The 88,329-nt window shown below is 50.1% G+C and carries 77 protein-coding genes; 47 read left to right on the top strand and 30 right to left on the bottom strand.

Annotated elements, in window-relative coordinates:
* From JMI88_RS34510 to JMI88_RS34490, 5 genes are all read left to right on the top strand, one after another.
* A partial coding sequence (locus JMI88_RS34510; protein WP_201366580.1) for an inositol monophosphatase occupies nucleotides 1-840 on the top strand: 840 nt, incomplete at its 5' end.
* 56 nt (nucleotides 841-896) lie between these two features.
* On the top strand, nucleotides 897-2,348 hold the full coding sequence (locus JMI88_RS34505) for a galactokinase (RefSeq protein WP_201366579.1): 1,452 nt from the start codon (nucleotides 897-899) through the stop codon (nucleotides 2,346-2,348).
* Between the two features lie 168 nt (nucleotides 2,349-2,516).
* On the top strand, nucleotides 2,517-3,092 hold the full coding sequence (locus JMI88_RS34500) for a beta-class carbonic anhydrase (protein ID WP_201366578.1): 576 nt from the start codon (nucleotides 2,517-2,519) through the stop codon (nucleotides 3,090-3,092).
* 241 nt (nucleotides 3,093-3,333) lie between these two features.
* Complete coding sequence (locus JMI88_RS34495) at nucleotides 3,334-4,779, top strand: NADP-dependent isocitrate dehydrogenase (RefSeq protein WP_201366577.1); 1,446 nt, start codon at nucleotides 3,334-3,336, stop codon at nucleotides 4,777-4,779.
* A 248-nt stretch (nucleotides 4,780-5,027) separates the two neighbouring features.
* Nucleotides 5,028-5,789 (top strand): SGNH/GDSL hydrolase family protein, encoded by a 762-nt coding sequence (locus JMI88_RS34490; RefSeq protein ID WP_201366576.1) that lies wholly within the window; start codon nucleotides 5,028-5,030, stop codon nucleotides 5,787-5,789.
* A 79-nt stretch (nucleotides 5,790-5,868) separates the two neighbouring features.
* On the opposite strand, the gene phoU is transcribed toward JMI88_RS34490, so the two are convergent.
* Nucleotides 5,869-6,618, bottom strand: coding sequence for a phosphate signaling complex protein PhoU (phoU, locus tag JMI88_RS34485; protein WP_201366575.1), 750 nt, complete (start codon nucleotides 6,616-6,618; stop codon nucleotides 5,869-5,871).
* Nucleotides 6,619-7,330: 712 nt separating this feature from the next.
* On the opposite strand from phoU, the gene JMI88_RS34480 reads away from it, so the two are divergent.
* Nucleotides 7,331-8,170 (top strand): PIG-L family deacetylase, encoded by an 840-nt coding sequence (locus JMI88_RS34480; protein WP_201366574.1) that lies wholly within the window; start codon nucleotides 7,331-7,333, stop codon nucleotides 8,168-8,170.
* Between the two features lie 81 nt (nucleotides 8,171-8,251).
* Here the strand turns inward: JMI88_RS34480 and murJ are convergent, their stop codons facing one another.
* The 5 genes from murJ to JMI88_RS34455 form a co-directional block, all read right to left on the bottom strand.
* Nucleotides 8,252-10,102 (bottom strand): murein biosynthesis integral membrane protein MurJ, encoded by a 1,851-nt coding sequence (gene murJ, locus JMI88_RS34475; protein ID WP_201366573.1) that lies wholly within the window; start codon nucleotides 10,100-10,102, stop codon nucleotides 8,252-8,254.
* A 78-nt stretch (nucleotides 10,103-10,180) separates the two neighbouring features.
* Nucleotides 10,181-10,705 (bottom strand): adenylyltransferase/cytidyltransferase family protein, encoded by a 525-nt coding sequence (locus JMI88_RS34470; RefSeq protein ID WP_201366572.1) that lies wholly within the window; start codon nucleotides 10,703-10,705, stop codon nucleotides 10,181-10,183.
* The gene (locus tag JMI88_RS34465; RefSeq protein WP_201366571.1) at nucleotides 10,698-11,726 is read right to left on the bottom strand and encodes a bifunctional heptose 7-phosphate kinase/heptose 1-phosphate adenyltransferase; all 1,029 of its coding nucleotides are present in this window, start codon (nucleotides 11,724-11,726) and stop codon (nucleotides 10,698-10,700) included. The genes JMI88_RS34470 and JMI88_RS34465 overlap by 8 nt, the downstream gene beginning before the upstream one ends.
* Nucleotides 11,716-12,510 carry a WecB/TagA/CpsF family glycosyltransferase gene (locus JMI88_RS34460; protein ID WP_201366570.1) on the bottom strand — a complete coding sequence of 265 codons (795 nt, stop codon included), beginning with the start codon at nucleotides 12,508-12,510 and terminating at the stop codon, nucleotides 11,716-11,718. Before JMI88_RS34460 ends, JMI88_RS34465 begins: the two co-directional genes overlap by 11 nt.
* Before the next feature lie 4 nt (nucleotides 12,511-12,514).
* The gene (locus tag JMI88_RS34455) at nucleotides 12,515-12,805 is read right to left on the bottom strand and encodes a DUF503 domain-containing protein (RefSeq protein WP_201366569.1); all 291 of its coding nucleotides are present in this window, start codon (nucleotides 12,803-12,805) and stop codon (nucleotides 12,515-12,517) included.
* A 450-nt stretch (nucleotides 12,806-13,255) separates the two neighbouring features.
* Between JMI88_RS34455 and upp the strand changes: the two genes are divergently transcribed.
* The 6 genes from upp to JMI88_RS34425 all read left to right on the top strand — a co-directional run bounded on the left by upp (nucleotide 13,256) and on the right by JMI88_RS34425 (nucleotide 17,144).
* Nucleotides 13,256-13,924 (top strand): uracil phosphoribosyltransferase, encoded by a 669-nt coding sequence (gene upp, locus JMI88_RS34450; protein WP_201366582.1) that lies wholly within the window; start codon nucleotides 13,256-13,258, stop codon nucleotides 13,922-13,924.
* A 48-nt stretch (nucleotides 13,925-13,972) separates the two neighbouring features.
* Nucleotides 13,973-14,401 carry a hypothetical protein gene (locus tag JMI88_RS34445; RefSeq protein ID WP_201366568.1) on the top strand — a complete coding sequence of 143 codons (429 nt, stop codon included), beginning with the start codon at nucleotides 13,973-13,975 and terminating at the stop codon, nucleotides 14,399-14,401.
* Between the two features lie 322 nt (nucleotides 14,402-14,723).
* Nucleotides 14,724-15,137 carry a response regulator gene (locus JMI88_RS34440; RefSeq protein WP_201366567.1) on the top strand — a complete coding sequence of 138 codons (414 nt, stop codon included), beginning with the start codon at nucleotides 14,724-14,726 and terminating at the stop codon, nucleotides 15,135-15,137.
* A gap of 181 nt (nucleotides 15,138-15,318) precedes the next feature.
* Entirely contained in the window at nucleotides 15,319-15,717 is a 399-nt protein-coding gene (locus JMI88_RS34435; protein ID WP_201366566.1) for a response regulator, read from the top strand.
* 216 nt (nucleotides 15,718-15,933) lie between these two features.
* Complete coding sequence (locus JMI88_RS34430) at nucleotides 15,934-16,752, top strand: M55 family metallopeptidase (protein ID WP_201366565.1); 819 nt, start codon at nucleotides 15,934-15,936, stop codon at nucleotides 16,750-16,752.
* Between the two features lie 140 nt (nucleotides 16,753-16,892).
* Complete coding sequence (locus JMI88_RS34425; RefSeq protein WP_201366564.1) at nucleotides 16,893-17,144, top strand: hypothetical protein; 252 nt, start codon at nucleotides 16,893-16,895, stop codon at nucleotides 17,142-17,144.
* A gap of 17 nt (nucleotides 17,145-17,161) precedes the next feature.
* Here the strand turns inward: JMI88_RS34425 and JMI88_RS34420 are convergent, their stop codons facing one another.
* The 5 genes from JMI88_RS34420 to JMI88_RS34400 all read right to left on the bottom strand — a co-directional run bounded on the left by JMI88_RS34420 (nucleotide 17,162) and on the right by JMI88_RS34400 (nucleotide 24,318).
* A complete protein-coding gene (locus JMI88_RS34420; RefSeq protein ID WP_201366563.1) occupies nucleotides 17,162-18,901 on the bottom strand; it encodes a methyl-accepting chemotaxis protein in 1,740 nt (579 codons plus the stop codon).
* Nucleotides 18,902-19,254: 353 nt separating this feature from the next.
* A complete protein-coding gene (hflX, locus tag JMI88_RS34415) occupies nucleotides 19,255-20,583 on the bottom strand; it encodes a GTPase HflX (RefSeq protein ID WP_236023192.1) in 1,329 nt (442 codons plus the stop codon).
* Nucleotides 20,584-20,675: 92 nt separating this feature from the next.
* Complete coding sequence (locus tag JMI88_RS34410) at nucleotides 20,676-21,221, bottom strand: CvpA family protein (RefSeq protein ID WP_201366562.1); 546 nt, start codon at nucleotides 21,219-21,221, stop codon at nucleotides 20,676-20,678.
* A gap of 284 nt (nucleotides 21,222-21,505) precedes the next feature.
* A complete protein-coding gene (locus JMI88_RS34405) occupies nucleotides 21,506-22,843 on the bottom strand; it encodes a TldD/PmbA family protein (RefSeq protein WP_201366561.1) in 1,338 nt (445 codons plus the stop codon).
* A gap of 17 nt (nucleotides 22,844-22,860) precedes the next feature.
* Complete coding sequence (locus JMI88_RS34400) at nucleotides 22,861-24,318, bottom strand: TldD/PmbA family protein (protein ID WP_201366560.1); 1,458 nt, start codon at nucleotides 24,316-24,318, stop codon at nucleotides 22,861-22,863.
* A 423-nt stretch (nucleotides 24,319-24,741) separates the two neighbouring features.
* On the opposite strand from JMI88_RS34400, the gene tgt reads away from it, so the two are divergent.
* From tgt to JMI88_RS34385, 3 genes are all read left to right on the top strand, one after another.
* Nucleotides 24,742-25,872, top strand: coding sequence for a tRNA guanosine(34) transglycosylase Tgt (tgt, locus tag JMI88_RS34395; RefSeq protein WP_201366559.1), 1,131 nt, complete (start codon nucleotides 24,742-24,744; stop codon nucleotides 25,870-25,872).
* On the top strand, nucleotides 25,865-26,692 hold the full coding sequence (gene rmt / locus JMI88_RS34390; RefSeq protein ID WP_201366558.1) for a class I SAM-dependent methyltransferase: 828 nt from the start codon (nucleotides 25,865-25,867) through the stop codon (nucleotides 26,690-26,692). Before tgt ends, rmt begins: the two co-directional genes overlap by 8 nt.
* Before the next feature lie 84 nt (nucleotides 26,693-26,776).
* Nucleotides 26,777-28,594, top strand: a complete 1,818-nt coding sequence (locus JMI88_RS34385; protein WP_201366557.1) for a glycoside hydrolase family 2 protein — start codon at nucleotides 26,777-26,779, stop codon at nucleotides 28,592-28,594.
* 167 nt (nucleotides 28,595-28,761) lie between these two features.
* Here JMI88_RS34385 and JMI88_RS34380 read toward each other — a convergent pair whose 3' ends face one another.
* A complete protein-coding gene (locus JMI88_RS34380; RefSeq protein ID WP_201366556.1) occupies nucleotides 28,762-30,180 on the bottom strand; it encodes an MFS transporter in 1,419 nt (472 codons plus the stop codon).
* 215 nt (nucleotides 30,181-30,395) lie between these two features.
* Here JMI88_RS34380 and rlmN point away from each other — a divergent pair, with 215 nt between their 5' ends.
* Nucleotides 30,396-31,550, top strand: a complete 1,155-nt coding sequence (rlmN, locus tag JMI88_RS34375; protein ID WP_201366555.1) for a dual-specificity RNA methyltransferase RlmN — start codon at nucleotides 30,396-30,398, stop codon at nucleotides 31,548-31,550.
* Nucleotides 31,551-31,960: 410 nt separating this feature from the next.
* Here rlmN and rpmB read toward each other — a convergent pair whose 3' ends face one another.
* Nucleotides 31,961-32,158, bottom strand: coding sequence for a 50S ribosomal protein L28 (gene rpmB / locus JMI88_RS34370; RefSeq protein ID WP_201366554.1), 198 nt, complete (start codon nucleotides 32,156-32,158; stop codon nucleotides 31,961-31,963).
* 217 nt (nucleotides 32,159-32,375) lie between these two features.
* On the opposite strand from rpmB, the gene JMI88_RS34365 reads away from it, so the two are divergent.
* From JMI88_RS34365 to JMI88_RS34345, 5 genes are all read left to right on the top strand, one after another.
* Nucleotides 32,376-32,771, top strand: a complete 396-nt coding sequence (locus tag JMI88_RS34365) for an Asp23/Gls24 family envelope stress response protein (protein ID WP_201366553.1) — start codon at nucleotides 32,376-32,378, stop codon at nucleotides 32,769-32,771.
* A 23-nt stretch (nucleotides 32,772-32,794) separates the two neighbouring features.
* Nucleotides 32,795-34,516 carry a DAK2 domain-containing protein gene (gene fakA, locus JMI88_RS34360; RefSeq protein WP_201366552.1) on the top strand — a complete coding sequence of 574 codons (1,722 nt, stop codon included), beginning with the start codon at nucleotides 32,795-32,797 and terminating at the stop codon, nucleotides 34,514-34,516.
* Between the two features lie 158 nt (nucleotides 34,517-34,674).
* On the top strand, nucleotides 34,675-35,526 hold the full coding sequence (locus JMI88_RS34355; RefSeq protein ID WP_201366551.1) for a DegV family protein: 852 nt from the start codon (nucleotides 34,675-34,677) through the stop codon (nucleotides 35,524-35,526).
* 620 nt (nucleotides 35,527-36,146) lie between these two features.
* Nucleotides 36,147-36,386, top strand: coding sequence for a hypothetical protein (locus tag JMI88_RS34350; RefSeq protein WP_236023194.1), 240 nt, complete (start codon nucleotides 36,147-36,149; stop codon nucleotides 36,384-36,386).
* Entirely contained in the window at nucleotides 36,383-36,793 is a 411-nt protein-coding gene (locus JMI88_RS34345; RefSeq protein ID WP_201366549.1) for a hypothetical protein, read from the top strand. The genes JMI88_RS34350 and JMI88_RS34345 overlap by 4 nt, the downstream gene beginning before the upstream one ends.
* A 173-nt stretch (nucleotides 36,794-36,966) precedes the next feature.
* On the opposite strand, the gene JMI88_RS34340 is transcribed toward JMI88_RS34345, so the two are convergent.
* On the bottom strand, nucleotides 36,967-37,554 hold the full coding sequence (locus JMI88_RS34340; protein WP_201366548.1) for a DUF3090 family protein: 588 nt from the start codon (nucleotides 37,552-37,554) through the stop codon (nucleotides 36,967-36,969).
* 11 nt (nucleotides 37,555-37,565) lie between these two features.
* Nucleotides 37,566-38,546, bottom strand: a complete 981-nt coding sequence (locus JMI88_RS34335) for a D-2-hydroxyacid dehydrogenase (protein ID WP_201366547.1) — start codon at nucleotides 38,544-38,546, stop codon at nucleotides 37,566-37,568.
* A gap of 612 nt (nucleotides 38,547-39,158) precedes the next feature.
* On the opposite strand from JMI88_RS34335, the gene JMI88_RS34330 reads away from it, so the two are divergent.
* From JMI88_RS34330 to JMI88_RS34260, 15 genes are all read left to right on the top strand, one after another.
* Nucleotides 39,159-40,031 (top strand): hypothetical protein, encoded by an 873-nt coding sequence (locus JMI88_RS34330; RefSeq protein ID WP_201366546.1) that lies wholly within the window; start codon nucleotides 39,159-39,161, stop codon nucleotides 40,029-40,031.
* A 204-nt stretch (nucleotides 40,032-40,235) separates the two neighbouring features.
* A complete protein-coding gene (locus JMI88_RS34325) occupies nucleotides 40,236-41,513 on the top strand; it encodes a glycosyltransferase (RefSeq protein WP_236023191.1) in 1,278 nt (425 codons plus the stop codon).
* 20 nt (nucleotides 41,514-41,533) lie between these two features.
* A complete protein-coding gene (locus JMI88_RS34320) occupies nucleotides 41,534-43,402 on the top strand; it encodes an ArnT family glycosyltransferase (RefSeq protein ID WP_201366544.1) in 1,869 nt (622 codons plus the stop codon).
* The gene (locus JMI88_RS34315; protein ID WP_201366543.1) at nucleotides 43,392-44,546 is read left to right on the top strand and encodes a DUF362 domain-containing protein; all 1,155 of its coding nucleotides are present in this window, start codon (nucleotides 43,392-43,394) and stop codon (nucleotides 44,544-44,546) included. Before JMI88_RS34320 ends, JMI88_RS34315 begins: the two co-directional genes overlap by 11 nt.
* The gene (locus JMI88_RS34310) at nucleotides 44,543-45,535 is read left to right on the top strand and encodes an NAD-dependent epimerase/dehydratase family protein (RefSeq protein ID WP_201366542.1); all 993 of its coding nucleotides are present in this window, start codon (nucleotides 44,543-44,545) and stop codon (nucleotides 45,533-45,535) included. Before JMI88_RS34315 ends, JMI88_RS34310 begins: the two co-directional genes overlap by 4 nt.
* Nucleotides 45,536-45,584: 49 nt before the next feature.
* Nucleotides 45,585-47,048, top strand: a complete 1,464-nt coding sequence (locus tag JMI88_RS34305; protein ID WP_201366541.1) for a lysylphosphatidylglycerol synthase transmembrane domain-containing protein — start codon at nucleotides 45,585-45,587, stop codon at nucleotides 47,046-47,048.
* A gap of 161 nt (nucleotides 47,049-47,209) precedes the next feature.
* On the top strand, nucleotides 47,210-47,431 hold the full coding sequence (locus JMI88_RS34300) for an AtpZ/AtpI family protein (protein ID WP_201366540.1): 222 nt from the start codon (nucleotides 47,210-47,212) through the stop codon (nucleotides 47,429-47,431).
* 68 nt (nucleotides 47,432-47,499) lie between these two features.
* Complete coding sequence (gene atpB, locus JMI88_RS34295; RefSeq protein WP_201366539.1) at nucleotides 47,500-48,372, top strand: F0F1 ATP synthase subunit A; 873 nt, start codon at nucleotides 47,500-47,502, stop codon at nucleotides 48,370-48,372.
* A 114-nt stretch (nucleotides 48,373-48,486) separates the two neighbouring features.
* Nucleotides 48,487-48,708: an ATP synthase F0 subunit C gene (atpE, locus tag JMI88_RS34290; RefSeq protein ID WP_201366538.1), complete on the top strand. Its 222-nt coding sequence runs from the start codon at nucleotides 48,487-48,489 to the stop codon at nucleotides 48,706-48,708.
* Between the two features lie 159 nt (nucleotides 48,709-48,867).
* A complete protein-coding gene (atpF, locus tag JMI88_RS34285; RefSeq protein WP_201366537.1) occupies nucleotides 48,868-49,428 on the top strand; it encodes a F0F1 ATP synthase subunit B in 561 nt (186 codons plus the stop codon).
* Nucleotides 49,428-50,027, top strand: a complete 600-nt coding sequence (gene atpH, locus JMI88_RS34280) for an ATP synthase F1 subunit delta (protein WP_201366536.1) — start codon at nucleotides 49,428-49,430, stop codon at nucleotides 50,025-50,027. Before atpF ends, atpH begins: the two co-directional genes overlap by 1 nt.
* 229 nt (nucleotides 50,028-50,256) lie before the next feature.
* Nucleotides 50,257-51,804 (top strand): F0F1 ATP synthase subunit alpha, encoded by a 1,548-nt coding sequence (atpA, locus tag JMI88_RS34275; protein WP_201366535.1) that lies wholly within the window; start codon nucleotides 50,257-50,259, stop codon nucleotides 51,802-51,804.
* An 11-nt stretch (nucleotides 51,805-51,815) separates the two neighbouring features.
* A complete protein-coding gene (gene atpG / locus JMI88_RS34270) occupies nucleotides 51,816-52,730 on the top strand; it encodes an ATP synthase F1 subunit gamma (RefSeq protein ID WP_201366534.1) in 915 nt (304 codons plus the stop codon).
* 54 nt (nucleotides 52,731-52,784) lie between these two features.
* A complete protein-coding gene (gene atpD, locus JMI88_RS34265; RefSeq protein ID WP_201366533.1) occupies nucleotides 52,785-54,206 on the top strand; it encodes a F0F1 ATP synthase subunit beta in 1,422 nt (473 codons plus the stop codon).
* A 3-nt stretch (nucleotides 54,207-54,209) separates the two neighbouring features.
* Nucleotides 54,210-54,641, top strand: coding sequence for a F0F1 ATP synthase subunit epsilon (locus JMI88_RS34260; RefSeq protein WP_201366532.1), 432 nt, complete (start codon nucleotides 54,210-54,212; stop codon nucleotides 54,639-54,641).
* Between the two features lie 116 nt (nucleotides 54,642-54,757).
* Here the strand turns inward: JMI88_RS34260 and JMI88_RS34255 are convergent, their stop codons facing one another.
* Together JMI88_RS34255 and JMI88_RS34250 are read right to left on the bottom strand one after the other, a co-directional pair.
* Complete coding sequence (locus tag JMI88_RS34255; RefSeq protein ID WP_201366531.1) at nucleotides 54,758-55,753, bottom strand: hypothetical protein; 996 nt, start codon at nucleotides 55,751-55,753, stop codon at nucleotides 54,758-54,760.
* Between the two features lie 157 nt (nucleotides 55,754-55,910).
* Nucleotides 55,911-56,165 (bottom strand): hypothetical protein, encoded by a 255-nt coding sequence (locus tag JMI88_RS34250; protein ID WP_201366530.1) that lies wholly within the window; start codon nucleotides 56,163-56,165, stop codon nucleotides 55,911-55,913.
* A gap of 233 nt (nucleotides 56,166-56,398) precedes the next feature.
* Between JMI88_RS34250 and gpmI the strand changes: the two genes are divergently transcribed.
* Complete coding sequence (gene gpmI / locus JMI88_RS34245) at nucleotides 56,399-57,985, top strand: 2,3-bisphosphoglycerate-independent phosphoglycerate mutase (RefSeq protein ID WP_201366529.1); 1,587 nt, start codon at nucleotides 56,399-56,401, stop codon at nucleotides 57,983-57,985.
* Between the two features lie 214 nt (nucleotides 57,986-58,199).
* Here the strand turns inward: gpmI and JMI88_RS34240 are convergent, their stop codons facing one another.
* From JMI88_RS34240 to JMI88_RS34230, 3 genes are read right to left on the bottom strand one after another with little or no spacing between them, the layout of a single operon-like run.
* A complete protein-coding gene (locus JMI88_RS34240) occupies nucleotides 58,200-59,159 on the bottom strand; it encodes a hypothetical protein (protein ID WP_201366528.1) in 960 nt (319 codons plus the stop codon).
* A gap of 33 nt (nucleotides 59,160-59,192) precedes the next feature.
* Nucleotides 59,193-61,058: a glutamate mutase L gene (locus JMI88_RS34235; RefSeq protein WP_201366527.1), complete on the bottom strand. Its 1,866-nt coding sequence runs from the start codon at nucleotides 61,056-61,058 to the stop codon at nucleotides 59,193-59,195.
* Nucleotides 61,059-61,082: 24 nt separating this feature from the next.
* The gene (locus JMI88_RS34230; protein ID WP_201366526.1) at nucleotides 61,083-62,873 is read right to left on the bottom strand and encodes a hypothetical protein; all 1,791 of its coding nucleotides are present in this window, start codon (nucleotides 62,871-62,873) and stop codon (nucleotides 61,083-61,085) included.
* Nucleotides 62,874-63,029: 156 nt separating this feature from the next.
* Here JMI88_RS34230 and JMI88_RS34225 point away from each other — a divergent pair, with 156 nt between their 5' ends.
* The 3 genes from JMI88_RS34225 to JMI88_RS34215 all read left to right on the top strand — a co-directional run bounded on the left by JMI88_RS34225 (nucleotide 63,030) and on the right by JMI88_RS34215 (nucleotide 65,072).
* Nucleotides 63,030-63,491 carry a RusA family crossover junction endodeoxyribonuclease gene (locus JMI88_RS34225; protein WP_201366525.1) on the top strand — a complete coding sequence of 154 codons (462 nt, stop codon included), beginning with the start codon at nucleotides 63,030-63,032 and terminating at the stop codon, nucleotides 63,489-63,491.
* Nucleotides 63,492-63,592: 101 nt separating this feature from the next.
* Nucleotides 63,593-64,507: a DUF92 domain-containing protein gene (locus JMI88_RS34220; RefSeq protein ID WP_201366524.1), complete on the top strand. Its 915-nt coding sequence runs from the start codon at nucleotides 63,593-63,595 to the stop codon at nucleotides 64,505-64,507.
* Between the two features lie 88 nt (nucleotides 64,508-64,595).
* Nucleotides 64,596-65,072 carry a DUF6789 family protein gene (locus JMI88_RS34215; protein WP_201366523.1) on the top strand — a complete coding sequence of 159 codons (477 nt, stop codon included), beginning with the start codon at nucleotides 64,596-64,598 and terminating at the stop codon, nucleotides 65,070-65,072.
* A 54-nt stretch (nucleotides 65,073-65,126) separates the two neighbouring features.
* Here JMI88_RS34215 and JMI88_RS34210 read toward each other — a convergent pair whose 3' ends face one another.
* Nucleotides 65,127-65,492 (bottom strand): DUF4870 domain-containing protein, encoded by a 366-nt coding sequence (locus JMI88_RS34210; RefSeq protein ID WP_201366522.1) that lies wholly within the window; start codon nucleotides 65,490-65,492, stop codon nucleotides 65,127-65,129.
* A gap of 607 nt (nucleotides 65,493-66,099) precedes the next feature.
* Between JMI88_RS34210 and JMI88_RS34205 the strand changes: the two genes are divergently transcribed.
* The 5 genes from JMI88_RS34205 to JMI88_RS34185 all read left to right on the top strand — a co-directional run bounded on the left by JMI88_RS34205 (nucleotide 66,100) and on the right by JMI88_RS34185 (nucleotide 71,184).
* On the top strand, nucleotides 66,100-67,860 hold the full coding sequence (locus tag JMI88_RS34205; RefSeq protein ID WP_201366521.1) for a bifunctional lysylphosphatidylglycerol flippase/synthetase MprF: 1,761 nt from the start codon (nucleotides 66,100-66,102) through the stop codon (nucleotides 67,858-67,860).
* A 153-nt stretch (nucleotides 67,861-68,013) separates the two neighbouring features.
* Nucleotides 68,014-68,364: a PTS sucrose transporter subunit IIBC gene (locus JMI88_RS34200; protein ID WP_201366520.1), complete on the top strand. Its 351-nt coding sequence runs from the start codon at nucleotides 68,014-68,016 to the stop codon at nucleotides 68,362-68,364.
* Between the two features lie 11 nt (nucleotides 68,365-68,375).
* The gene (gene holA / locus JMI88_RS34195; RefSeq protein WP_201366519.1) at nucleotides 68,376-69,398 is read left to right on the top strand and encodes a DNA polymerase III subunit delta; all 1,023 of its coding nucleotides are present in this window, start codon (nucleotides 68,376-68,378) and stop codon (nucleotides 69,396-69,398) included.
* A gap of 108 nt (nucleotides 69,399-69,506) precedes the next feature.
* Complete coding sequence (locus JMI88_RS34190; RefSeq protein WP_201366518.1) at nucleotides 69,507-70,616, top strand: class I SAM-dependent methyltransferase; 1,110 nt, start codon at nucleotides 69,507-69,509, stop codon at nucleotides 70,614-70,616.
* A gap of 103 nt (nucleotides 70,617-70,719) precedes the next feature.
* Nucleotides 70,720-71,184, top strand: coding sequence for a nuclear transport factor 2 family protein (locus tag JMI88_RS34185; protein WP_201366517.1), 465 nt, complete (start codon nucleotides 70,720-70,722; stop codon nucleotides 71,182-71,184).
* Nucleotides 71,185-71,356: 172 nt separating this feature from the next.
* Here JMI88_RS34185 and JMI88_RS34180 read toward each other — a convergent pair whose 3' ends face one another.
* Entirely contained in the window at nucleotides 71,357-72,649 is a 1,293-nt protein-coding gene (locus JMI88_RS34180) for a glycosyltransferase (protein ID WP_201366516.1), read from the bottom strand.
* A gap of 381 nt (nucleotides 72,650-73,030) precedes the next feature.
* On the opposite strand from JMI88_RS34180, the gene JMI88_RS34175 reads away from it, so the two are divergent.
* A complete protein-coding gene (locus tag JMI88_RS34175) occupies nucleotides 73,031-75,019 on the top strand; it encodes a copper resistance CopC/CopD family protein (RefSeq protein WP_201366515.1) in 1,989 nt (662 codons plus the stop codon).
* Between the two features lie 202 nt (nucleotides 75,020-75,221).
* Here JMI88_RS34175 and JMI88_RS34170 read toward each other — a convergent pair whose 3' ends face one another.
* From JMI88_RS34170 to JMI88_RS34155, 4 genes are all read right to left on the bottom strand, one after another.
* On the bottom strand, nucleotides 75,222-75,764 hold the full coding sequence (locus JMI88_RS34170; protein ID WP_236023190.1) for a gamma carbonic anhydrase family protein: 543 nt from the start codon (nucleotides 75,762-75,764) through the stop codon (nucleotides 75,222-75,224).
* Between the two features lie 110 nt (nucleotides 75,765-75,874).
* On the bottom strand, nucleotides 75,875-76,783 hold the full coding sequence (locus tag JMI88_RS34165; RefSeq protein WP_201366513.1) for a proline dehydrogenase family protein: 909 nt from the start codon (nucleotides 76,781-76,783) through the stop codon (nucleotides 75,875-75,877).
* Nucleotides 76,784-76,945: 162 nt separating this feature from the next.
* On the bottom strand, nucleotides 76,946-77,833 hold the full coding sequence (locus tag JMI88_RS34160; protein ID WP_201366512.1) for an SDR family oxidoreductase: 888 nt from the start codon (nucleotides 77,831-77,833) through the stop codon (nucleotides 76,946-76,948).
* Between the two features lie 9 nt (nucleotides 77,834-77,842).
* Nucleotides 77,843-78,070 (bottom strand): hypothetical protein, encoded by a 228-nt coding sequence (locus tag JMI88_RS34155; protein ID WP_201366511.1) that lies wholly within the window; start codon nucleotides 78,068-78,070, stop codon nucleotides 77,843-77,845.
* A 516-nt stretch (nucleotides 78,071-78,586) separates the two neighbouring features.
* On the opposite strand from JMI88_RS34155, the gene JMI88_RS34150 reads away from it, so the two are divergent.
* Nucleotides 78,587-79,543: a hypothetical protein gene (locus JMI88_RS34150; protein ID WP_201366510.1), complete on the top strand. Its 957-nt coding sequence runs from the start codon at nucleotides 78,587-78,589 to the stop codon at nucleotides 79,541-79,543.
* Between the two features lie 134 nt (nucleotides 79,544-79,677).
* Here JMI88_RS34150 and JMI88_RS34145 read toward each other — a convergent pair whose 3' ends face one another.
* The 4 genes from JMI88_RS34145 to JMI88_RS34130 form a co-directional block, all read right to left on the bottom strand.
* Nucleotides 79,678-79,983 carry a 2Fe-2S iron-sulfur cluster-binding protein gene (locus JMI88_RS34145; protein WP_201366509.1) on the bottom strand — a complete coding sequence of 102 codons (306 nt, stop codon included), beginning with the start codon at nucleotides 79,981-79,983 and terminating at the stop codon, nucleotides 79,678-79,680.
* A 109-nt stretch (nucleotides 79,984-80,092) separates the two neighbouring features.
* Entirely contained in the window at nucleotides 80,093-82,216 is a 2,124-nt protein-coding gene (locus tag JMI88_RS34140) for a BACON domain-containing protein (RefSeq protein ID WP_201366508.1), read from the bottom strand.
* 302 nt (nucleotides 82,217-82,518) lie between these two features.
* The gene (locus JMI88_RS34135) at nucleotides 82,519-85,923 is read right to left on the bottom strand and encodes a BACON domain-containing protein (RefSeq protein ID WP_201366507.1); all 3,405 of its coding nucleotides are present in this window, start codon (nucleotides 85,921-85,923) and stop codon (nucleotides 82,519-82,521) included.
* 302 nt (nucleotides 85,924-86,225) lie between these two features.
* A partial coding sequence (locus JMI88_RS34130; protein ID WP_201366506.1) for a phenylalanine--tRNA ligase subunit beta occupies nucleotides 86,226-88,329 on the bottom strand: 2,104 nt, incomplete at its 5' end.

Raw genomic sequence — 88,329 nt, 5'->3', positions numbered from 1 at the left:
CATTTTGAGCAACTGAGCAATCGCTGGTCCTTTGTGCTGGTGGCCGAGGGACTGGGAGAAGACGGACTAATGGTGTTCCCGCCCGAGACTAATCCTGCGCAGGCCGAATTGGTGATCATTATTGACCCCATCGATGGTACGCGTGGTCTGATGTATCAGAAGCGTGCCGCGTGGATTTTGACCGGTGTGGCTCCCAATCGGGGCCCGGCCACCAATCTTTCAGATATAGAACTGGCAGTACAGACAGAGATTCCGTTGGTAAAGCAGCATCTAAGTGATAGCCTGTGGGCCATCGCTGATCAGCCCGCTCAGGGTGAGCGCTATAACCGCCTCACCGGTGAGAGTACACCTTTACGTCCGCAACCATCGCAGGCCCGGACCATTGCTCAGGGCTATGGCAATATCTCACGCTTCTTTCCCGGTGTACGCACAGAACTGGCCGCCATCGATGATGAATTGATCCGCCGCACATTAGGACCCGCTGAGGCTGGTAAGGTGCAGGCCTTTGAAGATCAGTATATTTGTAGCGGTGGACAGCTCTATGAATTGATGATGGGCCATGATCGCTGGGTGGCGGATCTACGTCCGCTGGCTGAGCCACTCCTGACTGCACGCGGCCAGGCGTCCGGCCTCTGCTGCCATCCCTATGATTTATGTACCGAATTGATTGCGCGCAAGCTGGGTATCATTGTCACCGACGAACATGGCGAACAGCTTACCGCTCCCCTGAATGTCTCGACAAATATGTCCTGGATCGGTTATGCTAATAGCGCTATTCACGAGCAAATAGCGCCCACACTGAAAACATTGCTGACGCAACACTTCACGCTAGATGCATAGCTATATTCATTCCACATGCATGAAACAGATGGGCAATGAAAGGAGTCATCTCCCCTATGTGGCACTATCACCACCACCAACCGGGCCAGCCAGCTACAGATATAGAGCGCTTGCTGACGCATCTCAATACCCAGGCGACAGATTTCTTTGCGCCAGATAGATCGTTATTGGTTGCGCGTGCCCCTGGCCGCCTGGATCTAATGGGAGGGATCGCTGACTACTCGGGCTCGCTGGTGCTGGAGATGCCACTGGCGGTGGCGACACTGGCTGTTATCCAGCCTACCAACGATCCAACCATTACGGTCTGTAGTACAGCGGCAAGTGAAATTTCAGGCCAGTCTATTGTCAGTATGCCTCTCAACAATTTGCAAGCCACAGATCAACCTCTCAGTTACGATGAAGCCCGGCGCCTGCTCACCAGCGATTCAGCTACCTCGTGGGCCGCCTATGTCATTGGCGTAGTGGTAATTTTGCAGCGAGAACGCCAGCTAAGCCTGACCAGTGGACTGCGTATCATGATCCACTGCGAGGTGCCCATTGGCAAGGGGGTCAGTTCATCAGCTGCCTTAGAGGTTGCTGTTATGCAAGCACTCAATGCGTATTATCAGTTACAGCTCAGCGGGCGAGAGATGGCCATTTTATGCCAGAAGGTTGAGAATCTGATTGTGGGTGCTCCCTGTGGCGTGATGGATCAGATGACCTCAGCCTGCGGCGAGGACAACAGTTTGCTGGCCTTGCTCTGCCAGCCAGCGGAGCTGCAGGGATCAGTGCCGTTGCCAGCGGATGTAGAGATCTGGGGCATTGATTCAGGGGTGCGACACGCCGTTGTAGGTGCAGATTATGGCTCGGTACGGGTCGGCGCTTTTATGGGCTATCGGATGATCGCCGATCTGCGTGGCTACGCGATTACTTCGCACGCTGACACAACACTTGTGATCGATGATCCTGACTGGCAGGGCTATCTGGCCAATATTACACCTTCGCTCTGGGAAAGCCGTTATCGCGATCAAATCCCGTTGACCATTCAGGGAGCAGACTTTCTGGCTCGCTACGGAGGCACCACGGATTCTATCACGCGTATCGATCCTGATCGCATCTATGCGGTACGCCAACCAACGGCCCACCCCATCTATGAACATCACCGGGTACGGCTCTTTCGCGCCCTCTTACAAGACATGTCCGATAGCGATGAGCAGTTAAGCTTGCTCGGTGAGCTGATGTATCAATCCCATATCAGCTATAGCGCCTGTGGACTGGGTTCGGCTGGTACCGATCGCCTGGTTGAACTGGTGCGTGAGGCCGGGACAGCGGCTCGGCTTTACGGAGCAAAAATCACTGGTGGGGGCAGTGGTGGAACTGTCGCCATCCTCGCCCGCACCCATGCAGAAGCACAAATCCAGGCACTGGCCACGCGCTATGAGCATGAAACAGGCTTAAAAACCACCATCCTGCGCGGCTCCTCACCGGGTGCCTATGCCTGGGGTACTGGAGAACTGCGCTATAGCTAACCGGCTCCCGCAGAGGTTCTAAAACAGTCTATCCTGAAAAGAGAATGCCGGCCACTTTTTAATAAAATAATTCACTTGTATTACTGTTGGCGCACATGTTAAACTGAGGCCGTCAACTATTGCAGTGCAAGTTTTTTTCAATAAAGATGGATAAGGAAAGTGACTTCGATGCTTCAAGATATTCTAACGCACAATGAACGCTTCCTTCAGCATACATCGCTTCCCCATGTCGGACATGCTCCACGTAAGCATACAGCGGTTGTTACGTGTATGGATTGTCGTCTGGTCAATATGTTTGAGCCCGCCCTTGGTTTAGAGCGCGGCGATGTCCTTGAACTGCGTACCGCTGGCGCCACTATTTCATCGCCCGAACGCGCTACGGCGGATAACGATTTAATCCGTTCTCTGGCCGGCGGTATCTACCTGCTGGGAGTACGCCAGGTTATCGTGGTTGGACATAACGAATGCGGCCTCTCTAAAGTCGATCCAACGACCCTGACCTCTACCATGCAAGCTCTGGGAGTCGATCCACAAAAGCTGATTCAACAATATGATCTTAAAGATGTCAATGGACTGGTTGATTGGATCGGTGCTTTTAAAGACGTACACCTCAATGTACAAGAAGTGGTTGAGGTCATTCGACAAAGTCCCTTCTTGCCCAAAATTCCAGTTTATGGACTGGTTATCGATATCAATACTGGCAAATTAACCGTTGTCGACGATGGAAACAAGGCAACAGCATAAATCCGGCAAATTAACCGTTGTCGACGATGGAAACAAGGCAACAGCGTAAATTTCGCATGTGATACAATGCGGGTAATCACTGACACCTTGTGCCATGATTACCCGGGGTTATTTTCAGGAGCCACGTACTACTATAGTCACATGGGGGCAGTACGTGCTCTTTATTATGTTCCAAATCTTACACTCCGACTCCTTTACATAATAGAGGAGCGGCAAGGCGGAGAAAGGACTCCTAAACGAAATGGCAAATAAGACACCAATTACAGTGGCCTACGGTGATGGTATCGGGCCAGAGATTATGGATGCAACGCTCCATATTATAGAGGCCGCAGGCGCCCAGATTGAGCCAGAGACAATTGAGGTTGGCGAGAAGGTCTATCTGCGTGGCATTAGCGCCGGCATTGAGCCTGGTGCCTGGGAATCGCTGCGTCGCACCAAGGTTTTCCTCAAAGCTCCTATCACTACTCCACAGGGAGGCGGCTATAAGAGCCTGAACGTGACGACACGTACTACCTTTGGCCTCTATGCCAATGTACGCCCCTGCGTCTCTTATCATCCTTTTGTCGATACCAAACATCCTGTCATGGATGTGGTGATCATTCGTGAAAATGAAGAGGACACCTATACTGGTATCGAGTATCGCCAGACGAACGATATGATGGAATCGCTCAAGCTGATCAGCCGTCCTGGCTCTGAGAAAATCATTCGCTATGCCTTTGAGTATGCGCGCGCCAATAATCGCAAAAAAGTAACCTGCTTTATGAAAGACAATATCATGAAGGTTACTGATGGCCTCTTCCACAAGGTCTTTGATGAGATTGCCAAAGAGTATCCTGACATCGAAAATGAGAGCTGGATCGTCGACATCGGTTCCGCTAAACTGGCCGATACTCCTGAGGCCTTTGATGTGGTTGTGATGCCAAATCTGTATGGCGATATCCTGTCAGATGTGGCGGCACAAATCGCTGGTTCGGTCGGACTCGCCGGCTCTGCCAACATTGGTGAACAGTGCGCGATGTTTGAAGCCATCCACGGTTCAGCCCCGCGCCGCGCCGGTCAGAATCTGGCCAATCCTTCTGGCCTGCTGCTGGCCGCTGTTATGATGCTGGTCCATATCGATCAACCTGAAATTGCGACCCGTGTGCATAACGCCTGGCTACGCACGATGGAGGATGGCATCCATACCTACGATATCTTTGAAGAGGGTGTTAGCAAGCAAAAAGTTGGCACCAGAGAATTTGCCGAGGCCGTTATTGCACGCCTGGGACAGGAGCCCCAGACCCTTAAAGCGGTACACTATGTTTCTGCACCTAAGCAGGAAACCAGGGAACAGATCGAGCGCCAGCGCGTCACGAGTAAGAAAGAACTGGTTGGCGTCGATGTCTTCCTGGATTGGTCAGAGCATGATACTGAGAAGCTGGCCAGCCTCTTGCAAAAGGCCAATGGCGATGGTCTCGAATTAAAGCTGATTACCAATCGTGGAGCACGCGTCTGGCCCAATGGTCTCCCCGAGACGTTCACGACCGACCACTGGCGTAGCCGCTTCCTCAGCGATGGTACCATCAACCATGCCCAGATTACCTCGCTGCTCCAACGTATCAGCGAAAGTGGTCTGGATTTCATCAAAATCGAGAACCTCTATAACTTTGATGGGCAACCTGGCTACTCGTCAGTCTCTGGCGCCTAAATTAACAAGATGACTCGCTAGCCTGGGGTGCAGACGCGCCCCCACTCGTTTTTATATTGGGTGGTGCCAGAAATACGTTATACGCATTTCTGGCACCACCCAATATATTTTTATATAATTTTTTGAGCGCCAGAGGCGCTCAATTCAAAAAGACCTTTGTGTATCATTTTGTAATATACTAACGTATGTTACAATGAAGACGTTGCTGCCGTACAATTAGTCGTTGTTATAAAAAAGTGAATGCCCATATGCAGACGTATTCTTATAAAAAGCCGACCAGATTCTTGTTCATCCTGGTTTGCGCACTTATGCTATTTTTGAGTGCCTGTGGCAGTACCGGTGGTTCTAGCACACCATCCAACACCACTAGGCCAGCGGCTGTTCAAACAGCTACACCGGTTGCCAGTACAAAGCTTTCCAATGGACCACTGGTGTATGTAGCGCTTGGGGCTTCAGATGCAGTTGGAGTTGGAAGCCAGCAACCCGGCGCTCAGGGCTATGTTCCTTTGATTTCCGACCATCTACCGCAGGGATCACATATGATTAACCTCGGTGTCAGCGGCATCCACCTGCACGAAGCTCTGGACAAAGAGCTTCCTCTGGCGCTGAATACCGATCCACAGCTGATTACGATCTGGCTGGTCACCAATGACTTTATTGCCGGGGTCTCCTATAATAATTACATGCATGACCTTGATTCTATGCTCAAGCAATTGCAGTCTCAGACGCAGGCCCGCATGGTGATGGCCAATTTGCCTGACCTAACACGCCTACCTGCTTTTGAGCACGACGGCGTTGACCAGAAGACGCATATGCTAACTGAGATTCAACATTGGAATGCCCATATCGCCAGCCTGGCTCATAAATATGGGGTCACGATAGTCGATCTTACTGCGGAAAATAGCCTGCTCACCTCGCATCCTGAATATATCAGTAGTGATGGCTTCCATCCCAGCGCCGCTGGCTATGTAGAACTCTCAAACCTCTTCTGGCAGGCCATCAAATCCTGAATGTATAGTATGGGGTGCAGAACATGCGATGAACGCATATTTCTGCACCCCATACTATACAATTTTGAGCAGCGAAGGTTTATTGTTTCTCCGAAGAGGCAATAATTTCGCTTTCGCCTTCAACGGTAAAGACCAGGCGCTCACAGACATTGGTACAGTGGTCAGCAACGCGCTCCAACTTGTGCGCGATCCACAACAAATAGGTAACGCGCTGTAAAGCTTTGGAGTCATTCTGCAGTGTAGGAATGGCATGGGCACCAGCCATCATAGCCATCAAATCATGGCGCACCAGGTGATAGCGCACATCCACCACATCATCCTCTTCCCAGATGTAGCGTGCCGCCTTCACATCCCGCTCGGCAAAAGCCTTCATGGTCCCCTGTAAGACACGACGCGCCTCACGTCCCAGTTCAAGGATGCCGCGTAAAGCCGAAGCCTCAGAAACTTGAGTATCGCCAACGGTAGCACTACTGACAACCCCTTGCCCACTACGTAGTGGTGCCATGCGCAAAAGGATTTGCGCAATACCAGCGGCCCCATCACCTGTACGCTCCAGGTCACCAGCAATTGCCAGAGCCGATGTCAGATAGCGCAGGTCACGACCACCTAATGGTTGCTGCATTGTTAACAGGCGAATAGCATGTTCTTCCACAGTCTTACGTACGCTATCAATTGTTGAATCAGCTTCGATAACCATACCAGCCTGCGCGAGATCTCCCGTAGAGAGGGCCTGCAAAGATTTATCTAATGCCTCATCTACGAGAGCACCTAGATGTTGAATCTGAGAGTCCAACTCTTGTAGTTCTCTATCTAATGTTGATCTTGCCATTCAACTCTCCTCAATTCTTATTAGCCATGCTCTATAAAAGCATTTGAAGACGTCACTACTCACAGCCAGCTACGACCCCACAGATCAAATAACGGGAGACATGTTGGCTTCTCAAGATGTGCCCCGTCAATTCTCATCTCTAATGTAAAAAGCTTTAAAACAAAGCACAAACTTGTTTTTCACATCAAAAGTAGCTATAAATGCATGATTTACTGCAATCTGCGCATAACTTCACACACTAAACATAGTGTAACATATTTGACACAGGAAAGATAGAGTCATAGTCTAAATACTTGTTCTATTCTTTAGGGATAGGATTTTACAAAAATACAGTAGTTTGTAGAAAGAGCATAGAAGCACCTACGAAGCTACATAAAGGGCAAGCTATTTTCATAGCATACTATACAAGAGCTGTAATTTGAAAAAGTATTCTTTACAACATACTCATACTTACGGTCGAGATGAGCTTCAATCAGTGGTCAGTATTCTTCTAAAGTATACTTACGATGCGCATCATACATACTGCTCCACCTTCTCCATAATATCGTCACACACCCCGCTTATATGCCATTTACACCATACACTAACGCCCGATAATATGCAACAATCAGGCACCAGGAAATCAACAGAATTGACAGTCATTCTTAACACATGCTACATTAGCAGAAAGGTTCCATCCACAAGGCAGGCAGTAGAAGAAGGAACAAAAACCATGTCAACGAAAAGACTACTTGGCGTTTTTGCCCATCCCGATGACGAGGGACTTATCAGCGGCGCTTTGCTGAAATATCAGGAACTTGGTGTTGAAACTGGCCTTGTCTACGCCACGCGCGGGGAAGTCGGAGAATCTTCCGATCCTATCCTGGCTGCACCAAACAATCTTGGTGAAATTCGCGAGGAAGAAATGCGAGCTGCCGCCGAGGTACTCAATGTACAACATTTGTGGTTTCTGGGGTACCGCGACTCGGGTATGCCAGATACCCCCGCCAATCAGCATCCCCAGGCGCTGATTAATGCCAATGCAGCCGAAGTAATTGGCAAGATAGTTGGGATTATCCGTGAGTTTCGTCCACAGGTAATCGTCACGTTTGATGAATCTGGCGGCTATGGCCACCCGGATCATATCGCCATCTATAAGTACACCATTGGAGCCTTCCATGCCGCGGCAGATAATGACCTGTATCCCGAAATGGGGCCCGGCTATTCCGCCTGCAAACTGTACTATACGTCGTATTCGCGCCGCCAGGTATTAATGATGTCCGAATGGATTCAGGATCAGGCATTTGATAACGTGTTCAAAAATTTGGATCTGGAGCACTCGGGCTTCGATGACAATCAGATCAGTGTATTGCTGGATGTCGAAAACTGGCAACATGAGAAGAAAAAATCCTGGGATATGCATCGCAGTGAGGTAGATTCTGTGCTCCCAATCATTCGGCTCCCACGCGAGCTACAGCGTAAGTGGCGCAGCAGCGAATATTTTCAACTGGCAACTTCGCGGGTGGGAAATGATATTGTCGGCGATAATGATTTATTTGCCCATGTCCCATGACGCTCATATAGATGAGTATACATTGCTCAGCATATATATAAAAACCTCTCCAATTGGAGAGGTTTTTATATATATGCCAGTTTATTTTTTGCCCAGTTTTGCCAGAACGGCTCCCTTGAGCATCGAGACCTCTTCTACTTTGAAGGCAATTACCAGCACAAAGTAGACAGCAGCAGCAATACCACCGGCAACAATAACTGTCAGAACGCTACCAACGAAGGTAGAGAGTGAGAAAAGATGGATATGCGCCAGTATCAGTTGGAGTCCCCAGGCGACTGCGACCATGCCCGCCGTAGCTAACAGAATTTTGAGCAAGGCAGGCAACACACCCCGCAAGTGCAATGAGCCAATCGTTTTCCAGAGAATCAGTAGCAGAATTAGGGGGTGCAGGGTGTTCTGAACGGTGTTGGCAAAGGCCATCGCGGGTACACCAATCGAATGCCAGAAGGGCAGGGCCACGGCAAGATAGCCAAAGACACTCAGCACCAGTACCGCCACCGGAATAATAGTGTTTTTGCGCGCATAAAATGCTGCGATGAGTAGTTGATCGATAGCGATGAAGGGCAATTGATAGGAAAAATTCTGCAGGGCCAGCGAGGTCACAATAGACTGGGCAGGTGAGAACTTTCCATGTTGGAAGAGCATGGTTACAATGGGCAGCTTTAAAATGATCAAGCCTGCCGCCGCTGGAACCATTAAGAGTAGCCCCAGGCGGAAACCAAGCAGCAAGGTGCTTTTGAAACGCTCGATGTCGCCTTCACGCATATAAGTCGTCAGAGTAGGCAGCACGGCAAAAGAGAGCGCGGAGGCAACTAATCCACCCGGGAACTGAATTAAAAGGGTAGCAAAACCCATAGCGGAGAGATTGGCATCTCCACAGTTCTTCAGCTGCTGCATCGCATCAATACAGGGTGTTTTGGTAGTTAAGAATTGATCCAGGAATGCCACGCAGGCAGAGAAAAGAAAACTAAAGGCCACTGGCCCATAGAGTTTTAAAATACGCCGTAGTGCAGGATGCTTGAGATCCAACACAAACATATAACGCATATGCTGGTTGCGCATGCCAGGAATCAAGAGGACGATTTCGCCCACCGTACCTAGAATAACGCCGAAGGCCAGACCATACTGCCCAAGGCCAAAGAACTGTTTGCCGATTACACCTGTAAAAATAGCGCCGACGATAATACCAGCGTGATAGGCCGCTGCAGCAAAGGCGGTCCAACCAAACTCCTTTTGAGCATACAGCGCCGCCTGTAGCACCGCAAATGGTCCTAGCGCCAGCAGTGAGAAAAAGACAATACGCGTAAAGTTCAACGTCAACAATTTTTGTTGGGGTGGAAAACCAGCCGCCAGAATGGTATTGGTAAACCAGGGAGCAAGAAAAAAATAGCCTACCGATGAGATGGCCATGATGACCAGCACCAAATTCACAATAGTAAAAACCAGCCGGCGCAGTGCTTCTCGATTCTCAGCATAATCATTGAAGGTAGGAATGAGCGCCCCTGGCACAGATCCATTAACGATAAAATCATTGAACTTTTGCGCTGGCGAGAGTGAAGCAAAAAATGGTCCAGAAATGCCGGAACCAGTATATGCGATGAAACTCTGCCGCAGCATGCCCAGGACGCTGCTCCCCAGATTGCCAAGCGCGACCAGCGAGGCCGATTTTACCAGTTCTTTTCGGTCACTCTTGATACCCGTCTCGGTTGAAGGAGGAGCTACTGCTTGCTCCTCAGCTACTGCGTTTTCGGGCGCGGGAACAGCTGCCACTTCGTCTTCCTTTATGGCGGCTGACGTAGAATCAATCACCTCCATTGCTGTCTCAGAATCTACATTCCCACCACCAAGAACCGTTGGCACCGCTTCCACCGGAACATCATTTTGATCATTTTGAGACGAAAATATTTCTTTATCAATAGAATCTTTTGCCATAAAAATTGCTCCTCATAGATCAATAAACAAAAATAATGGAGCTTCACAAATAAGCAAAGTAACCACCCCAACTACACCTTATGGCAAACGCTTAATTTTCGTGATTAACTCTGTAGTTGAATGATGTGGCAAGTAAGTAATAAAACGCATCTCGCCGTTATATGCCATGACATGCTTTGCCTCGGGAAGGCGTGCTGTATCTGGTTGACCATCCTGCGCTCTGACGTAATCAGCACCTTTGACATAGATTTCTGGCTGCAATAGATCGATCAGTGCTCCTGCGGTGGTTTCAGGAAAAATCGTCACATAATCGATACAAGACAGTGCCGCCATAATTTCTGCTCGCTCATCTTCAGGAACTAAGGGGCGGGTGGGACTCTTGAAACGGTGTACGCTCTCGTCGCTGTTCAATCCCAGTACTAAAAAATCACCCAGCGCACGCGCTTCCTGGAGATAGCGGATGTGGCCCAGGTGTAAGAGATCAAAACAGCCGTTGGTAAAGACGCAGCGCTCACCAGTCTGCTGACGCCGATTGACTTCCGCGGCCAATGCTGTGCGTGTCAGGATCTTTTTTTGTGTCAACTCTTGTATAGTCTTACTCATGTAGGATTCCTATTAATTCTTCAGGTGTATTGCTGGCACAGCCCATGCGGCGTACGACCAGTGAGGCCGCGGCATTCGCCAGGTAGGCCGCTTCCGCCATGCTGGCACCGGCAGTCAGGGCCAGGGTGAAAGTAGCGGCGACCGTGTCGCCTGCGCCATTGGTATCTACAATTTCGCTATCGAAAGAATGTGGATAGACGGGCAAATGCAGAGGCGCTTTATTTACCTCAAACAGGCTTATGCCCTCGCTACCACGGGTAATCAATACGCCCTGCGCATTGCTTCTTTCTAATAAACGTCGCCCGACCTCATTTAATTCTGCTTGAGTACGAATGGTTATGCCCAGCTCAGCTTCAGCCTCGGGCTGATTTGGCGTCAATGCGGTCACGCCCTGGAAACGGGAGAACGACCCGTGAGAATCCACTACCACCACTTTATTCAGCTCCCTGGCTGTAGGAACGCAGGTTTCAATGATCTCAGGACTGATCATGCCGTTTGCATAATCGGACAGAACCACCGCATCGATGGTGGGTAGAATACGTTCGACATAATCGATAATCTGACTCTTATTCGACGCGCTGATATCAGAGGTATCCACCCGATCGATACGCACAATATGTTGCTGCACGATCTGCGGACTACCGGCCAGGATGCGCGTCTTGGTTGAGGTTGGACGATCCCTGTCAGAGATCACTCCATCCTGATTCATGTGCCAGGTGGCAATAGCTTCCCGCAATTTGCGGCCTGCGATGTCGTCGCCTACAACACCAGCCAGCAATGTGTCAGAGCCTAGTGAGCGCGCATTAACCGCTACATTACAGGCTCCCCCTGGAACCGTACGCTCTTCAGTCAGGTCTAATATGAGAACAGGAGCCTCGCGCGAAATACGCGTGGGGCGTCCGATTATATATTCATCAGATACCATATCTCCGATTACCAGCACGCGCTTGCCCGCGAAGGAGCGAATCAGCGAGTGCAGTGCGGTGGTTGAGGGGAGAGAAGCAGGTGTATCAAGCGTCATGGGAATTACGCCCTTTCAATACCACGTGTAATACAAATTGAGGTAATGCTAACATTCGTCGCCAGCGCCAGGGCTCGCGATATAAGCGATACAGCCATTCGAGTCCACTCTTACGCATCCAGAGGGGAGCTCGGTGTTGTCTGCCCGCTAAAAAATCAAAGGAGCCACCAACGCCCATCGCCAGCGCTACGGGCAATTGGCTGAGATTACGATGTATCCAGAGATCCTGGGCAGGTGCGCCATAAGCTACACACAACACATCGGCCCGCGCAGCACGGATACGCTCGAGGATCTCTTGCTCCTCTTCTATAGCTGGTGAGCCTGCATAAGTACCAGCTATCTGTAAATCAGGAATCAGGTCCTGCAGGCGCGCCCCGGCGATCTCGGCCACACCAGGGGCCGCCCCCAATAAAAACATACGGTGTCCCTGCCTGGCGCATAACTTTGCCAGTTCAAGCAAGGTATCAACGCCTGTGACCCGTTCCGGCGTTGGTTGGCGCAAAAAACGAGACGCTAACACAATACCAATACCATCCGCCATGACCAGGGCCGCTTGATTAATACACGTGCGAAATAGCGTATTCTGCTGGGCGGCCATCACAAACTCAGGATTTACCGTAATGATCTGCTGACAAGAGGGCGGCGTCGGGCTGGCATGGGCTGAAGAGAGTATCTGCTCCAGGCAAGCAAGTACCTGGCGTTGGGTGAGGCGATCTACACGCACCCCCAATATATAAACGGGTGGTGGTACATCAGACGGTAAAGTATTGAGCATTTGTACCATAGATTTACCAATGAATTATTTCTTTTTCAAAAGCAGAAATCACAATATCGGGGCGCGTTTCTTCTATATAGCGCCTGATATGGAGTAGTACTTCGTCAGCGAGCTGACTACTGTTACTAACGTGGCTCAGCCCGATTTTGGAGATCTGCCAGAGATCATTGTCTCCAACCTCAGCAATTGAAACGTCGAACTGATTGCGCACGCGGGCCATGATAGATTTTATGATTTGCCGTTTATCTTTTAATGAATGGCATTCCGGCAAATGTAAAGTTATTTCAGCTGCAGCTATAACCATGCGTGTAGTATAGCATATGCAGGGCTGCCTTTCCCTTATACTTGACCTATGGACTATTGGGGCGCCATGCGCGCTCTTCCGAGGCTCCCCCGCCTGATGATCTTTTACTTTTTAATACGGTATAAAAATACCTCTTGCATTCCCGCCTTCGGCGGGCGGAGGGGGAGGAGTGGTCGGGGACACCCCGAACCCCGGCAGGAGGGCCTCGCCGGCCCTCCTGCACCTCGCGCCTTATACCAGCTTTATTTGTAAAAGATCATGCGGCGGGAGGTGGAGGGAACAAGAATAATCTACTTCTTTTGGGGGTATGCAAGAAATTGGAGATACAAAACGGCAGACTCGACGCCTCTGCTCAACTCTGATACAATTCTCAGTAAAGTTTATACGATTTATAATGAGGATAGAAACATGCTAGGAACTAGTCCACAAGGGGGGAAGTCGAAATTGCCGATGCAGGGAGTGTCGCAGCCAGTGCGAGAAGAGGTTTTGGAGCTTCCTCGGGTGCATATTTCATCCCATCCTGTGATGGCACATAAGATGACCCTGTTACGCAATAAAAATACGCCGCCTCCTCAGTTTTATCAGTTAGTGAAGGAGATTGGGGCGCTGCTGGCTTATGAGGCAACCGAAAAGTTGGCATTAGAAAATAGCGATATCGAGACGCCTTTACAGTCAACAACTGGCTATCGATTGGCCGGTGGTATCGGGGTGACGCCCATTCTAAGGGCTGGGCTCGGATTGGCTGAAGGGTTTCGCCAGGTTATCCCGGATGTTCAAGTCTGGCACCTGGGTTTACGCCGCGATGAGGAAACATTGCAGGCAATGGAATACTATAATCGCCTGCCACATCAGGTAGATTTACAGGTTGTGTATGCTGTAGATCCGATGCTAGCCACGGGTGGCTCAGCCATCGATGCTATTAATATCCTTAAACGTCGTGGTATTCCACGCCTCTCATATCTAGGTATTATTGCCGCTCCTTATGGACTACTGAGGTTGGCTCAGGCCCATCCCGATATAGATATTTATGTCGCGGCACTCGATGAATCGCTCAATGATTTGGGCTATATTGTTCCAGGGCTCGGGGATGCCGGAGATCGCCAGTTTGGGACATTCTAGCCCGGCTGTTCTAGCAGCCGTTTTGACAGATGTAAAGGATTAACTTCTGTGTCTACGCCATCCGACTCGTTTTCATCAGAAGATTCTGCTCGCGAGCCTCATTCACCAGAAGAAGGGCTGCCTTCTCAAGAAGTCGCAGAATCACATACAACGACATCTCCTGCTTCTCCTTCTTCTTCGCTTTCACAATTGCCACCAGAAGCTCAGGGAGAAACCAATGGTGGTCCCCTTGGCTGTTGCCTAGGTACCATGGTTGGAATGTTGCTTAGTTTGAGCGTGGCCCTCTTCGGTCGTTTCTATGCTGATCCGTTAGCAAGCGTCCTTCATAGTAGTCTGAGTACCACGATTCGCATTGTGATGTTTGTGGTTGCTCTGGTGGCCGTTATTATTTGTGGCTACTTTGGTTGGAAGATAGGTAAACGCCTCTATCGTGAATATGAAGAGCCTCAGTTGAGGAGACGGAAACGCCGACGTTAAATGTGCTATGCTTTTTTATGATATCTTCTCCCTGGATGTTCAGACTAACCAGAACCAGTAAGTCTGGCCTGCTGATTACATATATTTCTGTATAAGCTTGAGAAGACAGCAAACTCTCAGGCTTATACAGATGGCTGTGGTGAGAGCTGACTATCCCCTATTATCAAAATCTACCACCAGCTGTGCGTGAAGAGTAGTATAATAATTACACCATTGCTCGCTGTAGAACGTCTGCTTGATAAGGGCCAGTATATATTTTGTATAATGAACACAACCATACTGGTAATATAACTGTTCATGGCTACAAGGAGTTAATACACCAATGACACAAAAGCCGACAGCCATACACCAGCCAAAAAAAATATTGATTGTTGAGGACGATCCCAACAATGGGGAGTTTCTTTCCCTGGTGATTTCACAGGAGACCACCTATACGCCGATTCTCGCGACCAACGCGGATGAGGCGCTACAAGTGGTTCAGACTATCACGCCAGCGCTCTTTATACTTGATTATTTTCTACCACCGGGCATTAATGGTTTTGAACTTTACAAACAACTCCATCAGCGCGCGGGATTGCAAAATGTGCCGACTATTTTTCTGAGTGCCAGCACAGAAAAAGAAGATCTTAAGCAAAATAATATCCTCTTCTTAGAGAAGCCGTTTGAGTTGGATGAGCTGCTAAAAACCATCGAGAAAGTCGTGCGGATGCCCGATACATCCAGTTCTTCCCTTTAAGTTCGACACTATTTTGGCTTGTAAGCTTTTTGAAGGTAGATTTTTCTTATCCACTTTCTGTATCTTTAAATCACTCGTACTGAAGACACCTGAAGTTTGCATAGTGTGAAACGCTATACCCCTTACTCTCGTACCAAATATGACTCTATTTATCCACTGGTTGAAATAGGAGTTGGAACATATGTCAGACAAGCCAACATCAGGTGCTAAAGAAGCTGTCGCTGTAAAATCGCTACTCGTGGTTGAAGACGATTTAGATATTGGAGAATTCATTGTTCATGCAATTCAACAAGAGACACGCTATCAGGCATTTCTGGTTGTCGATGCCTTTAAAGCGTTGAATACGATTCGCCAACATAAACCCGATATGTTCCTGCTGGATTACCAGCTTCCTGGTATGGATGGTCTAGAATTGTATAATCTGCTTCATACAACTGAGGGGCTGGAAAATACACCTGTTCTGTTTATGAGTGCAAATTTTTCTGAAAAGGAATTGGATAAACTGCGCTTACCTTATATAGAAAAGCCATTCGAACTGGAAGATCTATTAAGAGAAATTGAACAAATAATAGGCGCATAAAAACTTCGGGATACAACTTTATCAAATAAAACGCGAGAAAATATTGCCTTCTCGCGTTTTATTTAATAGACATATTATTTAATGGAACAATAAAAGGCTAGAAAGTACTATGCCTGTTTTATCCGTAGAACTGATAGGAGTATGATAAGAAGTAACGAACAAGAGTAAAAAGGAAACAGAGATAAATTACCCTGGCTAATTGGAAAGAGAGTATGCATGCGAGTCGTTATTTTCTGTGATATGGAAGGCATTTCTTGCATTGAGACATGGGAGCAAGTCACCGCAGGGACAGCCCTTTATGAAGAGTGTCGCAAACTCTATACTGGTGAGATGAACGCGGCTGTACGGGGCGCACGGGCGGCTGGGGCAACTGAAGTGGTAGTGGTTGATTGTCATGGGGCCGGAGGAGCCTATAATTTTAAGAGCTTCCTGCCATCTCAATTGGAATCTGGGGCGGAATATGTGTTTGGTTATCCCTGGGCCCGTTATATCGAAGCCTTTGAAAAAGGTTGCGATGCTATTCTTTTCGTGGGTGCGCATGCCATGGCGGGTACGCCAAATGGAGTTCTATGCCATACCGTTTCAACTGAGGAATGGCACAATGCCTGGATTAACGATACGCTGGTCGGCGAGAGCGGTATCCTGGCCGCTATCGCAGGCTGCTGGGATATTCCAGCTATTTTTGCTTCTGGAGATGAAGCGACCTGCCGCGAAGTAAAGGCGCTGCTGGGAGAAGAAATTGTGACCGCTCAGGTCAAACAGGGTCTGGGTCGCTATACGGCCAGAAATCTGGCACCTCAGGATGCCTGTGCCCTGATTGAGATGCGTGTCGCGCAGGCATTGAGCCAGAGCGCTAGCTGGCCGAAACCCTATAAAGTCTCAGGCCCGGTCACTTTCCGCGTTGAGCTGGCTACACCAGAAAGAGCCAACAGCTTTATTGGACGTCAGGGAGTGCGTATTGAGGGTCCGCGCATGGTTTCAGCGACCGCTGATACTTTTTGGGAAGCCTGGGATCACTTCTGGTACAGACACTGATACAGTACCTCAGAACGCTACAGGACTATTGGAGAAGGCCAACCAGTTCAGGCCTTCTCAAACAGAATGTTCCTATTAGGATAGGTAATAGTAATTCGGATAAATCACCACAACAGCCCAAAGAAAAAGGAAGGGCAGCCATGCAAAGTCCTGCTCGCTCACAATATATGAACGAAAACTATTCATCACTTTTTTCAGCTACCAATAGACTTGATACTGTCAACTCCGATGCCGCAGAAACCGCTTTAAGTGCTTATGAACAGGCCATTTTTCTGGCACCACGTGAAGCCGTTTTGTATTATCATAAAGGTCAGGTGCTAGAACAACTGGGCAGAACAACCGAGGCCAAGGCCGCCTACACAGAGGCGCGTCTGCTAGGCCACCGGTGCTAGTAATGCCTGCTACAGACTTATTGCTCATCACGCAAGCGAATCAGCGCCAACCGTGAGCGTAACGCATTCGTAAATTCAGCCAGACGACTCGTAGAATGTTGCATTTCACGCATATGGCGGGTGACATCACCCGTCATACGCAAAATTTCAGTGATGGCGTTAACCACCAGTTGGGAACCCTGCGACTGGCTCTCAGCGGTCGTGCAAATACCATCAATCAAATGCGTTAGTTGATCTGTCACTACCCCAATCGCGTCCAGCGCTACACCTGTCTGCATTACCAGTTCTGTCTGCTTGACCACTTCCTGGGTACCCTGCTCCACGCTCTGCGAAGCCTTGGTCGTCTCTTGCTGGATGGTATGAATATATGTGCTCACGGTGCGCGCAATTTCAGCACTACTCATCGCCAGCGTGCGCATCTCCTGCGCGATAACCGTAAAGCCCTGACCATTTTCTCCGGCTCGAGTCGCTTCGATCGCTGCATTGAGGGCCAGCAGGTGCATGCGCATCGTCAAATCATTCATGCCCGCAACGGTTTCGTTGATCTCCTGGCCGCTCTCGCTTAACTGCTTCATCATACGCGCGGACTGCAGGGTGGCCTCGCGTACCAGCCCCATGCTTTCAACGGTGCGGTCCACAGTGGTCTGCGCCTCATTGGTAACATCAACTCCATCGATCGCCGTCTTTGAGAGATGGGCTGCCCGCTCAGAGATGCGGCTCATCATTTGCGCGAAATCATTGATGGTGCGCGAGATCTGATCGATCTGCACCTCCTGGATATGAGTATCATGCACCAGCATCTCAGAATTCTGTTGTACATTCTGCATATGGGCATCAACCGCCTGAGCTACCCTGCGCATATCATGTAAAATTACACTGATACGATCAATCGTCGAATTGAGCGTATCTGCGATCGGCTGCAAGCGAGGATGTTGCGATGAAATACGCGGCCGCATATCGCCCTGTGAGAGTAATTGAATCTCCTCGCTCAAAGCAGATACGGCCGTCTCCAAAGCATGATGCTCGGCCTCGCGCTCCTGAAAGATGCGTACATTATCAATCGCGATCGCCGCCTGGTTGGCGAATAACTCTGCCACTTCCACGGCTTCTGCCGTTGGCACTTTGCCATCCTCAGGATCATCCAAAGAAAGGAAACCTAGCAATTCCTGCTTTCTTGGACTGTACAAAGGAATAATTAGATTATCTTCGGGATGCCAATTTCCAGGACCATGTGCTCCGTTCCGCATTTCAGTAACCACTAATGTGGGCATTTCAGATAAAGCTTCATTACGTCCATGAGGGATAAAATAGCTCTGGCTGATACGGAATTCTGGCAGCATGGCGTTAGAAAACGCTTCACGAGAAAAAGGGGTTTCGCGCAATGTGCGAGCATCTTCTTCTGATAAACCGATCGATGCTACGGAAGATAGCATTTTGCCGCTCTGATCCAGCAGATTAATGTTTAAGATCCGAAAGCCTGTACAGGCTGCGGTGGAGGCAACGATTTGCTGCAATACTTCACTGAGATCCAGGTCGGCACGCAATAGGCTGCAAAGTCGTACCAGTTCGCGTGTTTGATGGATATATCGTTCCTTTTCAGAGGTATAGGAGTTGGTAGTGGTCCGTTCTAACTCACGCTTCACAGTATGCTCCTGCGTAACACTAACCTCTTCACGTCCTGGAGGGGTTTGCTCACTGCTCGATCGTATACGGACGCGTAAGGGGAGATATCTTGATTGCGTTTTCCGTTCTGACATAATTTGCGCCTTTTTCAAACTCAAGATCAGAGTGATTGTATTCAGCAGGATAGCATACCGTACCCCAATCGACAAGATAATAGCCCTTCCAGCCAGACCTACACCAACGTTCCCTAACTCCTATCATCATGGGAATCAAAGCGCCGCCTGGCGGGCGGCCGCATGCGCGCCCGAGTTCTTTTTATTTATTGTGCAACACGGTCGAACAGCGACCGTGTTGCACAATAAAACACCTTTTGAGCACCGAAGGTGCGAATCGTCGTAGGTGCTAGGCTTGCTCCAGCTTGAGGCACGAACCGCAGGTTTTTCAGACACTTTCTAGAACTTCTAACGTGGTGGCTACGGCAGGCAGGCTACTCGGCAATTGAATAGGAGAGAAAGTAGCCGCGCAGTGAGCGATGAATACGCCCGACGATATGCACCCCGTCCTCCAGGTGCTCTTCCTTTACGATATTGCCTCGGCGGTGGAAAAGCTCGACCAGATCCCCCTTGCGATAAGGAATGACGATGTCTACCTCATCCATATTCTCCGCCACAACCCGAGCAATAGTTTCCATTAAGGTATCCAGGCCCTGCTTCTTCAAAGCTGAAACCGGAACGGCATTGGGGTATAGGCTGGTATCGATGTCTTCGGGATCATCAACCAGATCAACCTTGTTCAGGGCCGTGACCCTTGGCTTGTCGGCGGCCTCCAGTTCTTCCAGGATCTCATTGACGGTTTCGTTCTGCTCGATGGCGTTCTCATGGTTGATATCTACAACCTCTAGTAGTATATCTGCTTCCACGACTTCTTCAAGTGTAGCTCGGAAGGCTGCAATCAGCTTGGTCGGTAGCTTCTGAATAAAGCCCACTGTGTCTGTTAACAAGATTTCCTGGTGATTGGGCAAGGTAATGTGGCGTGTGACCGGATCGAGCGTGGCAAAGAGCATATTCTCAACCAGCACGCCTGCTTCGGTCAATGCGTTAAAGAGGGTCGATTTGCCTGTATTGGTATAACCAACGACGGCAATTACCGGCATAGCCTGGGCCGCACGTTGACGGCGGTGAATGGCGCGCTGCTTGCGTACATCCTCGATCTCTTCTTTTAGCTCTGAGATACGACTACGAATACGCCGTCGATCAATCTCTAGCTTGGTTTCACCAGGACCGCGTACACCAATGGCGCCTCCCACTCCACCGGTAGCTCCTCGTGAACCACCTGCCTGGCGGGTAAATTCCACCTCCTGGCCGCTGAGTCGGGGCAAGCGATATTCCATCTGGGCCAGCTCTACCTGCAGGATGCCTTCACGGGTGCGAGCATGTTGAGCAAAGATATCGAGGATCAGCGCGGTACGATCGATAACGCGCGCATTGAGAACTTTTTCGAGATTGCGTTGCTGGGTAGGCGAAAGCTCATCATCAAAGATGATCAACTCACAATCGAGCTGTCTCTCGATATCGACAAGTTCCTGTAGACGTCCTTTTCCCAGATATGTCGCGGCATCGGGATGCGCCAGCCGCTGGCGCAACGTACCTACTACTTCAGCACCAGCCGTGCGGGCCAGCGCGCCCAATTCGTTGAGTGAGTCCTCTACACTCCAGACACTATCAGCGCTTGTAGCGTCAACCGCTACGAGATAGGCGCGCTCAGGTCCTCGACTGACACCAGTATCGATGAAACGTTCAGATTTTGTCGTAAGCAACCTCCGGTCTATTGCTAATACAAACAGTGTGCTATCGTGTATTGTATGAATTAGACCGGGAGAAAGCAAGTTTCACATTGCATTCAACTCAACTAGGGCAAACTGGGCAGGGATTTTATGAACAGGCTATTCACTTTAGCGAATAAGCTATTGGTGACTGCCTGGTTGTAAAAATCGTGCCAGCCCTGCAATTGATCGAGATGAATGTTTAAGCCAGGAACCAGGCCGGAACCCTGTACCAGCGAGGTTTGCAGACTTCCCAGAAAAGCGCCCAGGACGATCAGTAGCAAAAGCCAGAGCAGCCATGCTTCGACAAAGCCGATCGCGCCACCCACTAAGGTGTCACCCTGGCTGATAACCGGTGTGCTTCTAACTGCACCACGAATAAAGTTGCCAACAATGTGTACCACAAAAACACTACCAAAGAAAAGTACAATATAGGATATGAGGGGCGTTGCCGGGATGCCATTTGAGGATAGCATCTGGGTAAATTGGGGACCATACGCGTATGCAACCCAGAGACCTACGGGGAGACCAAGCAAGCTCACTAAACTAAAGACAGCTCCATTGCGAAAACCATTAAAAACTAACAGGGCGACTGTAGCAAGAAAGAGAATATCAATCCAGCTTAGAGACATCGCTTTATCCTCCCGGATCATAAAGTATTTACAGTTGAACAGCTGAGTCTATTATCATACATAATGATATAACGTGAGAAGGAGGTTTGTAACAAAAGGGATGTGAGTCTGGTCACATCCCTTTTGTTACTGGGATTCTCGTCGCTCGCCAGCCTGCGTGGGGGCGCGACGCCCCCAATCTCTTTTTTTGGCGTGCTGCAATCCATGCGCTGCGGCGCATGGATTGCAGCACGCCGGAAATTCTTTTGGCGCACCTGCGGTGCTCAAAACATCATGAATTTCTTTTAGCCGGTGATACCGGTGAAGTTGAAGCTTGCGACGCGTAGGGCAGGAGCTACAACTGTGAGATAATCGGCATATTGGATGCATTCACGGCCAAGTGCCGTTGTACCGCGTAAAACGTCCAGGATACTTTGTGTAAAGCGCAGATTTTTCACGGGTCGGGTAAGCTCTCCGTGCTCAATGAGAAATGTACCGTCTCGCGTCATACCTGTGAGCAGCGTCTTCACTGGATGCAATGAGTTTGTGTAGTGAAAGCGTGTCACATAGATACCATGATCGACACCTTTGATCAGTTCTTCGAGCGTTGCGTCTCCTGCCTCTAACATAAGGTTTAATGGCATCGGACCTTCGCTGTTCGGCGCTGGTAAGGCGTGACCGGTATTGGGCTTGCCTTCACGAGCAGCGGTAAACGAATCATAGACAACCGCTTTCGCTATGCCACGCTCGATGATGTTGACACGCTGCTTTGGCACGCCCTCATAGTCAAAGGACTGCGGCAGGCCAGCAGTGTCATGGCCATCGTCGTAGAGTGTAATCAATGGACTAGCCAGTTGCTTACCAAATTGACCATTCATAAAACTACGCTCTTCCTGCACGGCGGTCGCGGAGAGTCCCATGAAGATGAGATGTTGTAACATATCAGCGACGGCATAGGAGTCTAAGACAATAGGATATTCTCCGAGTTTGATATCGATCGGATTGCGACTGCGCTCTGCTTTGGAAACCGCCTCACGAGCCATGCATTCGAAGTCGAGTTTGTCCGCATTGGTGTCCATGCGCTGGGTATAGCCGGAGCCGTGCCCATCGGCCATCACAACAGCATGGCATTCCGCATCCGTACGTGGCTCATACGCGAAAATACCTAATGAGTTGGCAACCGCTATATGATGGGTGTTGGTCGAAAATGCGCCTGCGGATTCCAGATTATGCTCTTTCGCGAGTTGCACGATAATTCCAATCCGACGAGCTCGTTCCTCGGGCGTAAATTGGGCGGTACGCTCACTGTAGCTGGCCGCTGATACTATGGTGTCAGGCGTTGGCAGCGATTTGAATTCAGGATTCTCGGGTTGGATGCGCGCGATCGCAAACGCCTGCGCTGTGACTTTGCGCAGGGATTCGTCATCCAGGCGATTGGTGGTCGCCACACCAACACGCTTGCCTACCACGGCACGCACTCGTAATTCGTGATCGCACTCGGCTACATTCTGGTGAATATGGTTGGTCGCGAAACGGGTCAGTGCGCTCTCCGTGGCATTGAAAACCACCTCTGTCTGCTCGGCCTGGGAGTAGTGCAAAACTTTCTCAAGCAACGTGCGGACGCTTGCCTCATCAGAATACATGCTATTTACTCCCATTTCTATGACCACCGTCCAACGCCAACCTGCACATTGCGAAAACGTGCCGGGGCCGCTCCATGACCGGTGCGCATCACCTGCATCGGCTCACCTTTACCACAGTTGGGCGTGCCCCATACGGTCCACTCATCTAGACCACATACAGCATCACACGATCCCCAGAATTGCGGGGTTATGCCTGTATAGGTTGCATTTTTGTAGAGGCGTCCTAGCTTGCCATTCTTAATCTCATAGGCCAGTTCTACACCAAACTGAAAGTTCAGGCGACGATCATCAATACTCCAACTCTTATTAATGCTCATATAAAGCCCATCGGGGGTATCGGCGATCAGGTCATCGAGCTTCCAGGTGCCCGGTTCCAGGCTGACATTGGTCATACGGATCATTGGCAAACGGTTCCAGCCATCCGCCCGCACGCAGCCATTGCTGCTCAGGCCAATCAGAGGAGCCGTATCACGCGACATCAGGTAGCCACTAAAGATGCCCTGAGAAACGATCGGCGTGCGTTGAGCCGGTACCCCTTCGTCATCCCAACCAAAGGTGCCTAACGCTCCAGGAATGGTGGCATCGGCCGTTAAATTGACTACGTCTGACCCATAGCGATAGTTGCTGTTGAGCTTGTCCATGGTTAAGAAACTTTTGCCTACGAAGCCTGCTTCGTAACCCAGCACACGATCCAGTTCAATGGGATGGCCACAGGACTCATGAACCTGGAGAGCAGTCTGTGGGCCGTCCAGAATAATGGTGGTAATACCACTGGGGCATTGAGGAGCCGCCAGCAAGCGCACAGCCTCTTCGCCAATGCGGGCCCCGTGATTAACCAGGTCCATCGCTTCGATAAATTCATATCCAACGGTACCAGCCTGGCGACCAAAAGAATTGGGATAGGAGCGCGTCTGTAGCTCGTTACTCTCTGGATCTACTGCCGTGGCAGAGATGGCCGCTCCAGTATCGAATAGCTCTTGCTCGATTTCGCTACCCTCGGAACTGGCAAAGAACTTGCGCTCACGTGAGTATTCCATATTCGCGCTGGTGATGGCGACGCCTTCAATGCTTCTCATAGCGGCATCAGCATCCAGCAGCAACTGGACCTTCTGATTCAAGGGTACAGTAAATGGATCGATCTGCATTGGAGTGCGATACGAGCCAATTTGTGGTGGTAAAGCCGATAGGCGGACCGCTTCTCCAGCGACCAGCGAGCTCGCACGGGCAATCTGCACTGCCTGCCGGGCAATGCGCTCGGCTTCAGCATTATCCATCCGCGCACTGCTGGCAAACCCCCAGGCGCCATTCACAATCACACGCACATTAAAACCGCTGCTTGTCCCACTGGACACGCCCTCGACACGACCGTTTTTGACATCAATGCCTTCAGTTGTACGCTCCATAACGCGCACATCCACATAGCTTGCTCCGAATTGCCGAGCGGCATTGATAGCTCTGATTGCGAGATCACGCATGTATTTTTCTTTCTACTTCATGCAAACCAGCGCAAGATATATACACTTACCCAAAAAGGTTTGGGCAGCAGTAGACAACAGATATTGTAGTACTACATATCCTTGCTGCTTTTTGCCATTCCCTCTTTGAAATATAGTGGGTATACAATGCGCGTTGGCCGAACAACATACAGGTAGAAGTAACCGATTGCGTAACGTTCACGCATCGACAAAGTGGCACCCATACTTCTACCGCACTATCGTTGTGAGATCATGCTTTATTGTACGGGTTTTTCCACCCCCTGTCCACCTGCCAGGATGCAATTATGCATACCGATACGTGTATAGCCAGGAAAGACGCTCAAAGTATGCTATAATGGCCTCATTGTTTTTATAGCATGTGCGATTAAACACAGGCACAGAGATCAGACAGTAAGGAAGACAATGGAATACGGATCAGCCGCCCAAGTCGGGCAGTTACAATATGGAAGTCTGCAATTACCTCATGGCAACATCGACCTACCTGTTTTTATGCCGGACGCCACCCTGGGAGTCGTCCGTTCCACCGATGCTACCGATCTACAGAATTGCCAGATACAGGCCCTGGTCATGAATACCTTCCATTTGATGCAACGACCCGGCACATCCACGATCCAGGCCCTGGGAGGACTCCACACCATGAGCGGCTGGAGGGGTCCGATTGTGACTGACTCTGGCGGCTTCCAGGCATATTCATTGATTCAGCAGAATGCGAAGTTTGGTTCGCTGAGTGCGGATGGCATCATATTTAAACCAGAAGGTTCAGACCGCAAATTTCAGTTGACGCCGGAAAAGGCTATCCAACTGCAAATGAGCTATGGGGCCGACATCATTATGTGTCTGGACTATTGCACCCATGTAGATGCGGCCTACGATTTGCAAGCGGAGGCCGTGTCACGCACGATTGACTGGGCCAGGCGCAGTAAAAAAGAATATGAGCGCCTGCTCAAACAGAAAAAGCTAGCGGAGGAGAAGCGTCCATTGCTCTTTGGCGTCGTTCAAGGTGGGGGCTCTGAAGAGTTGCGTCGACGTTGTGCCGAGGCGTTGCTGGAAATTGGCTTTGATGGCTTCGGTTATGGCGGCTGGCCACTGGATAAACATGGCAATCTGCTGACCGATATTATCACTTATACACGCGGGCTGATACCCTCCCATTATCAGATGCATGCCCTGGGCGTGGGACACCCGGGTAGTATCGCGGAGCTAACACGCCTGGGCTATGGAATCTTTGATTGTGCCATGCCTACACGCGATGCGCGCCATGCCCGTCTCTATAGCTTTACCAGTGCCGCGACCTCTTTTTCAAGCGGCGAGAAGTGGTTCACCTATCTGTATATGAACGACGACAAATATATCAAAAATGATCGGCCAGTCTCGGAGTTTTGTGATTGCCTCTGCTGCACCCATTACTCGGCCGGCTACCTTCATCATCTCTTCAAAATTAACGATACGCTCTTTTTCCGCCTGGCGACCATCCACAATCTGCGCTTTATGACCATGCTGACACAACGTATAAGAGATCTGCATTATGCCTAGATTAGATAAAATGGCGCCCCTGGAACAGCTTGTGGCGGATGTCAGCCATAGTAGCAAATATAGAGATATCTGTCCTGAGCTTATCAGCGCCATTGGTGCACAGGAGTTGGCGAAACGGCGCAGCCTGAAAGAGGCGGTAAAGGCCACTAAAAATAAGCTTCATCAAATCGGGGGCGCCTACCTGGATGGGCGCGATAATCAGGTGAGTTGGCTGGCAGCTCTTAAGCAGGCCTTACAAACGGGACAACCCGATCAGGTCAAGCAAGCCTGTCGGCACATTATGGAATATCACGCCTCGACCCGCGAACGCTTGCCTATTCTTGATGAGTTCTACACCTCCATATTCGCGCAACTACCGCCCATCCATAGCATATTGGACATCGCCTGCGGCCTCAATCCACTCGCACTACCCTGGATGCCTCTGTTAGAACCATTTACCTACTATGCCTACGATATTTATCAAAACATGATGGATTTTCTGGCCGCCTATTTTGAGCTCATGCATATAGAAGGACACTGCCAGACCCGCGATGTCATTCAAGCCTGTCCAACTCAATCTGTGGACCTGGCTTTAGTACTCAAAGTACTTCCTTGCCTGGAACAACTCGATAAACATGCGGCTTACCGGCTTTTACATACTCTCAATGCACGCTATATCGTTGTTTCTTATCCGATCCAGAGTCTGGGTGGAAAAAGCAAAGGGATGGCCAGCTATTATGAGGAACATTTTAAGCGCCTCGTTAACGTCGACAACTGGCAGGTTCGTAAGCTGGAATTCTCTACAGAGCTTGTATTTCTGATTGATACATATGTGCAATAAATCATGGATTTTCTGACTTTTATCGAGTATTATTAAGTACAACGTTGAATATACAACTTATCTCTTGAAGGAGTTAGAGTATTTATGAGTATTCCTCGATCAGAATACCCACGCCCACAATTTGAACGCGCTGCATGGCAATGTCTCAATGGCGAATGGCAATTTGAAATTGATAATGGTGACAGCGGCCTGGAGCGCGGACTACTCAACAGAGAGTTAAAAGATCACATCACCATCCCCTTTTGTCCAGAATCAGAGCTCTCTGGCATCAATAATAAAGATTTTATGCATGCTGTCTGGTATCGCCGTAGTGTAACTATTCCTCGTGAATGGGAGGGGCAGCGTATTTTGCTGCATTTCCAGGCATCTGATTACGACACGACAGTGTGGGTAGATGGGGTTGAGGTAGGCCGTCATCGCGGTGGTTTTACGCCTTTCACCTGTGATCTGGGAACCGCCAGTGGCACCAAAACAATCGTCGTACGAGCGCGTGACGATCATCGACCGGCCCAACCACGAGGCAAGCAATCCCAGCGCTACTACGACTGGGGCTGCTTCTATGTTCGCACCACTGGCATCTGGCAAACGGTATGGATGGAGCCAGTGCCAGAGATTGCCCTGCGCCGTCCACGTATTACGCCCGATTTAGCCAATAGCCTGATTCGCCTGGAGCAACCGATCACGAATAACACTCCCGGACTGCGTCTGCGTGCCGAACTATCTGATAAAGATGGGGTCGTTGCTCAGGCTGAAACAGCTGCTGATTGGGATTTCTCGCCGCGCCTGGATCTGGCCATCCCTGCTGAGCGTCGCCATCTCTGGTCTATCCAGGATCCCCATCTTTATGATCTTACAATCACATTGGTAGACGCTGATGGTAAGGTCATAGATAGCGCTCGTAGCTACGCAGGCCTGCGCAGCGTCACCATTGATGGTCGCGCCATCAAAATCAACAATGAGGTTGTCTTCCAGCGCCTGGTCCTGGACCAGGGATACTATCCCGATGGTGTCCTGACAGCTCCAACCGATGAGGCTCTTAAACGTGATATCGAGTTGAGCATGGAAGCCGGCTTCAATGGTGCGCGCCTCCATCAAAAGGTCTTTGAAGAGCGCTTCTTGTATCACGCGGACAAGTTGGGCTACCTGGTCTGGGGCGAATTCCCTGACTGGGGCTCCGAGGGTCGTGTACCCTGGCAGGATGACAATACCTTCACACCGACCTTTGTGGCGCAATGGCTGGAAGCATTGGAGCGCGACTATTCGCATCCCGCCCTGATTGGATGGTGTGGGCTTAATGAGACTCACTATGACCGCCAGGAGAAAATCACTACTCTGGACGACGTTACGCGCGCCATGTTTCTGGCTGCCAAAGCCATGGATACCACCCGCCCTGTGCTGGATGCCTCTGGTTACGCCCACCGCGTCCCAGAGACCGATGTGTATGATTCCCACGACTATCTGACCGGCAAAGATTTCTGGGCCGATGTAGAGCGCTATAAAGAGCGTCATTCGCATATGGGTGAGGGTAAGGTACATACTAATCTACGTGATGGCCATGAGATGTCTTTACCTTATAATAACCAGCCCTACTTTGTCAGTGAATTTGGCGGTATCTGGTGGAGCGAGCAGGTTAAAAAAGGCGACAACAAATCAAGCTGGGGTTACGGTACTGCGCCCGATACCCACGAGGAATTCTATAAACGCTTCCAGGCACTCTGTGATGTCCTGCTGGATAATCCACATATGTTTGGCTATTGCTACACCCAGCTAACTGATGTCTCGGTTGAACAGAACGGTATCTTTACCTTTGATCGCCGTGCGAAATTCGACAATACACGCCTGCATGCGATTCAGGCCCGTCAGGCAGCTATCGAACAGGCGGCACAAAAAACTACCAGGTAGGTGCATACGTCAAGCACAAAAAAAGAGAGTAGTTGCCTTCGCAACTGCTCTCTTTTTATTTTATCTATCAGACAATATTTCGGCGGCCTAGCCTGCATCCTCATGCGAATCACGCTCGGCCTGACTTTCAAGGTTCTGACGTTTCTGTTCCTCTTCAGCGACAACATTTACCTGTTGCTCATCCGCCCCCCAATATAGTGGATGCCCCACCAGCAGAAGATCAACAGGCTAGCGGAAACAATAAAGATGAGTGGAGTAAAACCGATCAAGGAAGTGAAAGCACCGGCAAACAAGAGTACAGGAATGGTGCCCGCGCTATACAGCATAAATTGAAGGGAGAGCACACGCGCGCGTCCACTCTCCGGGGCGCGCTCTTGCATCAGCGTCTGGGTCGGAATATTCACGCAGGCCATGGCAACACCCAGGACAAAGAGCACCACAATGACGCCTAACAGGATGCCAAGCGATTCCGTTCCATGGGCGGGATTAATCCAATGGCCCAGCCATTCCAATCCAGGCAGAAGAATAAATCCAACGGCCAACGAGATAAAGCCAATTACGGTGAGACGGATACGCCCAACTTTTTCTACAAAGCGGGGCATCAAAACCGATGCGCCCACCAGGCCAACCGCAGCCGGCGTCAGGATAATCGACATATCTTCGGGAGGACGATTCAAGACCTGCTGCACAAAGGTACCCGCCAGCTCGCCAATGAGCTGCATCAGCACGCCTACTAGAGAGAGCTGAACAACCGAGAAGAACAACAGACGGTCCGCCCGCACAATCTTCCAACCTGTTATCATATCGCGCCAGAGGGTATGTAGCGCCTGCGTGGCCGCCGCATAGGCACCATCTGTCTCATGTTTATGCTTATGCTTATTGATATGATCTTCGTTAAAAACTTGCTCGGGAATGGCGAGGATAAGGCCCACACAGACAAGGTAGAATACCGCCACAATGACAAAAAGCATATCCGTCGATTCAACGTGAAAAGTACGAGAACCCAGGGCAAACGAGAAGGCAGGAAAAAGCTTGGCGACAACACTACCCAGTACCAGAAAGCCAATTGCTTGCGAGAGGGTCATTGAAATATTGAATAAGGACAGAGCCGGCATTAATTCTCGCTCACCAACTAGTAAAGGTATGGATGCGCCCTCGGCTGGAATGAAAAACTGACCAATCAGCGAGGTTAAAAACATCAGCCCGAATAATGGCCATGCATTTGAGCGATCAAGCAGCACCGACACGAACATTAATAACATGGTGCCCATGCGCAACAGATTACTCACCCATAGCACCTGGCGCTTATCTATACGATCGACAATCGCACCCGCAATGGCGCTAAATGGTATAGCGGGTAGCGTAAAGGCAATAATCGCCAGGCCAGCCATAAATGCTCCGTTTGGTGGCCTGTTAACCAGGACGATTAAGCCGAAATTAGCTGCATTCAGGATAGTCAGCGAGATCAATTGTGCTATCCACAGCAATAAAAAATTGCGGTTCTTTAATACATGGCGAAAGCTCGCCATACTCGCTTGTTGTTCACTATTAGCAGGCTGTTCGGTCTGCTCGGCAGGAATCGACATATAGCATTTGGCTCTCTTCTATGATGATCTTAAATTTGCACTTTTTTCTCTTACGATGGGACCCTCTATTCGGTATACGTATGATTATAAGCAAAAGTCAAAGATAAAGACATGTCAAATGGCCTATCTTTTCTTTCTTTCATGCCCTTCCATAACATTTTCCGCATGCCTGCTCCTCATCATAGCCAATTCATGCTATAATGAAGGACATGACCATGACACCGATTTCTCAAACACAAAAAAAAACGGATCTCCTCGCGCTCACGCTGCCACAATTACAACAGTGGCTCAAAGAACGGGGCGAGGCACCTTTCCGCGCCAAACAAATCTATAACTGGCTCTATCGCCAGCTCGAAACCGACTTCTCGGCTATGTCTAATCTGCCGCAGTCATTGCGTCAGCGCCTGTCTGAAGAAGCATGTATTGGACCCACTGTTATTCGTAGCGAACTGCATTCTAAAGACGATCGCACACGCAAAATTCTACTAGAGCTATCTGATGGCAAACTGGTCGAATCGGTGTTGATGCTGTATCCCCCCGTGAAAGAGAGCAGTTCTAGAGCAACCGTCTGTGTCTCCAGCCAGGCTGGTTGTGCCTTCGGCTGCACATTCTGCGCCACGGGCCAGATGGGCTTTGATCGCCATTTGAGCTCAGGTGAGATTGTCGCTCAGGTTCTTTTCTTCGCTCGCGAGCTACGAGCGGCTCCCTGGACCGCTGCAGGATTGCCTGGCAGCGCGCCTATCGATCATATTACAAATATTGTTTTGATGGGCATGGGTGAACCATTACATAATTATGCAAATGTCCTGCAGGCCTTACGCATCCTGAATAGCAGCGATGGCTTTAATCTGGGGGCACGCCATATGACGGTCTCGACCGTTGGTCTGGCACCCGCGATTCGCAAGCTAAGTCAGGAAAATCTGCAGATCAATCTGGCCATCTCGCTGCACGCTCCAACCGATGAACTGCGCAGCCAGACCATGCCGGTTAATCGCAAATATCCATTAGCCGAGCTCCTGGAGGCCTGTAAGGACTACATTGCCACCACAAAACGGCAGGTAACCTTTGAATATGTCTTACTGGCAGGGGTCAATGATACCGCCGAGTATGCGGAAAAACTGGCCGAGTTGCTGGCACCATTGAAGCAATTCGCGCATGTAAACTGCATTCCTGTCAACGCTACATCCGCCAGCTATCAAACCCCTGGACCAGATGCCATACGTGCGTTCCGCAATCTGCTGTTTGAGCGTGGCATTAGCAATAGTGTGCGGGCAGAACGTGGAGATGATATAGCTGCCGCCTGTGGACAGCTACGTACGCGCTTTGAAAATAGCCGAAAAACACCGGTCGTACCGGTAGTTACACCATAAACGTAGGCGCGTCCCTTGCGGGCGCTTCCTTGCTTTTTCTAAGAAAGTTGCTTGAAAGTCAGACATTTCGCGCCTTCGGCATCAAGCTGAGGCAAGCTCAGCACCTATGACGCTACGCACCTACGGTGCTTACAAATGTAATTTAGACGGATGATGGCACAAAAAAAGCGAGCTGAGCTCGCTTTTTTTGTGCCATCATCCGTCTAAATTACAGATGCGGCCGCGCATGCGGACGCCTGTGCGGGGGCACTCAACTTCCCCGACAGCGTGCAACGCGAACGCAGTAAAAAATAAAGGTGCCATGCACACAAGGAACCCCCTGCAATATGTATCGATGTGGCTCCAACTTAGTCGGCCACAATCATCGATTGTAGGGGGTTTCCTTCATGCGTAATTGATGCATATGTGAACTAGCGCTCTTTTGGCATTTTGCTCATGGTGCGGAGACAGCGGGTGCAGATGTTGACCACGCGTGGGGTACCATTGATCGCGATACGACGGCGCTGCACGTTCAGTACGAAACGACGGCGTGTGCGATGCTGCGAAAAGGGAACATTGTTGCCATACATTGGCTTACGTTCACAGATATCACAACGTCCTGCTGACATTACTTTTCTTCCTCCCGAAAGATGCAAGGGACACAAAATAATTCCTTCCTCAGACGGAAGGCCTCATTTTTGCCCTATATTCGTTTACTTGATTATCCTTGAAGCCTCTGGTATACTGCATCAAGAAAACTCGTGCGTGCACCGCCTGGATAATCCAAACACGTTATGCGAGTATAACCGATATTGGCTATTTTGGCAAGAGAGAAGACACATGCGTATGCCAAAAACATCTGCTATACAGCCACAGCACGGCTCACACCCTCGCGGGAAAATAGAAGTACTACCCAACGCCATCCATTCCATTGCAGTCGAAGCAACCCTGGCCTGCTATGGCGTCCTGGGCATAGCTTCTCCACACTTACGCAACGGGCAAGCGGTCATTCTGACACCCGAGCAGAGAAACCAGGGGGTACGCATTCAGATACTCAACGAGCAACTGACGATCGATGTCTATGTTGCACTTGAATATGGATTGCGTATTTCTGAAATTGCGCATAATATTATGAGCGCCGTCAAATTTTCGGTTGAGAAAATGCTCGGCACTCCTGTAACACAAGTTAATGTTAATGTCCAGGGACTAATCCATGGACCAGGACTAACAGAAAAGAAATAAAGGACAGAGGTAGCACAGCGGCTATGGAGGAAACAACACCACGCCCAATACTACGTCAACGGTCGAGACGCATTAGTGTCTTTGATGGACAGGATTTAAGGAAAGCGATCTTAGCCGGTGCAGCATGGCTGGAGGAAAACCGCGATACCATCAATGCACTTAATGTTTTTCCTGTACCCGATGGTGATACAGGATCAAACATGGCAGCAACGATGAAATCCGCCATTCGCAATATCACTCAGAGCGAGGAAAAATCGGCGGGGGCTATCGCCAGGCAGGTTGCCCATGATGCATTATTGGGAGCACGTGGAAACTCGGGCGTTATCTTATCGCAAACATTACGCGGTATAGCCGCTGGTCTGGAAAATAAAACAACCTTCAATGCACAGGATCTGGCAGAGGCTTTTCAGAAGGCGTCGGAGTTGGCCTACCGTGCGGTTCTTAAGCCGGTGGAAGGGACTATTCTGACGGTGGTGCGCGAGGTTGCCGAGGCGGCAAAGCGTAGCGCAGAGCATCAGAATGATCTGGTTATTGAGATGCAAGATATTGTTGCCGCTGCTCGCCAGGCGGTTGCTCGTACCCCCGAACTATTGCCTACCCTCAAACAGGCTGGCGTTGTGGATGCTGGCGGCCAGGGATTCTGCACCATCCTCGAGGGCGTCTTACGCTATATGCGCGGTGAAGCTACCAGCGGCATAAGCAGTCAAAGCAACCCACTTACGGCCACTTCTACATCTCCCACCACGCATGGTGAAACTCACACCAAAAAGGGACGCGTTACCATCGAAGAAGAATTTGGCTATGAAGTCGTTTTCCTCTTACGTGGCAGCAACCTGGATGTGGGAACCATTCGTCAAACGATCATAGACATGGGCGGCGTCTCAACCGTTGTAGCTGGCGATGAAACTATGCTTAAAGTACATACCCACACTTTAACGCCGGGCAAGATTCTGGATTACGGCGTTGGCCTGGGTAGCCTACTCGACATCAATATTGAAAATCTGCAGGAACAGAGCCTCACCTATGCGGCGGAGAGCGAGGCGGAACATGCCGGAGAAAATCAAGAAGAGCGGGAAGCTATGGCCAGCAATCAGTTGGCGACCGTAGCAGTAGTCTCAGGTGAAGGCTTTGAAAAGGTCTTCCGTGGCCTGGGCGTCAGTTCCATCGTCTCGGGCGGCCAGACCATGAATCCCAGTATTGAAGAGCTCCTGGATGCAGTAGAGAAAAATCCCGCCCAAAAGATTATTATTCTGCCCAATAATAGCAACGTCATTTTGAGTGCTCAACAGGTAGTCAATCTGAGCAACAAAGAAGTCTACGTTGTTCCCTGTAAAACTCTCCCCCAGGGAATCGCAGCTCTGATCAGCATCAACTACGAAGCGGATTTTGCCACTAATTGCGAAACGATGACAGAGGCCGCTCGCACCATTCAAACGGCAGAAATTACGACCGCCGTACGTTCAGTTCAGTTGGGAACGCTTCATGTCCGCGAAGGAGATTTCATTGGCGTTATCAATGGCAATCTCTCGGTGGCTAATTCTAATATGGAAGAGACCCTGCGCGACACGTTACAACGCATGAATATTGATAGATACGAAATCGTTACCATCTATTATGGTGAGGCAGTAACAGCTGAGCAAGCGCAAGAGACAGCCAGGCGCATCAAGACTGGCCATTCTCAACTTGAGATAGAAGTTGTAAATGGCGGTCAACCTTACTACGCCTATATTATTTCTGTTGAATAACGACTATTACAGATAAAGGTGTATTTTTTCTGTCCTACCCAAATAATTAACTTTATTTGTTTGCCAGAAACCAGACAGGAGTGATCCGCAGCATTTGTAGATAATGAACCAGCAGTGGATCACGTCCCACCGATTTTATTTTTCCCAGGAGGCCTGCAATGAGCATTCGCATCGTTACAGACAGCACCGCAGATATTTCGCCAGAGATGGCAGAAGCATTAGGCATTACCATTGTCCCGCTAACCGTTTTTTTTGGCGAAGAGGCATATCAAGATAATCTTGACCTGGATAACGCAACCTTTTATCAAAAATTACAGGCCAGCAAAGTGCTTCCCCGTACTTCGCAACCCTCTCCAGCACTCTTCCAGGAAGCTTACACCCGCTTGATCAAAGAGGGGGCAACCGGAATTTTATCGATCCATCTTTCATCACAGCTGAGTGGCACCTATCAATCTGCTCGTACCGCCTGGGAAACCCTGCCAGAAGAGGTACGCAGTGTACCTTTTGAGGCTATCGATTCCAAAAGTATCAGCGCTGGCATGTTTATGACTTTGAAAAAACTATCCGAAATGAATAATGCCAATACGAGCCTGGAAGAGCTCAAAGCGTATGCTGAAGATAGATTTTCACGTACTCGCATTCTGGCCGTTCTCGATACGCTGGAATTTGTTAAGCGCGGTGGCCGTATTGGCGGGGCCAAAGCCTTGCTGGGCAACATGCTCAGTGTCAAACCAGTTATCGCATTGAATAAAGAGGGTGTGGTAGTACCAATTGAACAGCCACGCACACGCAGCAAGGCCTTTGCGCGCACAGCCCAATTGCTGGCAGAAAGCGGACCAATTGAGGATATCGCCATCGCTGAGTCTAGCGCAGAGATTGGCCAACAACTGGCTGAAGCCCTCAAACCCGTTTATACGGGCGATATTCCTCAATATAAGTTGGGCGCGGTCCTTGGTACTCATACAGGTCCAGGCACGGTGGCTATCACCTTTGTGACTGGCAAACAATAATTATCCCGACTGGCTGGATACTGCACAACACGAAGCAGGCGCTTCATTGATATAATAAAAATACGCAACATCAGAGGTGTTGCGTATTTTTATTATATAAAGAATTTCTGGTGTTTTGCACCAGGAAAAAAAGAGATTGGGGGCGTCGCGTTCCCAGGCTGGCGGGCAACGAAAGACTTTGCGTGACAAGAGCAAGCCTGTTATGCACTGACGCTTGAAAACTCAGCTTTACAGCGTATGCGCAACACATACAGTGCAAACGGGATAAGTATTAAAGTATAGTTAACGGTTGCTTGAATAAGCTCCTAACCATTGACTATACCGGGGTCGTCACGTACAATAGTAGTACCAGCGTGTGTCTTTTTGTATACACAGTGGAAACACCCAGCGTGTTGTATATGTTATGTGCGCAAGCATATGCCAGGTTTAAACTGGAAAAGTTGAACAATTGCCTGCGCATACACACCGCAGATATCTGCACAAAAGCGATTGAGTTCATGTAGTTCGTTGACAGGATGACATCTAGCTACGACAAAAGTAGCTTCAACCAACAACATTTTCGTTGGCATCAGCCATGCAATCAACATGGCGTAAACTGCGAAGGAGGAACGACTGTGGGTATGTTACGGGTGATGTCACGGCGCGGCGATGATCGCCTTACCTGGGATGAGCAGAAAATTCAAGCAGGTGATCCCGAAGCAGTAGCGGCCGTAAAAGAGGCAGAACGGATCTTCGAGCAAGAGAGAGCGAAAGGCGCAACAGCATTTCGTGTCATCGATGGCAATCCGGTACAACGCATAGATAAATTCGACGCCACAGCAGAACAAATAGTTCTGGTACCACGAGTCGTTGGAGGATGAACTTCGCGTCCCTGGCCATTTCTGTCCTGTGTTGGACAATCATTGCTCTCACGATCACACCAGTTATATGGTTGTTCTTACTTCCATATCTAAAAGGGTTGACTCGTGCAGAGCGACAGGCGGCCAATTTGTTACGCGATATGCTTACACCAGAGCAATTTCGCCAACTTCTCTGGCGCGGCTATTTGGAGATACCAAGTCCAAGTGAGCCAAAATGGACATATCGCGTACCCAGAACTAAAGGCTATGTTCAGGTGTTAGAAAGCGGTCATGCGATCATGCGCTTATGCCTACAACCTGCGGAGTATCTACCTGATGCTGATGTTGTAGTACTACACAAGTTAATGATCGAGGCAAATGAGGAAGTATACTTACAAAAAGCGAATAAATACGCCTGCCATGATTGAGAACATAGGATGATTTATATAGTCCTGGGTGCGTTGTACCATATTCTTGATGCGTCAGATACAACACCCATAGGGGCGTGAGTACTACGCCCCTATTTCTTTCTGTCCACGTTTCCACGTGTTTCTCGAGCCTGCAGACATATCATGAATGGTTGCCTGCTCCATAGCTAGTGTTACTCTCCTTCATCATCTGCTTCTTCAATTTGCACGATTTCACGATGTCCATTCTGCTTGACACAAGCATGGGGTCCTCCATCAAGAGGGGTATGGCACAACGGGCAAACGGGACGCCCCGCAACTACTACAGCCTGGATAGTACTGGAGAGATCTTGCGCCTGCTGTTGAGTAAAGCTCATCAGTATTTGCTCTTCTTCGTTCATAGTAATTTCAGGCTCCCGCATATCCTCCAGCGAAATACTCAATGGAGTAATCAGCAAAGAGAAAAATGAATCCTGCTCATCAAAGCTCAGGCGCATCTGGCCCACTTGTACCTCGTAGTTTGGATAGCGTGGAAAATCAGCCGGCATGGCCTCTGCGGCCATTATGCCTCCGGCCCGTGCCTCTGTACGTAGCACCTGGCCCTCAGTGATGAGAGCCAGTGTACGATCTAGCGCCTCAGACAGACCAGCTAGCTGCTCTTTTTCCAGCCACATGATCGCTGAAGCCTCTCTACTCCGCGCAAATATGCGAAAGCGTCGTTGCCCGGGTTGACCAACGGCATCAGCGCCAATAATTGATACACGTCCTAAATCTGTGCCCATTTTTCACCTCATCAATATCCACGCGCAGGATCATAACGATTGATCAGTGGCTCGCCGGTCCGATAGCGTCGCAGATTGTTGGCAAACAGTTCGGTCAGACGCCGATCATAGTGCACACTATCACCCGAAATATGCGGAGTCAAAATGATGTTGGGTAGAGAGAACAGCGGACTGCTCGGCGGTAGTGGTTCCTCCTGTGTCACATCCAGGCCCGCACCAGCAATCCAGCCTTCTTTTAGAGCACGAATCAGCATCTTCTCATCGATGATCTGGCCACGAGCGACGTTGACCAGATAGGCATGTGGTTGCATAGCCCGTAGTTCTGGCTCACCAATCAACTTTTCCGTTTGCGGCGTCAAAGGTACAGATAATACAACATAATCACTACGCCGCAACATATCCTGCAAGCGATCCATCGGATAGAGCTGATCTACATCTGGATCGGTCATTCCGGGCTCAACGCTACGACGGGTGGCTAATACACGCATCCCAAAAGCACGGCCTAATTGCGCGATACGACGGCCAATACTGCCCAGACCAACAATTCCTAGCGTCTGATCTACCAGTTCGCGCCCTCCGAGTTTGTACCAGTTTACACTATGAGGCCACACATGCCGATCCTGCAAGCGCACCATTTCAGGCCAGGTCCGATTAAACATGAGCATACTGCCAAAGACATATTCGCCAATCGTTGAAGCATGAATACCAACGGCGGTTGTAACGATTACACGATCAGGCTCATCTAAAATTCCTGATGGGCGCAAGCCATCGACACCCGCTCCTGAGGCCTGTAGCCAGCGCAATTGAGGCGCGAGAACGCGCCAGTTGTTGGGAACCCAGTATGAGCAGAGAATCTCAGCTTCCTTTAAGCGCTCAAGAAACTCTTCCTTGTTTGTGATACAAAGTACATCAGTTTGCCCTGCCTCACGCAAAATAGCCTGTGATGCTGTTGTAAACTGGAATGTACTGATAATTTTTCCGTAATCAGTCATACAACCTCCTCTTTCGGTCTGGTGCGTTCAATTATTTTGCCATGCAGCTTGATAGCGCACTTACCCGGACAGGCGAGACAAATCATAGGTTTTGCTCGGCCTGCCATAAATATGGCTGCTTGCAGGTGGCATAAACAACGCGTCTCCCATCCTATACCAGTCTAATTCATGGCCAGAACTGCTAGCAATACTATTATAATTGTTAAAAACTTTTTGAACTATCGGGTCCTCCACTTGTATCATGCCAATCTCAGCCACTAATTTAGTGTTAATCCGCTCCCTTCATACATTATATGATGCAATTAACATTTTTAATGCATACTTAACACCCAGGGGCAAAACTTTATGTTAAAGTATATCTATAAAGATGATCCTGAGATAGCTGCGTTTCCAGTATCTTCAGAATGCGTACAAAGGTTCTCTTTAGCGAAGATCTCCTGTAGAGCAGTCTGAATTTTAAAATGCGTTTCTTTTGATACATATAACACACCATCGGCGTATCAAAAGTCCAATGGGTGCTTTAAGCAAGGTAGTTTAGGGGGGGCTGACGTGGAACACACACAAGATTTTCTGCATCCTTCATCCGCCGGAACTCAAAGAATTTGGCCTACGATGGGAAATCATCAACTGATCATTTTTACCCAATTGCTGCAAGCAATAGCAGGTATGCAACGTATCGATGAGCTATTGCAGTGGACAGCGAACGTATTAGTTCAACGCCTGGAATTAGAAGCTGTACAAATCTGGTCCCTCCAGGACGATTGCTTCAGACAAATATCTATCAAGCAATGTATCACTGCATGTCGTCAGGTTAATATACCTAAACAGATATTGATCAATTCCCATGTAGCTGAAGCAGCTAAACGTCTTTGCAATGAACATTATACCGTCACTATACCACAAGTTACTGAGGCCATCTTTTCTTCACAGGCTGCCCACCACCTTACAAGATATAATCTGAATTATTGGGCCTGCTATCAGCTAACGAACAGCCTACCTATCCAATCAGCAGGCTATCAATATCCCTTGAACAGGTTCAATCTCTCCACCTATACGCTGATTTCTTTTTTTACACGTCAGCCACCTAATCCACGCCTCATTCCTACCATTGGATATATCATGGAACAGGTTATCAACCTGGCATACAATCGTGGTCTGTTGCTACCAGAAAAACAGTTATTATTGCAGGCTCCTGCTCAAGCAGCGAAAGCAGATGCGCTACTGATGAAGCTCATTCCACAGCGCAATTTTGACAATGAGGCCAATCAGGGAAAACATGTTCAGGTGATCACCAGCCGCCAGGTACGGCGTCTGTATCTTTCTATTGATGGACGTCGCAATCTGGCTAATCTGGCTGTATTGACACAATTGCATCAACAGGCTTTCATGCAGGCTCTGCGTTCACTGCTCACGCAAGAGCGAATTCAGTTATATGAACCCGATGGGCATTTTGTCGATGGCGTCACTGTTTTAAGCGCTCTGTAGCCAGCGTTTCAGTTGGGTGACAGCAACAACATGATCCGAAAGTATCACATTGCTGATACTTTCGGAGATTGAGAAGTGAACAATTCTCATGTATCCTTGTATTTGCACACAGGAATGAGCATATCTCGTATAATTTGGTACATTTCACAGGCTCCATCAAGGTGCGCTGCTCATTATATTAATATCAGGGGTTGGGAGGGTATTGTGGTCTGGCACGTGTTTCTTCAGGGTTTAGAGCTCGCTTATCTACCAATTATTTTCTTGATGGCCGCTCAAGCGATCTTCAATATCCGCCTGCATCTGTTCATCTGGGAAGCGCCAGAACACGCCTGGCTTAATCATGCCTCTACTATCTATCGGCATCCTCAGCTCTCTTTTACTATCCTGCTTCCAGCTCGCCATGAAGAAAATGTATATGGAGAGACCATTCAAAGGGTCTACGATCTCAATTATCCCAGGGAACTCCTCCAGATCATAGCCATCTGTCGTGAAGATGACCCCGGCACTATTGCAGAGGCACAAACTAAGATCGATGAATTTGGACATCCAAATGTACAGTTACTGATCTTTAATGATGAGCCAGTTAATAAGCCTCATGGCCTGAATCTGGCCTTGCAGGTAGCAACAGGCGATATGGTCACCATTTTTGATGCGGAAGATGAACCACATCCAGATATCCTGAATGTGATTAACACAACTGTACTCAATGAGCACGTTGAGGTTGTTCAAAGTGGTGTGCAACTCATGAATCACAATACCAGGTGGTTTTGCTTCTTCAATGTGCTGGAGTATTTCTTCTGGTTTAAATCTTCGATGCACTTTTTTGCCAGAATTGGTATGACGCCATTGGGTGGCAATACAGTTTTTGTGCGTCGCGAGACCCTCGAGCAACTGGGGGGATGGGATGAACATTGCCTGACAGAAGATGCCGATCTAGGCATTCGTCTCTGCCTGGCACACACACGCTTGCGCATTATCTATGATGATGAATTTGTGACACGCGAAGAGACTCCTCCTACACTGCGCCAGTTTATCCGGCAGCGTACACGCTGGAACCAAGGTTTTATCCAAATACTCCTCAAAGGCGATTGGAGACGACTGGATAAGATGTCGCAGCGCTTGCTAGCCTGCTATATACTCATTCTCCCGGAGTTACAAGCCTTTTTTGCTTTGCTGGTGCCCGTATCTCTGGTCATGTTCTTCTTTGTCAAATTACCCATCTGGTTCGCCATGCTGACCTTTCTGCCACTGTACTGTTTTATATTCTCAATCTTTATCGATCTGGCTGCCCTCTACGAATTCGTGCGCGCCCACAAACGTCGCTGGCGCTGGCACGAAGCCATTATCTTGATTCTGGCTTTCTTTCCCTATCAGGCTATTTTGAGTCTGAGTGCCATACGCGCGGTCTTCCGCCATCTGACTGGCTCATCCAACTGGGAAAAAACGGTCCATATGGGGCTGCATCGAACGGAGGCTGTATGAGAAGAGAACAAAAGGAAGCTATGCCAGTACATTCTAAAGCCACATTGACCAAAGCCGGGACTCGTCATATGTCGCTCACAGTGCCACAAACACCACCAATAGATTTGTTGCACGATAATCCACAGCGGCTAATGTTACATAGAAGATGGAACTTTACGGTCCACACCACCTATCGGCCTGGTCCCAACACTGGCATGTTGAGGCGCATACAGTTGCCCGCACGCCCTCGCTATATCTCAGCCCAGGCTGAGCGCCTCTCAGATTGCGAGACACGCGAGGTACCGCGGATTAGCTTGCTCAATCCATTACCCGGCCACAAATTCCTGGCTCCGCCCTGGGTCGAAGTGGCAACACTGTTATTGGGGCTGCTGGTCTCTCTGCTGGGACATGCCTTTAATGTTTTTCAATTTCCACGCTATGAATTGGACGAGGGCACTTATATTTCCAGTGCCTGGGCCATACTACATGGCCAGATTACACCCTATCCTTATGGGTATGGACACCCTCCCCTGGCCTGGATACAACTGGCGATGCTGGTCCCGTTTGTGGGAGGCTTCTTTACTTTCGGCAATGCTATTAATACTGGTCGCGTGCTGATGCTGTTGTATGCGCTTGGCTCTTCGCTCCTGGTCTACCTGATTGTACGTCGCATGATAAGGAGCCGCAGCGCCAGCTTACTCGCGCTGGTCCTCTTCTCACTTTCACCGCTCAGTATTACCTATCAGCGGCAAATTCTGCTGGACAATATCAGCACCTTCTGGTTGTTGCTCTCGCTCTATCTGCTGATCAAGAGTAGCAGCCGATTACATCAGATTGTGCTGGCGGCGCTGGCTTTTGGTATTGCCTTGCTCTCAAAAGAAATAATGCTCCTTTTTCTGCCTGTCATGATCTATGCTACCTGGTTGTATACGACGCCCTTCCAGCGCAAATTTGCCCTGGTGGCGTTTACCTATACCTCTATCGCTCTCGGTTCCAGCTTTGTCCTGCTGGCGATCCTCAAAGGCGAACTCTTTCCTTATAGTTGGCACCTGCCGTGGGATACTCATCAACACCTGAGTCTGCTTCAAACCTATCTGGAACAGACACAGCGCGGACAAGATGAGGGAAGTTTTAGTGGTAGCTGGCAAAACTGGCTGCATGGCGATCGCCTGTTACTGCTCGCTAGCCTGGCTGCCCCCGCCTTTAATCTTGTCGTTGGATGGTGGAAACGCCCGTACTGGCTGCCGGGACTACTGGCGGCTAGCTTCTGGTTGCTACTGATCCGAGGAGGGGTAGTGCTCTCATTCTATTTCATTCCACTCATCCCGCTGACCGCTATCAATGTAGCCCTGGCAAGCCATCTGATTGTCAGCGGGTTTAGTCGGTGGCTACGCCTGCCATTGATGCGCGTTGTGCTCATCTGCGCCATCATAGCGACACTTATCCCTTACGACTATATGCAGGCCACACCTCTGTTTACTCAACAACCTGCCAGCGCACAGACCGGTGCCCTGAACTGGATACGTGAACATGTCAACCCACATGCCTTCATCGTTATCAATAGCTACCTCTACCTCGATCTGCACGAGGCTGCAGGGCCGAACATGCCCGTTTTTCCTTATGCCAATGTCTACTTCAATGTCGCTACTGATCCAGAACTGCACGACAAGGTTCTCCATGCGGATTGGCGCCACATCGAGTATATCGTTGCCGATTCCGAGATGCTCAATGATATTCATCACAATAGCAAGCAGATGCAGATCATCCAGGATGCCTTGAAGCATGCGCGTGTTCGCCAGCAATTCAAAGCCCAGGACCACGATCAACAACTGCTCATTACTATCTACCAGGTTCAACCTACGCTGGCTCAGCCCGGCCAACCGAAAGGAAACAGCGGTCATGGAAAATGAGACAATCGCCATCACCCGCACTTTTGATGATATCGAAGCCGCCACCCGGCGTGTCATTGCCGACATTGGCGGTATGCAGTCGGTACTGCAAGGGGCGAGGGTTGCGCTCCTGAAACCTAATTTCGTGGCCGGTCGCCATGAGTATGCAGGTGCCACCACCCATTTTGCAATCATCAAAGCGGTCGCCGCAGAAGTACGCGCCTGCGGAGTAGAGCCCGTTCTGTGTGAGATACCGGGCACAGAATTTGATCTCGAGGCTACCTATCAGATGCTCAATCTAGAGCAGTTCTGCCAGGACAACCACATCTCGATCCTGCGGCTCGATCCGGAAGGAAATACCGAGGATTGGATAGATATCCAGGTGCCAGGTGCCAGGATATTACGTCACTTTCGCATTCCTCGCCTGCTCTCTCATCAAGATACCCGGTTGATTAATCTACCGGTGCTCAAAACACATATGGTCTCCATCATGAGCCTGGGCATGAAAAACTTGATGGGCATCTTGCCACGTCCCGAGCGCCGTACCATGCATACCTTTGGCATTGATCAGGGTATTGTGGATATGAACCTCGGTCTTAAACCCGCGCTGACGATCGTCGATGGCTGTGTGGGCCAAGATGGAGATGGACCGCTCTATGGTGATAGAGCGCAATTGCAGGTAGTGGTAGCGGGACGCAACAGCCTAGCTGTAGATCTGGTGTGCTGCCAGCTGGTAGGGGTTAAGCCACGAGCCGTGCCCCATCTCAAGCTGGCTCTGGCGCAAATGGGCAAACCTGACTGGCAGATCGTAGGAACCAATCTGAACGTATTGCGACCATTTCGCCTACCACAGTCAAAAGGTCTCTACCGCTTTATCTTCCGGCTCATGTTTTTGCTCGATTATCCCTACAGCAAAATAGCGGAGCGCGGCAAACATCTTTGTACAACTATCTATAGTAGTGGCCTGGTTGGAACGCGACCGCAGATTAATAGGGAGCAATGTACCGGCTGCGGCATCTGCGTAGAAGCCTGTCCGCTACCCGACGTCATTGATCTGCAAACATTGAAAATTAATTATCAAACCTGCCAGCGCTGCCTCCTCTGCTATGAATATTGTCCAGAACAGGCGATCAGCGTCAAAGGTTTTTCAGGAGCACAGGCATGACGATTGCGGTGACAGGTGCAACAGGCTTCCTGGGTACGGCACTGGTCAGGCGCCTGTTAGAAATTGAAAAAGGGCAGCAGGTCCGTGTCCTGGCCCGCAATCCGGACAAAGCCAGGCAGCTCTTTGGAAGCGACGTTGAAATTATTGCGGGTGATATCACCGATCAGGCGCAGGTTCAGCGTACAGTACACAATGCTAGTTATGTCTATCACCTGGCTGGACAGCTCTATCATCCTATATATCCAGTACATAGCTATACGCATACACATGTTGAGGGGACGCGCACGCTACTCGCCGCCTGCCAGAAAGAAAAGGCGCTGCAGCGCCTGCTCTATTGCAGCACAACCGGAGTCTTTGGCATCACAGGACACCAGCCGGCCACCGAAGAGGCTCCTTATGCACCGACCAATCCTTATGAAACCGCGAAAGTAGCCTGCGAGCTACTGGTCGGTCAAGCACATCGCACACGACACTTGCCAGTGAGCATTATCAGACCGGGACTGGTATACGGGCCGGGCGACCTGCATCTTCTGGGACTCTTCCAGGCCATTAAAAAGAGGCTGTTTCATGTGATTGATGGGGGGAGAGCCATGTTGCACCCTATCTATATCACGGATATGATCAATGCTTTTCTACTCGGTGCGCACCAGGATCAAGCCGTTGGTCGCAGCTACAATATCGCTGGCTCCCAGCCAGTGTCCATATATGAGCTGGCACAAACCATAGCCCAGGCACAAAATCTTGTCCTGCCCAGGAGCAGTATACCTTTGTGGCTGGCTCACCTGGTGGCTACTGCCTCTACGCTCACACCTGGCATGAGAGCGAGCACACATGCGCCATTGACCCATAGCCGCATTGACTTTCTGACCCATAGTCGCATCTACAACACGACGCGCGCACAACATGAACTGGAATTTGTGCCTTCCATCACTCTGGAAGCGGGCATACGCCAGACCGTTAACTGGTATCAAGCACATGCCTACCTATAAATAACCACATTTTATCTCTAAAAACAGCTACAAGGAGCGTAAAATTTTCATGTACCGATCTAACCAGCAGCGCTACCGACTTCCAATACCTATCACAACCACACGTATTCGCCCAACCAGGCTGGTGCGCGTGTCAGCGCAACTAGAAGATGATGGCACTCAAGAGACGGTCCAACTTAGGAGCACACAGGAGGAAGGTGAAGATACAGAAAAACAGAGCGCCAATCATCTGATGCAGGTCAGTGGCATGCATCAGGCCATCCATGCCACTCCGGCACCTACAGCGCATCATGAACAGCTGGAATTTGTAACCGAAGAATGGTGGCCTGCCGGCATCCAACAAACGGGCCCACTTGCGGTCATGGACCTCGACGACGATAGGCCCTCTGGCTATACAGAACCTATCAGCGTCACCACAGGTTCATCCAGGCAGCGGCCAGCGGTCATCAGTCATCAGCCTCGCCCATGGAGGTGGTTCCGCTTGCCATGGGTGAAAGTATTGCTGGGCACTCTGGTTGGTCTGGGATTGCTGGTCCTGGTAATGCATTTCGCCAACATGCCAGCCGTGGTGAATACGCTTAAAAAAAACCTGACCACACCCCGCGGCATACTGCTGGCTCTTCTGTCAGGAGTGGCTTTCCTGCTGGCCTTTAGCATTCGTGGCTGGCGCTGGCAACTTTTTCTACGGCCGATTGGTCAGATCCAGCTCCACAAAGCTATTCAACTCTATCTGATCAGCACATTTCTCAACTTTGTCCTGCCTGTTCGCGGTGGTGAGGTAGCTAAATGTGTCATGTTGCGGCGCATCAGCGGCATGCCTATCAGCCAATCACTGCCTACCGTAGCGATGGATAAAACACTGGATCTCATGCCAGCCTTCTTCATCATGGCGCTGCTTCCACTACTTGGTATCCACATGGACATCAAAATCTGGCTGCTACTGGCAGTCATAAACGCGTTATTGCTGCTAGTAATTGGCTTTGTCCTGTTGACTATCTGGAAACGGGACAGCGCTATTGAGCTCTTACAGTCCATGAGCCGGCTACTACCACCAGTTATGCGCGCCAGGCGGATAGAAAACATGGCCACAGGTTTTGTCGCTGCGCTCCTGGCCGGGACCAGTCGGCCAGCGATCTTTGTGCCCGCAGTTTCCCTGACGCTGCTCGCTGTCATCTGCGATGGCCTCTTCGCCATGCTCGCCTTCTGGACAATCGGCGCACAGGTTTCCTTTGGAACCGCCATCTTCGGCTATACCATTTATAACATGTTCTACATCCTACCCACTCCTCCTGGACAGGTAGGCAGCAATGAAGCCGTGGGGCTGCTCATATTCTATGGCCTCATGCATATCAGCTCACACGATGTCGCCACTATGTTTTTCTTCTCCCATCCCTGGACGGCACTGTTGATGTGTGGAAGTGGCATGGGATGCCTGGCAGCCATGGGGCTCACCATTTCAGGTGCGCTACAAAAACCTCCTGCATCAGAAAATAAACATACGATAGAAAATTAATCATTTCCAATCTACCTTAAATATGGCCTATTTGACATCAAATGCCTGTCTAGCAGTGGCGCCTTCAGGCTTCTTAAAAAGTGTATCTACTGTTGCAACAGGTTCATCCCTGTGCTATAATCCGACTGGTATTATTGAGAAGAAAAAATGGGACCAAAAGGATGAAACAGAAACCGCCTACCCCAACAATGTTGAATACGTTGGGGGCGCTGAGCGGCATGGGTTTTACTGTAGCCGTCCCCATCGCCCTTGGAGCCATCCTGGGAAATTACCTCGATGGCCTTCTTCATACCGGACCATTGTTCATACTTCTCGGGCTGCTGCTTGGCCTGATTTCGGGAATTTATGGAGCATACCGTTTATATAAAAGCGTCTTTCAGTAGGCCAAACGGATCCCTTAAGCACATCGAACCAGACCTGGCAGAGCTCGGCATATAGGGAGGAAAGCCGAGTGAATCTGTGGAGACTTCCAAACATCACGATTGCCCCGGAAGTAATCATTCCTGGCACGTGGATCACTAACACTCTGCTCTGTACTTGGATTTCTATTATTTGCTTGCTCGTGGTGCTTTATTTTGGTACTCGACGTCAGGACCTGATTCCAAGTGGGCTGCAAAATGCCGTTGAGTGGCTAGTCGAGTTTTTACAGAATTTAGTAGAAGGAGTGGCAGGAAAAGAGAGAGGAAAGAGGTTCTTTCCCCTCGTTTCTACATTCTTTATCTTCATTTTAGTCTGTAATGTGCTTGACGTTATTCCCGGCGTCGATACGATTGGTACTATTCATCTTGAAAAGGCTGGCACCATCATTCATGGGCCATTCTTATTCGGTGATGCATCCAATCAAATTACCCCCTGGTTACGCCCCCCAACAACAGACCTGAACCTGACTCTGGCGATGGCGCTGGTGTCGGTGGTTGTAACTCAGATTTTAGGCTTCTCGATGCTCGGTTTTAAAGATCAGATCAGCAAGTATCTGAACTTTAAAGCGATCAAAGAGAAAGGGGGAATGGGTATTGTTGACTTATTAGTAGGCCTGCTCGAAATTATCAGTGAGCTCGGACGTTTGATTTCTTTCTCCTTCCGTCTCTTTGGTAATATCTTTGCTGGTAGCGTACTACTCTCGGTATTCGCTTACCTGCTGCCGGTCGTTGCCGATATTATCTTCATCCCATTTGAACTTTTTGTTGCAGTCATCCAGGCGTTTGTTTTCGCCTTCTTGACCTTGCTCTTTATGCAAATTGGCACCATCAGCCACTCTCATCACGACGAGGGTGAACACGAGGTACATCACGAATATGAGGGCAGCGCTGTTACTACTCACTAGTATGTAGTTGCCACTCACTGACTTGCTGCTTCTCGCAGAAACTTCTGCGATTGCATAAACAACCTTAATCCATTAATTACATAATACATTCATCCTTAAGGAGGATTTTTAATCATGAATCTTGCTCCACTCGCCGCTGGCCTTGCTATTGGTATCGGTGCAATCGGACCTGGCCTTGCTATTGGTATTCTGGCTGCTAAAGCCATGGAAGCCATTGGCCGCAATCCTGAGGCTGCCCCTATTGTTCAGACCAATATGATCCTGGCGATCGTGTTTGCTGAAGCTATCGCTATTTATGCTCTGGTAGTCGCTCTGCTGATCAAGTTCATCCCTTAAGTAATACTTTCTGTTTCGTAACGTGTAGTGGAGACGTAGTGCGTCCATTCTGTTTTCCCTTCTTCCTGCTATCTGGTCAGGAGAGAGACAGGCGATGCCACGTCTCCGCCTTACGTACGGGATATCCATGTATTACTTTTGATGAAAGGAAGCGCTATCGTGAACATAACACTCACACTTGCATCAGCCGCTGTTGCAAGCGCCGAGTCGCCCAGTGGCCTTGGTGCACTTGGTATTAACGCCGCCGCCTTTATTTCGCAGCTCGTTAGCTTTATTATCGTTCTCTTTGTCCTCTGGAAATGGGTCCTGCCAATAGTGCAACGCACATTGGAAAAACGGCAGGCGTTAATCCGGGAAGGCATCGAAAACGCTGAGCAAGCCAAGCGCGATCTGGCTGAGGCGACCAACAACGCTGAACAAATTATTCTGGACGCCAAGCGTCAGGCACAGGAAACCATTGAGCGTGCGACCAAAAATGCTGAGCAGGTTGCCCAGCAGATTGAAGCCGAGGCTCGTGATCGCGCAGAGAAAATCAGCCAGCAGCAGATCGCTCGCATCCATCAGGAAGCCAATCGTGCTCGCATGGAGCTCAGTCGCGATGTTATCAATCTTTCCATTGAGGCCGCCAGCAAAGTTATCAGCCGGTCAGTTGATAGCAACGACAACCGCCGCTTGGTCGAAGAGTTTGTCACGGCTAGTGACCAGGCGAGGAATAACTAATGCTTAAAGGAGCGATCGCACGCCGCTATGCAGGAGCGCTGTTCGAGTTGGCGCGAAAACAGAATACAATAGACCGCACACTCGATGACGTCAAACAGATCGCTGAGCTTTTCAGGCAGCGCAAGCTGGCCTATTTGCTACGCGAACCCAAGATTCCTGCTCAGCGCAAAGAGACGGCTTTACGCCAGGCTTTAGCCTCAAAAGTGCTGCCTACGTCGCTCAACCTTGCCCTGCTCATTGTCCAGCGTGAGCTGGTCGATGTTATGCCAAATATTGCAACCGAGTTCGAAAAACTCGTACTTGACTATCGCAATCAGGCAATCGCAGAGGTCACAACTGCAGCCCAATTAGATGATGCCCAGAAAGCTATCGTCAAGAAGGCGCTTGAGCACAAGACTGGCAAAAGCATTATTATGCAAACTCGGGTCGATCCGAGTATCTTAGGTGGTGTTGTCGCCCGTGTAGGAGATGAGATGATCGATGGTAGTGCCCGCAATCGCCTGCATATTCTGCAGCAACAATTGCTCGCGGGCGTCACTGCTACCAGCTCCGATGATGAGTTGGCTTCCGAGGATTTTGCCCAACCGGCAAACCGCTAGCCAACTCATTGCCGGCCACAACGCCAGAATCAGCTAGATCTCGATCTAAAATGCAGGTGTATAGAGGTCGGGAGCACCAGAACAATATGTAGATCCCCGTATCGATGTCCACCTGAACATAGCTCGAACGAGCCAAACGACAATTGAAACGTGTAGAGATCGATTGTAAAAATAACAACAATACAACGACAAACAGTAGAAGCCACTAGGAAACACTAGGAGGAACGCGATGGCATCTTGGGCTGATGAAATCAGTGCCATCATAGAGAAAAACATCGCAGGCTTTGGTGCAGATACCACTTCGACCGCCAGTGTCGGTACAGTTATCGCGGTACAAGACGGTGTCGCCCGTATTTATGGTCTGCAAGATGTTAAGTATCTTGAGTTGGTAGAATTTCCCCGTACAGGACTTTATGGCATGGCCTTTAACCTTGAAGAGGAAGCGGTCAGCTGCCCTATCCTGGGTGATTATACACAAATTCGTGAAGATGATGAGGTCCGTACGACCGGGCGTATCATTCAGGTGCCGGTTGGCGATGCTCTGCTCGGCCGTGTAGTCAATCCAATTGGTCAACCTCTGGATGATCGAGGCCCAATCACAACCGATAAATACCGCCCGATCGAGCGTGTTGCCCCTGGCGTTATTACGCGTCAGTCGGTAAACCAGCCGGTACAAACTGGTATCAAAGCTATCGATAGCATGATTCCGATCGGCCGTGGTCAGCGTGAGTTGATCATCGGTGACCGCCAGACTGGTAAGACCGCTGTTGCTCTCGACACGATCATTAACCAGAAGGGCAAAAATCTGATCTGTATCTACGTGGCAATTGGTCAGAAAAACTCTTCGATTGCTCGTACCCGCGCCATCCTGGAAGAATATGGCGCGATGGAATACACGATCATCGTTGCCTCTGGCGCTTCTGATCCTGCTCCTTTGAAGTATATCGCCCCCTACGCCGGTTGTGCGATTGGCGAAGAGTTCATGGAGTCTGGTCGCGATGCTCTGATCGTTTATGATGATCTGACCAAGCACGCTGAAGCTTACCGTAACATTTCACTGATCATTCGCCGCCCTCCAGGACGCGAAGCATATCCAGGTGACGTGTTCTACCTGCACTCCCGCTTACTGGAGCGCGCTGCCCGCCTGAATAAAGATTATGGCAATGGTTCTTTGACCGCGTTGCCAATCATTGAGACAAAGGCAAACGACGTTTCGGCTTACATTCCAACCAACCTGATCTCGATTACCGATGGTCAGATCTTCCTGGAAACCGACCTCTTCAATGCTGGTCAGCGCCCTGCCTTGAATACCGGTATCTCAGTGTCTCGCGTAGGTAGTAGCGCCCAGACAAAGGCGATGAGCCAGGTTGCTGGTACGTTGCGTCTGGATCTGGCGCAGTTCCGTGAACTGGAAGCCTTCTCTCAGTTCGCGTCTGACCTGGATAAAGCCACCAAGTCTCGTATCGATCGCGGTCGCCGCATCCTGGAAATCCTGAAGCAGCCACAGTATCAGCCTGTCTCTGTTATCCGCCAGGTTATGATCCTTTACGCAGTCACCAATGGTTACCTGGATGACGTACCTCTAAATAAAGTGAGCGAGTGGGAAGCTGGCTTCTATCGCTTCATGGACGCTAACTATCAGGATCTTCAAAACGAGATTATTGAGTCTTCAGTTCAGGGCCGCAATAAGATGAGCTCGGACCAGCTGAAGAAATTGGGAGCTGCCATCGAAGACTATCAGAAGGCGGCTGCACCACGAGAAGAGCAAAAGCGCTAGGAGGCAGATAGATGCCATCAACCCGAGAAATTCGGCAGCGCATACGATCAGTAAAAAATACAGCGAAAATTACTAAAGCCATGCAAATGGTGGCGAGTAGTAAGATGCGACGGGCGCAGGAGCGAGTTGAACAAGCTCGCCCCTTCGCCGATCAAATCCGCGAACTCGTTTCACGCCTGGCGACGGCAGCCTCGAATGGCAGTGATGATCTGGTTGAGGATCTGGCACTGTTGAAGCAGCGTCCAGTGAGAAATATCGGCATTGTGCTGATCTCTCCTGACCGCGGCCTCTGTGGTGCTTTACCTTCAAACATCAATCGTCACGCTGCCTTGACGGCTCGTAACGAGAGCCAGCGTCTCTCAGAGCAGGGTCGCAGCCCCGGCGTGGAATACATAGCCGTTGGTCGCAAAGGCCGTGATTTCGTTATCCGTAACGACCTTGGCCTGGCTGCTGAATTTACCAACTATGGAGATCGCCCAGGCCTCAGTGATGCAACCGCCATCGCAAAAGTGGCCGTGGATGCCTTCCTGAAAGGGGAGGTCGACGTTGTATACCTGGTCTATGCCAAATTTGTCAATACAGTGACTCAAACGCCGGTAACCGTGCAGTTGCTGCCCGTCCAACCACCTGAGAAGAAGGAAGAGGATGAGCAGGAGAAGAAGAAGCAAGCCACAGAATATATTTACGAGCCCAATGAGCAAACGATTTTTAAGGCGTTGCTCCCACGCTATGTAGATATTCTGGTTTACCAGGCTATGCTTGAGGCTGTCGCCAGTCAGCAATCTGCACAAATGGTTGCCATGAAAAACGCGACCGATAACGCAAACGAACTGATTCAGGATCTCACCTTGACGTATAACAAGGTTCGCCAGGCCGCTATCACAACCCAGATCCTTGAGGTGGTAGCCGGTGCTGAGGCGCTCTAACGAGATGTCTGGGCAGGGGGTAAGCGAAGAGAACCCTCTGCGATGGAGAAATACATGACAGTAACACAAACAGGCACAAAGGGAAAAATTGTGCAGGTACTGGGGGCTGTGGTAGACGTTGAGTTCCCCCAGGATCAACTCCCTGAAATTTATAACCAGATCGTGACTCGCCCGACTGGGGCCAGTGAGGATCTCTCTCTTGAGGTTGAACAGCACCTGGGCAATAACTGGGTTCGCTGCGTTGCTATGGGTCCAACCGATGGTTTGCAGCGTGGGACAGACGCCTACGATACAGGCGCTCCCATCAGCATGCCCGTCGGTCCTGAGACCCTGGGTCGTATCTTCAACGTTCTGGGTCGCGCGATCGATAACAAGCCAGAAGTTGAGGGTACCGCTCGCTATCCAATTCACCGCCATGCTCCTGACCTGGAAGATCAGTCTTCCAACGTTGAGGTTTTCGAGACTGGCATTAAAGTTATCGACCTGATCTGCCCCTTTATGAAAGGTGGTAAGATTGGCGCCTTCGGTGGTGCTGGCGTCGGTAAGACCGTCGTTATTCAGGAGCTGATCAATAACATTGCTAAAGGTCACGGTGGTTATAGCGTTTTCGCTGGCGTGGGTGAGCGCACCCGCGAAGGCAATGACCTGTACCATGAAATGCAGGAAGCCAACGTTATTGACCGTCTGGCCATGGTCTTTGGTCAGATGAACGAGCCTCCTGGCTCCCGCCTTCGCGTGGCTCTGAGTGGTCTGGCTATCGCTGAGTACTTCCGCGACGAAGAGCATAAAGACGTTCTCCTCTTCATCGACAACATTTTCCGCTTCACCCAGGCCGGTGCTGAGGTGTCCGCCTTGCTAGGTCGTATGCCATCTGCTGTGGGTTATCAGCCAAATCTGGCTGAGGAAATGGGTGAGTTGCAGGAGCGCATCACCTCTACTAAAGAGGGCTCGATCACTTCGATGCAGGCCGTCTACGTGCCCGCTGACGACTACACCGATCCTGCGCCTGCGACGACATTTGCTCACCTGGACTCCACCATCGTGCTGGAGCGCTCGATCGCGCAGAAAGGTATCTATCCTGCGGTAGATCCTCTGGCTTCCACCAGCCGTATCCTCGATCCTCAGGTCGTGGGAGATGAGCATTATAGCGTTGCCCGTGGCGTTCAGACCGTGCTACAACGCTATAAAGAGTTGCAGGACATCATCGCTATTCTGGGTGTTGATGAGCTCTCTGACGATGATAAATTGTTGGTTGCTCGTGCTCGTAAGCTGGAGCGCTTCTGCTCACAACCCTTCACCGTTGCTGAGGTCTTCACAGGCCTGCCTGGCAAATATGTGAAGTTGCAGGATACCGTGCGCAGCTTTAAGGCCATCCTGGATGGTGAAGTGGATAACATTCCCGAGTCATTCTTCCTGTCACAGGGAGCTATCGAAGATGTTATTGCCGCTTACGACGCTAGTCAGAAGAAGGGTTAAGCCATGGCGACACGCAATACGCTGCATGTCGAGGTAGTAACCGCGGAGCGTGAGCTCTACAATGGCGAAGCCGATATCGTGGATGCTCCCGGATCAGAGGGGGAGCTGGGCATTTTGCCTGAGCATGCTCCCCTGCTGGCCCTGTTGGGGCCTGGACCTCTACAGATTAAATTGCGCGGAGAGGATAATATCTTATTTGTCTCTGGCGGGTTTCTAGAGGTTTCCCATGATCGTGTCACTATTCTGGCCGATACGGCAGAACATGCGGCAGAGATCGACCAGGCTCGTGCAGAGGAGGCCCGTCGCCGAGCACAGGAACATCTGGAACAGGCACGCTCAAATACTGAGCGTGCCGAGTTACAAGCAGCATTGCTGCGCGCCATCAATCGCCTGAAAGTGATGGAATTGGCTCGCCGCAGTGGTCGTATTCGCTAGCCGGCACTTCGATATAGCAAAACAGCTACACGATACCATACACACAAAACACACAAAGGCGGCGCCGATAGAAACCTATCGACGCCGCCTTTGTTTAGCCAGAAGTAACCCGAGACTTAGAAGTTTCCACTTGAGCCGCCTCCAAAGTCTCCGCCGCCTCCACCTCCAAAGTCTCCGCTTGAACCACCGCCAAATCCGCCGTCTCCCCCACCGCCAAAGCCTCCATCTCCGCCAAAACCTCCGTCACCACCTCCAAAGTCTCCACTGGCTCCTCCGCCAAAGCCTCCATCTCCTCCTCCAAAGTCTCCGCTGGCTCCTCCACCAAAGTCGCCACCTTCGCGCTCGCGTTCACCAGCGGCCTTACCGAGCTCATAGCCGGCCAGACCACCAGCGGCAGCGCCCAGACCACCAGCGGCCCATGGATTCATTCCCTGATTTTGTGGTGGGTATGGACCCTGATAGTTAGGTGGGTATGGACCCTGGTTATAGGGTTGATTGTAGTTGGGTTGGCGATTGAAGAGGCCGCCAACACCACTGCGACGCCGACGTGCAAAGGCAAAAGCCGCAATGATGGCTAAAGCGATCAAACCAACACAACAGAGGGTTCCGCCGATCGAGCTTCCAGCACCCCCTCCTACACCAGGAATGAACGAATTGCTACCATTGAGTGAGCCCTTCAATGAGTTGATAGCGGCAATCGTGGCATTGGTATAATTCCTACTGCCACCATTCATTGCCCCAGTAAATGCGTTAGTAGCATCTTGATACTGGCTTGTAGACAGGCCAACACTGTTTCCGCCGACAATCGCTACGTGATGCGGGTTAAACGCCAGCACAATCATGTTAGCATTTCTGATGCTGCGCTTGGCCGTCTGGTCGAATGAAGCATTCGACGTCGTCGAATTAACCGCATAGATATCAATCGGCTTGGATAATGACGAGGCCGCGCTCCGCACTTGTGACTGATTCAAAACCCCTGCATTATCGTAAATGTTTACAGAATTAGCCAATGCAGCCGTGGCTGTGATCGCTAGCAGGCACAAGGCAACAAAAGTCGCGATAAATCCTTTGCTTGACTTCCTCACAAAGGAGCCTGAAGATGTCTTGCCCATAATATTCCTTCCGTCGGCAACTTCTCTGAAACATGGAAAACCTGAATGACACGCCTTTATAAACGGCTTCAAGTACAACCATTGCTTCGAAAGCTATACGTTTGTTTGAACGCATATACAGCCATTCCATCAAATCACAGCCACGAGGGAATTCGGCTTAACGCTGGCTATTCAGCTCATCGCTGGCTGTGGTCTCACTGTAATTACGATTAACGTCCGAGCGGGTTGTGGTATCTTGATCCACTCTCGTTGTCTCGTTGCGTCTCGTTGTATCTGGTATAGGATCAACGCTGGAGACCACCTTTTTTCCGGCATTACGTGAGCGGTACATGGAAACCCCGATCACAACAATAGCGATGATAAAAAGGACCACGATTACGCCAATAAATATATTCAGCAAATTAGCAATCATCAGATCACTCCTTTCGCGGGAGACCAGCATTTAAAGGTCATTAACTTGTTACGCTTACTATACTCAAGTACACGAGGAAAACAGTGTAATAGATACACAACAATTGTACCGGCGAGGCATTGCAATGCTTAAGCAGGAGGGGCAGGAGGACGCTATGCTTACAGTCCAGTGCATGCTACAATAAAAAAATAAACCATCGTTTGATCCTATATCATCGTGGAGTATAAAATTACATGAGCATGACACCCTCGGATCGCAAACACCCTTTTGTTTTGATCATTATGGATGGATGGGGCATCAATCCACGCAAAGAAGGCAACGCCATTGCACTGGCACACACGCCTAATATTGATAAAATCGCACGCGAATGGCCGCATACTGCTGTTAAGACTTCTGGGGCAGCGGTCGGCTTGCCCGATGGTCAGATGGGCAATTCAGAAGTGGGACACCAGAATATTGGTGCAGGCAAGCGTGTTCTCCAGGACTATACACGCGTCAGCGAGTCCATTCAGGATGGGAGCTTTTTTCAGAATCCCGCTTTCCTTGAAGCAGTCAAGCATGTCAAAAAAAATCAATCTCAATTACATATTTGTGGCCTGCTTGGCGATGGTGGCGTTCATGCCCATGAGACGCACCTGGAGGCTCTGCTGCGCCTGGCTGCTATGCATGATATCGAGCGCGTCTATATCCACGCCTTTACCGATGGCCGCGATACCTCTCCCACGGGAGGCCTGGAATTTATGCAGCGTCTGGAAGCCCGGGCCAGGGAAATTGGTGGCGATCATCCCGCTAAAGTAGCGACCGTGACTGGACGCTATTATGCAATGGATCGAGATAACCGCTGGGAGCGCACAGGAGCCACTTATTGGGCCATGACAAAGGGTGAAGCTACCCAACACGCCAGTTCGGCGCTGGCAGCCATTCAGCAGTCTTATGACGCCAAAGTAACCGACGAGTTCATTTTACCGACCGTCATTATGGAAGAGGGCCATCCGGTCGCGACTGTGCAAGCTGGTGATGCAGTCATTCATTATAATTTCCGCCCCGATCGCGCCCGCCAGTTAACCAAAGCTTTTGTGATGGAAGAGCTACCACCACAGGCCGAGGGCAAGTTTGATCGCGGTCCCCGTCTGGCAGATCTGACTTATGTGATGATGACTCAGTATGAAGAGGGGTTGGACGCGGAAGTAGCCTATCGTGCCGATGAAGTGGAAATGCCACTGGCACGTGTGATTGCCGAACAAGGCATGGCTCAGTTCCATACGGCCGAAACCGAGAAATATGCTCACGTGACCTTCTTTATCAATGGACGCCGTGAAGTACCATTCAAGGGAGAGGATCGTATCCTGGTTCCTTCTCCCAAGGTTCCGACCTACGATCTTCAGCCCGAGATGAGCGCTGCAGGCATCACGGATGCCGCCGTCGAGCGCATTCGCAGTGGTCAGTACGATCTCATTATTATGAATTATGCCAACGCGGATATGGTCGGCCATACGGGCGTTATTGAAGCAACGATTAAGGCCGCCGAGGCTGTGGATAAAGGCGTTGGTCGTGTCGTCGAAGCGACGCTGGCCGCAGGTGGTAGCGCCCTGATTACTGCGGATCATGGGAATGCAGAACAGTTGATCGAGTATGATACTGGTAAACCCTTTACTGCTCACACAACATTTCCAGTACCTCTCTATTTTGTCGCTCCCCGCTTCGCCAGAGCAAAGTTACGCAACGATGGTATCCTGGCCGATGTCTCCCCTACTATCTTACAGGTTATGAATATTCCCCAACCAAAAGATATGCAGGGCCGCTCGCTCATTTTACCTTAGCTTAATGTATTATTTAACAATACATTAAAAAACCAAAAGGTTATCCACATATTCTTATGCAATATGTGGATAACCTTATGTGAATGTGGATAACCCTGGTGTTCATTATAGGCAAGCGCAAATTGCAAAGCCAGCCAGTCACCTGCGAAATTTTTCGGGTGACGTTGCGGCGAATCGTGTCAGTTTCTCGTGCTTTTGCCGGCCGGCAGGTATGCTAGCTGATGCGCTCAATCAAGGTAAGTGGCACAGTATAGAATGAGCCGTCGTCGAGCCGCAGTCGTACAGCTCGGGCGCGCAGGCCAGAAGCAAAAGTTTGTTCATAGGAGTAGAAGTAGTCGATAATACCCACCGCACCATTGCGTTGCCCCCCACACACGCGCACGTGCGCTCCTAATGCCAGAGTGCTATCAGGCTGAACGGCCTGCCAATCTTTATCTATCTCAATTAACGGGATTGAGATAACGAGCTCAGGGAAAAAGTTATGGATCAGAGAAGTAGTGCCAGAAAGTAAACCAATCGAGCCTTGATAATGTGTGAGGAGGTTCATAGTATGAACTGGCATAATCGCGGGGCCGATGCCCTCGGTCAGCATCAATGTCAACGGCGGTAACTGCTCTTGAGCCTGGTCCAGGGCAGAAATCTTGAGCAGGTGGAGATAGTCGGCACGCAGAAAGCCTTCCAGGTCACGTAGAGCAATACTGCTGGCGATCACGCCAACGACGCCTGAGTTCAGGGCTTGATGCAATAAGCCAAAGGTTAGTGGTCCTGGTACAATCAAAATGGCGCCTGGGGGGATCGTTTGTACATAAGAGTATTGATTATGGGGCTGCCACATCGTTAATACTCCCGCCACCTGCTTGCCCGCCCCAAGAGTTCCCTGGATCACAGCGGCATGGCTCTCGATAACGACCCCACCACGTGCAGTAAAGCCTACTATGCGCCCATGCAAACCTGCGGGAATATCAGAGAGACCAGGGGAGGAAGGCGTGCCTCTCGCACGCCTTTCCTGATCAATATTTTCTGATGATGTAGTTAGACGTAGTACGGGTTGATCAGGCACAACCTCCTGACCACGATAGACTAACGGGATGCCCTTCACTCGATACCCACCAGGCCAACGCTCTCGTTTGACGATTAGTCGTGGAAGAACAGACCACCCTGCTGGATAGGTCATGGCAGGCACCTCCCATTATCTTGATCTTCCCAATTACGCCCCTAGTACTTGCGACCATTGCAACAGGCGCGCCTGGCGCTCGGTGTCGTCGCCTGGCAGAACCAGTGGGCGACCACGCGCATCAATGATCAGTCCGATCAGACCACCATCAATTTCTTCGGCGGCTCGAGCACGCTCACCAGGTCCAAGTCCAACATCGACCGTTGGAGCAGGGAACAGTGTCAGCAGAGCTTGCTCGTTTACCTGGAGGGGAATAACCTCAATGGTGCCACCCATTACATCAACGTTCAATTGTCTGCCATTACTATATTCTACCCCAACCCGCACAGCCAGCTGGCCCTGCTGGACATTCCCAAAGGGAATAACACAGGTCCCAAGCCGATGCGAAACCGCGTCATTCTCATTAACCTGTACAGCCATCACTGGGGCAACGGTAGCTACTGCTCCTAACTGCGAGATCAACATGGTGCTATCTACTACCAGAGAGGTCACTCCACGTGGCTGTAGCGCATCCAGCAACATCATCGCAACCTGGCCATACTTTGGCGCTTGTGACAGAACTCCACCCGTGGCCAGAATCAAATCCGTATCCGGTAACTCCAGACGACTACTCTTGCGGGCAGCCTCTACAGTAAGTGCGATAGCCTCACGGGCAAATGCTTGCATCAACGCCAGCTCACGTGCATCAGTCGGTAAGGACTGAGGATGAAGCATGTGGTTGAGCACAAATTGACGCACCTCATCCTCTGAAATGAGAAACGGCAGCCAGCGCGTAATCCGCTGCAGGCCAACTTTTTGCAGGATATCTCCAATATTCGGGCCAACACCGATACCAGTATTGACCATGGGGATAAACTCTCCTTGCTCACCCGCCAGCATAACAGCAGTGGTGCTACCGCCGACATCAACAGCGGTAACGTTCATCATATAATGCTGAGCCAGGAAACGCACCAGGCTACTTAAAGAAGTTGCAGAGGCGACCGGATTAGCTCTGGACCAGTTGCGTACACGCTCGTAGCCAGGAATCTGTTGCAGCCCTTCATGTTCATGCAGGGAACCGATAGCCGCGCTCACCGGACCCAGTTGGGCCGAGTTGGTTAAAGGTTCTACACGCGTGACATCGGCTACATTCTGCAGCATACGGCGTACAGCCTCAACATATTGTGGAGCGCCAGCATAAACGACTGAATAGCGTTTGGGCGTCCCATCAGGGCCGAGCATGCCACCTTGTTGAGAGGTTTCTCGTGCAAAGTTGATCAGCAGCTGACAGGCTTCCTGCAAAGGAGAAGGACCTGCCGGCCCATCAGCACTTCCGACAATTAAGGTTGCCTGAGGCTGCAATTCACGCAAACGTCCCAGTTGCCGTTCCCATTCCTGGGCTACACGATCCTGTGTCCAGGCAACACCGGACCCCGCTGCTCCCACCGCTGCGGGTGTAGTCGCGGCAACGTACGAAGGAGAAGGTACCGCCTGCACCTGGGCATACAGGCCAGAAACAGCCTGTGCAGATAAACTAGCTAATTCGGGGGAAACCGCCCCCAGGGTAGCTACGCGCAGAGGATCCCCGGCACTTACCGTCGCGATAAAAATATCAACGCCATCCCCCGTTGATTGCTCAGGAGAAATAACACGCTTCTCCTCTATCAATTTGCGGCCCGTCACAAATTCAATCACATTGATGGCCTGAATAATACCTTCAGAGAGGTCTTCAAGTGGGGGCTTAATCGTCGATGGCGCCTCCCCACGCGCCATCAAACGATATTGACCTTCAACCAGGCCAAAAAGTGAGACCTTGGTAAAAACAGCCCCACAATCAGCAATCAGCAAGGAATTGGGATTCACTGAATTCTGCGCCTGCGCTGGACCCTGTCCACCCTCTGGATAGGGTTGTGTATACATTTCCGGTATCCTTCTTCTCTCCGACTAACGAGAAAGCCACTCGCGAATTGCCTCGAACAATCCACGTTTTTTGTTACTTTTCTGTTCACTGGCACTATCAGGTGAGGCTGATGATGCCTGTGATCCAGATATAGAATAAGAGTTGCCTGCATAGGGAGATCCAGCATTTAAACCAGATTGACCACCCATTGAAGGGTTGGCTCCCATGGCTGGATTATTCTGTCCCTGGCTACCACCAGGATAACTATTACCATAAGCACCAGACAGACTATTGCCAGCATCATAGTTCTGGGGGAATACGCCACTGGCCCCCCTTGGTGTATCAGGCATCAACCCGGAATTTGGCATGCCACTCAGACTATTCTGCGACATCTCCGGCTGGCCCATTGGTGCATAGCTATTTGCCTGACCTGGTTGATTATAAGGGTTGCCCTGTCCAGATTGTCCTTGCGATCCATAAGGGTTTTGCACACCCGAGGGATTTTGCCCATAAGCCTGAGGTTGACCGGGCTGCTCTACTGGCTGCTGCGCTGGATAATTGGGGGTCGCAGAGGCAACGCCCAACATTGAAGCAAATACATTGGCAGCCAGTTCGCTACTCTCGCTTGGATTAACCTCACCACGCGGCCTGCTCGGAACGCGCATATTATCTGCCCGTGGAGGCACTCCATATCCTCCCGGTCGTGACCCCGCGCCCTGCGGCTGCGCTGTGTTAGCTGGCTGACCAGAAGAAGAGCGCAACCATTCTGGTAGCGAGTTTGGATCAATAAAGGAAGCTGCCGATAATGACCCACCCTCTGGCTGAGACATTGCATTGACTGGTGGTGTCTGCATGGGCGCTTGCATCCCGGATGGAGTCTGCCCTGCAGCAGCCGGCCAGGTAGAACCAGATGGAGACTGATTCCAGCCGGATTGTGCTGGTGGTTGCGCTGACCAGCTAGCCTCTTGTGGCGCGGGAGCCACTGGATTATTGGCGCGCGGCGGCTGACCCGAGTTCTGATCACCTTCGCGTAACCATGACGGCAACGCATTCACATCTAATAAAGAAGATGCTGAAAACCCACTCTGGACACTATTAGTGGCCGAAGGATTCTGATTCACAGGATTTGGGCTACCTGTCTTCGCTCCCTGCTCATTTTGTGGCTGCATCCAGGACGGCAATGACTGCTGGTCGACCAAATCACGAGCCGAAAATCCTGGTGCAACCGCTGGAGAAGCTGGTGATTCAACTGGCCTCGCCTGCGGCTGAGGAGCGGCTGGTGTAGGATTTGCTTTAGGGGCAACCGGTGGCGGCTGCAGCGTACGCATCCATTCAGGTAAATTATCTGGTTGAACCAGGCTGGACGCAGAAAAACCTCCTGGTGCGGGCGATGGAGGAGGAGTGCCAGATGGCGTTCCTTCTTGCATCCAGGATGGTAATGATTTTTCATCAATTAATGATTGCGCAGTAATCCCCTGGGACGGAAAATCTCCGCCTGCCGCTGCTTGATCTGAAAACTGGGTAGGATGAGCAGAAACAGGCGGATTAGGTGCCGTGTTATCACGTGCATCACCACGTTCTGAACGCATCCAGCTGGGGAAAGCCCCCTCTTCAATTAGATCAGACGGGGAAAAACTGGGTACGTTATTAGTAGGGGGCGTTGCCGAACGCTCACCGGCACGCAACGACTCTAGCCAAGCAGGTAATTCTGGCTGGTCCTGGAAACCCATACCTGGGACTGGTCCATTATCAACCATGCCAGCGAGTGGTGCGCCACATGCCTGACAAACTGTGCCGGCAGGGGTCATATTTCCACAGCGGTTACACTTGATCACTTTTACTCCTCGCTTTCGTCAGGCCTCATTCCTGGCAGTGTATCACTCTTTTTCCAGCTTGACAACGATAATGATTTACAAGATAAAACATGCTGATATGATACAATACGCACGGTATCGTTTATTCCAAAAGTACTATATAGGCAGGAACTATTTATGTATGAGCAAACACCCGAATGGGGAGGAACCGTCTATACCTCTCCTCCACGTATATGCCTTATCCTCCCTCTCCCTCCTAGCATCAATGAACAATACGCCACTGTCAATGGGCATCGTGTCAGTACACAGGCCGCCCGACGTTTTAAGCGCACTGTACGTAGTGTGCTCCGCCAACTTGAACAACAGGGAAATTTTTCGGAAACCCTGCTCCAACAATTCAAACAAAGCCATTTAGCTCTCCAACTAGATTGCTACTTTACTACACCTTTACGGAGAGATCTCGATGGCGGACTCAAAATTACGCAAGATGCCATCTGTGAGGGACTGGGGCTCAATGATAATCGCGTGGTAGATATCCATTTAATGAAACATATTGACCCACTCCATCCTCACCTCGCTGTCGAATTGGAGACAATATCTGACTGGCAATTTGACAAAGAGTATGTCCTTCTGAGCTAAAAAACTATACTTGTATTTGTACCACGCCTTCTTTAAGATAAAACCAATGACACTCGATTTCTGTAACAAAACTGGTTCCAATTTTCAATGAGGTACTATATATGCGGAATATGCGAAAATTTTTTTCTTCTATCATGACGTTTGTGGCTGGCAGATCTCGGTCTGGCGCCGATAAAAAACAGGTCAGCTGGCAACGACTGACCTTTGGCCTGCTGTTAAGCAGCAACATTGGCTGGCTAGCCTATCGGAGGCGCTCATTGAGCCGTAGCGGGGTGGCAGGCGCGGTTGTAACCGGCAGCACTATTTTTGGACTGGGTGGCTTTGCCTGGGGACTTTCCCTCATTTTTTTCTTTGTCTCTTCCAGTCTTTTCTCTCACTTTCGGGCCGCTGATAAGGCGCGTACGGCCGCCGATAAATTTAGTAAGGGTTCACAACGGGATCTGGCTCAGGTCGGAGCCAATGGCGGGGTCGCGACGGTAATGGCGATGGGCTATGGCTTAAGCCAGCAACCAGCGCTGCGTGCGAGCTTTGAAGCAGGCTTTATCGGTGCCCTGGCCACGGCCAATGCCGATACGTGGGCCACAGAGCTAGGTGTGCTCAGCCAGCGTCCACCGCGCCTGATTACGACCGGTCAAACTACGGCACCCGGCACATCAGGAGGCATCAGTACGCTTGGAGCCAGCGCAGCAGCCGGTGGAGCCCTCAGCGAAGGTCTGATCTACCAGTTACTACAACGCCGATCTTCACCGCTCTTACCCATCATTGCTCTGATCAGCGGCTTCGCGGGTAGTTTGTTTGATAGCCTGTTAGGAGCAACGGTGCAGGCTATCTATTATTGCCCCCAGTGTCAGAAAGAGACCGAACGCCGCATCCATAACTGCGGCACACCAACCAGGCATGTGCGTGGATTGAGCTGGCTGGACAATGATCTCGTCAATTTGCTGGCCACGCTATGCGGCAGCCTGCTGGCAATTCTTCTCCGCTTACCCTTTTGTTCCAGACAGGTACGTCAGTAAATAAAATAGTTGTGGAACTCCATTGCATATCTCTCTAACCGAGCACTAACCGAGCACTAACTGAATAATATGTAATAAGGATAAACCTATGAATATAGGAAAAACATTGCTTTCACCAACCTGGAAACCAGGTAAAGCGGCGCTGATTGGCCTTGTGGCTACAGCCGCCTATAGCATCGCCATGGAAGGCGATAAATTTCTGGTCGGCAATCGTTTTAGCGATGTTCGTTTTATACAGGGACTCATCGAAGGGGAGAAAAAAACCAGAGGCATTACCACCCTCTCATGGGTCATTCATTTCTTAAATGGGGCCGCCCTGGCAGAGATCTATGCCGCTGTCCTCAAACGCTTCTTACCAGGACCGGACTGGTTGAAAGGGGCAATTTTTGGGGAAATCTTTATCGTTAGCGCCTGGTGGCTAACACCACTAGCAGATAAACATCATCCACTCATCAAAAGTAATGAGCTTCCTAAACTCGCCAACTGGACATCATTCTGGCAAAATATCGTACGCCACCTGGTGTTTGGGCTCACGCTGGGACTGCTATACAAAGAGGGCAAATAAGCTGAGGCAGGCTGAGGTAAGGTGTATATCCTGGCTCAGCCTGCCTCAGGCTTTTTATAGGATTGCACGCACCCATTTACTGATAAAGGGCAAACGATAATCGGGACTAAGCCACGCCATTACCATTAGCCAGATCCAGAGAATAAACCATGTCCAGACCAGAATGCGTAATAATAAACCTAGCCCAAAAGAGGTTAAGATGCCCAGAAAAGGGATCCACGAAAGCGTTGTATTTAACATACTAACGCCAAACATGAGTAACGAGAGTGTGCCAAATGTGATCAATGATTGTTTCGCATGCCAGCGTACATTCTGGTTCTTTTCAACCAATAAAAGTACAAAACCCGATACCCAGAATAACGAATATGTTAGCACACGCTCAATGCGCTCATTGACTCCAAGCGTCGTCATTCTACGCATTATTCCAATGCCTCACTGTTCTGAAAAATAGGGACCAATAACCCTGAGTCCATTTCTCTCTGGTAATTATCTCTACAACTCTATATACGCACAAAGCCTGAAGGCGTTGCAACTTCTCTCTCCTTAAAAAGGACCGGTCGCAAAAATGTTCATTTATCACAACCCTTTTGTACTAAGGGTGACAGACAAAGCGGCAAATTTCTGGTATAAAAATCATAGAAAGGTTAGGTTGATGCAACCATTTAAGACTATTAAGCGTTTTCATCATATGGATACAGTGGTAGCCAATAAGAAGTTTATGAGAAAGCTTAATAATATTGCCTGACTCTGCGTTTATTCTAATGTAGGAGAAAAGTAGCGTCTGGAAATCCCGCAAAGCTCGAAATGTGCGCAGTAAGTGTACAATAGTGATAGCGCATAATATTTATGAATTCAGCTATACATTAAAGTGTAGTATAAAACTAAGTTGTCCGGGCAAAAAAGACAACGATGAGCCATAAGTACTGTGACCGAAGTGTGATACTTGGAGCAGCCATTACACAGCTGAAAGTATGCACCTCCATCCTCCCACAGTTGTAGGGGGTCGATATGGCAAATGAAGGGCTTTATGCAAACAGAAATTATACAAAAAACAAAAAAAACTGATCGCATGCGCCACAGCATTCGTTATCTTGCTGGGCTCGTTACAGCGCTGGTAGGACTATCGGATATGCTATCAGCGATTGCGCCCCGTTTTACCTGGAGCTTTTTTCTAGGAGCCTGGCCAATTGTAAATCATCGTGTACCAGCCCAAACATTTACGGTCGTGGTGGGTTTCTTCTTGATCGTGCTTTCTTATGGCCTGGTTCGCGGTAAAAAGCATGCGTGGAACATCACTCTAATTCTTTTACTATTATCAGCTTTACTGCATATTCAACGTAGCGGCTCTGTGCTGGCTACTTTGATTGCGCTGGTGATGACCATCTCACTCTATTCACTGGGTAGCTTTTTCCACGCCAAAAGCGATCCACCATCGGCACGGCGTGGCTATGTAGCATTATGCCTGGGTCTGGGTATTGTGGTCTTCTATGCTATTGGCGGCTTTATCGCCCTCTATGATGACTTCGCCCCATGGATTGATCGCATTGGTATCCATGGCGTCATCATCCGTATGTTTTCCCATGGCAACCTGCGCATTCCGCATGCCACCGAAGCTTTTTTCTTCCAGCATGCGCTCCCGGTACTATGCATCAGCGCCATCCTTTATGGCATGGTCCAGATCTTCCGGCCAGTTGCCGCCGTTTTGATCCCTGATGTAGCCACACGCGATAAAGTTAATGAGATTGTGCGCATATATGGTACAAACTCTATCAGCTATTTTGCTCTTGGCGAAGATAAATCCTACTTCTTCTCCAAATCGGGGCGCTCGGTCATCAGCTATGTCTTGCAGGGAAGTACAGCCGTCGTAGCGGGTGATCCTATTGGTCCTGAAGACGAGATGGCTGAAGTAATCAATCAGTTTGTCGCCTTCTGCAACGAACAGGATTGGTCGATCGTCTTCTGGCAAATTCGCGATCAGATTGCAGCATTGTATCGCAGTGCTGGCTTCCGCCTGCTTAAAATAGGAGAAGACGCAGTCATCGATGCACAAAAATTCACGCTCAAAGGCGGTGCCATGGCAAATGTGCGCTCCAGCGCCAAACGAGCAGAAAAAGATGGGCTGCACGTGGTCTTCTATCGCAGCAAAGTCACTGATAGTGAACAACTTAACCAGATGGAACAGATTTCGCAGCATTGGTTGGTCGAAAAAGGTGGCTCCGAAATGGGCTTCAGCCTGGGTCGCTTTGATGCCCAGGGCGATCCACAACAGATCTATGCACTGGCAGTAGATACGCAGAATAAAGTGCATGCCTTTGTATCGTTCATTCCCATTTATGGCCGCCAGGGCTGGGGACTGGACTTGATGCGTCGTGCTGAACAGTGTGCTCCTGGTACGATGGAGCTGCTACTGGCTCGCACCATTGAACATATGAAAAATCTGGGCGCCCATATAATTAGCCTGGGACTGGCACCTCTGAGCAATGCCAATGAAGAGGACGACACATTCCTGGGCACTAGCATCGACTTCCTGACCGATCGCTTCGGAAATCCCAGTAAAAATCAGTCGCTCTTCAACTTTAAGAAGAAATTTCAGCCGACCTGGGAAAGCCGCTACCTGGTGTATTCAGATGCCTTGAACCTGCCAAAAATTGGTTGGGCCCTGTACAATGCTCATCAGACCGATGCTTCATTGCTGGGCACCCTCATTCAAACCATCAGAGAATGGCAGCACAAGCACAGTCTATATGAGAAAGAGCGCGTCAAAAGTATAGAAGCTGCGAAAGCATAAATGAACCAAAAGCAAAGCGGCGGCCTGTACGGGTCGCCGCTTTGCTTTTGGCCAGAAGTATATATGTTGTCACGGGTGTGGAAACTGCCGTATAATTACAGAGGTATAGTCCCATTTCTGCAAATAATTTATCCTCAGGAGGCATATTTCATTATGGTGCTTAGCGCGCTCTCTCTAGATCAAGTAACAATCGGAGCTTTTTTTGGGTTCCTGCTTTCATTACCAATTGCTCTCTTCATGGTATACTGGTTGAGCGCAGTCAAAAACCGCACGGCCGTCGTTATGGGTGGCTTTGCTGGCGCTTTCCTTGCATTTCTGATCATCCTGGGCTGGGCTGGTACGCTCATTTTTGCTACACCAATCCCTGGCGCCAACGGCGCTTCAGCATTCTTTGGTGGTGTCCTGCTCTGCTCGGCCGCTGGTCTGGTTGGTGGCATTGTCGTTGACCTGATCGTAGCCCGCCGCAATAGCCGCGACTATCGTCGACAAGTTTCACACGAATAATGGTTTCTGGCATGTTCTATCTTTTACATGGTGAAGATGAGTTCACAAGCCGTGAACGCTTAAAACACTTACGTTCCCAGGGCGATTTTGGCTTTAATCAAGATATTTACATGGGAACCGAGGCGGATATTAAAACTGTCATTATGACCAGTGAGACGCTACCCTTTCTGAGCGAGCAGCGCTTGATTGTTATCGACGGCTTGCCCAAGAAAAAGCGTGGGGAAAGTGCTGCATCTGTAGAAGATACGAACAAAGGTGGTAAGACAAAAAAAGGCCGGAAAAATAGTAAAAGTACGACTGGCCGCGCTGGCTTTGAGAAAGCGCTGGCCGAATATGTCGCCACCATGCCAGATTCCACCATCATAATCGTGCTGATAGAAGAGGCACTGGAAAGCAACAATGTCCTTTTAAAGGCCGCCGAAAAACACGGTAAGGTAATCCAGAGCATGCTCCCCAAGGGAGCAGCGCTGGAGAAATGGATTACGGCGCGGGCCAAAAGTATTGGAGTCAAGATTGCGCCGGAGGCTATTAGCCTGCTGGCAAACTTCATTGGCAATAATCTACGGCTCCTGGCTAATGAATTGGATAAGCTGGCAATGTACGTCGGGATAGGGGCAACCATTACCGTGAACGATGTACGCCAGCTCTCCGCTCAGGTTCAGGAGGCGCGTATTTTTGATCTTACCGATGCCCTGGCCCAGCGTAACCGTAAGCAAGCATTAAATATTCTACACGACCTGCTGGCGGATGGTGAGCCTCCCCTCAAGTTGATCAGTACGATCACGTCACAGGTGCGCTCACTGCTGCTCGTCAAGGAGCTGGCCCAAAAAGGGATGCGTGGTGGACAGATTGCTTCGACCCTGGGTATTGCTCCCTTCATTGCCGATAAGGCCCTGCGCCAGGTTGGCAACTTTAACGCGTCTCAGCTGGAGAATGCATATCGCCAGTTACTCTCTACCGATGCTGCACTCAAACGCAGTCGCCTCACGCCAGAGATGGCCCTGGATCTACTCGTGGTTAACTTTGGTCTCTAAACAAACTACCACATCATTCTTGACAGGTCTATCCTCATTGCACACAATAAGAGCAAAGCGGCACCATCATCTGATGACGCTGGACATTTGAGAGAAAGTTTTTTCTGTATGCAAGTATCTTCCTTACAACATGTTATTTTTGAGCGCATCCAACAGATGGGTCCACTCTCCTTTGCGGATTATATGCGGATGGCTCTGTATGAGCCGGGCTACGGCTATTATGTGACTGGCGAGGCGAAGATGGGTTGGGAAGGCGATTACTATACAAGTACTGATATCGCCGATTTCTTTGCCCATTGTATGGGTCGCCAGTTGAAAAAGATGTGGAAGCAACTGGGTCAACCTGTTCGACTGGGCGTTCTTGAGCAGGGCGCTGGCCGGGGCGATCTGGCACGGCAAATACATGATTGGGCCAACGCGCATGAACCAGCATTGGCGGCCGCCCTGGATTATCGCCGCACAGATATTAAGACCGGCCAGGATGCCCTGGTGACGACAGATGACACTTTTGCCCCGACCATCATCTTATCTAACGAACTGGTTGACGCCTTTCCGGTCCATGTAGTAGAGAAACAAGGAGATACGCTTTATGAGGTGGCCGTGACCATCGTCAATGGTCGCCTGGCTGAGATGCTTGTCGAGCCAGATAACACCACGCTTAGCGATTATCTGGATGGCTTTAAAGTTCCCTGGCGCACCTTTGCGGATGGCTGGCGGGCAGAAATTAATCTGGACGCCCTCACCTGGATGGAGCGTACAAGCCAGCTCCTTTTAGGCCCCAATCTCAAACGCAGGCGCCATGGCTTTATCCTGGTCATTGATTATGGAGATATTGCCAGGAAGTTGTATAGTAACGAGCGCCATCATGGTACCTTAAGTTGCTACTATAAACACCAGTTAACCGATCGTCCATTAGTACGGCCAGGGGAGCAGGATATTACAGCCCATGTCAATTTCACGGCCTTAATGCAGACAGCCCGCCAGCAAGGTCTACGCTTACATTCCCTGACCACGCAGAGACAATGGCTGCTCGATAATGGCATCAATGAGGAGCTTGAACTGATTCGTCAGCGCGACTTTAGCGCCATTGATACTGATAGGGCCAGCAATCAGGGGCAGACCGCCCTGCTCCAATGGTACAACCTGCGTCAGAGAGTCTCCGCCCTGACAGATCCAATGGGCATGGGCAATTTCAAGGTACTGATTATGAAGCGCTAAAGGCATCTCATCTTACCTCAACAAAAACTTCCTCCTTTCCTCCATCGTGTATCCCATAGATATGAAAAAATATGTGAAACAAACAACAGGAAAAGGAGCGAAAATGAATACCAGCAATACACCCACCGATATTGTGAGAGGCTTTATGAGCGCCCTGGATGATAATGATCCGGATACCGCTGCGACCTATCTGGCCGATGATTTTCAGTTTAGCGGCTGGACTCCTAAGCCATTGGATAAAAACGGCTTTATGGGAATGCTAAAAGATATTAAAGAAGGCATTCCGGGTCTTTCATTCAACCTGCACAATGTGCTTGAGCCGTCCGAGAACAGGGTCACCGGAACCATCCAGGTCAAGGGCTATCAGAGCGACAGCTTTATTATTCCCATCCTGGGCACTCCCCCTATCCCTCAAACCGCGACAAGCGTTTCGCTACCGACGGAAGATGTTACTTACCAGCTCAATGATGATTCGGCTATTGCCGCGATGGCAGTACAACATGTGGCGGGTGGCGGCATTTCGGGCTTATTAAAACAGTTAGGCATCAATCTAATAATCGTGCAATAAACTGTTTTCAATCGCTGACAGCGGTCTATTGGTACCGATATTGTATAGAAGTTGAGGATAGGCATAAATTACTGTAAAAAAGAACGTATACCTCTTGCCGAGTCTTCGCCACAGGACTCGCATGCTGCTACGATCAATGCTGCAAGAGGTATACATTCTTTTTCTGTCTGACCTAGCGCGGCGAACTAACCGAACCCCGATTAGCTGGCACACGAGCATTTTGATCGTGATACTGGCGACCACGCCAGTCTACTCCACGCTTGGTAATTACTCGCCACATCGACTGCCCTAAGATGCCCGTAAAGATGGCGCCCGCTAGAGGATGAGTAAAGGCGTAGTACCAGGGGACATGTAGCTGGCGGTTGAGCCATGCGCGATACGAGATCAAAGGCGCCAGTTCAAGGCCCGTTGCCAGTGCAGCTTCCTGTGCAGAGATTCCCTCTGAGCGCGAGCTACGGGAAAGGCGAGCCAGTAGTGGCAACAAGAAGGGAATGATTGAAATCATGGGCAGACCCAATAGTTGGACCAGCACAAACAATAATCCTCCTCGATTGCCGAGGTAGGCGTTCTTGCGCCAGCCACGCCATATATCACCCAGGCTATGATACATATGCACGTGCACCAGACCGAGGCTATCAATGAAGCGCAAGCTATAGTGGTGAGACTTGACCAGGTGGGCCAGGTCGCGATCGTCTAACAAGGTTGCGCGCATGTCCGGGCGCCCATAGCCACCCAGGTCCTGATAGACCTGACGGCGGATCAGGATGTATTGTCCATTCGCTACTGCAACAGGACTTTGTGGATCATTGACGAAGCGTGGGGGATAGAGCATGCTAATGCCAAGATAAGCCATGGGCATCAGGACGCGATCCCAGAAAGATGGGAGCTCCTGCTCGGCGCCCAGAGTGAAGAGATCAGCATGTTCAGATGTGGCCTGAGTGATAGCCGAGCGCAAAGCATTCGGGGCATGCCAGGTATCGGCGTCAGTAAAAAGAAACCAGTCTCCATGTGCCTCCTGTACGCCGCTATGGATAGCATGTGGCTTACCTGCCCAACCAGCTGGCAGCTCGTCTCGCAAGCGCAATACCCATAAATGCTTGCCATTAGCATGACTATGCGCCAGTTCGTCTAGAATGGCACCTGTGCGATCTGTCGAACCATCATCGACCACGATAACTTCATAATTAGCATAATCTTGCTCCAGCAAAGATTGCACACAGCGCCGAATATTGCGCTCCTCATTACGTGCGGGCACGATAATTGAGACCAATGGCTCCTTCGCTGCCTCGTTGGCAGTTAGCGCCTTCTCAGGGCCTTTGTTCCGTTGCACTGGAAGTACATGCAAATGATCTTCTTTGCGTGGAGAGGTACGCCACCAGAGAATAGCATAAAAACCAACCACCCCGATCACATGCGACCATAAGACAAAACGGGACCAGGATTGCCACCAATATGTATTTTTCATTGGATTCACTCTTTATTAGTCATGAAGAAATCTATTTTTACCTATTATAATCAAAAAATGGCTCGCGTCTAATTCACTACCTGGCAGCGGCATGCTGACAGGAGAATGGTACTCTGCCAGGACCTTACTCAAGATACTCTGCGCGCCATGGACAGATCTCAATAATATACGCAGCAATAGAAACTACGTTTGTAGGTTGCGAGCTTGATATAGCTGGTGTACAATCATAAATACCCATGATGCGTCGTGGCACAACATTAAAGTGCCTCATGATGACGCGCGATTCCCCATAAGTAAAGCGATTGCGATTCTGGCTAGCAATAAACATGCACTCACAATACTGCAGGGAGCGAACGCGCCATCCATCTATAAAGAGAACATATGCAACAAAAACGATGGCTTTTTATACCAATAGCATTACTCTTGAGCTTCCTGGCTTATTTTTGTAGCATGCTGGTTGTACCACCCCCGGCAGCTCAGGCCCATGCATATGTTATTGGTTCAGATCCGGTTGATGGGTCGACTATTGGTAAAGTACCGGGCGAAGTACATATCTTTTTTAATGCTCCCATCAGTTCTATCAGCAATGCCCACATTTACTCGATCCAGCAAGGAAATCTGGTAGAGGTAAATGCAGGTGCCAGTCATGTTGCCACCTCCAACTCGCAAGAGTTAATTACATCGATCAAGACGCCCGACACCCAACCCGAGGGTAGTTACGAGGTAATCTGGACGGCGGTAGCCAACAACGATGGAAATACAACGTATGGCATCATTGGCTTTGATGTTGGATTTTCAGGCACCGGCGTGGATGGCACCACCACACTTGGTCCAACCAGTAGCAATAACCTGGAAGGTATTCACAAATTAGATACGGCCGCCATTCTATCGATTATCTGGGAATGGATGACCATTGCCGCTCTGACATTTTGGATTGGACTGCTCGTCATTGAGCAATTCGTTTTAACAGGTGGGCGTGGCTCAGGCATCTTTTCGCAGGCGCGCAAACGCAGCTACGCTCTTGAATGGCTGTGCCTCCTCGTGTTGCTGTGTAGCGAAGTTATCTCGTTGATTCTGCGCATGGTGCGCCTGGCCCGGACATTGCCTGATCTGAATGTATCTTTGCTCTTTAGTATCATTCCAAATACCGCCTATGGCACAATCTGGCTCCTCCGTATCCTGCTCATCGTGATGGCCATGATTCTTCTCTATCTAACCCATCGACATAAAGCCGCTCCGGTCACAGAACCAGAGTCTGAGCCCATCACCAATTTTGAGCGCCTCACAACACAGGATGACATAACGGCCAGTCCACACGAAACACGCGACCTGATCAAAAACAAGCAAGCAGTTGAATCCGAGCCGCCGCAGCGGCGCCACACCGCTATCTGGTTGGCTCTGGCCAGCCTGATCACCCTTACATTCGTGTTCACCAGTTCAGTTGTCCAGGTGCTCAATCCATTCATGAGCGCTATTGTTTTTGACTGGCTACACTTGCTTGCCCAGGGCATATGGTTAGGAGGCTTTACCTACCTGGCCTTTGTGCTTCTGCCGCTGCTCAGTGGGGCTGAATTCGAATATAATACAGAGACTCTGACCTTTCTATTGCGCCGTCTGACGCCGATCTTAATAGCAGGCATGGCCATTCAATTGGTCTGCGGACTCTTTTTAAGTGAAGCCAGCATTAGCGATGCACAGCAACTCATCAATGACCCATTTGGGCGCACACTTCTAGTTCAGATCCTGCTGACCCTTTTCACCGTTGGCTTGAGTATCTACGCGCTCTATACGATTCGACCTAAACTGACCCACCAGGCGCTGCTGTTACCAGTCGTTAAAGCGGAGCTGCCTACCAGGCGTACGCGCCAATCTGAGATCGGCAGCACACAGCGCCTCCTCAAGCTGACCGCGAAAACTATGGCCGTCTGCGGAGCGATTATTTTGCTCTGCTCTGCCCTCGAGTCGTTTTTTGCGCCGCCGATCGATTTTCCTAATATTAAATATAGCAACCAGGCTCAGACGCAAAAAAATGCTCCGATTGATTCGCAAACGCGCCAGATTGGAGATCTAACGGTCACCTTACAGGTACTGCCAGGGCGCATAGGTTATGAGCATACGGTGATCGTACTGATTACTGATAATAAAGGCAGGCCTGTCACCAATGCCCAGGTCAATCTGGTGACCAATATGCAGCTCATGAATATGGGAGAAGGACGGATCAGTATACCGCAGGGGAATCCTGTTTACATAGCTACCTTTGACAAACGTGTAGCATTCAATATGGCGGGATTGTGGAATATCAAAGTGGGGATTCAACGACCCGGCCAGAAAACTCTGACCGATACATTCAAAATTACCCTGACGGGCTAGGGTGTGTTTGCAACCCATGCGCTTTGTGCCTGCGGCCCCTGACGCTACGCGCTTACAGCGCCCAATCTCTATTTCATGGTTGGTGCAGCAGGTGCACGAATGTGCACCTGCTGCACCAACCATGAAATAGAGATTGGGGACGCCTGCGTTCCCCAGGCCCAGCGGCGCATGCGCCCATCCGCCCGGGACGATACAGATGGGCTTAAAAGGATGGTGGAGGCGCGCTCGCGTTCGCATCTTCAGCTCGATATTCTTGAGCTAATTCAGCATAATGGTGGGCGCTCATCGATAGGGCCGTAATCTCATTCTCATTCAGACTACGTACAACACGCGCAGGTGTTCCAAGCGCCAGTACATGTTCAGGGATATGCTTTCCTTCACTTACCAGGGCACAGGCCCCGATAACCGTTTCATTAGCAACGCTCGCATGTGACAACACTACAGCTTGCATGCCAACCAGCACGCGCGCACCTAGCGTGGCTCCATGCACCACCGCATTATGTCCAATCGTACACTCTTCACCAATCTCTAACGGAGCATCCGCATCTACATGCAGCGTGCAATTATCCTGAATGTTACTATGACGTCCGACCACGATCCTGGCACTATCCCCGCGCAAAACCGCGTTGTACCAGACGCTGACACCTTCTTCAAGCACAACGTTGCCGATCACCATAGCCCCCGGGGCGATAAAGACATCTTTTCCAATCGTTGGCCAGACTCCACGATAGGGCAAAACAGGCATAGTCGGTCTCTCCTTATCGATTGTTTTAACAATTTTAACCCCTGCTGAGAGCATGTTTCATACCCATGACCGTCGGGATGGGTATGAAACATGCTTTTCAAAACACGCTTTTAGCGCAAGGCGTTGGTCACCACAAACATCAGGTTAGCGGGGCGTTCCGCCATACGACGCATGAGATAAGGATACCAATGAGAACCATAGGGGACATAGACGCGCACATTGTAACCCTGCTTGACTAACTTATCCTGAAGATCGCGGCGTATGCCATATAGCATTTGAAATTCAAAGGAAGACTTACTGATGCCATGATCACGCACAAACTTACAGGCCGCATCGATGATGGCTTCATCGTGCGAGGCGATCGCCGGAAAATTGCCACGGGCCAGTAAAATATGCATTAAATCTACATAGTTCCGATCAACATCGGCCTTATTTTGATAGGCCACGCTTTGCGGCTCTTTATACGCCCCCTTCACCAGGCGCACCCGTGCCCCCTGGTTAACCAGTTGCGTGATATCATCGTGGCTACGATAGAGATAGGATTGAATGACCGTTCCGACCAGATCATAGCGCTCGCGAGCCCGTTTAGTCAGAGCTACTGTTTGCTCTGTATATGCCGAGCCTTCCATATCGATGCACACAAAAACGTTGTGCTCTCGACCGCACTCTAAAATGGTCGAAAGATATTCCTCACATAATTCGGGAGAAATATCCAGGCCCAGTGCCGTTAGCTTGATAGAGATATTGGCATCAATCTGGGTCCTGGCAATCAGTTCAATGGCATTTACATAATCTCGCATCGCTTCCGCGGCCTCTTCTTTGATGGCCACATTTTCACCCAACAAATCCAGCGCCACTTGAATCCCACGATCATTCAGGGTACGCGTTGCACGTACAGCATCCTCTAATACTTCACCTGCGACAAAGCGACGCGAAGCATTGCGAGTGATTTTATTCTGCACCACAAAATCGCGTAAGCGTGGGTTCTGAGCGAGGTAGAGTAAGGTATCTTTGAGCATCTTTGACATCCTTTCAGCGAGGAGAAGCAAAGAATGAATGATAAACAACCGATCAAGCTGAAAAAATCATTCCTGTCACCAGCTGCAAACTTTATTTTGCTCTACCTATCATAGCACAAGGAAGCGGGGTGTTTGCTAGATTTACATAAAGCCAGTACGAGCTTACCAGCGCATGGCTAAACGGATCAGACAATCCCACACGAGATCGTGCAGGAAGCGGCGCAGCAGTATTAATAGAGCAGCAGAAAAAGGCACACTATAACGCGCCCAGGGGTGGGAGCTATCGAGAATGCGCACGACAGTATCAGAGAACTTCTGCACCGGGAAGCCGGTCTGGCTGGATTGGGTAGCGGACTTCTCAGCCATTTTCAGGAGGCGGGCATAGGGACTCGAGTCTTTAGCAGCTCCGAGGTGCTCGAACGAACGTTGCAGGCTGGTCTTCCAGATACTGGTCGGGCTTGAGGCCGGCTCAATGATACTTACCCGTACGCCAAAAGGGGCTAATTCCAATCTCAGGGCATCGCACAGGCCTTCCAGTGCATATTTACTGGCGGAATACACACCTGTGACAGGTACTGAAATACGTCCGGAAACGCTACTTACAAAAATAATTTTGCCCCGGGCAGCTTTGAGCAGGGGCAGAAATAGCTGTGTTACACCCACATGCGCAAATACATTGATCTCAAACTGCGCGCGCACATCTTCTAAGGGCATGATCTCAATGGGGCCACCATAGGCGGTGCCAGCATTGTTCAACAGGGCATCCAGCCGTGGCGTCTCGCCGCGAGATGCTGATTGCTGCTCGGCCTGCAGAATTTCTTTAATATCGTCCCGTAGCTTTTCAACCTGTTCCCGCTGTGTAATATCGCAGAGAAAGGGGGTGATGTTATTGCGGCAACGCTGCTGTTCAGCTTCCTCGAGCAAGCTAGCACTATCCGCTTCTTTACGCACGGTCGCAAAGACATGCCAGCCACGGCGTGCAAGATCAAGGGCTGTACAACGGCCAAATCCGCTTGAACAGCCCGTAATCAAAATAGTCTGTCTTGTCATACTTATTTATTATCTTTCTGCTTGTCCGATACGGCTCCATAATCCCAGGCGTATAAGTTCGTTACGTGCCTCAAAGCCGAATAGTAGCGGGTCCATTTCTCGACCATGCCGAATTACCAGGCCGCGCAACATCTCAATTAATTCTGCTTTGCAGGCCAGGTCACGCTCAAAGGGAATATGTTGAGCTAACTGCTCGATTGCTTGTCTGTTATACCATTGTTCCTGCGTCTCAGCCATAGAATGAAAGAAACACCCTTCCAACTATACACATCGGCAGCCTTCAGACGCTTTGTCACACGTACTGAAGCGGTGTGAGAGCTGTATAGTAAATTACATAGGAAAAACGCCTACTATGAAACCATGGTAACACCTGGCAAAGAATACGTGCAAGTGAAAGATCTTCGCAAGGCCATTTTTTGATATACCATGAAACAAAATGGAGATATGCGGATTATAATAGCCATTTTGCCCTAAAGTAAACAGCAAAACTTGATTGAACCGGGAGTTAAATGTTACTGTGGTGTAGTAATAAATTGTGTTGATAATAGTAGACATAAGCGCATTTGTCAGAAATTTATAAGGTAGGCGAGGAAAATGTTTTGTACCTTTTGTAAAACAGCACGCGTAGCGAATGAGGCACCATGCCCTAATTGCGGAGCCCCATCTCCGCTGCTAGATAATTCACAAAACGCTGGCTGGGGAGCTGGGACTCCTGGTGCAACATCCTGGGGTGGCCCTGGATTACAAAGCAACATGCCATCTGGGGGACAATGGGAACAACCACAGGTTCCTCAAATGTCTTTTAATAATGCATCTTCAACTCCCTGGCAGACTGGCTCGAACGCAATGCCAGCGTGGCAACAATCAGGAGATCAATATCAGCCAGCGTGGCAGCAATCTGAACCACTTAATCCTATGCCTGCATGGCAGCAGCCTTCGGGACAACTGGGCGCGCAGCCAGCAGAGCAGAGCCCGGCCTTTCAGCAAGGTCAGCAGCAATCGATGCTGCCTGTCCCCTATCAGGGAGGCATGGAGCTACAACCAGAAGGACGTCAGCCAACCATCTCGCTGCAATTAGTACCACAACAGGCGGTTGAACATCTGTTGCCAGCAGAACCGCTTAATCCGGAGGTGGTACATGTCCCACCCATGTTTACCAAGCCACGTCCCATCGTTCCCAGGCATCGCGTAATCAGCGGTTTCTTAAGCGTGCTGATTGTGGGGCTCTTGCTATGCTCAGGCGCAGGCTATTATGCCAAGGCAAGCGGCACATGGGATAAAGTGGTTCGTCTTTATAATGGCCAGGGCGGCCCAAACATCTCGGCGAACAACCAGAATATCCCTGATCCTCCGGCGCTCACAGATAAAGATAGTGGCCCAGCAATGAACATTATTCCATCTGTCGCACTGGCGACGCATATCGATAAATATAATCTACCCACCCAGCCAACGAATGTATTTGCGCCCGGCCAGACTTTTTATCTCACCTTCAGCGTGCAACCGCCCAAGGGGCAGAAAGGCGCAGTTACGGCCAAGTGGTACACCAATGGCATATTTTATAGGTCTCAATTATCGCAGAAGATCAAATATGATCCGATTCAGATCTATAACACCGAAATGAGTATGCAGTTTACCAATCGCCTCTCGGGCTATGTAGAGCTGTATTGGAATGGCCAGTTTGCCCAGCGGCGCTACTTCGCGATCAAGTAAAAAAGAACCTAAGCATTACGCAAAAAGCACATAAAGAACCCCGAGTCGCGCTTCCTATGTATAAACAAAAGATATAAATGAAGCTCGTTACTCGGGGTTCTTTATGTGTGTACCTTAGTCATTAAAATATGACCTTATTTGCACTGTGTCTCGACTTCTATGTCACCAAGAACCTTTACCTGACAGGCCAGGCGCATGTTAGGATTTTTCTTCAGGTCGCTGCGCAACCAGAACTTCTCCATGAAAGAGAGCTCATTGGTATTGGTAGAAGGGGAGACGGCAACACGATCGGTGCCACAAAAGCCATTGCCATGGCAATTGGCAAACTTGTAGAGACCACAGTAAATGGGAACGTCGTTTTCTAACGCTGGATAACGGACAGTATCTCCTTCGGGCACTTCTACCCGTACATTCTCACGTACATATGTAATGGTTGGCACGGCTCAATCCTCCGCAAAATAGTAGCTTGTTGATATAGCATAGCTTGATTATGCCTTGTCAGACTATAGCACAGAAGGTAAGGAGCGTCAATAAAACGCGCAACAGGCCTCACTTGTCCACCGTAGAGGGCATCGCAGTCGGGGTTGGATCCGAGCTATCATTATTGATAGTAACCTGGACATTTTGATGTATGGCTGTGACACCGGGCGCGGTAGCGCTAATCTGGATAGCGGCCGAAGAGGTTTTGAGACCACCCTGCGGCGTATGCAGGACTACTGTGAGCGTTATACTCTCGCCGACCTTTATGCTGCCCTGCGAAGGTATCACTGTGAGCAGACTTTTATCAATCCCATCCACTCCGATTGAGCATTGTAGGTCAATATTGCCAGTATTCTGTACGGTAATCGTTTGCGCGGGCGTATCCTGACCGGCCACGGCTGTAAAACTCAGACTGGCTGGTTGTATCTTGATTGCCGGTGCCGGGGGAGCCGTAACCAGCAAGGCAACGGCCAGTTGCCGGATGTTACCGCTTGAAGAGGTGAAGGTGATTGTTCCTTGATAAGAACCTGGATGCAACGCTTTAGCAGAGGCGCTAATGGTCACCGGAAATTGTTCTCCTCCCACAAGAGAACCATTGGCTGGCGAAACCTGCAGCCAATCACCCTGGTCAACTGTAGTTACACGACTCCCCCAATCCAGTGCAAACCCACCACTATTTTGCAGCGTTACCGTCTGGGCGGCAGCTGCCTGTCCCGCCTGGACCGTAAAATTGAACGAGGGGGGCGAAGCGATCAGGTTGCCAGCATTCACCACATTCATTGAAATCCCCACTTGAGCGTTTGTTCCGCCGGAAAACTGGATGCTTCCCTGATACGCTCCAACGGCCAGATGATAGGAGTGCGCACTAACCACCAGTGTCTCGCTGGCACCGGGTGCCAGCTCATCATGATCTGGACTGATACTCAACCAGTTGCCATTGTCATCAGTGGCAACTGTGCTTGACCAGTTGGACGCCTTCTGTCCACTATTGTGAAGAGTAATCAACTGATCGGCTGGATCCTGACTATTACTGGCTGAATAATTCAGCTGCGTGGTAGACAGGGTCAAAACCGCCGGAGCCGGTGTGACTTCCATGGTGACATTCATGGTCAGAGTCGCGCTACTATCACCTTTTTGTGTAAAGGTTAGATGTCCGCTATATGGCTGAGGAGCAAGTCCCCCCCGATTGACTGTCACCCGTACGCTCTGGCTGCCAGAAAAGGTGCCGCTACTCGGCGACGTACTTAACCAGGGCTGATCACTGGTTACGCTCCAGGAGAGCTGATCGCCGCCGCTATTGGATAAAATGATCGATTGACTGGAAATGATGCCAGGTGCCGCCGCGGGAAAACGACAATCAGGTTGCGAGAGATGGAGCACAGATGGCTGGGTCGAGGGTGCCTTTACCTGGATATGCGTTACTGCCTCCATACCACGCGTGCTATCTACCGCACTCACTTGATGGTCGCCCGCCTGCCAATCTCCAGGAATTTGAGCTTGCAGCGAAAAAGCCCCCCGTGCATCAGTGTGAATGGCTAATGGCTGCCCATTTTCATTCAAGAAAACATGATGGGCATCATGGAAAAACGCGATCTCGTCATGCGCGGAAAAACCTCTTCCCGATAGGGTAAAGGTATCGTTGGTACGCAATGTATCGGGCACAGCTTGAATTACCGGGGTGGCAATGCTGGCACGCTTACCAATCAACGCAAAAGCAATAATACTAGCTGCCAACAGAAAAAAAATGCATGAGATAGTCAGGAGCGAGGAGATAGTACGCCGAGAAAACCATGTATTGCGTTGGGCAGGCAGCGGCCAGCGCAAAGTTTTTTGCTCGGTATAGGACCGAACAGCAGCGGTCTTCTGACGCAGCAGCGCCGCCCGCTGTGCCTTCAGGGCCGGTGCCTCCTGTGTAGAAGGAAAAACAATATATTCAGGAGCTTGCTTGCCCCGGTACTGTGGTTCCTTTTCATCTGCCAGGGGACGCTGCGCTATTATCATGTTGGATTGATAGGGTTGATCTTCAGGATGCAGCCCAAAGGTATGTCCAGCGCGATGTGAAGCAGCGATCGGCCGTGAATCCTGGCGCGCCTCGCGTGCCAGTTCAGGAGACAGTGCATGCCCACAACGGCTGCATACTTGAGCATCGGCACGTTGTAAGGCCTGACAATATATACAACGTTTGGTATCCATAATCCACCCTTTTTATGATCTGCCTGTACAAAGAATGGTGATCCGGCGGTGCTAATATATATATGAGATATCCATATGAGAGTAAAGCACATATATACAGTAAAGGACGTACGGACAACTGTAATCCCAAATGCCTGCCTTATATCCATTGCCCCTTACTATAAATACGTTGCAAGCTTATATATTTAGATATATAAAATATATCATTTTAAGCGCTTTAAGCCAGAGGCCAGCTCGAAGATGTCAATCGCTTCAAGCCGGCCTCTGGCACATGGAGTTACGCAATGGTTGCCTGGCGCCTGTCACGGTGAAGGTGTGGGAGTGCTAGCGAACGCATTGATACTCATAGTCACAACGTTTCCAACCACAGATACCGAGCTACTACCTGAATAGAGTACTTGCGCGACATCTGTACCATTGGCAACCGCCGTATAGGCACCAACTGGCACATTAGTAAAGGTAGCCACACCATTAGCATCAGTCGTTTGACTGGCAACAATTTTTCCAGTCGAGTCGGCAAGTGAGACAAGTGCTCCAGGAAGTGGTGTTGGCAACGAACAGGCCGTAGTCGCGCAAGAATTTACAGTGACGCTTACCGTAGTTCCGGTCACGGTCAATGTTACAGGTATCTGCGGTTTGCCATCTACCGAGGCCCCACCACTGCCATTGGGAGTAACAGTAATCACACCGTGGTAGGTACCAACATTCAAGCCTGTCGCATCGACACTCACACCCAGTGTACTACCCTGTCCATTGTCGGAACCAGACGGGGAGCTCAGTTGTAGCCAACTGCTATCCGCCGTAGCGGTCCAGGATACCGGCAAGACACATAAACCAGACAGGCCCAAAGGAATGCTCTGCTGGGTAGCCGTTTGACCTTGAATCGCTGAAAATGTGAGCCCTGGCGATGAGGACTGGAACGTACAGGGCATTTGAAGCGCCAGCGCCATTGACAGCGTTTGAGGGCTGCCAGGAACAGAATTTCCCATACTATCGGTTGCGGTAAGCGTAACCGATTCACTGTAATTTCCTGCCAGTAAACCCGCATTGCTAGGATCGACAACTACGGTTGCTGATTGGCCGCTGGTCGTAAACTGTCCGCTATCGGGTGAGAGTTTCAACCATGATGCAGCTGCACTATGATCAACCTTCCACTTTAACGGCCAGTTACAGTTACCTGCAGCTGTAAAGGTCACTTGCTGTGATGGCGGATCCACATCCCCCTGAACAGCATTAAAGGCCAGCGAGGTTGCAGAAGGAAAGGTCAGGGTACAGGGCGCAAACACGGTGAACGTTACACCAATGGTCTGTGGGCTACCACTGGCTGGATTGCCATTTGAATCAACGCCGCTAAGCGCAATTTGCCCGGTATAGCTACCGGGAGTTAAATTACTGGCATCGACATTTACCATCAGACTGCTGGTCTGGCCAGCGGTAATAATAGCTGGACCTTGAACGACACTTAGCCATTTCGAGAGCGGATTAGGTATTACTGCCAGGGTCAACGCGCTCCCACCGGTATTTGCAATGGCGATGCTTTGCCCCGGCGGATTGGCCTGTCCTTTTGTGATGCTGAAGTTCAAATTCAGCGGTGACGCTCCTATAATTGGAGCTAAAGGTGGCGGCGGCGGCTGTATGATCAGTTGCACGGCCACCGTCTGCGTGCTTTGCGTCATGGAGATCGTGACGACTCCATTGTAGGTACCCGCTGACATACCAATAGTATTGGCGGTAATTATAGTAGATGCCGTAGCGGCATTCATCAGGGATCCCCTATTAGGAGTGATTGTCAGCCATGGTACAGATGACGAAGCGCTCCAGTTGGTATTTCCCCCTCCACAACTGGTATTACCCACCAGATTTAAAACCTGACTGTTGGCGCCACTCTGACCAGCTACAGTAGTAAAGAGCAGGTTACCAGTGCTAAGCAACAGACTGCAGCGTGGCTGTACCATCAGTGACACTCCAACTGTTTGGGGACTATCCAAAGCCTGGAGATCCTGGAACTGTAGCTGCGCCGTATAGGTACCCGGCAGTAATGCTTGACTATGAACATTTATATTGACCGAGACGCTGCCACCCGGAGGTACCGTACCAGCAGTGATGCTGGCAGTTACCCATGGGCTAGTGAACCCGACTAAATTACTGATATAGGAATTATTATCTGCTTTTAAATTTGAAGGCTGGTTACGCACAGACCAGTGCAATGGCTGCTTGCCGAGATTTGAAATGACCAGCGCTTGAGTTGCGGGATCAGCCATACCATCGGCGGAGGTAAAAGACATTACAGGGGGGGAGACATCGAGCACAGCACCGGCATTAGCAGGAATAGCCATCACTTTCATGTGGACAGTAATGTCTTGCGGCTCACTTACATTGGATGAGATAGTAATTTTTCCTTCATATGAGCCTGGTTCTAGCTTTGTGCGATCGACAGCAATTTGCACATCCTGGTGATCACTAAACATGCCCTGGTTGGGTGTAAACATCAGCCAGCTAGTACTGCTGCTGGCTGCCCAATTAATCATGCCACCACCAGTATTATCCAAACGAATGGGACGTAAAGTATTGCCACCCTGCCACGAGGAGCCCAGATCAATATTTGTGCTTTCCAATTGTAGATGGGCAGGACGTGTCGGACCAACCCCAACGGATAACACCGCACTGGCAGTATAACGTGTCTTGATATCTTCAGCTTCAATAGTATGTGAACCAGCCTCCCAACTATCCTCGACTACCATCACAACATCTTTTGATCCCTGGGGGCCAACGTGAATGATATCGCCTTCATGGATCAGCTTTACATGCTCTTGAATATCATGTGAAAGAACAATTGCCGAGGTAGGTGTAAAATCTTTGAGGTGGATAGTGACGAAATCCCCCTGATTGGCAAAACGCGTCGAAAGCGTCATGGTGGGTGGCAAACCAGAAAACGCTTTTCCCCCATGTTCTAAAAATGTTACCAGTACCGCATCTATAGCCAGAGCAACAATAGCGATCGTACACATAACAATGAAGGAGAGGCGCAACCATTTGCGCGGCGCCCGCTGGATATTTTGCCAGATGAGTCCCGCTGGATAAATAAGTACAGTTCGTAAATTATTGCTCTCTACCTGTGCTGATGGGAAACGGCGGGAAAGCAAAGGATCGGCATGATCAATCCACTCATCCTTCTCTTCATCGATTTCCGCGGCATGCAACCAGGGCCAGAGATCGGGCAGGCGTTCATCCAGATCCTCGGGCAAACGTTTATCCAGCGCATTACGCATATGTTCTGTGCTAAAGGCAGTTGCCGGTAAGGGTGTACTTTCACGACGAATATCCGCCGATATGTCTCGCAATGGTGACAGGCGCGATGCCCGTGGCGATCGGCTACCAGACGCGGCATCTCCTTGCATTTCGGCAATCATTCTGGCTGCATTATTCAGCATATGAAAGGAATGATCTGAAGCAGTGGAATATTCATCGGCAGCCGACCAGGTATGTTCATCCGGTGTCTGAATATCAGGCTCAGGATAAAACGCATCCATCGGAACAGTGAACACATCCATCGGAACAGTGGAAGAAGAAGAGGACGACATACTGTCCGACGCTATCTCCGCTTCTGGATCCCCCTGGTGACCATGACCTTTGAGTTGTAAACGGCACTGATCACACAGGATCGCCGAAGCGCTACACGGCTGATTACAACGCAGACATTGATTCATGCTTTTAGCTCTTCTGATGATAAAATATAAAACCCATACCCATATATGCTAATTTTTCACTCTATTAATAAATAATAACAAAAAATAACCGCTGTCGCCTCCTCCCGTTACTACCTCACGCAGCACACCTCAGCTCATCAATATAAGTGAACTCACATTGATTAAACGTTACTAATCAGCAATTGTCACCTGAACAGCAAAAATGGGTATTTTGAGCCTCAATTCCGTTAACATCAGGAAGGCTTAAGCTCAAAATAATAGGAGAGCAAGATGGCTCTCCTATTATTTATATTGACTGCAGATTAGCGCAGGACCGCGCCAAAATCTTCATGCAGCACACGAATAATACGTTCCTGCAATTCGTTCGCTTCGGTATCTTTCAAGGTTCGATCCTGAGCCTGATATACCAGCGTATACGTCAGATTCTTTTTCCCGGCAGGAATTGGATCACCGGTATAGACATCGAAGAGATCAACCGAGCGCAGTAGCTCACCACCGTGGCGGATAATATCGTTCTTAATATCCTGGGCCGCGATATGCTGATCCACTACCAGCGCCAGGTCGCGTGTTAGCGCTTGATGCCGTGAAATCTGCTGGTACGTTAGCTGAGTTGGTACTGCCGCATAGAGAGCTTCCAGATCAAACTCGGCAAGATAAGCTCGCTGGGATAGATCGTAGCGCTGCTGAACAAGCGGGTGTACCTCACCTAAAACACCTACAGGCCGGAAGACCTCGTCTCCATTGTCTGTGGTATAGGCTAACTCTAATAGCGCGCAGCGACCAGGATGGAATGTAGGATGCTGAGTCGGCACGAAGCGATAGTTTTGGATCTTGAGGCCCTCCAGAAGCGTTTCGGCGACACCTTTCAGATCATAGAAATCAGCCGGGCGCGATAATTCTGGCAACCAGGTGTTCTCAGCCGGACCCGACATAGCAATGGCAACCGTGCGGCGCTCATCTGGCAAGCTCGATTTGCCATCAGTGGGCAGATAGCGACGACCTATCTCAAAGAAGCGCAAACCATCTTTGGTATATTTGCTGTTCTGCTGAATTGTCTCTAAGAGATTACTCATAAGCGTCAGGCGTAAAGCTTCCAGATCCGGGCTGAGCGGATTGACGATCGTAATTGCTGGCAGGGCATGAGCATCAAAAGTTGCCACAGACGTGTTTATGTTGGAGGCGGCAATGCGTGCTTCCTCCTGGGCAGCCGAGCGGTTGGGCGACTGTAAGAGTAAACTGGCGGAAGCTGAATCAACCTGGGCCAGCAATTTTATCATACGCGCACGACTGGTCAACGTATAGCTCACGATCTCATTCAGACCAGCCCCAACCATGAGATTGCGTATAACTTGCTCGCGCTCGAACCAGCGGTCAATCGTTTGCTCAGGCAATGGCCCATCAGGAATGGTGCTGGGAATATGCTCGTATCCGATCAGGCGAATAACTTCTTCGACCAGGTCGGCGCTCTGAGTGACATCCGTACGATAGGTTGGAATGGTCACCTGCATACTTTTGCCATCTTCAGCGGGGGTCACGGTGAAATTTAAAGCGCTCAAGGCTTCAACTACTTCGCCCTGGGTTACCTGCATGGAGGTCAACCACTCCACGTCATCAGTTGAGAAAGGCATTGTGAGCGACTGGACCGGTTGTGGATAAACATCCACCACGCCCAGATGAACGCTGCCTCCGGCCAACTCAGCCAGCAACTGCATGGCACGATTAGAGCCCAGCAACGCCAGTTCGGGATCTAATCCCTTCTCGAAATGACTGGAGGCGTCAGTCCGCAGTCCCAGCGTGGTCGAGGTACGACGAACATTGCCGGGATGGAAGTTTGCAGACTCCAGCAGCACAGTAGTGGTCTTGTCGCTAACTTCGCTGACCGCGCCACCCATCACGCCAGCAATGGCCGTTGGGCCAGTGGGATCAGTGATGAGCAACATGTCGGGTTTCAGCTTGCGCGTGACCCCATCTAGTGTGGTCAGTTCTTCCCCTGGTTGGGCACGACGTACAATAATATGGTGCTCGGGCACCAGATCGTAGTCAAAGCTGTGCAACGGTTGACCATATTCCAGCAACACATAGTTAGTAATGTCTACCACGTTGTTGATCGGTCGCAAGCCAGCGGCCAGTAAGCGTCGGGCCATCCAGCTGGAAGAAGGTCCGACCTTGACGTTGCTCACAACGCGTGCTGTGTAACGCGGGCACAGCTCGCTATCTTCAACCGTTACCTTAACCAGTTCTGTCGCCGGTGTTCCTTGTTCCTGAAAATGCGGCTCTGGCAGGCGTAGAGGCTGCTTTGTCAACGCGGCCACTTCACGGGCCACCCCGATAATTGAATTGAGATCGCCACGATGGGCTTTAATCGAAAAATCGAGCACGACCTCACCCAGCAGATCCACCAGCGGC

Source organism: Dictyobacter formicarum (assembly GCF_016587435.1).
This window is presented reverse-complemented; position numbering and strand designations above follow the sequence as displayed.

What these genes read in the sequence shown, in the direction of transcription:
- JMI88_RS34505 (WP_201366579.1), top strand. Translation starts at nt 897, where the DNA reads ATGTGGCACTATCACCACCACCAACCGGGCCAGCCAGCTACAGATATA.
- JMI88_RS34500 (WP_201366578.1), top strand. Translation starts at nt 2,517, where the DNA reads ATGCTTCAAGATATTCTAACGCACAATGAACGCTTCCTTCAGCATACA.
- JMI88_RS34495 (WP_201366577.1), top strand. Translation starts at nt 3,334, where the DNA reads ATGGCAAATAAGACACCAATTACAGTGGCCTACGGTGATGGTATCGGG.
- JMI88_RS34490 (WP_201366576.1), top strand. Translation starts at nt 5,028, where the DNA reads ATGCAGACGTATTCTTATAAAAAGCCGACCAGATTCTTGTTCATCCTG.
- phoU (WP_201366575.1), bottom strand. Translation starts at nt 6,618, where the DNA reads ATGGCAAGATCAACATTAGATAGAGAACTACAAGAGTTGGACTCTCAG.
- JMI88_RS34480 (WP_201366574.1), top strand. Translation starts at nt 7,331, where the DNA reads ATGTCAACGAAAAGACTACTTGGCGTTTTTGCCCATCCCGATGACGAG.
- murJ (WP_201366573.1), bottom strand. Translation starts at nt 10,102, where the DNA reads ATGGCAAAAGATTCTATTGATAAAGAAATATTTTCGTCTCAAAATGAT.
- JMI88_RS34470 (WP_201366572.1), bottom strand. Translation starts at nt 10,705, where the DNA reads ATGAGTAAGACTATACAAGAGTTGACACAAAAAAAGATCCTGACACGC.
- JMI88_RS34465 (WP_201366571.1), bottom strand. Translation starts at nt 11,726, where the DNA reads ATGACGCTTGATACACCTGCTTCTCTCCCCTCAACCACCGCACTGCAC.
- JMI88_RS34460 (WP_201366570.1), bottom strand. Translation starts at nt 12,510, where the DNA reads ATGGTACAAATGCTCAATACTTTACCGTCTGATGTACCACCACCCGTT.
- JMI88_RS34455 (WP_201366569.1), bottom strand. Translation starts at nt 12,805, where the DNA reads ATGGTTATAGCTGCAGCTGAAATAACTTTACATTTGCCGGAATGCCAT.
- upp (WP_201366582.1), top strand. Translation starts at nt 13,256, where the DNA reads ATGCAGGGAGTGTCGCAGCCAGTGCGAGAAGAGGTTTTGGAGCTTCCT.
- JMI88_RS34440 (WP_201366567.1), top strand. Translation starts at nt 14,724, where the DNA reads ATGACACAAAAGCCGACAGCCATACACCAGCCAAAAAAAATATTGATT.
- JMI88_RS34435 (WP_201366566.1), top strand. Translation starts at nt 15,319, where the DNA reads ATGTCAGACAAGCCAACATCAGGTGCTAAAGAAGCTGTCGCTGTAAAA.
- JMI88_RS34430 (WP_201366565.1), top strand. Translation starts at nt 15,934, where the DNA reads ATGCGAGTCGTTATTTTCTGTGATATGGAAGGCATTTCTTGCATTGAG.
- JMI88_RS34425 (WP_201366564.1), top strand. Translation starts at nt 16,893, where the DNA reads ATGCAAAGTCCTGCTCGCTCACAATATATGAACGAAAACTATTCATCA.
- JMI88_RS34420 (WP_201366563.1), bottom strand. Translation starts at nt 18,901, where the DNA reads ATGTCAGAACGGAAAACGCAATCAAGATATCTCCCCTTACGCGTCCGT.
- JMI88_RS34410 (WP_201366562.1), bottom strand. Translation starts at nt 21,221, where the DNA reads ATGTCTCTAAGCTGGATTGATATTCTCTTTCTTGCTACAGTCGCCCTG.
- JMI88_RS34405 (WP_201366561.1), bottom strand. Translation starts at nt 22,843, where the DNA reads ATGTATTCTGATGAGGCAAGCGTCCGCACGTTGCTTGAGAAAGTTTTG.
- JMI88_RS34400 (WP_201366560.1), bottom strand. Translation starts at nt 24,318, where the DNA reads ATGCGTGATCTCGCAATCAGAGCTATCAATGCCGCTCGGCAATTCGGA.
- tgt (WP_201366559.1), top strand. Translation starts at nt 24,742, where the DNA reads ATGGAATACGGATCAGCCGCCCAAGTCGGGCAGTTACAATATGGAAGT.
- rmt (WP_201366558.1), top strand. Translation starts at nt 25,865, where the DNA reads ATGCCTAGATTAGATAAAATGGCGCCCCTGGAACAGCTTGTGGCGGAT.
- JMI88_RS34385 (WP_201366557.1), top strand. Translation starts at nt 26,777, where the DNA reads ATGAGTATTCCTCGATCAGAATACCCACGCCCACAATTTGAACGCGCT.
- JMI88_RS34380 (WP_201366556.1), bottom strand. Translation starts at nt 30,180, where the DNA reads ATGTCGATTCCTGCCGAGCAGACCGAACAGCCTGCTAATAGTGAACAA.
- rlmN (WP_201366555.1), top strand. Translation starts at nt 30,396, where the DNA reads ATGACACCGATTTCTCAAACACAAAAAAAAACGGATCTCCTCGCGCTC.
- rpmB (WP_201366554.1), bottom strand. Translation starts at nt 32,158, where the DNA reads ATGTCAGCAGGACGTTGTGATATCTGTGAACGTAAGCCAATGTATGGC.
- JMI88_RS34365 (WP_201366553.1), top strand. Translation starts at nt 32,376, where the DNA reads ATGCCAAAAACATCTGCTATACAGCCACAGCACGGCTCACACCCTCGC.
- fakA (WP_201366552.1), top strand. Translation starts at nt 32,795, where the DNA reads ATGGAGGAAACAACACCACGCCCAATACTACGTCAACGGTCGAGACGC.
- JMI88_RS34355 (WP_201366551.1), top strand. Translation starts at nt 34,675, where the DNA reads ATGAGCATTCGCATCGTTACAGACAGCACCGCAGATATTTCGCCAGAG.
- JMI88_RS34350 (WP_236023194.1), top strand. Translation starts at nt 36,147, where the DNA reads ATGTTACGGGTGATGTCACGGCGCGGCGATGATCGCCTTACCTGGGAT.
- JMI88_RS34345 (WP_201366549.1), top strand. Translation starts at nt 36,383, where the DNA reads ATGAACTTCGCGTCCCTGGCCATTTCTGTCCTGTGTTGGACAATCATT.
- JMI88_RS34340 (WP_201366548.1), bottom strand. Translation starts at nt 37,554, where the DNA reads ATGGGCACAGATTTAGGACGTGTATCAATTATTGGCGCTGATGCCGTT.
- JMI88_RS34335 (WP_201366547.1), bottom strand. Translation starts at nt 38,546, where the DNA reads ATGACTGATTACGGAAAAATTATCAGTACATTCCAGTTTACAACAGCA.
- JMI88_RS34330 (WP_201366546.1), top strand. Translation starts at nt 39,159, where the DNA reads ATGGGAAATCATCAACTGATCATTTTTACCCAATTGCTGCAAGCAATA.
- JMI88_RS34320 (WP_201366544.1), top strand. Translation starts at nt 41,534, where the DNA reads ATGCCAGTACATTCTAAAGCCACATTGACCAAAGCCGGGACTCGTCAT.
- JMI88_RS34315 (WP_201366543.1), top strand. Translation starts at nt 43,392, where the DNA reads ATGGAAAATGAGACAATCGCCATCACCCGCACTTTTGATGATATCGAA.
- JMI88_RS34310 (WP_201366542.1), top strand. Translation starts at nt 44,543, where the DNA reads ATGACGATTGCGGTGACAGGTGCAACAGGCTTCCTGGGTACGGCACTG.
- JMI88_RS34305 (WP_201366541.1), top strand. Translation starts at nt 45,585, where the DNA reads ATGTACCGATCTAACCAGCAGCGCTACCGACTTCCAATACCTATCACA.
- JMI88_RS34300 (WP_201366540.1), top strand. Translation starts at nt 47,210, where the DNA reads ATGAAACAGAAACCGCCTACCCCAACAATGTTGAATACGTTGGGGGCG.
- atpE (WP_201366538.1), top strand. Translation starts at nt 48,487, where the DNA reads ATGAATCTTGCTCCACTCGCCGCTGGCCTTGCTATTGGTATCGGTGCA.
- atpH (WP_201366536.1), top strand. Translation starts at nt 49,428, where the DNA reads ATGCTTAAAGGAGCGATCGCACGCCGCTATGCAGGAGCGCTGTTCGAG.
- atpA (WP_201366535.1), top strand. Translation starts at nt 50,257, where the DNA reads ATGGCATCTTGGGCTGATGAAATCAGTGCCATCATAGAGAAAAACATC.
- atpG (WP_201366534.1), top strand. Translation starts at nt 51,816, where the DNA reads ATGCCATCAACCCGAGAAATTCGGCAGCGCATACGATCAGTAAAAAAT.
- atpD (WP_201366533.1), top strand. Translation starts at nt 52,785, where the DNA reads ATGACAGTAACACAAACAGGCACAAAGGGAAAAATTGTGCAGGTACTG.
- JMI88_RS34260 (WP_201366532.1), top strand. Translation starts at nt 54,210, where the DNA reads ATGGCGACACGCAATACGCTGCATGTCGAGGTAGTAACCGCGGAGCGT.
- JMI88_RS34255 (WP_201366531.1), bottom strand. Translation starts at nt 55,753, where the DNA reads ATGGGCAAGACATCTTCAGGCTCCTTTGTGAGGAAGTCAAGCAAAGGA.
- JMI88_RS34250 (WP_201366530.1), bottom strand. Translation starts at nt 56,165, where the DNA reads ATGATTGCTAATTTGCTGAATATATTTATTGGCGTAATCGTGGTCCTT.
- gpmI (WP_201366529.1), top strand. Translation starts at nt 56,399, where the DNA reads ATGAGCATGACACCCTCGGATCGCAAACACCCTTTTGTTTTGATCATT.
- JMI88_RS34240 (WP_201366528.1), bottom strand. Translation starts at nt 59,159, where the DNA reads ATGACCTATCCAGCAGGGTGGTCTGTTCTTCCACGACTAATCGTCAAA.
- JMI88_RS34235 (WP_201366527.1), bottom strand. Translation starts at nt 61,058, where the DNA reads ATGTATACACAACCCTATCCAGAGGGTGGACAGGGTCCAGCGCAGGCG.
- JMI88_RS34225 (WP_201366525.1), top strand. Translation starts at nt 63,030, where the DNA reads ATGTATGAGCAAACACCCGAATGGGGAGGAACCGTCTATACCTCTCCT.
- JMI88_RS34220 (WP_201366524.1), top strand. Translation starts at nt 63,593, where the DNA reads ATGCGGAATATGCGAAAATTTTTTTCTTCTATCATGACGTTTGTGGCT.
- JMI88_RS34215 (WP_201366523.1), top strand. Translation starts at nt 64,596, where the DNA reads ATGAATATAGGAAAAACATTGCTTTCACCAACCTGGAAACCAGGTAAA.
- JMI88_RS34210 (WP_201366522.1), bottom strand. Translation starts at nt 65,492, where the DNA reads ATGCGTAGAATGACGACGCTTGGAGTCAATGAGCGCATTGAGCGTGTG.
- JMI88_RS34205 (WP_201366521.1), top strand. Translation starts at nt 66,100, where the DNA reads ATGCAAACAGAAATTATACAAAAAACAAAAAAAACTGATCGCATGCGC.
- JMI88_RS34200 (WP_201366520.1), top strand. Translation starts at nt 68,014, where the DNA reads ATGGTGCTTAGCGCGCTCTCTCTAGATCAAGTAACAATCGGAGCTTTT.
- holA (WP_201366519.1), top strand. Translation starts at nt 68,376, where the DNA reads ATGTTCTATCTTTTACATGGTGAAGATGAGTTCACAAGCCGTGAACGC.
- JMI88_RS34190 (WP_201366518.1), top strand. Translation starts at nt 69,507, where the DNA reads ATGCAAGTATCTTCCTTACAACATGTTATTTTTGAGCGCATCCAACAG.
- JMI88_RS34185 (WP_201366517.1), top strand. Translation starts at nt 70,720, where the DNA reads ATGAATACCAGCAATACACCCACCGATATTGTGAGAGGCTTTATGAGC.
- JMI88_RS34180 (WP_201366516.1), bottom strand. Translation starts at nt 72,649, where the DNA reads ATGAAAAATACATATTGGTGGCAATCCTGGTCCCGTTTTGTCTTATGG.
- JMI88_RS34175 (WP_201366515.1), top strand. Translation starts at nt 73,031, where the DNA reads ATGCAACAAAAACGATGGCTTTTTATACCAATAGCATTACTCTTGAGC.
- JMI88_RS34170 (WP_236023190.1), bottom strand. Translation starts at nt 75,764, where the DNA reads ATGCCTGTTTTGCCCTATCGTGGAGTCTGGCCAACGATTGGAAAAGAT.
- JMI88_RS34165 (WP_201366513.1), bottom strand. Translation starts at nt 76,783, where the DNA reads ATGCTCAAAGATACCTTACTCTACCTCGCTCAGAACCCACGCTTACGC.
- JMI88_RS34160 (WP_201366512.1), bottom strand. Translation starts at nt 77,833, where the DNA reads ATGACAAGACAGACTATTTTGATTACGGGCTGTTCAAGCGGATTTGGC.
- JMI88_RS34155 (WP_201366511.1), bottom strand. Translation starts at nt 78,070, where the DNA reads ATGGCTGAGACGCAGGAACAATGGTATAACAGACAAGCAATCGAGCAG.
- JMI88_RS34150 (WP_201366510.1), top strand. Translation starts at nt 78,587, where the DNA reads ATGCCATCTGGGGGACAATGGGAACAACCACAGGTTCCTCAAATGTCT.
- JMI88_RS34140 (WP_201366508.1), bottom strand. Translation starts at nt 82,216, where the DNA reads ATGGATACCAAACGTTGTATATATTGTCAGGCCTTACAACGTGCCGAT.
- JMI88_RS34135 (WP_201366507.1), bottom strand. Translation starts at nt 85,923, where the DNA reads ATGAATCAATGTCTGCGTTGTAATCAGCCGTGTAGCGCTTCGGCGATC.